96 protein-coding genes, 2 tRNA genes and 3 pseudogenes are annotated in these 115,343 nt (G+C 61.4%); 64 read left to right on the top strand and 37 right to left on the bottom strand.

Annotation, left to right across the window (positions count from 1 at the left end):
- Positions 1–2: 2 nt before the first annotated feature.
- On the bottom strand, positions 3–470 hold the full coding sequence (gene bcp, locus FEF26_RS00500) for a thioredoxin-dependent thiol peroxidase (protein ID WP_138251570.1): 468 nt from the start codon (positions 468–470) through the stop codon (positions 3–5).
- 52 nt (positions 471–522) lie between these two features.
- Here bcp and FEF26_RS00495 point away from each other — a divergent pair, with 52 nt between their 5' ends.
- From FEF26_RS00495 to FEF26_RS00445, 11 genes are all read left to right on the top strand, one after another.
- The gene (locus FEF26_RS00495) at positions 523–1,065 is read left to right on the top strand and encodes a hypothetical protein (protein ID WP_138251569.1); all 543 of its coding nucleotides are present in this window, start codon (positions 523–525) and stop codon (positions 1,063–1,065) included.
- A gap of 111 nt (positions 1,066–1,176) precedes the next feature.
- Positions 1,177–1,249, top strand: a tRNA-Lys gene (locus FEF26_RS00490).
- Between the two features lie 176 nt (positions 1,250–1,425).
- Positions 1,426–1,499: transfer RNA gene (locus FEF26_RS00485), tRNA-Pro, on the top strand.
- 133 nt (positions 1,500–1,632) lie between these two features.
- Positions 1,633–3,045, top strand: coding sequence for a trigger factor (tig, locus tag FEF26_RS00480; protein WP_166432851.1), 1,413 nt, complete (start codon positions 1,633–1,635; stop codon positions 3,043–3,045).
- Between the two features lie 174 nt (positions 3,046–3,219).
- A complete protein-coding gene (locus FEF26_RS00475) occupies positions 3,220–3,828 on the top strand; it encodes an ATP-dependent Clp protease proteolytic subunit (protein ID WP_138251568.1) in 609 nt (202 codons plus the stop codon).
- Between the two features lie 50 nt (positions 3,829–3,878).
- Complete coding sequence (locus tag FEF26_RS00470; RefSeq protein ID WP_138251567.1) at positions 3,879–4,490, top strand: ATP-dependent Clp protease proteolytic subunit; 612 nt, start codon at positions 3,879–3,881, stop codon at positions 4,488–4,490.
- Between the two features lie 114 nt (positions 4,491–4,604).
- Positions 4,605–5,897, top strand: a complete 1,293-nt coding sequence (gene clpX / locus FEF26_RS00465; RefSeq protein ID WP_138251566.1) for an ATP-dependent Clp protease ATP-binding subunit ClpX — start codon at positions 4,605–4,607, stop codon at positions 5,895–5,897.
- Positions 5,898–6,039: 142 nt separating this feature from the next.
- The gene (locus tag FEF26_RS00460; protein WP_424991711.1) at positions 6,040–7,323 is read left to right on the top strand and encodes an extracellular solute-binding protein; all 1,284 of its coding nucleotides are present in this window, start codon (positions 6,040–6,042) and stop codon (positions 7,321–7,323) included.
- Positions 7,320–8,300, top strand: a complete 981-nt coding sequence (locus FEF26_RS00455) for a carbohydrate ABC transporter permease (RefSeq protein ID WP_243730320.1) — start codon at positions 7,320–7,322, stop codon at positions 8,298–8,300. Before FEF26_RS00460 ends, FEF26_RS00455 begins: the two co-directional genes overlap by 4 nt.
- Positions 8,300–9,151, top strand: a complete 852-nt coding sequence (locus FEF26_RS00450; RefSeq protein ID WP_138251564.1) for a carbohydrate ABC transporter permease — start codon at positions 8,300–8,302, stop codon at positions 9,149–9,151. The genes FEF26_RS00455 and FEF26_RS00450 overlap by 1 nt, the downstream gene beginning before the upstream one ends.
- Before the next feature lie 32 nt (positions 9,152–9,183).
- Positions 9,184–10,449 (top strand): ABC transporter ATP-binding protein, encoded by a 1,266-nt coding sequence (locus FEF26_RS00445; RefSeq protein ID WP_138251563.1) that lies wholly within the window; start codon positions 9,184–9,186, stop codon positions 10,447–10,449.
- A gap of 13 nt (positions 10,450–10,462) precedes the next feature.
- Here the strand turns inward: FEF26_RS00445 and FEF26_RS00440 are convergent, their stop codons facing one another.
- Positions 10,463–11,248, bottom strand: coding sequence for an ABC transporter permease (locus tag FEF26_RS00440; protein WP_138251562.1), 786 nt, complete (start codon positions 11,246–11,248; stop codon positions 10,463–10,465).
- Complete coding sequence (locus FEF26_RS00435; protein WP_138251561.1) at positions 11,245–12,000, bottom strand: ABC transporter ATP-binding protein; 756 nt, start codon at positions 11,998–12,000, stop codon at positions 11,245–11,247. Before FEF26_RS00435 ends, FEF26_RS00440 begins: the two co-directional genes overlap by 4 nt.
- Before the next feature lie 109 nt (positions 12,001–12,109).
- Between FEF26_RS00435 and FEF26_RS00430 the strand changes: the two genes are divergently transcribed.
- The 11 genes from FEF26_RS00430 to FEF26_RS00380 all read left to right on the top strand — a co-directional run bounded on the left by FEF26_RS00430 (position 12,110) and on the right by FEF26_RS00380 (position 20,540).
- A complete protein-coding gene (locus FEF26_RS00430; protein WP_138251560.1) occupies positions 12,110–13,285 on the top strand; it encodes a sensor histidine kinase in 1,176 nt (391 codons plus the stop codon).
- Complete coding sequence (locus tag FEF26_RS00425) at positions 13,282–13,965, top strand: response regulator (RefSeq protein ID WP_243730319.1); 684 nt, start codon at positions 13,282–13,284, stop codon at positions 13,963–13,965. Before FEF26_RS00430 ends, FEF26_RS00425 begins: the two co-directional genes overlap by 4 nt.
- 82 nt (positions 13,966–14,047) lie before the next feature.
- Complete coding sequence (gene gcvH / locus FEF26_RS00420) at positions 14,048–14,434, top strand: glycine cleavage system protein GcvH (protein WP_138251559.1); 387 nt, start codon at positions 14,048–14,050, stop codon at positions 14,432–14,434.
- Between the two features lie 92 nt (positions 14,435–14,526).
- Positions 14,527–14,988, top strand: a complete 462-nt coding sequence (locus tag FEF26_RS00415) for an FHA domain-containing protein (protein ID WP_138251605.1) — start codon at positions 14,527–14,529, stop codon at positions 14,986–14,988.
- A 98-nt stretch (positions 14,989–15,086) separates the two neighbouring features.
- Positions 15,087–15,842 (top strand): transcriptional regulator FtsR, encoded by a 756-nt coding sequence (gene ftsR, locus FEF26_RS00410; protein ID WP_138251558.1) that lies wholly within the window; start codon positions 15,087–15,089, stop codon positions 15,840–15,842.
- A 45-nt stretch (positions 15,843–15,887) separates the two neighbouring features.
- Entirely contained in the window at positions 15,888–16,445 is a 558-nt protein-coding gene (locus FEF26_RS00405) for a bifunctional nuclease family protein (protein ID WP_138251557.1), read from the top strand.
- Positions 16,446–16,552: 107 nt separating this feature from the next.
- On the top strand, positions 16,553–17,161 hold the full coding sequence (locus tag FEF26_RS00400; RefSeq protein WP_424991709.1) for a MerR family transcriptional regulator: 609 nt from the start codon (positions 16,553–16,555) through the stop codon (positions 17,159–17,161).
- Between the two features lie 62 nt (positions 17,162–17,223).
- Positions 17,224–17,553 carry a putative quinol monooxygenase gene (locus FEF26_RS00395; RefSeq protein ID WP_138251556.1) on the top strand — a complete coding sequence of 110 codons (330 nt, stop codon included), beginning with the start codon at positions 17,224–17,226 and terminating at the stop codon, positions 17,551–17,553.
- A 71-nt stretch (positions 17,554–17,624) separates the two neighbouring features.
- On the top strand, positions 17,625–18,431 hold the full coding sequence (locus FEF26_RS00390; protein WP_138251555.1) for a ParA family protein: 807 nt from the start codon (positions 17,625–17,627) through the stop codon (positions 18,429–18,431).
- Complete coding sequence (locus tag FEF26_RS00385) at positions 18,428–19,870, top strand: mycothione reductase (protein WP_138251554.1); 1,443 nt, start codon at positions 18,428–18,430, stop codon at positions 19,868–19,870. Before FEF26_RS00390 ends, FEF26_RS00385 begins: the two co-directional genes overlap by 4 nt.
- A gap of 70 nt (positions 19,871–19,940) precedes the next feature.
- Positions 19,941–20,540, top strand: coding sequence for a DsbA family protein (locus tag FEF26_RS00380; protein WP_138251553.1), 600 nt, complete (start codon positions 19,941–19,943; stop codon positions 20,538–20,540).
- A gap of 111 nt (positions 20,541–20,651) precedes the next feature.
- Here FEF26_RS00380 and FEF26_RS00375 read toward each other — a convergent pair whose 3' ends face one another.
- Positions 20,652–21,413, bottom strand: a complete 762-nt coding sequence (locus FEF26_RS00375; RefSeq protein WP_138251552.1) for an SDR family oxidoreductase — start codon at positions 21,411–21,413, stop codon at positions 20,652–20,654.
- Between the two features lie 94 nt (positions 21,414–21,507).
- On the opposite strand from FEF26_RS00375, the gene valS reads away from it, so the two are divergent.
- Complete coding sequence (valS, locus tag FEF26_RS00370) at positions 21,508–24,141, top strand: valine--tRNA ligase (protein ID WP_138251551.1); 2,634 nt, start codon at positions 21,508–21,510, stop codon at positions 24,139–24,141.
- Positions 24,142–24,250: 109 nt separating this feature from the next.
- Here the strand turns inward: valS and FEF26_RS00365 are convergent, their stop codons facing one another.
- Positions 24,251–24,961, bottom strand: a complete 711-nt coding sequence (locus tag FEF26_RS00365; protein ID WP_138251550.1) for an MgtC/SapB family protein — start codon at positions 24,959–24,961, stop codon at positions 24,251–24,253.
- Between the two features lie 407 nt (positions 24,962–25,368).
- On the opposite strand from FEF26_RS00365, the gene ileS reads away from it, so the two are divergent.
- From ileS to ndk, 4 genes are read left to right on the top strand one after another with little or no spacing between them, the layout of a single operon-like run.
- Positions 25,369–28,689 carry an isoleucine--tRNA ligase gene (ileS, locus tag FEF26_RS00360; protein WP_138251549.1) on the top strand — a complete coding sequence of 1,107 codons (3,321 nt, stop codon included), beginning with the start codon at positions 25,369–25,371 and terminating at the stop codon, positions 28,687–28,689.
- Positions 28,682–30,100 carry a bifunctional folylpolyglutamate synthase/dihydrofolate synthase gene (locus FEF26_RS00355; protein ID WP_138251548.1) on the top strand — a complete coding sequence of 473 codons (1,419 nt, stop codon included), beginning with the start codon at positions 28,682–28,684 and terminating at the stop codon, positions 30,098–30,100. The genes ileS and FEF26_RS00355 overlap by 8 nt, the downstream gene beginning before the upstream one ends.
- Positions 30,100–30,606, top strand: a complete 507-nt coding sequence (locus tag FEF26_RS00350; RefSeq protein ID WP_138251547.1) for a DUF4233 domain-containing protein — start codon at positions 30,100–30,102, stop codon at positions 30,604–30,606. Before FEF26_RS00355 ends, FEF26_RS00350 begins: the two co-directional genes overlap by 1 nt.
- A complete protein-coding gene (gene ndk, locus FEF26_RS00345) occupies positions 30,603–31,016 on the top strand; it encodes a nucleoside-diphosphate kinase (RefSeq protein WP_138251546.1) in 414 nt (137 codons plus the stop codon). The genes FEF26_RS00350 and ndk overlap by 4 nt, the downstream gene beginning before the upstream one ends.
- A gap of 1 nt (position 31,017) precedes the next feature.
- Here the strand turns inward: ndk and FEF26_RS00340 are convergent, their stop codons facing one another.
- The gene (locus tag FEF26_RS00340; RefSeq protein WP_138251545.1) at positions 31,018–32,064 is read right to left on the bottom strand and encodes an ABC transporter ATP-binding protein; all 1,047 of its coding nucleotides are present in this window, start codon (positions 32,062–32,064) and stop codon (positions 31,018–31,020) included.
- 10 nt (positions 32,065–32,074) lie between these two features.
- Positions 32,075–33,010, bottom strand: coding sequence for an ABC transporter permease (locus tag FEF26_RS00335; RefSeq protein WP_138251544.1), 936 nt, complete (start codon positions 33,008–33,010; stop codon positions 32,075–32,077).
- A 179-nt stretch (positions 33,011–33,189) separates the two neighbouring features.
- Between FEF26_RS00335 and FEF26_RS00330 the strand changes: the two genes are divergently transcribed.
- The 3 genes from FEF26_RS00330 (at position 33,190) to FEF26_RS00320 (ending at position 38,193) form a co-directional block, all read left to right on the top strand.
- Complete coding sequence (locus tag FEF26_RS00330) at positions 33,190–33,999, top strand: methyltransferase domain-containing protein (RefSeq protein WP_166432850.1); 810 nt, start codon at positions 33,190–33,192, stop codon at positions 33,997–33,999.
- Between the two features lie 112 nt (positions 34,000–34,111).
- Positions 34,112–36,943 (top strand): glycosyltransferase family 2 protein, encoded by a 2,832-nt coding sequence (locus FEF26_RS00325; RefSeq protein WP_138251543.1) that lies wholly within the window; start codon positions 34,112–34,114, stop codon positions 36,941–36,943.
- Positions 36,940–38,193 carry an ATP-grasp fold amidoligase family protein gene (locus FEF26_RS00320; protein ID WP_138251542.1) on the top strand — a complete coding sequence of 418 codons (1,254 nt, stop codon included), beginning with the start codon at positions 36,940–36,942 and terminating at the stop codon, positions 38,191–38,193. Before FEF26_RS00325 ends, FEF26_RS00320 begins: the two co-directional genes overlap by 4 nt.
- Here the strand turns inward: FEF26_RS00320 and FEF26_RS00315 are convergent.
- From FEF26_RS00315 to FEF26_RS00295, 5 genes are all read right to left on the bottom strand, one after another.
- Positions 38,190–39,524, bottom strand: a complete 1,335-nt coding sequence (locus tag FEF26_RS00315) for a polysaccharide pyruvyl transferase family protein (protein WP_138251541.1) — start codon at positions 39,522–39,524, stop codon at positions 38,190–38,192. The two genes, FEF26_RS00320 and FEF26_RS00315, sit on opposite strands and share 4 nt — an antisense overlap.
- Positions 39,521–40,771, bottom strand: coding sequence for a glycosyltransferase (locus FEF26_RS00310; RefSeq protein ID WP_166432849.1), 1,251 nt, complete (start codon positions 40,769–40,771; stop codon positions 39,521–39,523). The genes FEF26_RS00315 and FEF26_RS00310 overlap by 4 nt, the downstream gene beginning before the upstream one ends.
- Positions 40,768–42,399 (bottom strand): glycosyl hydrolase family 28-related protein, encoded by a 1,632-nt coding sequence (locus FEF26_RS00305; RefSeq protein ID WP_138251539.1) that lies wholly within the window; start codon positions 42,397–42,399, stop codon positions 40,768–40,770. Before FEF26_RS00305 ends, FEF26_RS00310 begins: the two co-directional genes overlap by 4 nt.
- Entirely contained in the window at positions 42,396–43,757 is a 1,362-nt protein-coding gene (locus FEF26_RS00300; protein ID WP_166432848.1) for a glycosyltransferase, read from the bottom strand. Before FEF26_RS00300 ends, FEF26_RS00305 begins: the two co-directional genes overlap by 4 nt.
- 64 nt (positions 43,758–43,821) lie before the next feature.
- Positions 43,822–44,937, bottom strand: coding sequence for an ATP-binding protein (locus FEF26_RS00295; RefSeq protein WP_138251537.1), 1,116 nt, complete (start codon positions 44,935–44,937; stop codon positions 43,822–43,824).
- 41 nt (positions 44,938–44,978) lie between these two features.
- Between FEF26_RS00295 and FEF26_RS00290 the strand changes: the two genes are divergently transcribed.
- Genes FEF26_RS00290 through FEF26_RS00280 form a run of 3 tightly spaced genes read left to right on the top strand, consistent with a single transcriptional unit; the run spans position 44,979 to position 48,416 of the window.
- The gene (locus FEF26_RS00290; protein ID WP_138251536.1) at positions 44,979–46,181 is read left to right on the top strand and encodes a glycosyltransferase; all 1,203 of its coding nucleotides are present in this window, start codon (positions 44,979–44,981) and stop codon (positions 46,179–46,181) included.
- Positions 46,178–47,911: an asparagine synthase-related protein gene (locus tag FEF26_RS00285; protein ID WP_138251535.1), complete on the top strand. Its 1,734-nt coding sequence runs from the start codon at positions 46,178–46,180 to the stop codon at positions 47,909–47,911. The genes FEF26_RS00290 and FEF26_RS00285 overlap by 4 nt, the downstream gene beginning before the upstream one ends.
- The gene (locus FEF26_RS00280) at positions 47,904–48,416 is read left to right on the top strand and encodes a hypothetical protein (protein ID WP_138251534.1); all 513 of its coding nucleotides are present in this window, start codon (positions 47,904–47,906) and stop codon (positions 48,414–48,416) included. The genes FEF26_RS00285 and FEF26_RS00280 overlap by 8 nt, the downstream gene beginning before the upstream one ends.
- Here the strand turns inward: FEF26_RS00280 and FEF26_RS00275 are convergent.
- Positions 48,413–49,543, bottom strand: coding sequence for a sugar-transfer associated ATP-grasp domain-containing protein (locus tag FEF26_RS00275; protein WP_166432847.1), 1,131 nt, complete (start codon positions 49,541–49,543; stop codon positions 48,413–48,415). The two genes, FEF26_RS00280 and FEF26_RS00275, sit on opposite strands and share 4 nt — an antisense overlap.
- A gap of 169 nt (positions 49,544–49,712) precedes the next feature.
- On the opposite strand from FEF26_RS00275, the gene FEF26_RS00270 reads away from it, so the two are divergent.
- The 3 genes from FEF26_RS00270 (at position 49,713) to FEF26_RS00260 (ending at position 57,089) form a co-directional block, all read left to right on the top strand.
- Complete coding sequence (locus FEF26_RS00270; protein WP_166432846.1) at positions 49,713–53,030, top strand: chromosome segregation SMC family protein; 3,318 nt, start codon at positions 49,713–49,715, stop codon at positions 53,028–53,030.
- Positions 53,031–53,419: 389 nt separating this feature from the next.
- Complete coding sequence (locus FEF26_RS00265) at positions 53,420–55,843, top strand: acylphosphatase (protein WP_166432845.1); 2,424 nt, start codon at positions 53,420–53,422, stop codon at positions 55,841–55,843.
- Positions 55,844–56,105: 262 nt separating this feature from the next.
- Complete coding sequence (locus FEF26_RS00260; protein WP_138251531.1) at positions 56,106–57,089, top strand: ATP-grasp domain-containing protein; 984 nt, start codon at positions 56,106–56,108, stop codon at positions 57,087–57,089.
- A 153-nt stretch (positions 57,090–57,242) separates the two neighbouring features.
- Here the strand turns inward: FEF26_RS00260 and FEF26_RS00255 are convergent.
- Positions 57,243–57,512 (bottom strand): annotated as a pseudogene (locus FEF26_RS00255) (transposase); the annotation flags it as partial.
- Between the two features lie 205 nt (positions 57,513–57,717).
- Here FEF26_RS00255 and FEF26_RS00250 point away from each other — a divergent pair.
- Positions 57,718–58,685, top strand: a pseudogene (locus tag FEF26_RS00250) (transposase); the annotation flags it as partial.
- A 13-nt stretch (positions 58,686–58,698) separates the two neighbouring features.
- Entirely contained in the window at positions 58,699–60,480 is a 1,782-nt protein-coding gene (locus FEF26_RS00245; protein ID WP_138251530.1) for an alpha/beta hydrolase family protein, read from the top strand.
- 11 nt (positions 60,481–60,491) lie between these two features.
- Here the strand turns inward: FEF26_RS00245 and FEF26_RS00240 are convergent, their stop codons facing one another.
- Together FEF26_RS00240 and FEF26_RS00235 are read right to left on the bottom strand one after the other, a co-directional pair.
- Positions 60,492–60,851 carry a sterol carrier family protein gene (locus tag FEF26_RS00240; RefSeq protein WP_138251529.1) on the bottom strand — a complete coding sequence of 120 codons (360 nt, stop codon included), beginning with the start codon at positions 60,849–60,851 and terminating at the stop codon, positions 60,492–60,494.
- Positions 60,852–60,947: 96 nt separating this feature from the next.
- Positions 60,948–61,976, bottom strand: coding sequence for an asparaginase (locus FEF26_RS00235; protein ID WP_243730316.1), 1,029 nt, complete (start codon positions 61,974–61,976; stop codon positions 60,948–60,950).
- Between the two features lie 234 nt (positions 61,977–62,210).
- Here FEF26_RS00235 and purD point away from each other — a divergent pair, with 234 nt between their 5' ends.
- Entirely contained in the window at positions 62,211–63,539 is a 1,329-nt protein-coding gene (purD, locus tag FEF26_RS00230; protein ID WP_138251528.1) for a phosphoribosylamine--glycine ligase, read from the top strand.
- Positions 63,536–64,438 carry a phosphoribosylaminoimidazolesuccinocarboxamide synthase gene (locus FEF26_RS00225; protein WP_138251527.1) on the top strand — a complete coding sequence of 301 codons (903 nt, stop codon included), beginning with the start codon at positions 63,536–63,538 and terminating at the stop codon, positions 64,436–64,438. The genes purD and FEF26_RS00225 overlap by 4 nt, the downstream gene beginning before the upstream one ends.
- A 191-nt stretch (positions 64,439–64,629) precedes the next feature.
- Here FEF26_RS00225 and FEF26_RS00220 read toward each other — a convergent pair whose 3' ends face one another.
- Both FEF26_RS00220 and FEF26_RS00215 read right to left on the bottom strand, forming a co-directional pair.
- A complete protein-coding gene (locus tag FEF26_RS00220) occupies positions 64,630–65,589 on the bottom strand; it encodes an ion transporter (protein ID WP_208012808.1) in 960 nt (319 codons plus the stop codon).
- A gap of 69 nt (positions 65,590–65,658) precedes the next feature.
- Entirely contained in the window at positions 65,659–66,453 is a 795-nt protein-coding gene (locus FEF26_RS00215) for an SDR family NAD(P)-dependent oxidoreductase (protein ID WP_138251526.1), read from the bottom strand.
- A gap of 139 nt (positions 66,454–66,592) precedes the next feature.
- Between FEF26_RS00215 and FEF26_RS00210 the strand changes: the two genes are divergently transcribed.
- Positions 66,593–67,141, top strand: coding sequence for a TetR/AcrR family transcriptional regulator (locus FEF26_RS00210; protein WP_166432844.1), 549 nt, complete (start codon positions 66,593–66,595; stop codon positions 67,139–67,141).
- 5 nt (positions 67,142–67,146) lie between these two features.
- Here FEF26_RS00210 and FEF26_RS00205 read toward each other — a convergent pair whose 3' ends face one another.
- The 4 genes from FEF26_RS00205 to FEF26_RS00190 form a co-directional block, all read right to left on the bottom strand.
- Positions 67,147–68,991, bottom strand: coding sequence for an ABC transporter ATP-binding protein (locus FEF26_RS00205; RefSeq protein ID WP_243730326.1), 1,845 nt, complete (start codon positions 68,989–68,991; stop codon positions 67,147–67,149).
- 65 nt (positions 68,992–69,056) lie between these two features.
- The gene (locus tag FEF26_RS00200) at positions 69,057–71,045 is read right to left on the bottom strand and encodes an ABC transporter ATP-binding protein (protein ID WP_138251523.1); all 1,989 of its coding nucleotides are present in this window, start codon (positions 71,043–71,045) and stop codon (positions 69,057–69,059) included.
- A 48-nt stretch (positions 71,046–71,093) separates the two neighbouring features.
- Positions 71,094–71,999, bottom strand: coding sequence for a metallophosphoesterase (locus FEF26_RS00195; RefSeq protein ID WP_138251522.1), 906 nt, complete (start codon positions 71,997–71,999; stop codon positions 71,094–71,096).
- Between the two features lie 41 nt (positions 72,000–72,040).
- Entirely contained in the window at positions 72,041–74,290 is a 2,250-nt protein-coding gene (locus FEF26_RS00190; protein ID WP_138251521.1) for a transglycosylase domain-containing protein, read from the bottom strand.
- 159 nt (positions 74,291–74,449) lie between these two features.
- Here FEF26_RS00190 and FEF26_RS00185 point away from each other — a divergent pair, with 159 nt between their 5' ends.
- From FEF26_RS00185 to FEF26_RS00175, 4 genes are read left to right on the top strand one after another with little or no spacing between them, the layout of a single operon-like run.
- Positions 74,450–75,706, top strand: a complete 1,257-nt coding sequence (locus tag FEF26_RS00185; protein WP_138251520.1) for a carboxylate--amine ligase — start codon at positions 74,450–74,452, stop codon at positions 75,704–75,706.
- Between the two features lie 9 nt (positions 75,707–75,715).
- Complete coding sequence (gene sp36 / locus FEF26_RS15620; RefSeq protein WP_166432843.1) at positions 75,716–75,880, top strand: Sp36 family protein; 165 nt, start codon at positions 75,716–75,718, stop codon at positions 75,878–75,880.
- A 14-nt stretch (positions 75,881–75,894) separates the two neighbouring features.
- A complete protein-coding gene (locus FEF26_RS00180) occupies positions 75,895–76,353 on the top strand; it encodes a RidA family protein (protein WP_138251519.1) in 459 nt (152 codons plus the stop codon).
- Positions 76,346–77,587, top strand: a complete 1,242-nt coding sequence (locus tag FEF26_RS00175) for a carboxylate--amine ligase (protein WP_208012807.1) — start codon at positions 76,346–76,348, stop codon at positions 77,585–77,587. Before FEF26_RS00180 ends, FEF26_RS00175 begins: the two co-directional genes overlap by 8 nt.
- Before the next feature lie 59 nt (positions 77,588–77,646).
- On the opposite strand, the gene FEF26_RS00170 is transcribed toward FEF26_RS00175, so the two are convergent.
- On the bottom strand, positions 77,647–78,324 hold the full coding sequence (locus FEF26_RS00170) for a Crp/Fnr family transcriptional regulator (RefSeq protein WP_138251518.1): 678 nt from the start codon (positions 78,322–78,324) through the stop codon (positions 77,647–77,649).
- An 84-nt stretch (positions 78,325–78,408) separates the two neighbouring features.
- Here FEF26_RS00170 and FEF26_RS00165 point away from each other — a divergent pair, with 84 nt between their 5' ends.
- Positions 78,409–79,590 (top strand): MarP family serine protease, encoded by a 1,182-nt coding sequence (locus FEF26_RS00165; protein ID WP_138251517.1) that lies wholly within the window; start codon positions 78,409–78,411, stop codon positions 79,588–79,590.
- Between the two features lie 168 nt (positions 79,591–79,758).
- On the opposite strand, the gene aroQ is transcribed toward FEF26_RS00165, so the two are convergent.
- Positions 79,759–80,223, bottom strand: a complete 465-nt coding sequence (gene aroQ / locus FEF26_RS00160; protein ID WP_138251516.1) for a type II 3-dehydroquinate dehydratase — start codon at positions 80,221–80,223, stop codon at positions 79,759–79,761.
- Between the two features lie 114 nt (positions 80,224–80,337).
- A complete protein-coding gene (gene acs / locus FEF26_RS00155; protein WP_138251515.1) occupies positions 80,338–82,329 on the bottom strand; it encodes an acetate--CoA ligase in 1,992 nt (663 codons plus the stop codon).
- A 189-nt stretch (positions 82,330–82,518) separates the two neighbouring features.
- Between acs and nth the strand changes: the two genes are divergently transcribed.
- Together nth and FEF26_RS00145 are read left to right on the top strand one after the other, a co-directional pair.
- The gene (nth, locus tag FEF26_RS00150; protein WP_424991708.1) at positions 82,519–83,298 is read left to right on the top strand and encodes an endonuclease III; all 780 of its coding nucleotides are present in this window, start codon (positions 82,519–82,521) and stop codon (positions 83,296–83,298) included.
- Positions 83,291–84,160, top strand: coding sequence for an NUDIX hydrolase (locus FEF26_RS00145; protein ID WP_138251513.1), 870 nt, complete (start codon positions 83,291–83,293; stop codon positions 84,158–84,160). The genes nth and FEF26_RS00145 overlap by 8 nt, the downstream gene beginning before the upstream one ends.
- Here the strand turns inward: FEF26_RS00145 and FEF26_RS00140 are convergent.
- Complete coding sequence (locus FEF26_RS00140) at positions 84,157–84,813, bottom strand: TetR/AcrR family transcriptional regulator (protein ID WP_166432842.1); 657 nt, start codon at positions 84,811–84,813, stop codon at positions 84,157–84,159. The two genes, FEF26_RS00145 and FEF26_RS00140, sit on opposite strands and share 4 nt — an antisense overlap.
- A gap of 53 nt (positions 84,814–84,866) precedes the next feature.
- Between FEF26_RS00140 and FEF26_RS00135 the strand changes: the two genes are divergently transcribed.
- From FEF26_RS00135 to FEF26_RS00110, 6 genes are all read left to right on the top strand, one after another.
- Positions 84,867–85,820, top strand: coding sequence for an ABC transporter ATP-binding protein (locus FEF26_RS00135; RefSeq protein ID WP_138251511.1), 954 nt, complete (start codon positions 84,867–84,869; stop codon positions 85,818–85,820).
- Positions 85,817–87,409, top strand: coding sequence for an ABC transporter permease (locus FEF26_RS00130; protein ID WP_138251510.1), 1,593 nt, complete (start codon positions 85,817–85,819; stop codon positions 87,407–87,409). Before FEF26_RS00135 ends, FEF26_RS00130 begins: the two co-directional genes overlap by 4 nt.
- Before the next feature lie 137 nt (positions 87,410–87,546).
- The gene (locus FEF26_RS00125; protein ID WP_138251509.1) at positions 87,547–88,644 is read left to right on the top strand and encodes a CpaE-like family protein; all 1,098 of its coding nucleotides are present in this window, start codon (positions 87,547–87,549) and stop codon (positions 88,642–88,644) included.
- A complete protein-coding gene (locus tag FEF26_RS00120; RefSeq protein ID WP_138251508.1) occupies positions 88,637–89,758 on the top strand; it encodes a TadA family conjugal transfer-associated ATPase in 1,122 nt (373 codons plus the stop codon). Before FEF26_RS00125 ends, FEF26_RS00120 begins: the two co-directional genes overlap by 8 nt.
- Entirely contained in the window at positions 89,755–90,492 is a 738-nt protein-coding gene (locus tag FEF26_RS00115; RefSeq protein WP_138251507.1) for a type II secretion system F family protein, read from the top strand. The genes FEF26_RS00120 and FEF26_RS00115 overlap by 4 nt, the downstream gene beginning before the upstream one ends.
- Positions 90,485–91,066 (top strand): type II secretion system F family protein, encoded by a 582-nt coding sequence (locus FEF26_RS00110; RefSeq protein WP_138251506.1) that lies wholly within the window; start codon positions 90,485–90,487, stop codon positions 91,064–91,066. The genes FEF26_RS00115 and FEF26_RS00110 overlap by 8 nt, the downstream gene beginning before the upstream one ends.
- Positions 91,067–91,081: 15 nt before the next feature.
- Here the strand turns inward: FEF26_RS00110 and FEF26_RS00105 are convergent, their stop codons facing one another.
- From FEF26_RS00105 to FEF26_RS00095, 3 genes are read right to left on the bottom strand one after another with little or no spacing between them, the layout of a single operon-like run.
- Entirely contained in the window at positions 91,082–91,480 is a 399-nt protein-coding gene (locus FEF26_RS00105; protein ID WP_138251505.1) for an Rv3654c family TadE-like protein, read from the bottom strand.
- Positions 91,477–91,866: a TadE family type IV pilus minor pilin gene (locus tag FEF26_RS00100; RefSeq protein ID WP_138251504.1), complete on the bottom strand. Its 390-nt coding sequence runs from the start codon at positions 91,864–91,866 to the stop codon at positions 91,477–91,479. The genes FEF26_RS00105 and FEF26_RS00100 overlap by 4 nt, the downstream gene beginning before the upstream one ends.
- A 15-nt stretch (positions 91,867–91,881) precedes the next feature.
- Complete coding sequence (locus tag FEF26_RS00095; protein ID WP_138251503.1) at positions 91,882–92,073, bottom strand: DUF4244 domain-containing protein; 192 nt, start codon at positions 92,071–92,073, stop codon at positions 91,882–91,884.
- A gap of 203 nt (positions 92,074–92,276) precedes the next feature.
- Here FEF26_RS00095 and FEF26_RS00090 point away from each other — a divergent pair, with 203 nt between their 5' ends.
- Positions 92,277–94,058 (top strand): gamma-glutamyltransferase family protein, encoded by a 1,782-nt coding sequence (locus FEF26_RS00090; protein ID WP_138251502.1) that lies wholly within the window; start codon positions 92,277–92,279, stop codon positions 94,056–94,058.
- A 115-nt stretch (positions 94,059–94,173) separates the two neighbouring features.
- Here the strand turns inward: FEF26_RS00090 and FEF26_RS16330 are convergent, their stop codons facing one another.
- Positions 94,174–94,458 carry a helix-turn-helix domain-containing protein gene (locus FEF26_RS16330; protein WP_138251501.1) on the bottom strand — a complete coding sequence of 95 codons (285 nt, stop codon included), beginning with the start codon at positions 94,456–94,458 and terminating at the stop codon, positions 94,174–94,176.
- 386 nt (positions 94,459–94,844) lie between these two features.
- Between FEF26_RS16330 and FEF26_RS00080 the strand changes: the two genes are divergently transcribed.
- Positions 94,845–96,812, top strand: a complete 1,968-nt coding sequence (locus FEF26_RS00080; RefSeq protein WP_138251500.1) for a glycoside hydrolase family 127 protein — start codon at positions 94,845–94,847, stop codon at positions 96,810–96,812.
- A gap of 38 nt (positions 96,813–96,850) precedes the next feature.
- Here FEF26_RS00080 and FEF26_RS00075 read toward each other — a convergent pair whose 3' ends face one another.
- From FEF26_RS00075 to FEF26_RS00065, 3 genes are all read right to left on the bottom strand, one after another.
- Complete coding sequence (locus tag FEF26_RS00075; protein ID WP_243730315.1) at positions 96,851–99,244, bottom strand: DEAD/DEAH box helicase; 2,394 nt, start codon at positions 99,242–99,244, stop codon at positions 96,851–96,853.
- A gap of 18 nt (positions 99,245–99,262) precedes the next feature.
- The gene (locus FEF26_RS00070; RefSeq protein WP_138251499.1) at positions 99,263–100,312 is read right to left on the bottom strand and encodes a homocysteine S-methyltransferase family protein; all 1,050 of its coding nucleotides are present in this window, start codon (positions 100,310–100,312) and stop codon (positions 99,263–99,265) included.
- 221 nt (positions 100,313–100,533) lie between these two features.
- Positions 100,534–101,241 (bottom strand): GNAT family N-acetyltransferase, encoded by a 708-nt coding sequence (locus FEF26_RS00065; RefSeq protein WP_166432841.1) that lies wholly within the window; start codon positions 101,239–101,241, stop codon positions 100,534–100,536.
- 284 nt (positions 101,242–101,525) lie between these two features.
- Between FEF26_RS00065 and trhO the strand changes: the two genes are divergently transcribed.
- Both trhO and FEF26_RS00055 read left to right on the top strand, forming a co-directional pair.
- The gene (gene trhO / locus FEF26_RS00060; RefSeq protein ID WP_138251497.1) at positions 101,526–102,488 is read left to right on the top strand and encodes an oxygen-dependent tRNA uridine(34) hydroxylase TrhO; all 963 of its coding nucleotides are present in this window, start codon (positions 101,526–101,528) and stop codon (positions 102,486–102,488) included.
- Between the two features lie 210 nt (positions 102,489–102,698).
- Complete coding sequence (locus FEF26_RS00055) at positions 102,699–104,315, top strand: DUF7059 domain-containing protein (protein ID WP_138251496.1); 1,617 nt, start codon at positions 102,699–102,701, stop codon at positions 104,313–104,315.
- A 19-nt stretch (positions 104,316–104,334) separates the two neighbouring features.
- On the opposite strand, the gene FEF26_RS00050 is transcribed toward FEF26_RS00055, so the two are convergent.
- The 3 genes from FEF26_RS00050 to FEF26_RS00040 form a co-directional block, all read right to left on the bottom strand.
- A complete protein-coding gene (locus FEF26_RS00050; protein ID WP_138251495.1) occupies positions 104,335–104,559 on the bottom strand; it encodes a hypothetical protein in 225 nt (74 codons plus the stop codon).
- Positions 104,560–105,013: 454 nt separating this feature from the next.
- Complete coding sequence (locus FEF26_RS00045; RefSeq protein ID WP_138251494.1) at positions 105,014–105,979, bottom strand: hypothetical protein; 966 nt, start codon at positions 105,977–105,979, stop codon at positions 105,014–105,016.
- On the bottom strand, positions 105,979–107,139 hold the full coding sequence (locus FEF26_RS00040; protein WP_138251493.1) for a hypothetical protein: 1,161 nt from the start codon (positions 107,137–107,139) through the stop codon (positions 105,979–105,981). The genes FEF26_RS00045 and FEF26_RS00040 overlap by 1 nt, the downstream gene beginning before the upstream one ends.
- A 205-nt stretch (positions 107,140–107,344) precedes the next feature.
- Between FEF26_RS00040 and topA the strand changes: the two genes are divergently transcribed.
- From topA to FEF26_RS00015, 5 genes are all read left to right on the top strand, one after another.
- Positions 107,345–110,128 (top strand): type I DNA topoisomerase, encoded by a 2,784-nt coding sequence (gene topA / locus FEF26_RS00035; protein ID WP_138251492.1) that lies wholly within the window; start codon positions 107,345–107,347, stop codon positions 110,126–110,128.
- A gap of 23 nt (positions 110,129–110,151) precedes the next feature.
- Positions 110,152–111,213, top strand: a complete 1,062-nt coding sequence (locus FEF26_RS00030) for a Ppx/GppA family phosphatase (protein WP_138251491.1) — start codon at positions 110,152–110,154, stop codon at positions 111,211–111,213.
- 46 nt (positions 111,214–111,259) lie between these two features.
- Positions 111,260–112,015 carry a sugar phosphate isomerase/epimerase family protein gene (locus tag FEF26_RS00025; protein ID WP_243730325.1) on the top strand — a complete coding sequence of 252 codons (756 nt, stop codon included), beginning with the start codon at positions 111,260–111,262 and terminating at the stop codon, positions 112,013–112,015.
- A gap of 77 nt (positions 112,016–112,092) precedes the next feature.
- Positions 112,093–112,362, top strand: a complete 270-nt coding sequence (locus FEF26_RS00020) for a hypothetical protein (protein ID WP_138251489.1) — start codon at positions 112,093–112,095, stop codon at positions 112,360–112,362.
- Positions 112,363–112,560: 198 nt separating this feature from the next.
- Positions 112,561–114,129: a class I SAM-dependent DNA methyltransferase gene (locus FEF26_RS00015; RefSeq protein WP_138251488.1), complete on the top strand. Its 1,569-nt coding sequence runs from the start codon at positions 112,561–112,563 to the stop codon at positions 114,127–114,129.
- Positions 114,130–114,449: 320 nt separating this feature from the next.
- Here the strand turns inward: FEF26_RS00015 and FEF26_RS00010 are convergent.
- Positions 114,450–114,962: pseudogene (locus FEF26_RS00010) on the bottom strand (ISL3 family transposase); the annotation flags it as partial.
- 211 nt (positions 114,963–115,173) lie between these two features.
- Here FEF26_RS00010 and FEF26_RS00005 point away from each other — a divergent pair.
- On the top strand, positions 115,174–115,343 hold a 170-nt coding region (locus FEF26_RS00005), incomplete at its 3' end, for a transposase (protein WP_166432840.1).

The raw sequence follows: 115,343 nt of genomic DNA, 5'->3' as shown, positions 1-115,343 counted from the left end.
CGCTATGCCGCCAGTTCCTTGCGCAGGCGGGCCACGTGACCTGTTGCCTTCACGTTGTACTGGGCGACTTTTACCATTCCCTCGGCGTCCACCACCACGGTCGATCGGATGAGGCCTTCATAGACTTTGCCGTAGTTCTTCTTTTCGCCCCATGCGCCATATGCCTCGGCGACCGCATGACCTTCGTCAGAGAGAAGCGGAAAGCTGAGATCTTCTTTGTCCGCGAACTTCTTGAGGTCGGATACAGGATCCGGAGACACGCCCAGTACCTGGTATCCAGCCGCGTTCAATGATTCCAACGAGTCCCTGAAATCGCATGCCTGTGTCGTGCACCCGGGGGTGGATGCCTTCGGGTAGAAGTAGACAATCACGTCCTGGCCGCTGAAGTCCTCCAGGGACACTGTGCTGCCATCGGCGGAGGTCAGGGTAAAAGCTGGGGCTGTATCTCCGGGGGAGAGGCGTTCAGTCATGAAAGAGCTCCTATCATGGGGACGTTTCTGTGCTCCCCCGTAGACTATCGCCATGGTGATTCGCACAGAGCGCAGTCCTCAGGAAGAGCAGCTTGTTGCAGCATTCCGGGCGGTGTTCGATGCGTCTGTGATGAACTTCGGGTCGTACAACCTGCTCTACGCGGCAAACTTGTTCGGGAGGGAGAAGCATCCGGAACTGCTGCTGTCGAGCAGCGAAGCCCCAGCCGCCGAGCTCTCCGCGCAAGAAGCTGTGGAATCAGCAAGGCATCTCATCGTGGGGTATCGGCGCGAGCCTGCTGAATTGGTCCTCTGTCCTGTCGACCCGGCTGCGCTGCTTCCCCCGGATGAAGATGGCGCACCCCCCTCTCCACGAGTGCCGGTACTGGTCAATCTGACGAATCTCGCGGGTATGGCCTCTGAGGACACAACAGTCGAAATTGCTCTGTCCACAGGGCGGCGTGTGAAGCTAGATGTGCAGACCCTCGTCACCTTTGAGCAGATTCCGGGTGTCCCTCTTCATCAACAGTTTGATGTGGAGGACTTCTACACCTTCCTGGATCACTTCATGGACGTTGTGGAACGCAAACGAGGCTGAGACAAAGCTCACCTAGACGGCAATTAGCGCGAATCTGCCAGTGGTGCTAATGTTGTGTGTCGTTGCCCACCGGCTGGGCGACTTTCTTTGTGTCCTTGTTCTGCTAAACCAGGGCCTCTAGCTCAACTGGCAGAGCATCAGACTCTTAATCTGCAGGTTGCGGGTTCAAGTCCCGCGGGGCCCACGGAATAAGGAACACAAAGAGGAAAGCCGCTGGTCATGACGATCGGCGGCTTTCTTGGTTCATACGCGAAATTTTGCCGATTTGGGTGAGGATTCGCGGCCAAGGGTCAAGACACGGTACTGTTGACCGGTCCGTGTCCCGGAGTGCAGGATTTCTTCGGAGCAGCATGGTCTCCACGGGATGTAGTTCAGTTTGGTAGAGCGCTCGCTTTGGGAGCGAGAGGTCGCAGGTTCAAATCCTGTCATCCCGACAGTGTCCGAAGTTGGCCGCGTGCAGCGGCAGTGATCTTCGGCCTAGAACGTCAGAGGCCTGTTGTTCACCGCAGGTGGATCTGGCCCCAGTACAACGTCAAGTTTTGCAATCGCAGCAACAGGAGCCCATACGTGGTCAAGAGCACCGTCGAAGAACTGAATCCGACTCGAATCAAGCTCACCGTAGAGGTGTCCGGCGAGGAGCTCGAGCCCAAGATTAGGGCTGCTTATAAGAGCATCGCCAATCAGGTTCAGATTCCAGGCTTCCGCAAGGGCAAAGTTCCTGCGCCCATCATTGACCAGCGGTTCGGCCGCGAGGCCGTGATTCAGCAGGCGATCAACGACGGACTCCAGGAGTTCTACCAGGCAGGACTGGTCGAGGCGGAGATTACTCCGCTGTCCCGCCCTGAGGTAGAGGTCGAAGAAATCCCAGACGTCGAGACCAACGAGGGAACGCTGAAGTTCTCCGGTGAGCTCGACGTCAAGCCCACTGTTGAGTTGCCGGACTACTCCGGCCTCGAGGTAGAGGTCGAAGCCGTCGAAGCAGACGATGAAGCTGTCCAGGAAGAGCTCGATGCGCTGCGTTCGCGGTTCGGAACTCTTAAGGACGTCGAGCGTCCAGCGACGACCGACGATTTTGTCACAATCGACTTGACCGCGACCATCGGTGAGGAAGAAGTCGACAACGCTACCGGCCTCAGCTACCAGGTTGGCGCCGGAACCATGCTCGATGGTCTCGATGAAGCCCTCGAGGGGCTCTCCGCTGGTGAGGACGCCACCTTCAACTCCACGCTGGCCGGCGGCGAGCACTCTGGTGAAGAGGCAACCGCCAAGGTCACGCTCACAGCGGTGAAGGAGCGTGAGCTTCCTGAAGCTGACGATGACTTCGCCCAGATGGCCTCCGAGTTCGACACTATCGATGAGCTCAAAGAGGACCTGAAGAGCAAAGCAGCCTCCACAGTGCTGGAGAAGCAAGGTGTGGAAGCACGCGACAAGGTTCTCGAGAAACTGATGAGCCTGGTCGAGGTGCCCGTGCCAGAGTCTGTGGTGGAAGAGCAGATCAGTCAGCACTTCAGCTCGCAGGGCCACTCTGAAGGTGACTCCCACGACACCGATGACCACCGGGCCGAGATTCGCGAACAGACTTCAGAAGCCTTCCGCAACGAGATCGTCCTGGATCTCATCGCTGAGAAGGAAGAGATCGGCGTTGAGCAGGGCGAGATCATCGAATACATCGTCGCCACCGCCCAGCAGTACGGCATGGAGCCGAACCAGTTCGCCCAGATGCTCGACCAGGCAGGCCAAGTCCCGATGATCATGGGCGAGGTACGCCGGCGCAAAGCTCTGGCAAAGGTCCTGGAGCTGGCCACAGTCACCGACTCCGAAGGCAAGACCGTCGACCTCACTGAGTTCGTCACCCCCGCCGAAGAGCAGGAAGACCAGGATGCCGCTGAGGCTGTCGAGGCTGACGCCCCAGAGAGCGAGTCAGAAGAGGCCACTGAGGCTGACACCGACTCTGCTGAGGACCAGACTGAGGCTAAGTAGAACTTCTGGAACTGTGAAAGCGCCCCGTCCACTAGCGGACTGGGGCGCTTTCACATCTCTGGAGTGCTGATCTGCCGTGTGCCATGGGCGAACAGTCCAACGCAAGCGGTGTCGTCGTCGTCGGTCTCCAGTAATGTCATAGCAGAACCAGTCAGAGACGTATGGAGGAACTTGATGTCAGAGCAGCTGCCCACGGCCTCGAACGTGGACCCGGCATCGCAAGAGAACTACATCTACAACCGGCTCCTGAAGGAGCGGATTATCTGGCTGGGGTCAGAGGTGCGCGATGACAACGCCAATACCCTCTGCTCCCAGATGCTGCTGTTGTCCGCAGAGGATCCTGAGCGAGACATTTACCTGTACATCAACTCTCCGGGCGGATCCGTCACTGCAGGCATGGCCATCTACGACACTATGCAGTTCATTCCTAATGATGTTGTGACAGTGGCGACAGGCCTTGCCGCTTCCATGGGGCAGTTCCTGCTGTCATCCGGGACCCCAGGTAAGCGCTTCGCCACACCGAACGCTCGTATTCTGATGCACCAGCCCTCCGGCGGCATCGGCGGCACGGAATCCGATGTTCGCATTCAGGCTGAGCTGATCAAACACATGAAACAGGTCATGGCTGAACTCACCGCTGAGCAGACGGGGCAGTCCGTTGAGACGATCCTCAACGACAACGCGCGTGACAAGTGGTTCACCGCAGAGGAAGGCCTGGAATACGGGTTCTTCGACAAAATCGCTCAGCGCTCCTCGACCGTCTCCGGCGGCGGGGGAGTCTGAGGACAATCGACGACGCCGCGGAACCCCAGGACTTCACAGGAGACTTTGAGATGAATTTTGAAGCACGCTACATCCTTCCTTCCTTCGAGGAGCGGACCCCTTACGGTTTTAAGCGCCAGGACCCTTACGCCAAGCTCTTTGAGGATCGCATTGTGTTCCTCGGCGCCCAGGTGGACGACGCCAGTGCCGATGACATCATGGCCCAGCTCCTTGTGCTCGAGTCCATGGACTCCGAGCGTGACATCACGCTGTACATCAACTCTCCTGGTGGATCGTTCACCGCGATGACAGCCATCTACGACACGATGCAGTTCATTCGCCCTCATGTGCAGACCGTGTGCCTGGGGCAGGCGGCCTCCGCTGCCGCGGTGCTGCTCGCAGCTGGGACTCCCGGTAAGCGTCTGGCGCTGCCCAACGCCCGGGTGCTGATCCACCAGCCCGCTATGGGCGGAGCCAGAGGCACAGCCACCGACCTTGCCATTCAGGCAGATGAGATCCGACGCATCAGAACGTGGATGGAAGACGTTCTGGCCCAGCACACCAATAAGTCTTCAGAGCAGATCAAGGAAGACATCGATCGTGACAAGTTCCTCTCGGCTGCTGGAGCCAAGGATTATGGACTTGTCGACGAAGTGCTGAGCTCGCGCAAGCTCCCCGCCTAAAGTCGCTGCACCGACGGGGTCACCTGCCCGTGGCGGTTGCCGGGGAGGTCCGGGGTCTGAAGTAGGCTTGAGAGAGTCCCATAACGATCTGCACGGTGAGAGGGTTGCCCACACATGGCCCGAATAGGTGAAAGCTCGGACTTGTTAAAGTGCTCTTTCTGCGGCAAGTCGCAGAAGCAGGTGCGGTACAAGCTGATCGCGGGCCCCGGCGTTTACATCTGTGATGAGTGCATTGAGCTGTGCAACGAGATCATTGATGAGTACCTCAACGAGGTCCAAGAGACCTCCGAGGTTGAGTTGCCGACTCCCAAGGAGATCAAGGACTTCCTTGACGAGTACGTCGTGGGGCAGGACAAGGCGAAACGGTCGCTCGCGGTAGCCGTCCACAATCACTACAAACGGATTCAAGCTACCGGCTCAGCCTCAAAAACAACTTCCTTGGAAAAGGGGCCGTTCGATGAGGTGGAGATCGGTAAGTCCAATATCCTCATGGTCGGGCCCACCGGTTCAGGTAAAACTTACCTCGCGCAGTCCCTTGCAAGGAAGCTCCAAGTGCCGTTCATCGTCGCTGACGCGACGAGTCTCACTGAAGCCGGCTACGTGGGGGAGGATGTGGAGAATATTCTTCTCAAACTCATCCAGGCCGCCGATGGTGACGTGAAGAAGGCCCAACACGGCATCGTCTACATTGATGAGATCGACAAGATCTCCCGCAAGTCAGAGAATCCATCGATTACCCGTGACGTCTCGGGTGAGGGCGTGCAGCAGGCTCTGCTCAAAATTTTGGAGGGCACCACGGCCTCCGTGGCGCCGCAGGGTGGACGCAAACACCCCCAGCAGGAGTTCATCCAGATTGATACCTCGAATGTGCTGTTCATCGTCGCAGGGGCGTTCGCTGGCTTAGAGGACATCATCGAGTCGCGCGCCGGGCGGAAAGGTATTGGCTTCGGTGCGCCCTTGTCGACCATTGTCCCTGGCGATGCCAGCTACGCTGACGTCGAGCCTGAGGATCTTCATAAGTTTGGGCTTATCCCTGAGTTCATTGGGCGCCTTCCCGTGGTCGCCACGGTTGAGGAACTGGATGAGGCGGCTCTAACAGACATTCTGAGCAAGCCCAGAAACGCGCTGCTGAAGCAGTACCAGAAAATGTTCGCCATCGATGACGTGGAGCTTGAGTTCGACGATGACGCCATCAAAGCAGTGGTGGAACTGGCCCAGCTTCGAGGCACTGGCGCACGCGGGCTTCGCTCCATTCTGGAGAATGTGCTCAACCCCATGATGTTCGATCTGCCCAGCCGCGATGATATTGCGGTCGTGACGATCACTGGTGAGGTTGTTCGTGAGGGTGCAGAGCCGCTGCTGACCACGCGGGATGAGGCCAAAAAGCTCCGCAAGAAGTCCGCCTAACCTCACTCGGAGGGCCAGAAAAAGGCCGCTTAATTGACGAGTCAGTAACTGTTATCCGCTATGACTTCCGTTTATTGGCAACTGGTACTAATGTTCACTTTATAGAACGTGACGCGTGTCACCTCAACGAGGAGGTGTAGTACTGGTGAAAGCACGATCAGCAGGTGCGGCTGCCGCCGCAGCAGTTCTGCTCTTGGCAGGGTGCGGAGGCGATGACGGAGTCACCACTCTCACCTGGTATATCAATCCCGATGATGGTGGCCAGCAGGCGTTGGCAGAGAAATGCACAGAAGAGGCCGACGGCGCATACCGCATCCAAACATCCCTGCTTCCCATGGACGCCCCGGCTCAACGCGAGCAGTTGGCGCGGCGTCTCGCTGCCGGGGACTCGTCCCTGGATATTATGAGCATCGACCCACCCTTCATCCCGGAACTCGCGACCCCAGGCTTCCTTGCACCAGTCCCTGAAGACGTGGCCGAACGCACCACTGAAGACACGTTGGATGGCGCGCTGGCAGGAGCTATGTGGGGCGACGAGCTCGTCACTATCCCCTTCTGGGCCAACACACAGATCCTCTGGTACCGCGAATCTGTCGCGGAAGCCGCCGGGCTCGACATGGGCGAACCCGTCACCTGGGACGAGATTATGGATGCCGCAGCAGAACAGGACAAGTACCTGGGGGTCCAGGGGGTCCGAGCTGAGTCCATGACGGTATGGGTCAACGCCCTGGTGGAATCGCAGGAAGAGTCCATTCTGGTGGACCCATCAGCATCCGCCGAGGAGCTTGAAACCAATCTCGATTCTGAATCCGGAGCGAACGCCGCAAGTATCATCTCGCGAATCGGGCAGGAAGGCCTCGGAGGCCCCGGCATCGCTTCGATGGATGAGAACCAGTCCATGCTGCTGTTCCAACGTGACAACGGCTCCTTCATGGTCAACTGGCCATTCGTCTGGGCGGCGACCAACTCTGCTGCCGAAGAAGGCAGCATCGACGCTGATGTCCCCGATGACATCGGATGGGCGCTCTACCCCAGGGTCGACGCCGATACTCCAGCGGCCCACCCGCTGGGCGGAATCAACCTCGGAGTCGGCGCAGACTCTGAACACCCAGAACTGGCCTACGAGGCAATCGAGTGCATCGTAACCCCCGAGAACCAAGCGGAGTACTTCGTCACCAACGGCAACCCACCCTCCTCCGAATCAGCGTTCGACGATCCACGTGTGGAAGAAGACTTCCCCATGGCCGATGTGATCAGGGAAGCACTCGACAGCGCAGCGCCGAGGCCGCAAACCCCTTACTACAACGAAATATCCGAATCCATCCAAGGTCGGTTCACTCCGCTCTCCGGAGTCGACCCGGACACCACACCGGCAGAGACTGACTCATACATCATGGAAGTCCTGCGAGGGGAGCGTCTGCTGTGACTGCCACTGCCGAGAACACCCGCAAGAACGGACAGGCCACCAAACGCCCGCGAAAATCCGACCGCACTAAGGCCGAAATACGGCTGGGGTGGATGCTAGCCGGGCCGGCATTCTTCGTGATGATGGCGGTCACCGCCTATCCCATCGCGCAAGCGACTTTCGACTCCCTCTTCTCCTTCCGGCTCACCGCACCGGATGAGCGCTCGTTCGTCTTCCTTGACAACTATCTCCTGCTCTTCACCGACGGGATGTTCTGGAGGATATTCGGCGTCACCCTGCTGATCACAGTAGTGACCGTGGCAGTGGAGCTCGTCCTCGGTTTCGCGCTTGCGTTGGTCATGCACCGGGCTCTGAAATCCATGCGTGGGCTGCTGAGAACCGCGATCCTCGTGCCCTACGGAATCATTACCGTAGTCTCAGCCTTCGCCTGGTACTACATGTTCGACATCAACTCGGGCTTCGTCAACAGATGGCTGAGTTGGGTCCCCGGGATTGACAGCGATCTCGACTGGTTCTCAAACTTCGGGACCGCCATCACGGTCATCATGGCCTCCGAGATCTGGAAGACCACTCCTTTCATCGCACTGCTCCTTCTGGCTGGCCTGGCCCAGGTACCGGACGAATTGGTCGAGGCAGCCCGGGTCGACGGAGCGACGAAAGTTCAGCAATTCACTCGCGTCATCATCCCCAATATGAAGGCCGCCATCATGGTGGCTGTCCTGTTCCGCGCCCTGGACGCTTTCCGAATATTCGACAACGTCTTCATTATGACCGGCGGCGATGCCAATACCGAGGTCCTGTCTCTGCTGGCCTACAACCAATCGATCTCACGGCTCGAGATCGGCCTCGGCTCAGCCGTGTCAGTCGTCCTGTTCATCTGCGTGCTGTTGATGTGCGTGATCGCTGTGAAAGGTTTCAAAGTTGATCTCGCCAGTGGGACTGACTCATCCAGTGGCAAAAAAGATGGGGGGAAGTGATGGCCAGCTCAAAGCGCCTCACCGGCCGGCAGAAGATTGGCTGGGCAGTGACCACCGTCCTCGTCCTACTCTATGCGCTCTTCCCCGTGGCAGCTATCTTCGCCAACAGCTTCAAGACTCAAGCGGATCTCGGGAACCCCACGTTCTGGCCCGCCAACTGGACCTTGACGCACTACGAGATGATCTTTGTGGGCAGTGCGCAGGAACTGTTCCTGACCTCGTTGCGCAACAGCATCGGAATCACGCTGATAGCTACCTTCATAGCAGTGGTGCTGGCTACACTGTGTGCCTATGCCATTGCCCGGCTGAACTTCCCAGGCAAGCGCATCATTCTCGGAGCAGCGCTGGCGGTGTCCATCTTCCCGGTGATTTCCGTGGTGACCCCACTGTTCAACCTATGGCGGACAATTGGGCTCTACGACACCTGGCTGGGCCTCATCATTCCCTACCTGTCGCTGACTCTGCCGATCTCCATCTGGACCCTCTCCGCGTTCTTCCGGCAGATTCCCTGGGACTTGGAGCAAGCAGCGCAGGTGGACGGCGCCACCCAGTGGCAAGCCTTTCGCAAAGCCATCATTCCCCTCGCAGCGCCGGGAGTTTTCACCACCGCTATCCTGGCGTTCTTCATCGCATGGAATGACTTCGTCTACGGAATTTCGCTGACCTCGACCGAGTCTGCGCGGCCAGTTCCGGCCGCCCTGGCGTTCTTCCAAGGTGCAAGCCAATTCGAAGAACCCACCGGTGCAATCTCAGCGGCGGCGATTGTGGTCACCATACCCGTCGTCATACTCGTGCTGCTGTTCCAGCGGCGTATCGTCTCCGGCCTGACCCAGGGCGCGGTCAAGGGCTAGGGCTGTCAAGGGCCAAGGAAAGGAAACGACTCATGGCATCGATCACGATGAAGAATATCGTCAAGGAGTACGACGACGGCTTCCCGGCTGTCAACGATATTTCAATAGATATCGAGGATGGGGAGTTTGTGATCCTCGTGGGCCCCTCAGGATGTGGCAAATCCACCCTGCTGCGGATGATCGTGGGGCTGGAAGACATCACCTCCGGTGACATGCTGATCGACGGACAGCGAGTCAACGACAAGCCACCTCGTGAACGCAATCTGGCAATGGTGTTCCAGAACTATGCGCTCTACCCGCATCTGACGGTCTACGAAAACATCGCCTTCCCCATGCGCCTGGCCAAAGGAAAATTCAGTGAATCCGATGTCGAGGAAAAGGTCCAGAAAGCAGCAGGAATGCTGGAGCTGACCGAACACCTAGACCGGAAACCAGCGAATCTCTCCGGTGGTCAGCGCCAACGTGTCGCCATGGGCCGGGCGATCGTCCGGGAAGCCAACGCTTTTCTCTTCGACGAGCCGCTCAGCAACCTCGACGCCAAACTGCGCGGCCAGATGCGGGCAGAAATTTCGCAGCTGCAGCGCAACCTCAACACCACCAGTGTGTACGTCACCCACGATCAGACCGAAGCGATGACACTCGGCGATCGAGTGGCGGTGTTGAAGAAAGGACTACTGCAGCAGATCGCTTCACCCCGCGAGCTCTACGAGCAGCCAGCCAACCTCTTCGTTGCCGGCTTCATCGGTGCGCCGTCCATGAACTTCCTACCCGGGACAGTGGAGCGCAGCTCGACCGGGTCGATGTGTCTGAACACCCCACTAGGAGAGATTGAGCTTCCAGAGCATATTGCCGCGGCCGGACAAGGCAAAGACATTGTGCTGGCAGGTATACGTCCCGAGTTCTTCGCAGAAGCCTCAACAGTGGACGAGCACAAACGAGGCCGTGGATCTGTGGTGACAGCCGAACTGACGCACGTCGAGTGGTTGGGCAACGAGCAATACGGTTACATCAGCTACGAAAACGACCCTCGAGTGGTCGACACACTCCAGAGCCTCGCTCAGGATATGGACTCAGATGACCTACGTACCCAGCTGGTCGTCGCTCTGGACGCTATGTCGCGAGTGCGCGGCGGAGACTCCACCGATCTGTGGGTGGATACCCGAAGAATCCACCTCTTCGATCCTGCCACGGGGGAGAACCTCACACGCGACGCGGAGGCCGGCGCAGAACTCACTCGGTTGGCAGCCGAAGACCGCAAACGAGAGCGGGAGATGTCGGCGGCCAAGGCCCAGAAGTAGCCACGAAAGGGCCTCATTCCCACCTGAACAACGCGGCAGCCACCGCAGCGCCGACCACCGCGCTCAGAACGAGTACTGTCCAATTCTGCGCAGGCACAGCCTCGGCGACCCATGCGTGCTGGAACGCCTCCACCGCCGAGGCGAAGGGCAGCCAACCGGCGACCTGCTGCAACGAATCAGGTAGGTTCTCCACCGGACCGAACATTCCGCCCAAAGCTGCCAGCCCAAAGAATGCGATCAGCCCAATGGCCACAGCCGAGTTCGGTGTAGGAGAGACCGAAGCAACAATCATGCCCACGCCATACATCGCCGCGCAGGCGGCAAGGAGCACCGCAGCCGCGGTGAGGGGCGACTGTGGAAGGCTTGCGCCGAAGAACAGCACAGCCACCCCGTAGGCGACGCCGATTCCTACCAGGACCTGGATAAAGCTCACGACCATCTGCGCGACCAGGAGCATCGCTGGGGAGGCCGGGGTCACCGCGAGGCGCCGCAGCACCTTAGTCTTGCGGTACATAGCAAGGAAGCTGGGCATATTGATCACAGCAATCGTGGCGATGACCAGCGTTACCACCACGGGGAGCAAGTAGTATGACAAGACCGTGACGCCAGAAGGCAACTGCTGGTTCACGTCGTCGAATGAGATAGCCTGCATCACCAAGATCAGCAGTGGCAGTCCCAAAGGAACCACCAGACCAGCGGTATCCCGGACAGTCATCCGCGCCTCAGCCTGGGTTAGCCGGAGCCAAGCCACCGCCCCAGGCCTTCGTGGCTCAATGTGTGTGTCAGCTGGTGAAGTCATAGTGTTGAATCCTCGTTCTCCTCGTCGTGGATCTGTTTTCCGGTCAGCGACACGAAGGCGTCCTCCAGTGTGGCGGCCCCTGCTTTTTCGCGCAGCTCCTGAGGTGAACCCAGGGCGATGATGCGCCCGGCGTCGATCAGAGCCACCCGGTTGCAGAGCCGCTCCACCTCATCCATTGCGTGACTGACCAGGATGACCGTCTGTTCCTCCAGCGCCTCGATCGTGGCCCAGATTCGGCGCCGGGCTCTGGGGTCCAGGCCTGTGGTGAGCTCATCGAGGATCACCACTTGGGGTTGGCCTATGAGCGCCAAGGCTATGGAAAGTCGTTGCATCTGACCTCCCGAGAGGTTGTCGAACTTGGTTTTTGCCTTATCCAGGAGGTCCACCATCGCCAGAGCCTGCTCTGCATCTAGTGGATTCGGGTAGAAACTCCGGTAGAGGTCCACCAACTCGCGGGCAGTGAGGGCTCCATGCATGTACGCCTGCTGCAATTGGACCCCGAGGATCTGTCGCACTCTGGCCCGGTCGGCTAAGGGATCAAGCCCCCAGATCCGCACTGTGCCTTCAGTGGGAGTGCGAAGCCCAGCGAGCATCTCCACAGTGGTCGTCTTTCCTGCGCCATTGGCGCCGAGAATGCCGAAGGTCTCACCATGGTGGATTTCCAGACTGATGTCGTTGACCGCGGTCTTCTTTTTATAACGCTTCACCAGGCGGTCAGCTGTGATGGCTATGCGCGAGCTTCTGCTTGACATGGCCCCAGTCTTCTCGGATGCGACAGGCATCACCTGTGCCAACAGTCACTAGGCTCGCCATGACTTTCGGCACTGCAGCGGCCATCAAGGACTCAGTAAGCTTGCGGTGATGACCCTTGACCACCGCCGCTTGGAAGAATATTCAGGTGCAGCCATTCTGGTGCTCTGCCTGGGTATTGGTGTGCTATCACTCTTCGCCGGCTCTGAGCCGTTTATCCCGATATGGGCCTGGGTGCTGTTATTGCTCGGTTGCCTCGTCAGCGTGTTCGTCGCTGCTAGCGGGATCTTCTCCCGTCGGCACCAGCTGGCGCTCTACTCTGCTGCGCTTCTCAGTTCCTGGGCGCTGCTGCTCACCATGCCTCACCAGGGCATGTTGGCCGTGATCCTGGTGGTCATCGCAGCAGTGGGCAGTTATCTCCTCTCGATTCCCGTAGTGTTGGGCGTCGTCGTGCTCAATTTGTTGGCGCTTGTCATCCAGCAGCTGATCCACGGTGTGGACCTGGTGGAATCCGTCGCCAGTACTGTGTTCTACGCGTTCATTCACTTAGCGGCGGTCTTCAGTACCTTCGCACTGTGGCGAGAGACGACGCTGAGGGCAGAACTGGAACAGAAGAACGTTGAGCTCGAAGCGGCGAGCGTCCTCCTGGAAGACTCTGCCAAGACCGCGGAGCGGTTGCGCATTTCCCGGGAGCTTCATGACGCGGTGGGGCATCAGCTCACAGTCCTAAATCTGGAGCTGGAAGCGGCCAAACACCGTCTGTCGACAACCACACAGGCGCAATCCGTCGCCGAGCATGTCGACCAAGCCGCCCAAGTGGCTAAGCACCTCCTGGCTGATGTGCGCAACACGGTAGGCGAGTTGCGCGAGACAGAACAGGGCGACGTGCAAGGCCATCTGGAGCGGCTTGCAGCAGCTGTTCCCTCCCTGGAGATCCACGTAGAGACCTCTGGTGCGGCCGCCCTTGACGACCAACAGAGCGCTGCTCTGGTGCGCGCCGCCCAGGAGATCATCACCAACACCGTTAAACACTCAGAAGCCCGCGAGCTATCCCTGGTTCTCACCCAGGAAGACTCACACATAGTGCTCTCCGGCTCCAACGACGGCCTGGCACCGAAGACCATCACCCCCGGTCATGGTCTCAACGGACTGCGGGAGCGGGTCGAACTTCTCGGAGGCCGACTCAGCATCACCAGTTCGCCGCACTTCACGGTGGAAGTCCGGTTACCTTGTCTCCACGGCGTGCCACTTGGTACAGCGCCAACTGGAGAGCAGGCCACCGATTGAGTGAGCACGACCTCACCGACAGCATGACTGCGCCGTCGGTGCGCGTTCTCGTAGTCGATGACCAAACGCTGGTGCGCCATGGGATTCGCACATTACTGGAACTCGGCGGGATCAACGTGGTGGCAGAAGCAGGCGACGGCTCAGAAGCGCTCGCCGCAATCGAAACGAGCGCCCCTCAGGTGGTTCTGCTGGATCTGCGCATGCCGAAGTACGACGGCTTGTGGCTTCTTCACAAGCTCCAGGAGCAGAGCTGTGACATCCCCGTGCTGGTGCTGACCACTTTCGACGACGACACTCTGGTGCTCGATGCCCTCCGCGCCGGAGCCCGCGGCTATCTGCTCAAAGACGTCACCGTAGACCAACTCGCTCAGGCAGTCCATGCACTCGCCAACGGTGGCACGCTCATCGCCCCCTCCATCACAGACCGGCTGGTGCGAGCGATCCGGGCCTCTCCGCCTCCGACAGGGGCTGCCGGCCTAGTCGTTGAACGCCTCACGGAGCGTGAAGTGGAGGTGCTTCGTCTGGTCGCTGAAGGATATTCGAACCGGCAGGTCGCAGAGCTGATCCACTTGGCAGAGGGGACTGTCAAGAACCACATCTCGTCGATCCTGATCAAGCTCGGGGCTCGGGATCGCACCAATGCTGTGCTGCGCGCGATCCGCGAAGGCATCCTGGGATGACCACGGGCCTGCGACACGCCCGACAGGGTGCTAAGTTGTCCTCGGTACACGTTTCTCCCGCCACTTCGAAGGAGCCCACACGATGAGCAGCATCCCCGCCGAGCTGAAGTACAGCGCAGAGCACGAGTGGATTTCCTCAGCCGAAGCCGAGGGTGTGGTGCGCATCGGCATCACGGACTTCGCACAAGATGCCCTCGGTGAAGTGGTGTACGTAGAGCACCCAGAAGTGGGGGCCACCGTCGCGGCCGGCGACGTGGTCGGAGAGGTGGAGTCCACAAAGTCGGTCTCGGACATCTTCGCCCCCGTGGCAGGTGAAATCACCGCTGTCAACGAAGAGCTCGACGACAAGCCCCAGGTCATCAATTCCGACCCCTACGGCGCCGGATGGCTCTTCGAAGTGAAGCTCGCAGACGCCTCCGGGATTGACGACCTCCTCAGCGCGGAGGACTACACCCAGCAAGTGGGCTGAACTGGGCAGCCTGTTATATAGTTGTTACCCGGGGTTCGGTCCTGAATCGACCAGAATATCCGTCAAGATCTCAGGTGCCACCGCACCCCACTATGCATAGAGAGGAGGGACTGGTGACTGAGCCGAACGACCATCAGCATTCCGCCCCGGAGAGCGCGGCGGAGTCAACCTCCATTGCGCTGCCACCGGCGAACACTGGCCCACCGGAAGCCAACCTCTCGGAGCAGGACATCGCTGCCATCAGCGCCCTGCCCAAGAACTCCGCCCTGCTCATAGCCCACACCGGGGCGAACCAGGGCGCGCGTTTCCTCCTCGATAAAGACGAAACCATCGTGGGTCGCCACCCCGAGGCAGACATCTTCCTCGACGATGTGACCGTCTCTCGGCGCCATGTGAAGATCAACCGGGATGAGCGTGGTTTCGACGTCGAGGACCTCGGCAGCCTCAACGGAACCTACGTCAATCATGACCGTGTAGATCACTACACACTCACCACAAGCGACGAAGTTCAGGTCGGCAAATTCCGCCTCACGTTCTACTCCGGAGGCGACTGAAACCTCCGGCAATGGACAAATGATCGGACTTCGGCGATTCGCACGTTATTCTGAGGCTGACTTCTTTCCTTCCCCTGAACCTGAAAGAGGATGCGCCCGTGAGTGCAACACCTGCTCGTCAGCCTAAGCCGGCTGAGAAGGCCGGGCCTGCCAATTCCCATGTCTTCACCATCTCTGAAGTGCTGCGTGAACTACAGCGCGAATTTCCGGATCTCTCAGCATCGAAACTGAGGTTCCTGGAAGAACGCGACCTCGTGGAGCCCGCGCGAACCCAATCGGGTTACCGTAAGTACTCCGCAGCCGACGTCGAACGCCTGCGCTTCATCCTTGCGCTGCAGCGCGACCGGTACATGCCATTGGACGTCATTAAGCAAACAATGGACGCCATAGACGTGGGGGAGAAGCCCGAAGCGCTCCCAGAGTCAGCTCCTGTCGGCCCTCGTGAGGTCACGGGAGAGATGGCCGCACAGATCACGGGGCGCAGCCGTCCAATGAGCCGCAAAGAACTGCGCGCCCTCTCGGGAGCGACCCGCGGCATGCTCGACACTCTGGAGAAATTCCGCATCATCACGGCGGACGCCCAGGGCAACTACAGTCATCATGACCTCAAAGCGGTGAAAGCTGTCCGAGTCTTGGCGCGCTACGGGTTGGAGCCAAAACACCTGGTGACACTTCGCCGATCCGCTGACGCCGAGCTTGATCTCATAGGACGCGCCATGGCCCCGCAGGCAGCTCGGAAAGACGCTGCGGCGCGTGCGCGAGTCGCTGAATCCTCGAAAGAAATGCTGCAGTGCCTCAAAGAGCTGCGCGCCTCCATCATGGACGCGGCAGTGGAGAAAATCGACCGTCGTTGAGGACACTGGACTCCTCGGCCGGCTCGACAGGCATACACTTGAATAATGGATGATGCGCAGGTTCGACTAGAGGTGATGGGTGTTCGTGTTGAGCTGCCCAACAATCAACCTGTGCTGATTCTGCGCGGTGCCGAACCTGGCACAGAGACGTTCCATGTGGCCGTCGTCGTCGGCCCAGCTGAGGCCGCTGCTGTGGCGCGAGCTCTCCAGGGAGAAGTCCCTCCTCGTCCCATGACGCACGATCTGCTCACTAACGTGCTGGAGAGCTTCGGCAGGGGTATCGCTGCCGTTGAGATCAGACTTCTCGATATGAGTACCTACGCGGGCTATGTCCGGCTCAACACCGGCAACACCATTGACGCGCGAGCCTCTGACGCTATCGCGGTGGCTGTGCGCGCCCAATGCCCGGTCACTATGGCCCGCTCAACGCTGGAAGCGGTCTCCGTGACTCCTCGCTATAAGACCTCGCAGAGCGAGCCCACGCCCGCAGCCAGGGCTGAAGCTGAGCACCTGGCAGGCAAAGGTCCTATCTCAGAGGATGAGATTCGCGAATTTCAGAAGTACCTCAGCGATGCCGACCCCGAAGACTTCGGCAGGTCATGAGACACGCCGAGACTGAGGGCTCCTGCCACCACAAGAAGACTCGACGCGGATAGACTGGCCACAGTGATCCGATACGACGTGACGCACACCACCAGAGAGGTGCCTGAGTGAAGGACCAACGCGCTGAACTACCGCGCACCCGACACCACTCCTGCCCCCCGGCTCAGGACACCCTGTTCAACGACGGTTTACCTGACCTGGATGAGGACATGGGATACCGGGGACCGGTTGCGTGTTCGGCGGCCGGTATCACCTACCGTCAGCTGGACTACTGGGCTCGTACTAAGCTCGTTGAGCCAACGTTGCGCAATGCCTCCGGATCCGGATCCGCCAGGCTCTACTCATTCCGGGACGTTCTGGTTCTCAAGGTCGTCAAGCGGCTGCTGGACACTGGGGTTTCCCTGCAGCAGATCCGTGCGGCGATCGAACACTTGCGTGAACGCGGAGTGGAAGACCTCGCTGAGATTACGCTGATGTCTGACGGAGCGAGCGTCTACGAATGTACCTCCACCGATGAGGTGATCGACCTCGTCCAGGGTGGACAGGGAGTGTTCGGAATCGCCGTCGGTCGTGTCTGGCGTGAAGTCGAAGGCAGTCTCGCCGAACTACCCCGTGAGCGCAGTGAAGCCCCTGAGGCGGTGTCGGAAGAACCATCCGTGGCGACCGCTATGGATGAGTTCTCTCGGCTTCGGGCCAAGCGCCAGCAGGCGTCATGACTGCCATGGCCGCATAACTCAGGTTCACGCCAACGTCACCACTACAGGGAAGGTCCGCGCCGATGATCCTTATTGTCGTCAAGTTCCCCGTCAAGCCCTCGCACGCCGACCAGTGGCCCCAGATTGTTCGGGAGTTCACTGAAGCCACACGTGCCGAGCCCGGGAACAAATTCTTCGAATGGTCCCGCGGCGTAGAGGACCCCAACGAGTTTGTGCTGGTCGAGGGCTTCGACGATGACGCAGCAGAAGCCCACGTGACTTCTGATCACTTTCAGGCAGCAATTGATCCAGACGGACCTATGCACAATGCACTGGCCGCCACCCCGCGCATCATCTCCCAGACGGTCGAGGCCGAGGGATGGGATGAGATGGGCGAGATGAAAGTGTCCTAGCCACCTGTCAAACCCCCGCCCTTTCCACGCAGGTCCTCCTGCGTGGCCGTCTTCAGCATTAGGATGAAACCGTGCAGATTCTCAGTGTGTCCAGTCTGAAAGGCGGGGTCGGCAAGACCTCGGTCACCATGGGTTTGGCGTCAGCGGCCCTCAACAGAGGCGTCAAGACCCTCGTGATTGACCTTGACCCGCACGCCGACGCCACTACAGGCCTCAGCGTTGCCCGGGGTACAGGACGCGAGGCCGGCCAACTGCTGAAAGAGTCACGTAAGGCGAAGATCGCTGACCATGTAGTCCGGTCAGGTTGGCTGGACCTTCTGGACCCGGAAAAGCAGAAAACCGCTGTGCTAGACGTTGTGGTGGGCTCCGCGCTCTCCGCGACGTTCGACCGCCCCGATATTCGCCCACGGGATATGAAACGGCTCAAAAGCCTCGTTGACGGCCTCAGCGGGTATGACCTGGTGCTGGTCGACTGCCCGCCCTCACTCTCCGGACTCACCAGAATCGCCTGGGCGGCGTCCCACCAAGTATTGCTCGTTGCCGAACCTTCCCTCTTCTCCGTCGCGGGCACCGAGCGGACCATGCGTGCCATCAGAATGTTCTCCAACGAGTTCGCCCCCCAGCTGACTCAAGCCGGCGTCGTCGTCAACAGGGCCCGGGCTGACTCCGCCGAACACGAATACCGGCTGCTGGAAATGGAACGGCTCTACGCTGATAAGCTCATGCTTCCCGTGCTGGAGGAGAACCCCCACTGGCAGCAGATCCAGGGGGCGGCCTATCCCGTTCACCAGTGGCCAGGTGATCAGGTGCGCGATATGGCTAAGAGCTTCGATGAACTCATCAAGCAGCTCGTTCCAGCTAAGAACCTGTCCTCATGAACCCTGTGGGACCCTATGACCTCGCGATCATTGGCTCCGGCTCTGGGAACTCTTTGATCACTCCCTACTGGGACCAGAAACGGGTTGCCCTGGCTGATCAGGGAATCCCGTCCACCGGGGCTTTCGGCGGAACCTGCCTCAACGTCGGGTGCATCCCCACCAAGATGTATGTCCGCCCCGCTGCCCTGGCGAGGGCCCCGGAGGAGGCGGCACGTCTCGGCGTCACGATGACCACCGAACACGCCGATTGGCCAGCTATCAGGGACCGCATCTTCAGCCGGATTGATGCGATCTCCGCCGGCGGACGCGACTACCGTGACCGTTTGGAGAATGTGGACCTCATTGCGGAGCGTGTCACGCTGACCAGTCCCCGGTCTTTCCGCACCACCTCAGGTAACGAGGTCACCGCTGAGCAGATGGTCATCGCCGCTGGTTCCCGCCCGGTGCTTCCAGATGTGCCAGGTATTGAGCTCCCACAGGTCCACACCTCGGATACCATCATGCGCATCGACGAACTTCCAAGGAGAATACTGATCGTCGGGGGCGGGTATATCGCCTGTGAATTCGCGGGCATCTTCTCCGGACTCGGATCAGAGGTGACTCAGATCAACCGCAGCGTCGGGTTGATGAACCAGCTGGATCAGGAGATCTCCGAGGCCTACTCCGCCCAGGCGGAAGCGAACTGGTCAGTTCGCTACCAAAGGACCCTCGCGGGCATCGTCGAAGACGCCCACGGCGGAGTCACCGCCCAGCTGGTGACCTCAGACGGCCGTGCCGAAGAGGTGCAGGCTGACACGGTGCTCATTGCCATCGGGCGGGTGCCCAACAGCGATTCGGTAGGAGCGGCAGATGCAGGGCTTGACCTTCACCCTGACGGTCGGATCGCAGTGGATGAGTACCTCCGAGTCCAGATAGACGGAGAGCCAGTCGAGGGCGTCTACGCCATCGGAGACATCTCGTCTGCTCCCATGCTCAAACACGTGGCCAACCATGAAGCGCGCGTTGCGGCGCACAACCTGGAGAACCCACAGCATCTACGGCGTGTGCGTCACGAAGCCATCCCTGCGGCAATCTTCTCCCACCCTGAGATTGCCGTTGTGGGCCTCACCGAAGCCCAAGCTGCAGAGCAGATCGGTGCTGAGCACCTGACCGTCAAGACTCAGCGCTACGGGGACACCGCCTACGGCTGGGCCATGGAAGACCAGACGGGAATCATGAAGGTCATTGCTGACCGTCGGGATGGTCACATCTTGGGTGCTCATGCCATCGGGTACCAGTCCTCGAACCTCATCCAGCCGATCGTCCACGCTATGAGCTTCGGTCAGGACGCCTACACCGCCGCCCGAGGTCAATACTGGATTCACCCGGCCCTGATGGAAGTCACAGAGAACGCCCTGCTCGGCCTGGAGGTCCCGATTCCGGCAGAGCCTCCGCTGTAAAGGAATGACTTCGGTCTCATCAGGGTTGGCATGGGAGGAATCTCTGTACGCTGATTGAAAGGACCACCTCATGGCTGAGCGCGTTGACTTCTGGTTTGACCCCATCTGCCCCTTCGCCTACGCGACCTCCCGCTGGATTATTGAAGTGGAGAAGGTCCGCGATATCGAGGTGAAGTGGAACGTCATGAGCCTGGGTGTGCTCAATGAGGACAAGAACCCAGCACCCACTGAAGACGACGACGTTCTGGCGCGTTGGATCCCGGCACGCACCTCGATGGCCGTGGCTCAAACAGCTCCGGAGAAGATCGGCGACTTCTACACCGCCATCGGTCACGACATTCACGTCAACGGACACCGAGACTTCGAAGCGGCTTCACGCCGCGCACTTGCCGAGATCGGTGAAGACGAGTCCCTAGTTGATGGTGCCAAGACAGACACCTACGACGACGCAATGCGCACCTCTCATGATGCCGGAATCTCCCAGGTGGGTCAGGATGTTGGCACGCCGATCGTGGCATTCGCCGGCACCGCGTTCTTCGGCCCGGTCATCACGCGGGTACCCACCGGCGAGGACGCCGGGAAGATCTTCGACGGTGCCGTGGCGTTGGCGGAGTACCCCTACTTCTTTGAGCTGAAGCGCTCACGCACTGAAGGCCCACAGTTCGGCTGATTCACACGGCGAAGAGCCCCGACCTGTTGCATACGAAGTGCTCCGGGTCGGGGCTCTTTCTGTTCTGATTGGGACCTGGACGTCCGAGTGCAGGCGCCTGCCTACTGGGGCTCAGCCTTTGCGAATCACCTTGTGCTGAGCAGCCTGCGCCACAGGTCTGACCACAATCTGATCGAGGTTTACATGGTGTGGGACTGTCACCGCGTGGGTGATGATCTCAGCGACGTCCTCCGCGACCAAGGGCTTCTCCACACCGGCATAGACCTTCTCAGCCGCCGCGGCGTCGCCCCTCATCCTCTTTGCGGCGAACTCATCTGTGCGGACCATTCCGGGCTGGACCTCGATGACCCGGATATTGTGCTCAGCTTCTTCCAGCCTGAGGACGCTGGTGAGTGAATGCTGACCGAACTTCGCAGCGTTGTACCCGGCACCGCCCTCATACGCCACCGTGCCGGCGGTGGATGTCAGATTCAGCACTGTTCCCTCACCATGGGCCCGGAGCATCGGCAGGAAAGCTTGAGTGACGTTCAGGGTGCCCAAGACATTGACTTCGTACATCCAACGCCAATCCTCCGCGCTGCTCTGAGCGACTGAGTCCACCCCGAGTGCGCCACCGGCATTGTTGATAAGCGTGTCGATTCCCCCAGCCTCGGTGACCGTTTCCAGCAGGGACGCTACCTGGCCGGCGTCGGTCACATCACAGACCACGGGAACAATGCCCTCCTGCTCGGCAAGGTGCTCCAACTTTTCAGCCCGGCGAGCTACGGCAAAGACTTGCCAACCCTCGGAAGTCAGGCGGAGAGCGGTGGCAGCGCCGATTCCGGAGGAAGCTCCAGTGACGAGTGCGCGGCGGGAAGAGGATTCAATGTTCATGGGGACAGACTAGTCAGTAGCCGCGAGTCTGTGGGCAGCATTTCCGACATGTGAGACGGACCAGCACCTTTTTCATGCGTGGCAGAATGGGCCCATGGCCGAAAACATAAAGGGCACGGACGCGCCCGCATACAAGAACCCGGAAGTCCCCGACAAGCCAGCTTTGGAGGGACTGGAGCGCAAGCTCAACACTGCTTGGGCCGAGGAGCAGCTCTTTCACTTCGACGACAGCGCTGCCCGGGACCAGGTGTACTCCATCGACACACCACCGCCGACTGCCTCCGGATCACTGCACGTAGGCCACATGTTTTCGTACACCCAGACTGATGTGGTGGCTCGTTTCCAGCGGATGCGCGGAAAGAAGGTCTTCTACCCGCTGGGCTGGGATGACAATGGTCTGCCGACTGAGCGTCGCGTCCAGAACTACTACGGTGTGCGCTGCGACCCCACCAAGCCCTACGACCCGGACTACACACCGCCGGAGAAGCCTGCCAAGAACCAGCGCGACTGGGACATGATCTCCCGGCGCAACTTCATCGAACTGTGTGAGACGCTCACCGTCGAGGACGAGAAAATCTTCGAGGACCTGTTCACCACGCTCGGACTCTCAGTGGACTGGCGGCAGACCTACCGCACCATCGACGACCACTCGCGCACAGCCTCCCAGCGGGCATTCCTTCGTGATGTGCGCTCCGGCAATGCCTACACGGCCGAAGCGCCCACGCTGTGGGATGTAACCTTCCGGACGGCTGTTGCTCAGGCGGAGCTGGAAGCCAAAGAACGCCCGGGGGCCTACTACCGCTACCCCTTCACTGACGAGTCCGGCAACGAGGTCATCATCGCTACAACCCGGCCGGAGTTGCTGCCCTCGTGCGTGGCCCTGGTCGCCCACCCGGAGGATGAGCGTTACAAACACCTGTTCGGCAAAACCGTGACCTCCCCGCTCTTTGGAGTTGAGGTGCCGGTGAAGGCCCACACTTTGGCCGACCCTGAGAAGGGTTCGGGCATCGCAATGATCTGCACCTTCGGCGACATGACTGACGTGACATGGTGGCGGGAGCTGAACCTTCCCACCCGGGCGCTGATCGGCCGTGAGGGGCGTTTCACCGGTGACACGCCTGAGTGGATCACCTCCGAGCAGGGCCGGGAAAACTATCAGCAGCTGGCAGGCAAAACGGTTCACTCCGCCAAAGAGGCCGTGATTGAGCTCCTGCAGTCGGGCGATCTGCTTCGCGCTGAGCCGGAAAAGATTACCCATGCAGTCCACTTCTATGAGAAGGGTGATAAGCCACTAGAAGTGGTGACGTCGCGCCAGTGGTACATCCGGAACGGTGGTCGTGATGCTGACCGCCGGGACCAGCTTGTTGAACGAGGTCGCAAGATCACCTGGAACCCGTCTTTTATGCGTTCCAGGTATGAAAACTGGGTGGAGGGCCTTAACGGAGACTGGCTCATCTCACGCCAGAGGTTCTTCGGTGTGCCGATCCCCGTGTGGTACCCGCTCAACAGCGACGCAGAGCCCGATTATGACCACCCGATCCTGCCTGAGGAGGAAAAGCTTCCTGTAGACCCGGCCTCCGAACCTGCCCCGGGTTTCGCTGAGTCGCAGCGCGGCGAACCGGGCGGATTTATGGGTGAGCCTGATGTGCTGGACACCTGGGCGACGTCGTCCCTGACACCTCAGATTGCAGGGAAATGGGAGCGCGACCCAGATCTGTTCAACCGGGTCTTTCCCTTCGATCTGCGTCCCCAGGGGCATGACATTATCCGCACCTGGTTGTTCTCCAGTGTGGTGCGCGCCAACTCGCTGCATGACTCGGTGCCGTGGACCAATACCGCTATTTCCGGTTGGATCTTGGACCCGGACCGGAAGAAGATGTCTAAGTCCAAGGGCAATGTTGTGGTGCCCAATGAGCCGCTGGAGCAGTTCGGCGCTGACGCTGTGCGGTATTGGGCAGCATCAGCAAAGTTGGGCGCCGATACGGCTTACGAGATCAGCCAAATGAAGATCGGCCGTCGTTTGGCGATCAAGCTGCTCAACGTGTCCAAGTTTGCCTTCGGCATGGGCGTGACGGAAGAGCATATTGTGGGCTCCGGAAGCGACGACGCGGCCATCACTGAACCGTTGGACCAGGCACTTCTTGCCAAACTTCGCGTGGTCATTCAGCAAGCCACCGATCATTTCGACAACTACGACTACGCTCGTGCGCTGAATCTGACAGAGAGTTTCTTCTGGGCCTTCACTGACGACTACGTGGAGTTGGTCAAAGACCGGGCCTACGGTGCTCAGGGCGAGCAGGCTCAGGCCTCAGTGCGTGCCACACTCGCTACGGCGCTGGATAAGTTGCTACGCCTGTTCGCTCCCGTGCTCCCATTCGCCACCGATGAGGTATGGCGGTGGTGGCGGAGCGGTTCTGTGCATGGGGTGAGCTGGCCTCAGGCGTCAGACTTGGACGCTGTGGCGGGGTCTGCTGATGTGCTGGATGCGGTCGCCGAGGCGCTGACCAGTCTGCGCCGGGCGAAGGCTGAGGCCAAAGTCAAACAGCGCACGGAGATTATCTCAGCACGGATCACTGGTTCAGAGCACAGTACCGAAGCTGTTCGGTCGGCATTGGAGGATCTGCGCGCGGCCACCAAATCCCAGGTGCTGCACGTGGAAAGCTCGGTTCAGGACGCCACTGAAATGCGCGTATCTGACGTGTCGCTCGCGGAGCCGGTCCAGGCGTAGCCCGCTTGAGACCCGGCTGGCGCGGAACATGCACCGACCTCAGCGGCTCAGGACGCGGCGCTGAGGTCGGTGTGCCCGATACTCCGGACTCTCTGCTCGACTGTGGTGATCAGTCGTTGTCGGCCTCCACTGCGCGGACCTCCAGCACACCTTCCAACTCACTGAGTCGGCGATGGAGTTGATCGGGGGAGAGGTACTGAGAGCGCGAGAAACTCAGCTGGGCGTCCACCACCGCGCCCTCGTCCTCGCTTTCCTTGCGCCGCGTTCGGTTCAGAGCCACCTCATAGCCAAGTCCTGAGGCTGCCGTGAGCACGTCACGCAGAATGCCCCGACCGTCCTGGTAGCGGACCTCGTACCGGTGGGTGCGGCCGCGCTTCGGGATTTTCTTCGCCAGCCGGGTCACAATCGTGACAGCCAGTAGGTAGAAGATCACTGTCAGTGCGGCGATAAGCGGCATCCCGGCACCGCAGGCCATACCGACTGCTGCGGTGACCCAGATGGATCCAGCCGTGGTGAGCCCCGAGACAATGTTCTGGCGGACGAAGATCACTCCGGCCCCGATGAAGCCGATGCCGGAGACGATCTGTGCAGCAATGCGCGAGGGGTCCAAGATCACGTCTTCACCCAGCAGGTGGGAGAACCCGTAGGCGGAGACGAGTGTGAACAGCGCAGAACCGAGCCCCACTAATATGTGGGTGCGGGCGCCGGCTGACTTCTGTCCCAGTTCTCGTTCCAAGCCCACCACAGCAGAGAGGACGAACGCGCAGGCCAGGAGAGTGGCTTCAGTGGCAAGCGTGTCAGGTATCAGGTCAATGTTCATGCGTCTCACGGTAGGCTCCCAGGCTTGAGCCAGCCTGAAGGTCGTGCCGACCTCGCTGACGGGCCGATTCTGTCGCCAAAATGGGTGCAGATGGCCCGCTTTATCGGCAGACTCAACCAGTCGGAGCGATTGGGCTGGGTCTGGTGTTTCGCGTAGAATCCTCAACAGCAGCTACGATCCGGCCATCACCGGTGAGCTTCCGGAAGAACCGGGGAGAGACTGACTGTCTTCCCCGCAGTAGAACCGGACGGGTAAGCCCGTCATAGCAGTCATGAAGTGGCTGGAATGTCCGGTGTGACCATCGGGGTTTCAGCAAGCAAGGTGGTACCGCGCACGCGGGTAGGAGTCCTCTTCTGCACCAGGCGTCCTTGCCGAACCGGCCACAGCTATGCACCAGGATGACCTTCATGACTGAGAACGCCTCTCCCACGTATCCGCGCGCGACCTCTGCCGCCCAGGGCGCGGTCCAAAATTCTGTGCGCTTCCCGGAGATTGAGGAGCGCATCCTGAAGTACTGGGAAGCAGACGGTACCTTCAAAGCCTCTGTCGAGTCCCGGCCCGAGGATGACGAGTTCGTCTTCTACGACGGCCCGCCCTTCGCCAATGGTCTGCCGCACTACGGTCACCTGCTCACTGGGTACGTGAAGGACCTGGTGCCCCGCTACCAGACCATGCGCGGTAAGCGAGTAGAGCGTCGTTTCGGCTGGGATACCCACGGTCTGCCCGCTGAGCTCTCCGCCATGAAAGATCTTGGCATGGCAGATAAGGCCGAGATCGAGGCCATGGGCATTGAACACTTCAACGATGCCTGCCGCTCAAATGTGCTGAAGTTCACCAATGAATGGTCGGCCTACGTCAAGCGCCAGGCGCGCTGGGTGGACTTCGAGAATGACTACAAAACACTCAACGTTGAGTTTATGGAGTCAGTCATCTGGGCGTTCAAGCAGCTCCACGAAAAGGGCCTGACGTATCAGGGGTTCCGCGTTCTGCCCTATTGCTGGAAGGATGAAACGCCCCTGTCCAACCACGAGCTGCGCATGGACGATGAGGTGTACAAGGACCGGCAGGACCCCTCAGTCACCGTGACATTCCCCATCACTGGGGGTGGTGCGTTGGGGGACCAACTGCGTGGAGTGAACCTTCTTGCCTGGACTACGACCCCGTGGACCCTCCCCACCAACTTCTCCGTCGCGGTGGGACCAGAGATCGAATACGCCGTCGTCGAGGCCCCAGCTGACGGGCCGCTGCCGGGTCGGCATATGATCGCCGCGGACCTGGTGGGAGCCTACGCCCAGGACTTGGGCTTCGCCGACCATGACGAGGTCTCCGCCGCTGAAGCTGCCCAGGCGGCCGTGGTGGGCCGTTACGTGGGCAAGGACCTCGCCCAACTGGAGTACGAGCCGCTATGGCACTACTACGCCGATACCGAAGCCTGGGGCACTCAGAATGCCTGGCGGGTGCTCATCGAGGACTACATCACCACAACAGACGGCACAGGCATCGTCCACCAGGCCTCGGCCTACGGTGAGGAAGACCAAAGGTCCTCGGAGGAGGCCGGAATTCCGGTGATCCTCTCCGTCGATGCCGCTGCGCAGTTCCTTCCGATGTTCGCTGAACCCACGCCGCAGGGGGACACACCATTGGCGGAGATCGCCGGCGTTCAGGTCTTCGAGGCCAACCGCCCCATCATCAACCGGCTCAAAGCAGATGGGCGCCTGGTGCGTGAGCAGTCCTATGTGCACTCGTATCCGCATTGCTGGCGCTGCCGCACCCCGTTGATGTACAAGGCGGTCACCTCCTGGTACGTCGCTGTCACACAGATCAAGCAACGCATGCTGGAGCTCAACGAAGACATCAACTGGATCCCTGACAATGTGAAGCACGGCCAGTTCGGCAAGTGGTTGGAGAACGCCCGAGACTGGTCGATCTCCCGCAACCGCTACTGGGGCAGCCCCATCCCAGTGTGGGCTTCGGATGACCCGAACTATCCGCGTACCGAGGTCTACGGTTCCTTGGACGAGCTCAAGGAAGCCTTCGGAGACTACCCGCGCAATGCCGCCGGAGAGCCGGACCTGCACCGGCCATGGATCGATCAGCTCACTCGGCCCAACCCCGACGACCCGACCGGAAACTCGACCATGCGCAGGGTAGAGGACGTGCTGGATGTCTGGTTCGACTCCGGCTCCATGCCCTTCGCACAGGTGCACTACCCATTCGAGAACGCCAGCTGGTTCGACAGCCATAACCCAGCAGACTTCATCGTGGAGTACATCGGCCAGACCCGCGGTTGGTTCTACACCATGCACATCCTGGCCACGGCACTCTTCGACCGGCCAGGTTTCAGCAATGTCATCAGCCACGGGATTGTGCTGGGATCCGATGGGCAGAAGATGTCCAAATCGCTGCAGAACTACCCGGATGTCAACGAGGTCTTCGACCGCGACGGATCAGATGCCATGCGCTGGTTCCTGATGAGCTCGCCCATCCTTAGGGGCGGCAACCTTGTGGTCACCGAGGAAGGGATCCGTGAGGGCGTCCGCCAGGTGCTGCTGCCCATGTGGAACGTCTGGCATTTCTTCGCGCTCTACGCCAACTCCGCCAAACAGGGAGCCGGATATCTGGCCAAACCGGTTGAGAACGACGACGCCCTACTCACCCCCTTGGACCACTACATCTTGGCTGCCACGGGAGATTTGGTTCGCGAAGCCACCGATGCCCTGGACGATTTCGACGTCTCGCGGGCCTGCGAGGCCTTGCGCCGGTTCGCCGATCTGCTGACTAACTGGTACATCCGCCGTTCACGGCAGAGGTTCTATGACGAGGACTTCACCGCCTACGACGTGCTGTACACCGTGCTGGAGACCTTCACTCGTGTGGCAGCGCCGCTGCTGCCCCTCGTCTCTGAGGAAGTGTGGCGTGGACTCACCGGAGGGCGCAGCGTGCACTTGGCAGACTGGCCGGACCCGGCACGTTATGTCCGCGATGAGCGTGCGGTGGAGCTGATGGACCTCACCCGAGTGGTGACCTCCGCAGGCTCTGCCCTGCGGAAGCAGGCCAAGCGACGGGTGCGGCAACCGCTGGCCACATTGACCGTGGTGGTCCCGGACGCTCAGTCCCTGGCAGGAACCTATGAGCAGATCATCGCTGATGAGCTGAACATCAAACAGGTGGAGCTCCTGGACACGCAAGAAGTCTCTGCTGAGCAGTACGGCATTGGTCAGCAGCTGGTGGTCAACGCCAGGGTCGCGGGGCCACGTCTGGGCAAAGAGGTCCAGCACGCCATCCGGGGCGCTAAATCTGGTGACTGGTCTGTCTCCGACGGAGTTGTCACAGCTGGCGGGCTGGAGCTGAAAGAAGGCGAATACACGCTGACGACCACAGTCTCGGAGGAGCTCGGAGACAAGGCCGTAACAGTCCTGGAGAAAGCCTTAGGTGCCGGTCAAGGGTTCTTGGTACTGGACACTCGGCTGAGCGAGGAGCTGATTGCCGAAGGCACCGCCCGTGATGTCATCCGCACTGTCCAAGCTGCCCGTAAGGACGAAGACCTGCAGGTCTCCGATCGCATTGCGACCACACTGACTGCTTCTCCTGCGGTGATCGAAGCGGTGGAGGCTCATGCGGAGCTCGTGAAAGCTGAGACGCTGACAGTGGAGTTGAATCTCGTAGCCGGTGAAGAGACCGAGAGCACCCGTGCCAGCGTCGTCGTGATTGAGGGGTCCCATGCCTGATCCAGAACAACCAGTTGACGAATTCTCAGTGGAGAGCATCTACGCTGAGATGCTCGCTCGCGCCCCCGAGTCAGACATGAGGCCCCGACTCGAACCGATGCAGAGGGCCATGGACGTTCTCGGTGAACCCCAGCGCACTGCCCCGGTCATCCACGTCGGCGGCACCAACGGCAAGACCTCGACCGCACGAATGATTGAGGCAGGGCTGCTGGCCCATGACCTGCGTGTGGGCCGATACAGCTCACCACATATGGGCAAAGTGACCGAACGAATCGCCATCGACGGCAAACCGGTCACCGATGAGACCTTCGTCAGAATCTGGGATGAGATCAGACCCCATATCGGGTTTGTCGATCAGGAGCTCGTCGAGCAGGGGGAGACCCCGCTGACACTGTTCGAGCTGCTGACCGTGCTGGCGTTCGCGATCTTTGCCGATGAACCGGTGGACGTCATGGTCATCGAGGTGGGGTTGGGTGGTTCTTGGGACGCTACCAATGTGGCCGATGCGGCAGTGCAGGTGATCGGTCCCATCAGCTTGGACCACACTGCGATGCTGGGCGAGACGGTGGAAGAAATCGCCGAGGAAAAAGCCGGGATCATCAAGTCTGGTGGGTTCCTCATCTCCGCAGCCCAGGAGCGCGACGCCGCCGATGTCCTATTGGAAGCCGCTCAGACGGCTGGGGTGCCCTTCCGATTCGAAGGAGTCGAGTTCGGCGTAGAATCCCGACTCCCCGGTGTGGGAGGGCAGCAGGTCACCGTTCAGGGGCTCGCAGGTCGCTACCCCGACTTGATGTTGCCGTTGCTGGGAGCCCATCAGGCAGAGAACTTCGCCTTAGCAGTGGCAGCCCTAGAAGCGTTCCTCGGGGGAGGGGAGCGGGAGCTCGCACTGGAAAACCTGAGGACCGCCTGCGAGCACGTCACCTCACCCGGGCGGCTGGAGACTCTGCGGTCGGCGCCGGCCATCATCGTCGACGCCGCCCACAACCCGGCGGGCATTGAGGCCAGCGCTCAGGCGCTGAAAGAGAGTTTCGGGGTGACTGGGCTCGTTCTCGTCGTCGGAATTCTGCAGGACAAGGACGCCCGCGCGATGCTGAGAGAGCTGTTCGAGCAGTACAGCGAGCTCGCCAGCGCAGTCTGTTTCACCGCGTCCACCTCACCACGAGCTATCCCCGCCGCTGATCTGGCGGAACTCGCTCTGGATGCTGGTTTCCAGGAGGGAGACATCCACAGCACCGAACGGCTCGATGAGGCCATCAGTTGGGCTGTGGCACGCACCGACGAGGACGGCGCCACTGAGACGGGCGGGATCCTCGTCACCGGTTCCATCACCGTGGTCGGCGAGGCGCGGGCTCTCTTCGGCGCCGTCGACACGGGCATCCCCGACGCTGACGCTGTGGAAGGTGAACTCTGATGGCATGGCAGACACGCGCCCAGCGGGAATGGGAGCCGGGCCAAGTTCGGCCGCCGCGATCGGTGAAGGCCCTGTTCGCCTCCACAGTGCTCTGCCTGGAAGCAGCACTGATGTTCTTCTTCGGCCTCGCAGCCTGGGGTCTGAACCAGAATGAATGGTACGCCTGGTGGATTTTCGCTGGCGCATGTGTGGTGGCCATTCTGTGCGTCGCGCTATGCGCTGTCCTCCACCGGCCCTTCGGCTATCCCGCTGGATGGGTGATGCAGGTCATCATGGTGGCCAGCTTCGTGGGCGTGGCAGCGATTACCTCGGAAGGTCTGATCGTGCCGCTGGCGCTGCTCCCGGGCCTGGCATTCACTGCCTGCTGGTGGTACGCCGTCTCGAGGGGTGCCCAGGTGGACGTGGAAAAGATGGAAAGATGGAAAGCGGAAGAAGAACTTGCTGCGCAGGTCGAGGCAGACGAACCTGGCGCTGGCGCAGATGACAATGAGGAGAAATCATCATGACTGAACGCACATTGGTGCTCATCAAACCTGACGGAGTGCAGCGGGGCCTGACGGGGGAGATCCTGCGCCGCATTGAAGCTAAGGCTTACGTCATCGCTCAGTTGACCAAATCCGATGCCGCTCCAGATCAGTTGGCTGCCCACTACGCCGAACATGAAGGCAAACCGTTCTACCAGCCTCTGGTCGACTTCATGCTTTCAGGGCCCATTGTGGCCGCCGTCGTCGAGGGAAACGACGTCATCAAAGGATTCCGCTCACTTGCAGGACAGACCGACCCGACCACAGCAGCTCCGGGGACGATCCGCGGCGATCTGGGTCGAGACTGGGGTGAGAAGGTCCAAAAGAACCTCGTGCATGGTTCGGATTCAGTAGAGAGCGCTGAACGCGAAATCAGCATCTGGTTCGGCTGAGCTAGCCGGCCTTCGTCGGGCGGGTGCCGTCGATGAACTCTACCTGAACAGGTGAGAGCTTCAGCTGGGTGCGGTCGTAGACGATCTGAGCGGCGCGCATGCGCCCGTTCGACTTGTGATCGGTGTACTCCTGGTACTGGGAGCACACCCATTCTGGGTCACCATCGGCGAGCATGCGGCCCTGCTCGATCCATATCACCCTGGTGCACATCTGCTTGATCGTGCCAAGAGAGTGGGAGACGAGGAACACGCAGCCGGCTTGGGCGCGCACTTCATCTAACCGCTTCTTGGTTCGGGAACGGAACTGGGCGTCACCGGTGTTGAGAGCCTCGTCAATGAGCAGGATATCGGGGTCCACACTCGTAGCGATCGCGAATTGCAACCGTGACGCCATACCTGAGGAGTAGGCTTTCAACGGCCGGTCCAATGCCTCATGGAGTCCAGAAATCTCGACGATCATGTCGAACTTCTTCTGGGCTTCTTTGGGGGACAGCCCCATCGCGAGACACCCGAGCTTGATGTTCTCCCGTCCGGAGATCTCTCGGACGAGGGCCGCGTTGACGCCCAGCATCACCGGCGTGGACGTGGCGAAGACTTCACCGGAGGTGGGGCGGATCTTCCCGGTGAGGAGCTTCATCAGGGTGGACTTACCGGAACCGTTGGTTCCGATGACTCCGACGGTCTCACCGCGGTTGACCACAAAGCTGAGCTCGTTCAGGGCGGGGATCTCAGACCATCCTGAGCCGAGGGCCCGCTGCAGATGACGACCCACTCTTTTGGTGGAGTTCTTATGCTCGGTACCTGAGCGAATGCGGTAGATCTTGGACGCGTTGTCCACAGCTACGGAGACCTTATCCGGGTCGACTGTCTCAACCTGCGGCGCGTTCTGCGTCAGGGGCTGGTCATCCCACGCGATCTCTTGGATCTGGTCGAACCCGAATCCGTCGTCGAAGACCTCAGGATCCAGGTCGAGGCCATCACCGGCGGTTCCATTGCGGGCTGGTCCGTTTGCCCGGCGGGGAGTGTAGGGAGAAGTTGGAGTACTCATATTGTTCGACTCAGCGCTCCCGCCCGTACGTTTCTTCCCCGCGCCAGAAGATGATCATGCCGATCACCAGGGCACCAACGGCCCAACCGCCCAGTACTGCCCAACGGAAGGGCTCCCCGAGGCCGTCGTAGAGCCACGCGTCACGAATGATGTCCAAGATACAGAAGGCAGGGTTGTAGTGCATGACCGTGATAATCCAGTCATGGCCCCGGTCAGCGAACCGATCCACACTGAAGATCACGGCCGAGGCGTAGAACCACAGCCTGACCCCAATACTGATGAGGTGCTTGACGTCATTGTGGTTGGCCACGACCCGCGCCAGGATCAGGCCGATTCCAGTCATGACCATAAGCCCCAAGAAAATGGCCGGGAAGAACATCAGCCATTTCCAATCCAGGGTGATGCTGGCGCGCTCCATATCGGCGATCTGGTAGTCCCCGATGAAGTAGACCAGAACAGCCATCACCACAAAGGTGGGAACCGTGGCGAAGAGTTCACGGACTGCGGAGGAGATCGGCAGACAGGCGCGTGGAAAGTTGAACGCCTGAACCACTTGTTGGTTACCGGCGATCGAATTCGAAGCGCTGACCACAGCGCCCTGAATGAAACGGAAAGTCAGCACACCAATGATCAGATACCCGATGAAGTTCACGATGCCACGGTGAGTCTCCAGGATGTAGCCGAAGATGAAGAAGTACACCGCAGCCTGCAGCAGCGGGTTCATGACCATCCAGAAGCGGCCGAGTGAATCGAGATTGTTCTGCGACGATGTGCGGGCGTGCGCATCGTACTGAAGGAAGTGGCGGAAAGCCCAGATGTTCCGGATGTAGCGGAACAGGCCTGGACGAGCACCCACTCGGACCAACTGGTCTCCATCCATCTGGACGACCCGCTGGGGGCCCAACTGGAAACTGGGCCGATGTCGTTCAGAGGCAGGTGCTGCCATGAGAGTCCTCCCGGGGTGAATTGCGTGCCACGCACATGGCGGGGCAAAGCGCGGCCCAGTCTACCAGCGGGGCGTGACAGTGCCGTGGACATTAGGGGTGCAGGTGATCTGCGGCTCCTTCATTGCGCCACGTGTCATTGGTCTCGGCCGGCGAGGCGCTGGGTCCCTAGAATCACTCCATGCCCTCATCCTCCACCGGCGTGCCCTCGGACACTACCTGGAACCCCACTCGATACTTGGCCTTCGCCTCAGAACGCACACGTCCCTTCGTCGATCTCCTGGGTCGAGTAAACCTCCCCAACGCTCGCACCGTCGTTGATCTCGGCTGTGGACCTGGAAATGGGATGCCGGTCCTACGGCACCACTGGCCCGCTGCCCACATCACAGGAGTAGATTCCAGTCAGGAGATGTTGGACAAGGCGCGCGAGTCCACAAGCGACGACTCCAAAATCACCTATGAGCGGGCAGACATCCGCTCGTTCGCGACCTCAGAGCCGGTGGACCTTATTGTTTCGAATGCTGCGCTGCAGTGGCTGCCCGACCACCGGGAACTCCTGCCAGCTATCCAGCGTTCCATTGCCCCCGGAGGAGCGCTGGCCGTTCAAGTACCCGGTAACTATGCGGCGCCGAGCCACCGTCTGCTCTCGGAGATGGCCGGCAGCAGACCCTATGCAGAGCACGTCGACCCCGCCACACTGCTGACCCCTACTGCAGGGGTGATCGACTACATGCTCGACGTCAGCAGTGATGGCTGGGACGTCGAGGCGTGGGAAACGACATACCATCATGTCCTCCAGGGACAGGACCCGGTCTTTGACTGGATTTCCGGAGCAGCAGCACGGCCTGTGCTCTCTGCACTCCCTCCAGACCTGCTTGAGAAGTTCACGACCGAGTACAAAGCGGCGCTCAAAGAGGCGTACCCCGAGACTCGAATCGGGACAATCCTTCCCTTCCGGAGAATTTTCTTCATCGCTCGCCGCAGCCACTAGAAAAAAGTGCTGCAGGGCACACAAACTTTCAGCGTTCTTTAGCACTATTGCGGTGCTCATCGGTCTACACTGGCCTGCTATCAGCCATTGTCGATGAAGAAAGTTCAACGCCTTGAGCACAATTGAAAAGGTTAAGCGGGAAGTGCGGAAGCTCAGTCGTCTCCACAAGGCGGCCCTGATGCTCGCGTCGCTCATCGCTGTGCTGGCCGTGATGGCAGCGTTCCTCCAGATGTATGGATTAGCGCTGGGGTGTCTGACTGCACTGGTTGTTGGCACCCTGTGCGTGGTGGTGTATGGAAACGAGGACGCAAGACGACGGCTTTTCGGCAACACTTTCGATTTACCTGCACCCGCCGAAACACCCAGCGGCGGGGGCGATCAAGCGCAGCTGCGCGGTCACGATCCCACACTCCTGCAGTGGGCTAAGGAGCTGCGCCGTGGCGGAAGGCTTCAATGGTTCGCCAGCCTTGCCCGCGAAACTAGGCTTACTGGTGCTCGGGATGTCCTAGCACTGAGTGCCACATCTGGGGCGTATGACTACCGTGCCCTGGTTCGCGAAATCGAATCCTTGCGTTTCCGCTCCACCGACCTTCAGCGCAGAGCGCTTCTTCAACAGATCCTGTGGGCACCGGCCTACCTATCGCTCGCACGAGTGCTCTATAGTCAGCGCCTTGACAACAGGGACCTCTTCAACTGCCTCTCGCTCTACAGTTTCGCTGAAGACATTTTCGGTATGCGAGTCTTCAGCGAGGGTATCGACCGCTCTCACTACGCCGATCTGCTCAGCTGGAACGGTGAACACACACGTGCCGCTGAGGTGCTCAACTACCAGGACCCTGATCCGGACCGCGAGTACTCCCAGCGGTACTTGCGCCTCAATACGGTCAATCCGAATTTGACGGGGCAGCGCCATCAGGCCGGACAGTGGTCAGCCCAACTCGGCGAGGAGTTCAGCCGGCACGGCCTGGTGCCGCCCTCCTTCGAGAATCCGCAAGCACCGTCGTTCTACCACATCCGTTGTGACGCCCCTGCAGTCACAGGTGGTGACCTGCCGAGGGTGTCAGTCATCATGCCCATATACGAGCCAAATGCGGCCACGGATGTGGCGATTGAATCATTGCTCAATCAATCGTGGAGGAACCTGGAGATCATCATCATCGATGACGCTTCTCCTGAGACAGACGAGCTCGGGAACCCCACCCCTTACCGGGCTCAGCTCGAAGGCTGGGCAGCACGGGACAGTCGCATCCGCTTGATTTTCTGCGAACAGAACCGAGGAGCCTACGCGGTCCGCAACGACGCATTCGATATGGCAACTGGTGAATTCGTCACGATCGCCGATAAAGACGACTGGCACCACCCCCAACGGATCGAGCGCCAAGCGCGGGATCTGATGAAACACCATGACAAGCACGCCAATATCGTGCAGTGGGTAAGGGTCGATGAGAACGTGAAGTTCCAAGTTCGCTGGGGTCCAGACCGGGTCATCCACCCCAGCTTCGCCTGCATTATGTTCCGCAGAGAGACCGTCAAAGACAAGCTCGGCTATTGGGATGCGGTCCGCAAATCTGCTGATAACGAGTACAAGAAACGATTCGAACTGGTCTTCAACACCAAACTGGTCTCTGACGATCCGGTTCCCATGGCGTTCTCCCTACTCGGTGAAGACAACCTGACCTCACATGACTTTGGGTTGGGTTATCGCCACCCGGATCGGGAGATTTACCAGCGGGCGTACGGGGCATGGCATCAGAGCATCAGCGCCGGCGCGAGCCCGTTCATGCCGAAGAACCCAGACAAGCGACCCTTTGTGGCGCCTCCTTCATTCCTTCCAGGACGGGACAAGACCTACATCCCGGAGTACGACGTGATTTTCCTCTCCGAGTGCGGAGTGCTCGGCGGAAACACACTCGGCCTGGTTCAAGAGATTGAAGCGGCTCTCCAAACAGGGCTGCGGGTAGGGCTGATCGCTCTGCAGAACGGACTTGTTCCCTCGGCAGCCAAACGGCGCCTGGTCCCGGAGCTTGAACGCCTCTTCCTCGCCGGACGCATTGACTGGCTGACTCTTGACCGACAGGCGAAGACCCCACTGATGGTGGTCCACTGGCCCACTGTCATGCAGCTCGACACAGGTACCGTCTCCCAGATTAACGTGGGTAGGATCGTGGTCGTCGCCAATCAGCTACCCGCAGCGATCCATAGTGATGACAGGTACTACTCCATGGACCAGGTCAGCCGCAACTGTGTGGCGGCCTTCGGCCGGCAGCCGATGTGGGCTCCTCAATCAACCCTGGCACGCAGCTATCTGCTGGGACAGTTGCCAGTCCAGCAACTCTTACCGTCTAACTGGGCCTCCGTCGTCGCGCACATCGGTGAGCTGCGAACCGAGGCCCACGACCCGTCTGCGCTGCCCGTCATCGGACGCCCGGTGAGCGAAACCGAGTCGCACTGGCCACCCAAGACACTGCGTTCTCAGATATACCCCACTAACGGGAGCTGTCGCGTCGAATTGCGCTCCAACGTTCAGGTGCTGCGGCAGCATGGTGTGATCGGCGGCGACGGTGTGCCTCCGTCGTGGAACGTCGAGGCTCCGGGTGAGGAGAGTTTCTTGGACTATCTCGGTGCCCTGGACTTCCTGGTCTGTTTCGACAACCAGCCGTGGCATGAGTCTGTTGAGCCCAGCGTCCTGGCCGCTCTCAAAGCAGGGGTGGTCGTGGTCCTCGAACCCGAATACCGTTCGGTCTACGGTGAGGCGGCAGTCTATGCTGAGCCCAAAGACGTACGTCGGGTGTTGAAGACGCTTTGGGAAGACCCCGATGGCTACGCGGATCAGCAGCAGCGTGGCGTCGAATTCCTTCGCCAAAATCGTTCAGCTGAGCTATACCTTGCCCGTCTGCGCGAGTCCTCTGCAGAAGGCCTCCCAGAACTTGAGCCTGCAGGATGAAGCAGCTGGGGTCGAAAATGGTGAGGCGGCTTCCACCTGTCGTCTCCCGGGACCGTCAAATCAAAGAACTTGAGATAGAAGCACGGCGCTCAGCAGGAAAGATCCGCTGGAACGAAGATCAACGTACCCGGCTGGAAGATCGGCTGAATCGGGCGTTGCGGAGAGTTGAGACGTTCCGGGCGCGCAGCGAACTCTCGGAGCGTGAAAAGCTTGATGCTCTTCGAGCAAGGGACCGCAAAGCTCAGGAACTCGAAGAAAAGATTGAGCGCCTAGAGGCTGATCTGCGGCGATCACGCAGCCGGTTGGACAAGCCGTCGTTTCTGACTCTGCTGGTGGCCTACCGGGAACTATACGAGCAGCGATTTACCGCCGACCCGTCCGATGCGCTGCCTCTTTGGCAGATGCCGTTCAAATTGCGCAACTACTCATTGGCCCAGAGCCACGGTGTCGGTGTCCCGGAGGTCTACCAGGTGTGGGAACACCCGGAAGACATCAACCTCAGCTCCCTGACGACAGACAAGATGGTGCTGAAGTCCGACGGTGGACACAGCGGCCATGGCGTCTTCATCCTCCAGCGCACGGGCCACGGTTGGGAAACTCTGGATGGTGGCATCGCGTTTCAGGGTAATACCCCGTCGGCGGAGATCCTGGAACGGTTCAGTCACTGGCATGGCCCGTACTTCGCTGAGGAACTCCTCGAAGGGACCTCTGACTCGGCGATACCCGAGGACATCAAGGTCTACACCGCCTACGGCGAGGTGTTGCAGATTCTGCTGATGCAGTCCGGTGGAGAGGGCTCCATGGACCGGCGTTCCTACACGCGCCGCTACCTCGGTGCCGATGGTGAGGACCTGGGCAAGGTGGCAGAAATGGGCACCTGGAACCCGGATATCCCCACGCCCGAGAATATCGATCACATCATGGAGACTGCGCGGCACCTATCCCGGGCGGTGGGCATGCCGTTCGTGCGAGTGGATCTCTATCAGACTCCGCGAGGGCTTATCCTTGGGGAGCTGACTCCCACACCTGGGGGACGGCAAAGGTACCGCGGTGAGCACGACGCCTATATGGGCCTGGAGTGGGTCAAAGCTCAGTCCCGTTTGGAGCAGGACCTTGCAGCGGGCCGGCCCTACGGATCGCTCTTCGGGCGGAATGACTACACGTGGTGGTACGACCAGCTGACGCAGTCCGGGAAAGAGGCTCCTGCGCTGTGGAGTCGCCCCCGCCGGACGTCCCAAAAGTGGTGTTAATGACTGCGGATCCGTCTGGAGGAGCGGGAAAGGAGTCGCCGGATGCCACGCGCGAGCCTGGCTGGCACTGAGCTCAGTCCACGCTCGCGAGCTTCGGTCCCGGCAGCACCGGACGTTTCCCGCCTGACAGGCAGGGCTGTCTCGAGCCTGTCGAGGTCAGTTCTGAGGTCGGGCAATGTGGTCTGCTGCGCCAATTCGATGAAATCAAGGCGGGTCACCTCGCTGAGCGGAACATCCAGACGCGAAACGGCTGCGGCGTCGATTGTGGTGAAAAAATCATCAAACTTGAAATCGCGTCCGTCGACAGGCGAATCGGTGAGATTGAGCCACACCCACGGCACGCCATAGGCCTGCGCGACGATGATCCCGTGGAGTGAGGTTGATATGCACGCCTGGGCTGACGCGATCTGAGTGACCACAGTTTCTAGGTCTTCACGCACATCTGAAACCACGAGTCTTTCATTGGCGAGCTCTCGCATTGCCGCTCTGTGCTTCAAATGCGGAACCACCGCGATATGCTCCCCACGCGATGTGACCGGAAAATGCCGTGGCAGAAGCAGCGCCGGGTCACCGTAGATCTCCGGCACCTCCCAGCCGAGTTTCTCCCTCAGCTCAGCGGCGGTTAGCCTGCCCCGAACGGCGCGGACTCGAATGTTTTTCAGCCGTGAAAACGCTGTGACCTGTTCCACAGACAGTGCACGCATCAGCCCACTGCCCCAGATGTCCACGTTGTTCCGATTGATCATCTGAATGATCGACCCTACGAGCAGCGTGGCGCGTCCCCGTGCTTTCGTGGGAGTTTCACGGGTGCGCCGGACGTTGACGACGTCTTTGCCGGTAAGAGCGGTGACCAGCCAGGGGCCGACAGCGTCGCCAAAGTTGGGGCGCCGGTCATACCAGATGCCTTGGGCGACGACATTCTGAAGAGACGTAGAACCCCGGTGGATCTCCTGTTCGCGGTGGGCCATGGAGGTCACAGCCTCAGCCCAATACATCGCATGGCGCATGAGTTCTCTGGCCGCACCCCGGGACGCTGCGGAGATGTCAGTGAGCACATGGTGCTCCTCTGGTTCGGCGACCAATGCTGCTTTGGTGACCAGCATGGCCCGCAGGGACCGAGCTACGAGCGCGTCCTCACTGGCGCACTCCAGCCTCAGGTTGCTTCCCGATAACCGCGCCACCAAGTCCACTTCTCCCACCTCGGTGGTGATGTGCCAGGTGATGGAATGGTCTCCAGCTGTTGGCTGGCCCAAGAGCAGCCGCGCCTTGCGGTTCCACAGACTGTAGCCTCGCAGTCGGCTCAGTACGCGCGGTTCAGGGTTCGGGCTCATGAAGCCTCTCTGTCAGTTTTCAGGGGGGCGGCGAACAGAGATGCCAGAGTCACATCCTCAGAGCTGGAGAGTTCCAGGCCGGTGATTATGGCACCAGGGGCTGGTTCCAGGACATCGGTGATCTGGTGACCAGCCCAACGCAGGGGTCGTTCGAACCTGCTCTGGTCGTCCCGGGTGAAACCGGCCTCACGGAGGAACTCCACCGCTTTCTCATCGGGGCTCTCCTCCAGCGTCAACCGCAGCCGGATAGTTGAGGATGCCGGCGCACTTTCTAGGGTCCCACTGAGCAGCATCGGGTGACGGTAGTCGCAGGTAATGGCGATGCCGCCTCCCTTCAAGAGTGTTGGGTCACCTATCAGGCTTTCCTGGCCGGGGAGGGGCCTAGCCGAGTCGAAGATCCGTTCAGCGATGTGCGGAAAGGAGGAGGCGACGTCGTCCTGTGTGGCGGCGGCACGGGCGGTGGCTTGTTCTACCACGCGGGTGAAGAATGCCCCAGCGGAGGTGGTCAGGGTGCTGTCCTGGGTTTGATGGCGGGCCCGGAAGAATCCGGGCTGGCGGCCATCCAGGATGACAGGGAAGTTGCGGTCCGCTTTGTGGTGGCCTTTGAGGTGGTGTCTGGCTTCCAGACCGTAGATCTTCTGGCCGTCTGGGGAGAATCGGTGGACGGTGAGGAACCCGGCGGAAGACTTAGCCTCATAGAACGTCCAGGGGAGCACGTACCCGTTCTGCGCACGTATGGCCCCGATGCCCTGGGGGAGAGAGACCCGGTAGCCTACGTGCTCATCGGTGACGTACTGCGTCATCCGGTCAAAGTAGTCGATCGGCAGAAGATCGTCATCGTCGAGCCGGTACATGCCGAACACCTGGCCAGCCAATCCGCGTTTTGTGAGCATGGTCTTCACCAGTTGTAGGTTGGGGTGGCTCGGTGCTGCTCTCTGCTTGGTCTCGTGGATGCGCAGGAAGGGGTAGCGTGTGCGGGCTTGCTGGAGGGCTGTTTTGTACTTCTCCGGCAGCGAAGGGGAGATCGCCACAATGTGCACCAGATCGAACTTCTGTGATGCCTGCTCCAGCTGCGGGAGGCTCTCTTCAATGAAGATGGCTGTTCTGGTGTCGAGCCGGTCTGGGGCGTAGAGCCAGTCGGTGTATTCGGCCTCGGAAAATCCACCTGCTGCGCTGGTCGCTTTGAAGCTCCCTGATTCGTATTGGTGCACGCTGAACCTCGTGTATCCGATGAAGAGAGTGCTCACAGCTGTTCCTTCCGCATGCGTGCTGATGATGGACCCAACCGATGCTTCAGTTGGGCGAGATATAGATTCCGCGGGGAGACGGTGGTGCCCACGTCGACGAGGACGGAGTGCAGGTCCCCTGAGAACTCACGGGGCTTTGGGTGCGGCTTGGTGGGGCCGATCACGCCGACCATGGCGCTGTAGGGCGCGTGCTGCTCCAGGCGCACCGCGAAGGCGCGCTTATTGGTCACCTCCACGTTCCAGTGCACAAAGCGGGCTCCCCAATGCGGACCGGCTTTCTTCGCCCCGCCCAGGGAGCCAGTGTTCCTAAGTGTGATGCAGGTGCGCACATTGTCGAACGGAACTCGCCGGTGGGAATCAAATGTCCCTTCCATATCTCCATCGGACCAGACATTGCCTGAGGAGTACCCTTCCACATTGAGCCCGTGGGTGAGGGCCTCTGGCGCTAGTTCGGTGGTCGCGGGTGGGATTGAGAACTCGTGAATAAGGCAGTCGTGGCTCTGTTCTCGGCAGATGAAACTGTGGTGCCGTGCCCGTCCGCTGACAGAGACCTGATGGAGGGTAATGCCTTTGGCTGAGGTGAACCCGAAGCCGTTGTCAGCGTCGATGACCTCAACGCGGCGTGCCCAGCAGTTCAGTGCCGCCTGGAAGTGCGGTCCGTTGAAACCGTGGTCTTGGTTGTGGGGCTGCTGCTCGGCAGCTCGCATGCGGATCGTGCAGTCCTCGATCCCCGATTCCCGCACATGGGGGCCGAGCGAGGCCACCGTAGGGTCCCATTCGGGTCGCAGGTCGATTTTCGTGGGCTGCGCGAGGACCAGCATGTTGGGCTCCACCTGGTCGACGCGCACCGGCCAGCGCAACTGGCGGTAGTTCCTCTGTTTGCGCAAGGAGCTGGCCAGCTGGGCGAAGTCGTAGCTGTCCTGAGGCAGATCCCCGCATAGGTGGGACAGGAGGCTGTTGCCAGGTGTATTGGTGACGGAGAGGATGACCTCATCGCCTGGTGTGATGTCAGTGGTGTCTGAGACCGGTATCCGCTGTGTGCCGCGGCCCACAGGTTTCGTCACCTTGGCCAGTTCGCGGTTCTCGATCCATCCTTCGTTGGTTCCCCACGCCCAGTCGGAGGCCTCGAGTTCGGCTTTCACCTCACGGGGCAGGAACCACACCAGCCCGCCGGTCCAGGACCATTCGCCCATTCGTGAGGTGCGGTATGCCGCATCGAGGTGTTGTGTGAAGTACAGGGTGGTCTTACCCTGGCCAGCTCCGCGGAGCACCACATTGGATGCGTGAACCCATATCACTGAGGAGAAGTGGAAGGTGCCTTCGGGGAATAGGACGACGCCGCCGCCAGCCTTTTCTGCCGCGTCAAGAGCTGCAGCCACAGCCTCGTCGCATCCGTTGGTCTGGTCAGGGACAGCGCCGAACTCTTCGACGCGAAACACCGGGCCCTTCAGGTCGGGGAGCGGCTGGTTACCCATCTGGTATCCGGCGTGAGACACGTTGGGGATGCGCGGATGCCGTGCGGGGTCAGCTGTGTACTCACGCCACAGCTGGGCCGCCAGGGACGCATCCTGTTTCTTGAAGAGCCCCTGAACGCGCGCCGAGAGCTGATGAAGGGGTCCGAAAGTCATAGTGGGTAGGCGGTCACGCGCTGGATGGTGAGCGGCTCGTGCTGGTCAGTGTGGAGTCTCAGATTGGTGATGCGAACTCCCTGCGGGGGCTCGAGGAAGAGGATATGGCCCAGGCCCGTGCTCTGGTGGGGCACCCACGTCGAGTAGTCACCGTCATCTGATGCGACTTTCGCGGCGGCGAAGAACTCCTGTTCCTGTTCTTTGGAGTACTGGCAGGCAGCGTCTTGGGTGGTGGAGAAACTCACCTTCAGCTGGCGCTGCTTCAGCTTTACGCGGTCGGGAAGCTCAACACGGAGGGCAAGAGCTCCGGGTTTCTCCCACAAGTAGCTCACGGGTTCGCTGGTGGCGGTGACACTTCCTGGGTCAAAAGTAACGGCGTCTTCGTCTCTGCCCGGTGTCAGGCGCATCCGGTCAGCGACCACGGGGAACAGTGTGCGGACCTGATCAAGGTCCGCTGGGCCCTCACTGCGGATGCGCATCATGGCCTCGGGGTAGAACGGTGTGGGCTTTCCACCCAGCGTGCTGTCCTGACCCCGGTGCCGGATATGGAAATACGCCGGCTCCCGGGAGTCAAGGATGGTCGGGTTGGTGTGGTCCATCACTGTGTGTTTCGGTGCCTGCGTGTGGCTGACCTCTCCCTGGTCGTATCCAGCGATGCACAGCGGGCCGAAGGCACTCTTGGGGTAGTAGTAGTCCCGGGCGTACACAAAGTCCTCACCGAACCGCACCGCGGCAATACCGAGCCCCTGGGAGACCCACCAGCCAATGTGACTGCGCCGAACATAGGGTGCCATGAGGTGGAAGTAGTTCACCGAGAGCACGTCGTCGTCATCAAGCCGGTAAACGCCGATGGGGCCGGACGTGAAGTGATGTTTCTGTGCGGCCTTGCGGATCAGGCTCTTGGTGGGTGTGGAGGAGACGGTTTTCTTGGTTTCGTTGAGTTCCACGAAGTCATAGGTGCGGGCGGCCTGGCGCAGCGCTTTCTTGTGCCTCTCCGGTAGCGACGGGGAGTAGGACACGTAGTGGACCACGTGGAAGTCTTCAGCGGCCTGGGCCAGCTGGGGGAGACTGAGCTGGGTGAAGATCTCGGTCCGCGGGTCCATGCGCTCATCGCTGTACAACCACTGCGTGTACTGATCTTCGCTGAAACCTGCTCCAGCATCTCCATCTCTGGTGGCGTTGAAGTACCGGGACCCGAACTGGTGAACGCTGAAGCGGGTATGCCCCACAAACAAGATCTTAGAGGCCGCTTCCGAGCTCACAGCAGTGGCAGCGGGGCTTTCCGGACGCCGGATAGCCTGCCGAGCCCGCCGAGCAACGCCGAGGGCGCGTCGCCTGAGGGTGGATAGTGCGTTCATGAATCTCGCTTTCATAGCACTTGGAGGTGAGTCTCACCGTCCGGGAAACGGGCGGGGGCTGAAGCTAGTCGTCGTCAGGGTCCTGAGGTTCTGGAGGGAGAGCCGGTTTGTCCCAGTGCAGGGCTCGCAGCTTGATGTGTTCAGCAACGGCGATGACACCGGCACCCCGGGGCCGTCCAAGTGCGGGATACCTGTGCATGGTCGTCTTAGCCCAGGCATCGGCATCGAGTACGACGGCGCCCTGAGCACTCTTCAGGTCAGGGGCTAGGATATCGATGCCTGCCGCCACTAAGCCCGGGATCGAGTCAACTGCGCGAATGGCCAGCTCATTGAGTTCGGAGCTGACCTCGTCAGTGACATCAACGGGTATGCCGCCCCTGGTCATGTCCCCATCGGTTCCGAGTAGCGCCAGATCACCTGCCGCGGGCACCTGATCCAACGACCAGCCGGTGGTCTCCAGCAAGCTCTGGTCAATCTCGGGCAGAGTTTTGCGCAGCAGCGGGTGTGCCTCCCGTGCTGCGAAGGACTCTTCGAGAAGTGCGCTGATGGTGCGTGTCCCGTCACCGACCACGAACGCCGGAACGCGCACCGCGGCTGCTTGGACGGCGCTGCCGACCACAAAGAAGCGTACGCACAATGCGTCCAGAAACTGATCAATGAGGAGTTGCTTGGGGCTCCGAGCGGTTCGTGGGATTGCGCTCAATGCCGCTGCCCATGAGGCCTCGAATGTGTCCTCCGTGACGTTGAAATGCACACCGCGGCCACGCCGCCCGGTGTCAGGCTTCACCACCCAGGGGCCTGGTGCGCGCACAAACTCCGCAGCGACCTCCTCCTGGTCGCTGGTGAAGACCTGCCCTGGAGGGACAGGAACTCCCGCGGCTGTGAAGTACTGGCGCGCCAAACTCTTAGAATTACAGGCTTCCAGCGCCTGATCACTGACCAGGGTGGTCAAGCGCCCGCTGCGTCCACCCACAATCTCTCCGTTATAGAGAAAGGCGGCCACGATTCCCTTGAACTGGTGGACGTGGACTCGACGGCGCTGAAGCATCGCAGTCATCATGCGGCTGTGCGGGAATGCGCGACGGAAAGTGTTGATGTTGTCCCACCTCGGGAGCACAGAGTCCACAACGAACTTGCCGATAGGGCGGTCAGCATCGGGCACAGTTGTCAGCGCAGGCACGATCCACAGCTTAACGCTTATAAGGCGATACAGTGGCGTTGATGAACCGAACCACGGATCTGCGCCGCACACTGGGTCGGCTCCGCCGGCGGATCACCGGAGCCGAAAGTGAGGCACTCCACACCCAAGTCGCTGAGCTCGCAGGTGAAGTGAGCACAATGGCTGCACAGATGCAGCAGGCCGGCCGGGAACCTGTGCGGCGAGTCGACGTCGCCATACTCTCTGATTTCCGGCTCCGAGGCGGCACAACTGCTTCGATCGCGGAGGAAGTGCGTGCACAGTCCGCCGCCGGGCTCTCCACTGCTCTTATTCACGCCCAATCTGTGGTGACCACCACGGTCACCGGGTTCAGCCGCCATATCCAATCGGTCATGGGACTGCCTGGGGTTCACATCGTCTCCCCACGAGCTGAGTTGGACGCCGCGCTACTGGTGATCCGGCACCCCACAGTCATCGGCACCAGTGCCGCCAGATTCGGCAAGATCTCAGTCGATCAGGTCGTGATCGTGGCGAACCATCCTGCGATCGACGCTGAAGGTACCTGGCACTACTCCGTACAAGACGTCGAGAAGAAGGCTTTCGAGACGTTCAAAGTCCAGGCACAATGGGCGCCCATCAGCCCTGTGGTGCGCTCGAGTCTCCTGGCGCAGAGAGTCCCTGGTCTGAACATCGCCGACCAGGACTGGGCCAATATTTTCGGCCAAGAGGTTGTCATCACGCCGAGGGCGGGTTTCGTCACCGACCGACCGGTGATCGGCCGGCACTCCCGGCCGGAGAAGGAGAAGTGGCCCGCGACAGCTAAAGACATCCTGGCTGCGTACCCGGACAGCACCCACTACCGGGTGGAGGTGCTCGGAGGCGCCGCAGTTCCCGAAGAGATCCTTGGTGAGGTTCCCAAGACATGGCAGGTCCAGCCTTTCGGCGCCGAAGCCCCGGCTGAGTTCCTCCAGCGAATCGACTTCTGGGTCTATATGCACCATCCAGGGTGGAGCGAAGCTTTCGGCAGAGCCATCATGGAAGCGCTCGCAGCAGGATGCCTGGTGATGCTGCCCCACTATCTGCGCGAGATCTTTGGGGATGCGGCCGTCTACGCCGAGCCTGGCGAGGTCAAAGGCCTGATCGACCAGTACTGGATGGACCATGAGGCGTTTCTCGCCCAATCACAGCGAGGACAGCAGTTCGCTGTCGATCATGGGCCGGGCCGGCACGTGGAACGCCTCCGGTGGCTAGGTGTCACCCCATGACGGCGCCGCATAGTCTGCAGCCCACGGCTGTGTGCGGCGTGTTCGGACGCATGACCGAAGCGCATCGGCAACGCGCGGACCGGATGGCTGAACTCGCAGAGGCTGAGGGCGTCTTGTGGGATCCCTCTTACCTATTGCCAGGATTGACGCTTCGAGTGACTGCTGCGGCTGCCGTGAGCCGGGCCGAACGCAGCCTGGGTGCAGCGTGGAACGCCGCAGGGCAGATCGATTCCCAGCTGCTGGGGCAGCCCTGGGAGCAGACCGCTAGGGAAGCTGAAGCCTGCGGACTGCGCACCACCGCACGAGGAACGGGCATAGTCCACGGAAGTGTCTCCGGATGCCAGGTGCTCTACGTCCACACCGCCGATTCAGCAGTTTTCTTCTCCACCAGGCTGCGGTGGTTGGTTGAGACGGCGGAGACTCTCACCCCGGACTGGCAAGCATGGAGCGAGATTCTTGCGTTCGGGGCACCATTGTCCGGCCGCACGACTTTCACTGAGATCCGACGCCTGATGCCCATGGAGTACGCCGAGGTCACGGATACCGGCGCTGTGCAGCTGAAGCAGCAGCGTTGGCCCTGGGAAGACTATGTCCCACAGGCCGGCCCCAACCTGGATGAGGTCACCAGGGAGACCATTGAGGCGATGGCCTCTCACATGCGGCCTCACCTTGATGGAACCCACGCTGGCGGGTCAGCTAACCCCATGCTTTCTGGAGGCCGAGATTCACGGATGTTGACCGCGCTGGCCGCCCGGGAGAGCGCTGACCGGAAGAAACTCACAGCTTGGTCAACCAGCTCGGATGCTGGGTCCGCCCTCGAGGAACTTGTCGCATCCGAGGTCGCTGAGACCCTCGGTGTGGACCACCGCATCATCACTGGCCGCTACGACCAATTCGGAGAAGACTTCGCCGACTATGCCGAGGCCGTGGACTACCAGGCATCGTTCCACTTCTGGTTGATGCCGGTAGTCCGTGAACTGCGGAAGAGCCCTGGGGCTATTTTTGACGGGATCGGCGGGGGAGTACTTCTGGGCGGAGGATTTGCTGACCCGGTGGGGGCGTCCCACGTCAGCAGGCATGAGCTGATGCTCAGCAGAGTCCAGGCCCGTTCCCGGTACCTCACCGAGGCCCATAAGGTCATGGAGGGTAGGACTGCCGCCTCCGTAGAGGAGCGCGCCTACAGCGGGGCGCGGCCCACTGCTGAACGGTATGCCGACCACCCCAACGCGCACACCCTGACCTCCTACCTGCTTCGCACCGTCCCCGGGATTTCTCCGGCACCAGCCAAGGTGCTCGGCGGAGCTCAACCCACGCTGATGCCCATGGTCATCGACCAGGTAGCCCAGCGTGCCCTGGAACTGCCCCACCACGTCAAGGCCGACGGTGCCTGGTACCCCAAACTCCTTGCCGCCGCTGACCCCGCACTGCGGGGCATGGCCACCGCGGATGACCTTACCGGAACTCGTCACCACAAACGCAGGATCGCCAGCCGCGAAGGCGCGAGGTACTTAGCGGGAGTGATCCGTAGAGGGCCGGCCGCAGGACTGCTCTCAGCAGAGCTTGCCGCCGCAGACCCGGGGTCAGCCCACGGAGTTGTGGTCTGGCAGAGACTGCTCAACAGTCAGCGTTCCCAACATCTGATCCGAGGCCTGGCGATGCTCACACTCTGGCTGGAGCAGTACAGCACTACGCTCAGTGCAGCGGACCCCATGAGGATCGGACATGCCTGATAAGCCCCTAGAAACCACGTGGATGGGTACACGCGTGCTGCCTGCGGTACGTCGGGCCAAAAGAGTAGGTCGGCGGCTCGGACGTCGGGCGCGCAGCGTCGTCGCTCCTCGAATCGGTGCCCTCGGCCAGCTGCGGTTGAACGCTCCCACCACTGATCTCACCAGTGCAGAAGCGAAGCCAGAATGGGTGAGGCGATGCGGCGTCGTCGTGGCGCGAATCCCGGACCAGGCCCGGATACCGCGTTCATGGCGTGAGGTGCTGATCGAGGCTGAACGGCACAGTGTGCCCACAGTGTTGGTGGTCGGCTCAGAGAATGACCTCGATCACCCCCTGGCGGCTGTGGTGACGCATCTGGTGACCACGGACCCCCTTGTCCTGACGGCGGTGCAGAACTTCGCCGGCACCGAACGGGCAGGTCTGATAGACGCAGCAGCTGGTAAGCGTGAACAGATGTCTGCCCTGTTCGCGCTCACCAGGCTGCACACCCCTCTGGAGAAGACCTAGACCACGCCCCTGGCCCGATAGTAGGCTGCGGCGCGCGGGTCGGCCAGAAGCGGTCCGTGGACCTGCAGCACGTTCATTCCAGAGTTGATATTTGCCTCCAGAATGACCGGGCCGTCTTTGGTGATGATGATGTCCCAGCCGATGTACTCCATGAACGCCAACCGATGAGCGGCGTCCAGGACGAGCTGCTTGGTCTCCTCCCAGAACGGCACCTGGTGACCCTGGATTCGCGCCCCCGAGTCCGGGTGCTCAGCAAACCACTGGAGATCGTTGCCCTCAGGCAGTTGCGCTGCGGCGGAGAGCTTCCCAGTCTCCAAATCGACATTGGCTGAAAGGCCACCCTTAGTCCAGTTGTCGATGTGCCCGGAGCGCACTGACCCGATCCGCTGTGAGGCTCGGGCAATAAAGGGCGTGTGGTCATCGGTGACATCAGGCATGGTCAGCAGTCGGATGGTGTTGGTGGAGTGTGAGTTCAGGTACGCCTGGTCATCGTGCTGGGTGATCGCAGCCTCGAACAGCACCGGGCGGGGGAAGTCGCGCACCCACTTGGCCATCTCCTCGATACTGCTGGGCTGGCCGTCCATCCGGTATTCGCCGTCGGAGACTTTCAGAGATCGCACTCCGTTGGCTTCCGCACCGTGCAGTGGCTTGACGAAGATGTGCTGCCGTTCGCTGAGGATTTCTGCGAGGAACTGATCAACCGGGATGCGCCTGCTCTGCGGGAATGGGTGCACATGTCCGCGGGTGTGCAGGCCCAGAAGGTCCACCACATCAGAGTCCAACCCGAGGTTCTTCACCAGCAGGAAGAAGGAGAACTTGTTGTTCAGCACTTCCTGCAGATGAGGGTTGACCATCCGCTTGGTGCGGAAGTACCGCTGGACGTCATTGATGTAGAGCGAGGGGTCATTGTCCGGCAGTTGATAGAGCGTCACTGACCGCGACAGGAACCCTCTGCGCCACCAATCTGGTTTCCGGTTACCCCATTCGGTCTCCCAACGGAACTCTTTGCGCAGAAACCGGCGCGCTGCGCCGAACTGGCGCCGGCGGTACCGGTAGGTCTTGGCTGTGCGCTGGGGGATGCCCAGCGGGTCCTTGGCGTTCTGCAGCAAGCGCTGGGCGAGTCGCATAGGGTAAGGCGGTTTCCTCGGCGAGGGGGACAACTCATGAGACATACGTGCGATGGTACCGGTGGTTGCGCGGCGATGGGGCGTCCCACGCCTCGCACCAGATGCGCACCGGCTAAGCTGATCGGGTGAACCGGCAGCCCCAACGCGGCGGAGAGGAGCAGCTCCGAGTATGCACCTGAAGACGCTGACGGTCCGTGGGTTTAAGTCGTTCGCCTCGGCTACGACTTTCGAATTCGGACCTGGGGTCACTGCAGTGGTGGGGCCGAACGGCTCTGGGAAGTCGAATGTGGTCGACGCTCTGGCCTGGGTCATGGGGGAGCAGGGCGCTAAGTCGTTGCGCGGGGGCTCCATGGAAGATGTGATCTTCGCCGGCACCTCTGAACGTCAGCCGCTGGGCCGGGCCTCGGTCAGCCTTACGATAGACAATTCGGATGCCCTGCTGCCAATTGACTACACAGAGGTCACGATCTCGCGGACCATGTTCCGCTCAGGCGGGTCCGAGTACACGATCAACGGCACCAAGTGCCGGCTGCTGGATATTCAGGAGCTGCTCTCCGACTCAGGTCTGGGCCGGGAGATGCACGTCATTGTTGGACAGGGTCAGTTGGATCAGATTCTGCAGGCGACCCCTGAGCAGCGGCGCGGTTTCATCGAAGAAGCTGCCGGGGTGCTCAAGCACCGGCGCCGCAGGGAACGTTCGGTGCGGAAGCTTGAGTCGATGCAGACCAACCTAGAGCGCTTAGAAGACCTCATTGGAGAAATCTCACGGCAACTTGCCCCATTGGGCAGGCAGGCAAAAGTCGCCCGGCGGGCCCAGCGAATCCAACACGATGTCCGCGACGCGCTGTCGCGGCTGATCGCCGATGACCTCGTCCAAGCTGCCACAGCGCTGCACTCGTCATCGCAGGGTGAGCACGCCGATCGTGAAGCCGCCGCTGAACTCAGGTCTGGTCTAGCCGACTATGACACCCAGGTGGGTGCACTGAATCAGCAGGCTGAGGAACAGCGCGCCCGGGCAGAACAGTTCTCCGGCGGACATCATCGGCTGGCGCAGATTCAGGAGCGCCTTCGTTCCGTGGTGTCACTGGCGCGGGAACGCACCCGCAGCCTGCGCAGCGCCAGCACGGTGGACTACACCAGCGGTCGGGACCCTGAGCAGTTGCGCGCCCAGGCCGAGCAGGTCAGCTCCGAGGCACATGCGAAGCACGCAGCAGTCCAAGACGCCCAGGTAGCCCTAGAGGGCATCAGCTCTTCCCGGGCAGAGGCTGAAGCCGCACTCAAGGCAGAGGAAGCACTCATCAACGAGCAGCTACGAGCTGTGGCCGATCGACGAGCGGGGCTGGCGACTCTCCGGGGCAGGGTGGAAACTGCTCAGGGACGGGCAGATGCGGCAGCGTCGCGGCGTCGTCGTGCTGCTGAGCAGCTGGATGCTGAAAAGGCCTCATTGGAGGGCACCGAGGCTGAATTGGCACAACTCGAACAGCACATCGCGAGCGTGGAAACTGGCGATGCTGGCGCCCAGCAAGAGTTGGCTGAGGCCCAGCAGCGCTACCAGGACACCAAAGCTACTCACGATCAGCAGCTTGCCCAGCAGCGTCGTCTGGAGATCCGAGTCAGTGAGACTCGAGCCAAGATGTCGGCGCTGGAAGACGCAATCGCGGCAGCAGAGGAGCCAGTCAAATTAGATGAACCAGGTGCCGCCTTCAGCATAGAAGTCGTCCACGTCACCGATCAGCTGGCCCATTCCCTCCGGGAGGCGCTCGCCGATGCGGTGCTCGTAGATGAGAAAGCCTTCGGAGTAGAACTCGTTGATCGAGGCGACGCCGCGGCGGCACTGTCTCTCGACAAGGCTGTGATCAGGCAGGGAGAGCGGATCAGTGGCAGTCCCGCACTAGCCCCAGAGACCACGCTCACCGGCCAGGTGGAACAGCTTCAGACAACGCTGAGATCCGCGGCTGAAGAGCTCGACGCGATTAATGCTCACGTGCAACGCAGTCAGGATGAGGTGACGGCCGCTGAGCTGCGCGTCAGTGAAACCTCGGACGCGGTGCAGTCCAATGAGACGGCCATCGCGTCTTCCACAGAGCAATTGGCCAGACTCAAACGCGAAGTCAGCCGATCCCAGGAGCGGATCAATGGCTTCGGCCGGGAAATTGAGGATGCTGAGACTGCGGCGGCGGATGCCCAGGAGCAGCTTCAGGAAGTCACTGTTCGGTTGGAGGCAGCAGAGAACGAGGAGCTGGTAGAAGAGCCATCGACCGCGGAGCGGGACAGCCTTGCTGAACGAGCCTCAGAACTACGGCGCAGCGAAGTCGACGCGAGGCTTGCCCTGCGGGCGGCTGAAGAAGAGCACAAACAGCTCTTGGAGCGCGCCGCCGCTCTGCGCCGTTCAGCCCAAGCCGAGGAACACCGCCAGGAGCAGGCACGACGGGCAGCCGAGGCGCGTCACAAACAGGCTGAGCAGGCGGAGCAGATCGCCGAGGAAGCCCAGGATGCTGTGGAGCGAATTGAAGTGCAATTGGAGAGAATCGACCGCGCCCGCGCCGACGCTCAGCAGCAGCACGAGCAGCTGAGGTCACAGGTGGCCGAGATGATGGAAGCTCGGGCAGGGGAGTCCGCACAGCTGGAGGAGATCACCGCGCGTCTGCACCAGGCGGAGCTGAAGCAAACCGAACTCAGACTCGCCCTGGAGGCAGCTGAGTCCCGCGCGCAGGAAGAACTGAGTCTCACAGCCGAATACCTGATCGAGCATTATGGGCCCGATCAGGGTGTCCCGGATCTCGATGCTGAAGGGGACAAAGATCAGGCCGAACGGCCCTATGTCCGGACGGAGCAGGAGCAGCGCCTTTCACGTGCCAGGAGAGATTTGAAGGCACTGGGCAAGGTCAACCCGCTGGCACTGGAAGAACACGCCGCCCTGGAGGAGAGACACACCTACCTTCAGGGTCAGCTCACTGACCTGAAGACATCCAGACAGGATCTGCTCAACATCATCGCTGAGGTGGACACGACGGTGCACAAAGTTTTCTCCGAAGCGTGGGAGGACACTCGAGTCCAATTCGAGAGAGTGTTCGCTCGCTTGTTCCCCGGTGGCGAAGGACGGTTGGAGCTCACGAACCCCGAGGACATGCTCAACACTGGTATAGAAGTCCAAGCCAGACCTCCAGGAAAACGAATCCGGCGGCTCTCGCTGCTCTCCGGTGGTGAGCGCTCCCTGACGGCAGTCGCCTTGTTAGTGGCAATCTTCAAAGCGAGGCCCAGTCCGTTCTATGTTATGGACGAGGTGGAAGCCGCCTTGGATGACACGAACCTCTCACGATTGCTGGTGATTTTCGAAGAGCTTAGAGAGAGTTCACAATTGATTGTGATTACCCACCAGAAGCGGACCATGGAGATAGCTGATGCGCTCTACGGGGTGTCCATGCGACAGGACGGCTCGACTCGTGTAGTGTCCCAGCGATTGAACCGCGAGTTGGAGGATGCATAATGAGGCTTTCGCTGCCCCACTGGGGAAGATCGCCTGAGAAACTGACGATAACGCAGGCTGAAGCAATCGCGTTCCGTGTGCCCATGGACTTGGCGGCGGAAAACGCCCAGCGCTCGGTTGCGCCGTTTAACTACCTCGTCAGCGTTCGTGGGGAAACGTCGCATGGAGTGAGCTATTTCGGCCTGGGGGAAGCCCAACCTCGACCAAATCAGACAGGAGATTTGCACGATAGGTCTTGGCCTTTCCTAGACGACGCGCTCGCAGGCTTAGTCGGCCAGTCGCTATCTCTAAGACATCCACTTGATGACATTAGAGGTCACACCAGGCTGTTGCAAGACGCGGCGGACAAGGATGAATTCAATCCACTCTTTAGGTCGAGGGCCACGATCATGGGCATCGAGACGGCCCTGCTGGACTTAGCCGCGAAAGCCAAGGGTGTCACTTTCGTGGATTTACTCGGCAGACGTCGTCTTGTCACTGCACCGGTGCCGCCTGTCATGAGGCATCGTGACCCGAGCAAAATCGACGAGTACTTCCAGAAACGGGTTCGCGGAGCCAAGACGCCCCTACGGTTGGTCGGGGGCGAGGACATCACCGAGGATCTGGAGCACTTCCAGCTTGTAGCGACGGCCCGTCGCGCCATCCGACCCTCGGCAGCAGCTCAGCCCATTTGGTTTAATTTTCGAGGAAAGCTCGCATTCGATTCCGCCCGCCATATTGTAGAAGAAGTCGCTCACCTAGCGGCAGGGGGAAAGCTACCGTCCCAAATAGTCCTACAAAACCTCCTGGCTCGGCATGACCTGGAGCGGTCTGCCGAATTGCAGAGTGTGGCGGACAGCTTGGCCCAACGGGTGGCAGGCTCATCAGGAGTAACGATTCTTCCGCGCAGCGCGGGACCGAGTGACACTGCCGACATGCTTGGGTCTGAGGAGGGGACTCTCCGGATGTTGAACATCCGCCCGGCAGAGCTCGGAGGGATCCTAAGGTCAATCGAGATAGCAGAGAACTTCAAGAAGATCTCGCCAGAGGGTCAAATCGTGGTCTCTCAATTCCCTGGAGCGTCACGAGTGACGCAAATGGTCCACCGTGACTTGGCCAAAGCTCTGCCCAACGCTCGATTCGTGGGGGCGTCTGCTGAAGTGGAACGAAAGTTCCGTGGCACTCGGAGACTGTCACGTTTGCGGAGGAGCCCCCTGTTGCGGCAAGGGACAGGACTTGCACTGGATTACCAGGCCCTGGTTTCCCAAGCAAGAGGCCGTATTCTTCACCCGTCTATACCGTCTGATGCAACACCTGGTCTCGAACCCAACACATATGACGATGTCGACTACATCTCTCCCATCGGCGCCTATGCCGTCCATGGCCATATCGTTGAGCGTGAGGCTTTAGCCCGGGGCCTCAATAGTTGGCGCTTCACGAAGTCAAGCATCATGGTCTCGGACACGGCCGGTGTTCAGCTGCCTTTTAGGACGACTCGCTGGCCATTGTCAGGTGTTGTCGCGTCCTCCGTTGCGAAACATAAGGAGTCCACCCGAATTCTGCTTCGGAGGGCTGGCTGCCCGGTGCCAGAGGGCCGAACTTTCCATGGGGGGGACCACGAGATTTCGCTGAGCTATGCACGACGCATTGGGTATCCGGTCGTCCTGAAGCCCGCTGAGGGTTCTATGGGTGTTGGGGTCACTGCCAACATCGGTAGCGACTCCGAGCTGACGGAAGCATTGCGGATGTTCTCTAGAACTGCCCATGGCAACGATGAATTCATCGTCGAGAAGCACATCAACGGTGGCGACTACCGCATCATGGTGATTGGTGATGAAGTTGCTGCAGCAGTTCAGAGAATCCCCGCAAACGTGGTGGGCGATGGGGTCCAGACCGTTGGGCAGCTGATGATCGAGAAGAATGTGGCCCGCCGGCAAAATTCTCACTTGGGACCGCTCAAGATCAAATGGGACGCATCTGTTGCTTATCAGCTTGGAAAGCAGGGATACACCATCGACAGCGTGATACCCGCAGGTCAGAGAATCTACTTACTCAGTACCAACAACCTGACACAGGGGGGCGAGTCAGTAGAAATCCTGGATGAGCTGCATCCGAGCATCAAAGAAGCGAGTGTAAGAGCCGTCAAGGCAGTACCAGGAATGGGGTACTGCGGAGTTGACTTTCTCCTGGAGGATCACACGAAGCCTCTGGATGAACAGGATGGAGCCATCTGCGAAATCAACGCTATGGCAGCGCTTCCAGTCGCCGAATACCCTGTGTACGGAACTCCTAGGCGACTGTCAGAGCAGTTCATTTTGCGCTGCGTCGAGGCATTTGGTTTGGAGTCTTGGCCGGAACGAGCGGAAACGCTGAATCTGCGGCTCACCATACACGGTGGCGTCACCGGCGTTGGCTACGGAAAGTGGTTCACCCGCCGAGCATCTAAATCAGGCCTTTCGGGATGGTTCCGAAACACAGGGGAACGCCAAGCCGAGGCCCTCGTCAGTGGCCCGACCGCCGCTGCTACGGCGATGGCGACTGTCGCTATTTTGGGGCCGCCAAAAGCAGCTCCTGAATCGGTCAAGTCTGTCCATACTTCTGAGTTACCTGAACTCGATGAGTTCGTTCTTTTTGACGAAGATTCAGATGACCGGGGCGGCGTAGCATTCGAACCTGGGGCTAATACAGATCTCTCTGACTTTGAAGAGAGTGACTCATCGGTCGAGGAGACGTCAACGGAACCAGAACAGCTTTCTGACCTGCAGGAGATTGATGACCTGTTGAGTCCTGAAGAGCTCGAGGACCGACTTGAGGAGCAGAACGATGGCAAGTGACCAGGTTGCCCCTATTCGTCCAGCGCCACTGCGTGCCGTCTCCACTGGTTTGCCCACTCCCTTGCACGAGTGCCCCTCGGATCTTCTTGACGGATGGGTGATGCATGCCTCTGCGCTACGGCATGATCTGAACACTCTGCTTTTTCCGGGGCAAGCGCTCATGGCATATGCCGGAGATGATCACACCGCTGGTTTGGCTTTCGCCCACGGTGTGCCCAATCGAACCTGGCTCTCGTCGGCCACGTTAATGCAAGACAAGCGGATGCGCCGGGACATCGTAGAAGAGGCGGGAGTTCCTGTGCCGAGGGCTAGGTCGTTTTCGCTGAAGCGAGGGGCCTCTCATGCCAAGGTATTTGCGGCGAGTATTGGCTATCCAGTTGTCGTGAAACCAATGCTCGGAGAGTCAACGGTGGAGGTAATGCCAGACATCAGAGATGAAGAGCAACTTGAACAAGCGATCGAATACTTGAGGAAAGTCCCCACTTCGCGAGAAGATTTCACGACTGCTTCCTACGCATTTACCCAGTTGCTGACCCCTAGGTCCAGCAGCAGCACGCGAACCCGAGGCACGTATCGGTTCATGGTTGAGGAGCGAGTCTCCGGTCAGTATGTGCGCCTGCTCCTGGCTGAAGGACGACTCTTTTCGGCTGTGCTTTTGCCGCATGGGCCGTGGCGCTCGAATTCGGCTGCTGCAGAGGTTTTACACGAAATTCATCCTGAACTTCGGGAATTCGCCGAGGAGGTTTGGCGATCTTGCCCAGGTTTGAGCGTCATGTCCGCCGATGTCGTGGTGAATAACTTCACGGAATCAACGGCAGTTTCCAGACCAGTTCTCGTTGATACCTCCGAGCGTCCGTGGATGCACGTTCAGTATTTGGCCTCGCCATGTTGTATCAGTGAGCTAGGAGATGAGCTTTTTCGCAGTGCGGCTGAGGCCGAGGGCATCGACTTGGCACTACCTGGCTCCGCCCCTGAGGTTAATGTCAGCTTTACCTGGGAGGGACTTTCACAGGTTGGTGAGAATGTGAGGCAGGCAGCAGCCGCGGCGGCACGAACAGGAATAAAGTTCCACGTTTCTTCAGAGGATCCCGTATCGGGGGTGGTGTCCGGTGAGATGGTGGGCGATCCATCGAGGATTGCGCTGTTTAACGAGCTCGTTCTCGAGGGCAGCGTCCTCCATGCACCGGTGATGGCTGTACAAACGCGGTCCAACCCCGGACCAGGTGGAAGCAGCTTTTCACGCTAGGTTTTGAGAGGCGGGGCCAGATCGGCGCGACGGTTGGTGTGAATGTATGTACCAAATGGTCGTGGTTGAGCTGATCCGAGGTGTGCTCTCAGAAGACTTTTCTGTGTCTGTCAAGCCGCGTTCGTGAGAGGTGTTGAGGTGTTGAGGTGTTGAGGTGTTGAGCGTTCGGTGGACGCGGCGGGCTAGGTAACGTTTGAGGCAGCGGCGGTTCTCGCGGTCTGTGGTGTTTTCTGTTCGGCGCTTTTCGACGTGGTCGCGGGTTCCAGGGTCATGGGTGATTCTTTATATCGCGACCACGTGAAGGACGCTGTTCAGGGATCTATCGCCGCCGCGGTTCAGTCGGTGTCTGACCGTATTCCCGGATGAGGCGGGGATGGGGTTAACCCCGGCCAGGGAAGCGAAAGCTGCATCGTTGGGGACCCTCCTGACTTTGGTCACTCGAGGTGATTTTGGTGGGTTGGGGGCTTTGGATTGGCTTGTTTCCGGGGTTTTCAGGGTGTGGTGGCCGCACTAAATAGACTTGGTGGGTGAGGATCAGGCGGGTGAAGACAGCGTCGGGGGCCACTGCGGTGCAGTTGGTGGAGTATCGGCATGGTCAGCGTCGGATCATTGAGCGGCTCTTCGGATNCCGAGGGACTCGGGGTCGCGTGGGACACCGCCAACAACGCGGTCCTGGCCGAAGGCAAGCGGCTGCTGATCAACGACCCCACGCGGTTCGAGGGCGTGAAGGTCATTGGCGTCGATGAGCACGTCTGGCGCCACACCAGGCGTGGCGACAAGTACGTCACCGTGATCATCGACCTCACCCCGGTCCGCGATGGCGCCGGCCCAGCAAGGCTGCTGGACATGGTCGAGGGCCGGTCGAAGGCGGCGTTCAAGACCTGGCTCGCCGACCGCGACGACGCCTTCCGTGACGCGGTCGAGGTGGTCGCGATGGTCGCGATGGACGGCTTCACCGGGTTCAAGACCGCCGCTGCGGAGGAGATCCCGGACGCGGTCACGGTGATGGATCCCTTCCACTTCGTGCGCCNNNTGATGGATCCCTTCCACTTCGTGCGCCTGGCCGGTGACGCCCTCGACAGGTGCCGGCGCCGGGTCCAACTCGCGATCCACGGGCACCGTGGGTTCAGGGACGATCCGCTCTACAAGTCGCGGCGCACGCTGCACACCGGCTCGGACCTGCTCACCGACAAGCAGAGCGACAGGCTACGCGCGCTGTTCGTTGATGACGCTCACGTCGAGGTCGAGGCGACCTGGGGTGTCTACCAGCGGATGATCGCCGCCTATCGCCACGAGGACCGGCAACGTGGCCGCGAGCTCATGGAGAAGCTGATCACCGACCTCAGCGCCGGCGTCCCCAAGGTGCTCACCGAGCTCACCACCCTGGGCCGGACCCTGAAGAAGCGAGCCGCCGACGTGCTCGCCTACTTCGAACGACCCGGCACCAGCAACGGGCCGACCGAGGCACTCAACGGACGGCTCGAACACCTGCGCGGCTCCGCACTCGGGTTCCGCAACCTGACCAACTACATCGCCCGAAGCCTGCTCGAGACCGGCGGCTTCAGACCCCAACTCCTACACCCCCGATTGGGATGAGCCATTAATTCTGATGCTGATCAGCGCGGCAGGGTCATCTTTCACTCAGACCTCCGGTGGAGATGTTCAGATCAAGGATCTTCAGTGGGAGACATCCCAAGGTGGCTCGATGAGTGGACTGCTCTTCGTCCCTGAGGGAGTGTCAGCGGAGGAGCCAGCACCCGGCATCGTGGTCAGCCACGGGATGTTCAACAACCGTGAGATGCAGGAGGCGAACTACGTGGAGCTCTCGCGCCGCGGTTACGTGGTGCTCTCTATGGATATGTACTCGCACGGCTGGTCAGAGCCAGTTTCTGATATCCAGACACTGACCACCGGGATGTACCAAGCAGTCACTGAGCTCTCGGGCATAGATTATGTCGACTCCGAGCGCATCGGCATCACCGGCCACTCACTGGGAGGAATGTCGAGCAACGTCGCTGTGATGATAGACAACCAGATGGAGACTGATCTCATCTCCGCGGTCCTGATCAACTCCACAGATGCGGAGTACATCGATCCGGAGACGCAGGAATTCGCCAACGTGTACGGTTCACGAGATGTCGGCGTCATCGCTCCGCAGTACGACGAATTCTTCTTCGGCGACGTCGATGCCGAAGGAAACCCCACACCAGCGCGTGACTACATCGAGCACGGAAACGCTCAGTCCTTCTTGCACTTCGGTGAGGAGCCGGGTGACGGTCTGCGCAACCCTGGTGAGTTCTACGCCGAGGAAGTTGACGGGGAAGAAGCTCTCCGCATCATCCACAACCCCGCTATCACTCACCCTTGGGCGCACTTCTCACACCAGGCAACTGACTCCACCATAAAGTTCTTTGAAGAGGCCCTTGGGGCTCCTAACCCGATTCCCTCCGAACAGCAGACGTGGCAGTGGAAAGCAGCCTTCAACGCTCTTGGGCTCATCGGCTTTGGAATCTTCGTGGTGAGCTTGACGCTGGTGCTGCTCCGCAGCTCGTTCTTCAGCTCGCTGCGTGTTGCTGAACCAGTGCGGATTCGGCAGACCGACCGTACCGGCAAGATCTGGCTCTGGGGAACCCTCAGCGCGGCTGCAATTTTTGCTTCCGTCAGCTATATCCCGATTCTGACCTCGGTGGATTCCTTCACTATGGGCTCCGGCGGATGGGCCCAGAGTTCTCCCTATGGAATCGGAATGTGGGCCGCGGCCAATGGGCTCTTCACTCTGTTGCTGCTGAGCCTCTTCTACGTTTTCTACATGCGTCGCCGGGGCACCAGCCTCGCCGAGCGTGGGCTCACGCTGTCACTGGGAAATGCTGGTAAGTCTGTTTTGTTGACGGTGGCTGTGGTGGCTTCATCGTTCGCGACAGTCTTCCTTGCGGACTACTTCTTCAAGACCGACTTCCGACTGTGGACTCTGGCCGTGAAAGCGTTCCCCTCAGACATTGTCTGGACAGCACTCTTCCCCACGCTTCCGCTGTTGCTGATCTTCTTCGTGGCCGCATCGATTGCTACCAACGCCATCAACTTCGTCTGGATCGGCGCTTCAGAGAAGCACCGAGAATGGGTCAACACCACGGTGCTGGCACTCTTCAGCGTGCTTCCGGTGGTGGCCGTCCTCCTGGTGCAGTACATCGGGTTCTTCAGCACCGGGTTCCTGCCCTTCCCCGATGCAAATATGCCGACTGTCTGGCTCTTCACTTTCTTAGTGATTCTCCCGGTCAGCACGGTGATCTCACGAAAAATCTACCGAGAGACCAACAACCCGTATCTTCCGGGGCTGATCAATGGACTGCTGGTGACGTTGATCGCGTCCTCTAACACCCTCACATGGGCGTAAACGGAGCAGCTTCAGCTGGGCTGCAGTGGTAGCTGGGCGGAGAGATCAGCCCTAGTGCCGGAAGCACTGATCAGCCCAGCTTCGCGGGCGTTGTCCCAACTGGTGCGCCCAGTGGCCAACTCCAGCCATGTGGCGGGGCTGAACTCCACCACATTGGGTGGGGTGCCCCGTGAGTGGTCCGCCCCGGCGATGCACTGCGTGACTCCGAACGGTGGAACGCGCACCTCAACCGCACCGCCGGGGACGCGCTCACTGAGCTCCTCTAGCAGGTAGCGCACGGCGGTGGCGAGTGTGCGGCGGTCGTCACGTCCCTGTCTCCAGGCATCCACGGCAGCTAGTCCGTCCTCGTGGGTGATGCGGCGTCGTGCCATCACTCTCCGTTCATCAGGTGGTTTTTGGGAAATCAGGTGCCCACAGGATGCTGACAACCCAACAGGAGCCTGATTTTCCGGGGGAGGGGAGGGGAGTCAGAGCTGCGCGGTGACAGACTCTGATAAGCGCAGGCCACCGGCTGGGCGCTTATCCGCCCCACCGGTGATGGGGTTGACCAGGATCTTCAACGTCCGCTCCAGGTCATCGAGGTCCACCTTTCCGGCCGCGGCCAGCAGGCTCAGCGCCACCAGGTGGTTCGGGCGTGAGGACCCGTCGAGCGTCTTCACCGCGGCAGTCGTGCCATCCGGGGCTGCCACAACGAGCACACCCTCAGCACCTGACTTGGTGATCAGGCCCAACTGTTCCATGACCACAGTGTCGGGTTCGCCGACGCCGCGGACTGCCCACGGGTAGTCGAGCATGGCCTGGGCGACGGTGAAAGCGTGCACCTCGGCGTCGCGCTGAGTGAGCGCGGAGCTGAGCCTGCCGATGCCGCGGGCCAGGCCGGTCAGGCTCATCGCCGCCGCCGGCGCGCCGCATCCGTCGACCCCCAGCGTGGTGGGCGCTTCACCGCAGTACTCGGCGTAGACCTCATTGACCATCAGCTGAAGGGGGTGATCGGGGTCGGTGTAGGTCGCAAGGCGTGAGCCCTGTGTCCGGGTAGCAGCGAGGAAGACAGCGTGCTTGCCGGAGCAGTTGTACGCCAGCGCAGTCTCAATCTTGTCTGCCCGGATATGTGCTTCCAGGTCCGCACTGCGGGCTGGATACGCCACCGGGCACTTCAAGTGGGACTCATCCAGCCGCTCCTTTGCGAGGACGCTGGCCGCCACATCCTGGTGGCGTTGTGAGCCCACATGGGAGCCGCACGCAAGAGCCACTGCCTCGGGGCTCACCAGTGCGCCCGCGCGCAGCGAGGCCAACGCCTGCAGAGGTTTCAGCGAGGATCGCGGGAACATAATGCTTTCCGGGGCGCCGAGCCGTTTCAGCACCTCACCCTCCGGTCCGACCAGCACTGCAGATCCCACATGGCGGGACTCCGCGAGACCAGCACGGGTGACGACAGCCAACTCGGCAGATTCAGCGGCAGTGGCAGTATGTGGCGCAGGCGCAGCATCAGTGCTCATGGCTTCCACCATACGGCTCGGCGCACCAGTTGCGCAGCTGGCGGCGGCGTCCACCTCAGCGGTAAGTCGCTGCGTCCAGCTCCTGCGCCGGGGTGACCTCCATGTCGGTGATGAACCGCCAAGCATCCGGCCGGGATCCGTCCACATCAGTGAGGTCGTAGTGCTATGCGAATGTCACGCTCGCCCCGCGACAGGCACCCCAAAGCTCAAGCCCGGGCGGTAAGGTAAGGAACCGTGAAGATTCTGGTCGTGGGCCCCGGAGGCCGAGAACATGCCATTGCCCGTGCGCTGCTGCGCGACCCTGCCGTCACCACAGTGGAGGCCGCCCCAGGAAACGCCGGAATCGCCCGGGATGTGACCTGCCGTCCGGTGGAGGCCACAGACCCCGAATCAGTGGCCGCGCTCGCCGTTGAAGGTGCCTACGATCTTGTGGTCATCGGACCGGAAGCACCCCTTGCTGCAGGAGTCGCCGACGCCGTCCGCGCCGCCGGGATCCCCGTCTTCGGCCCTTCCCAGGACGCCGCCCAGCTGGAGGCCTCCAAAGCGTTCGCCAAGGAGATCATGGCGGCCGCCGCCGTCCCCACAGCGGAAGCCATCCACATCAGCACAGCCGCCGAGGCCGCCGATGCGCTCAACCGATTCGGACCGCCCTACGTGGTCAAAGATGACGGACTCGCCGCCGGCAAAGGCGTGGTGGTCACCGAAGACCGCGACGAGGCCCAAACCCACGCGGAAGCCTGCCTCACCGGCGGAAGCACCGTAGTCATCGAAGAGTTCCTGGACGGCCCCGAGGTCTCCCTGTTCGTCATCTGCGACGGCCAGAACCTGGTCCCCCTTTCTCCCGCCCAGGACTTCAAACGCATTTATAACGACGACGCCGGCCCCAACACCGGCGGCATGGGCGCCTATACACCGCTGGACTGGCTAGAGGGTTACACCGAAACCCATGGCGGAGTGGCCCGGAACTTCACCGAAATCGTGGTGGACCGGGTCGCGCGCCCCACGGTCGAGGAAATGGTCCGCCGCGGCACGCCTTTCGTCGGAGTGCTCTACTGCGGCCTGGCCATCACCTCCCGAGGTGTCCGGGTGGTGGAGTTCAACGCCCGCTTCGGTGACCCAGAGATCCAGGCCGTTTTGGAACGCCTCGCCACTCCGCTGGGAGGGCTCCTGCTCGACGCCGCCACCGGCCAGTTGGGCCCCGACCGTCACCTGGAGTGGTCCAACGGCTACGCTGCCGATGTGGTGATCGCCGCCGAGAACTACCCCGAGGCCCCCCGCAAGGGAGATGTCATCACAGGCATCGCAGACGCTGAAGCACTCGATGGAGTGGCGGTCCTCCACGCTGGCACCGCTGAACACGATGGAGACCTCATCACCGCCGGGGGACGCGTCCTCGCTGTGGTCGGCACTGGAGGCACGCTCCGCGAAGCAGTAGACCGCGCCTACGCCGGTGTGAACTGTATTGAGTGGTCTGGTGCCCAGCACCGTACCGACATCGCAGCCAAAGCACTCGCTGGCCAGATCAACCCTGGCGGCCCCACACCAGGGCAGGACCACCAGTGACCGCTGCAGGCCTGCCGGGCTGGCGGCATCTGAGCTCCGGCAAGGTCCGTGACCTCTACACTCCGGAAGCTGGCTCCCAATGGGAAGGCCAAGACGTCCTGCTCATGGTCGCCACCGACCGGATCAGCGCCTATGACCATGTGCTCAGCCCCGGCATCCCCGGAAAAGGCATCATCCTCACGCAGCTCAGTCTCTGGTGGTTCGAGCAGCTGGCCGCTGAAGGAATAGGAAACCACCTGGTCAGTACTGAGGTGCCGGAGGAAGTCGCGGGCCGCGGCGTCGTCGTGCGTGCCCTGGACATGGTGGAAGCTGAAGCGATAGTGCGCGGCTACCTCACCGGCTCCGGTCTGGCCGAATACCGTGAGACGGGCACCGTGACCGGCATTGAGCTCCCCGAAGGGCTCACCGACGGGTCCGCGCTGCCGGAGCCCCTATTCACCCCCTCCACTAAGGCTGAGCAGGGTGACCACGATGAGAACATCAGCTTCGAGCAGCTTCAGCAGAGCATCGGTGCGGACCTGGCGCGGCGGCTCCGCGATGCGGCCCTGCGGGTGTACGCGCTCGCCGAGGCGAAGGCACGTGCCGCCGGGATCATCTTGGCCGACACCAAGTTCGAGTTCGGACTCGATTCCCAGAGGGCCCTGGTGCTCGCTGATGAGGTGCTCACCCCGGACTCCTCGCGGTTCTGGCCGGCAGAGGACTGGGCGCCGGGCAAGGCGCAGCCCAGCTTCGACAAGCAGTTCGTCCGCAACTGGCTCACCAGTGACGCATCCGGGTGGGACCGGAACTCCGACGACGCCCCACCGGAGCTCCCGGCGCACATCGTCGCCGCCACCCAGGAACGCTACCTGGACGCATACCGCCGCCTGACGGGCTCCGAGCTCGACCACCTCATCTAGCAGTCCGGCTTCTGAGCTCGGGCGCCTGATCTAGCGGGCTGGCACCTGCGCACACCGCGCGGACGCAACATGCGGTAGGACTCTTGGACTAGTGAATCTGGGATTCCCATCCGGTGTTGCAGTTTTGGGCCCGTGAGCAGGCTCAGCGGCACTGGCGATGGGAGGAACAGGGCACAGGCAGTACCGTCGTATCAGCTGCGCCGGTCAGCGCCTCGAAGTTGAGAGGACAGCTCGGCGACGTCGGCCCGCAGCTGCTTGATCTCCTGGTACAACAGGTGGTGGTCATCGGCCGCGCCGGCTTTAGCTCCAGCGCCGGCTCCAGCCGCGGCTCCCGCTCCGGAATCCACACCATTGCGGGACTCAGCTGCGGTGGCGTCGTCGTGCTCATCATCGGATGAGGCGACCACGGTGGCGGAGGGCATATCGTGCAGCGTGTTCATGGCGTCCACAATCACCGCGATGATGAGGTTCAGGGCGGTGAACGCCGCCAGGATGATGAACGGGATGAAGAACGCCCACGCCCAAGGGTGCTCATCCATGGCGGGCCGGACGATAGTCTCCCAGCTGGAGAGTGTGGCGATCTGGAACAGGCTGAACAATGATGCGCCGAAACTGCCAAAGAACTCCGGCAGCGTCTCCCGGAAGAACGTGGTGGCCATGACCGAGGCCACATAGAAGATCAGCGCCAGCAGAGCACCAGTGGACAGGATCCCTGGCACCGCGTGCAGTAGCGCGCTGACCACTTTGCGCAGCTGAGGCAGTGCAGAGATCAGCCGCAGCACGCGCAGTACCCGCAGTGTGCGCAGGACCTCGAACCCGGCGCCGGCCGGGACCAGGGCGATGCCGACCACAATGAAGTCGAACACGTTCCACGGGTTGCGGAAGAACCTCCAGCCGAAGGCCACCAGCTTCAGCCCGATCTCCAGCACAAAGATCGCAAGGCAGGCGGCGTCGATCCCGATCAACACGCCACCGAAGGCGTCCATGAGCGCAGGCGAGGTTTCCATGCCCAGCACCACTGCGTTGATCAGGATGACGGCAATGACAAACCGTTCGACGGTGGAGGACTCCACCCATTCGCCGAGCCGTTGGCGCCAGTGAACCTGAGGTGTGGAGGTCACAGATGTGGCAGGGGAGTGAGCGTCTGACATTGAACCTATGGTAGCCGGTGCTGGGTGGAAGGGCTCAGGAGCCCATGGTGGCGGACCAGGCGGAGTTCCTCAGACGATGTCCTTCATTTTCTTGGCGATCATCCCGATGGCACGCTGCGGAATCAACCGGCTGAGAGCGTCGAAGAGTTTCGCATCGTTACCGATATGCACTCGGAACCGGCGTTTCTCCATTGCTTCGATGATCTTCTCCGCTGCGGTCTCCGGAGAGGTGATCTTCCGCGTTGATGATTCATTGGAGTCTCCGGTGCGAGTGACACCGGAATTTTTGGTGATCTCAGTCCCTACGGCACCCGGGAACACTTCAGTCACGTGGACCTCCGAGTCTTGAAGTTCCGCGTAAAGCCCTTCGGTCAGCAGGCTGACTGCCGCCTTGGAAGCGCCGTAGACACTCTGCCCGGGAACAGGGAGGATCGCGCCCATACTGGAGACGTTGACCAGGCTCGCCTCCGGGCGGGTGAGCAGCTGGGGCAGAAATGCTTTGACGGTATTGACTGTGCCCCAGAAATTCACGTCCATCACCTGCTCCATCTTCGCGAAGTCCAGATCCTTGATGTGAACGAACGGTTGAATAACACCGGCGATGTTGACCAGCCCGTCGACCTGGCCGTGCTGTTCGAGGATGGAGTCAGGCAGTGCCAGCACATCCTCGCGGTCAGTAATGTTCAGCGGATGCAGGGTGAGCCGCTTGTCGGCGGCAGCGAGATCAGCGGTTTCCTTCAGCCCGTCCGGATTGAGGTCTATAGCTGCAACCCTGGCGCCTCGGGAGAGAAGCCCTAGAACCGTGGCGCGCCCGATTCCGGCACCTCCGCCAGTGACTGCGATGACTTTGCCTGTGAGGTTCATGATGAGCCTTTCCGCACGCTTGTCTCTGCCAGGTGCGAGTTGTGGTGTCGAAGTGCTACCGGACAGAAATGTCCGGTAGGTTTATGATATCCGTATGGATGGCGCAGGCAATACTCGAGCGCGGCACAGACCGCAGGGATTGCAAAAAAATCGAGGACCCCTTGCGGGTCCGGAGAATCGTCAGTCCCTTATTGACGCAGGAAGGGCCGAGTTCATCGCTCATGGCGCTTCGGTGCCGCTGAGTCGGATAGCTAAGCGTGCCGGAGTAGGCCAGGGAAGTCTCTATCGGCACTTTCCGAATCGGTTCGCGCTCGCAGTCGCGGTTTTTGAGCAGAATCTGCAGGAGATCAGGCGACGCGTTGCCGTTTCCTCGTCGCCGTACTCAGTATTTCTGAGCACTGTTGAGCAGCAGGCATCAGAGGCCTCGGTGATTATCGATCTTGTTGCATCCGGCGAGGCTCAGGCGGAAGCTGAATCCCTCCGGCGGGATCTGCGGGAACTTGTCACTGAAGTGTTCGACGCAGCCTCGGCAGCAGGGGAGTTGGCACCTCATGTGACGGCTGTAGATCTGCTCTCGGCCGTTCAGATGCTCGCCCTGCCGGTTGCGAAGGCGCCAGCCGGGGAACATGGTGCAGTGGCGGAAAGAGTCCGGCAGATTCTGGACGCCTGGTTCCTCAGAGGTTCCTGAGGTGCCTACGAGCCCATGGTCGCGGACCAGGCCGAGTGCAGCTTGGAGAAGTAGCCGCCGGCGGCAATGAGATCCTCGGGTGAACCATCCTCCACCACGCGTCCCTCGTCGATCACGAGCACCCGGTCAGCGATCGCCACCGTGGAGAGTCGGTGGGCGATGATCAGCGCAGTCCGGTTGCCCAGCAGGCGTTCCAGCCCCTGCTGCACCAGCTGCTCTGAGGGCAGATCCAACGACGACGTCGCCTCGTCCAGGATCAGCACAGCCGGGTCAGCCAGGAACGCCCTGGCGAAGGACACCAGCTGACGCTGACCGGCGGAAATGCGCCCGCCGCGTTTGTTGACATCAGTGTCATAGCCCTCAGGCAGGCTCATGATGAACTCATGGGCGCCCACCGCCTTGGCGGCCTCAATGACCTGATCGTCGGTGGCATCTGGTTGGGACAGTGCGATGTTCTCCCTGATGGAACCGGAGAACAGGAACGCTTCCTGGGTCACCATGGCCACATGCCGGTGGTGGTCGTCCTCGGCGAGCTCCCGCAGCTCCACCCCATCCAGGGTCAGTGACCCTGAGGTGACGTCGTAGAACCGGGCGAGCAGCTTCACCAGGGTGGACTTTCCTGCGCCCGTGCGCCCCACCACAGCCAATGTTTGACCTGCCGGGATGTGCAGGTCGAGCTTCTGCATCACGACCGGGCCGTCGGCGCTGTACTTGAACTCGGCGTCGCGGAACTCGATCTCACCTGCGCAGTCAGGCAGCCGCCTGGGGTCCTTCACCTGGCGGACGTTGGGCGTTTCCTCCAGAAGACCGGACACTTTTTCCAAAGCGGCGGTGGCCGACTGCAGCGAGTTGTAGAACATGGCGATCATGTCCAGAGGCTGAAAGACACGCTTAGTGGAGAGCACAATGCCCAGCAGGAGGCCCGCACCCAGGTCACCCTCCAGCACCCGGTAGCCGCCCCACAGCAGCACCGCGGCAACCGACAGGTTACCGATCAGCATCAGCGATGGCTGCAGCACACCGAAGAGCCCGATCGAGCGGACCATGTCATCGCGGTAGATCTTGGCCAGTTTCCGGTACTGACGGGACCGGGCGTCCTCACGGCGGTAGGCCTGCACTGCGCGGATCCCGGTCATCGACTCCACGAAGTGCACGATCATTCGGGCTGAGGAAATGCGGGTGCGCCGGTAGGCGACCTCGGCGTTCTTCTGGTACCAGCGGCCCAGGAAGTAGATGGGGATGACTGCGCACAGCAGCACCAGCCCAGAGCGGATATCGCTGATCCAGATATACACGGTGGTGAAGAGCATGAACATGATGCCCTGGACCAGCTGGTTGATGCCTCCATCGAGGAGTTCGCGCAATGCTTCCAGGTCGGAGGTTTGCCGGGAGATCACCTTCCCGGAGGTGTAGTCCTCATGGAAGTCCAGGCTCAGCGCCTGGGTTTTCCGGAAAACCTCATCACGCAGCGTGTACAACATGGTCTGCGAGGCTTCGGCCGTCATGCGGGTGTACCAGTAGAGCAGGCTGCCCGCGGTCACAGCGCAGATCAGGTACAGCGCGGCCGGCACCCACAGCCCGGTCGCGTCACCATCAATCAGCCTTGGCAAACCCCAGTCGATGGCCAGGCCACCCGCAATGAACGGGGTGGCAGCCTGGGCTGCCTGGGAGACGATCACGGCGATGGCGGTCAGCAGCAATTTGCCGCGAACACCGGCTGAGGCCTTCCAGAGAAGAGCAAGAGAACGACGCCGGATGAACTTCCGTTCCTCTTTGTCGAACGTGACATCCTCTTCAGCGGCGGTGCCTCGCAAATGCGCGAAGTCGTCTTGCTCAGGCGGGGGAGTCATCTTGGAGAGGTCAAGTGCTGCGGTGTCATCGCCAGCCGTGGCGCGGCCGTTGCTGGTCTGCTCACTCATGGTTGGACCTCCTGAAAGTCAGCAGGGGCACCCGGTGCGGCTGCGTCGTCCACATGTGCTGCGGGGATGGCGTCCATCAGCTCTTCTCCGCTGGGTGGGGCTGGTCGCATGATGCCGGCGTAGGTGCTGCTGCGCGCCAGCAGCTCAGTGTGGGTGCCGACGTCAACCACTGTGCCCTCGTGCAGCAGGGCCACCCGGTCGGCCATCGCCACAGTGGAAGGGCGGTGAGCCACAATAAGAGTGGTGGTGCCTTTGAGGACCTCGCGCAGACGGTCGGTGACGCGTTCCTCGGTGCGGACATCCAGCGCGGAGAGCGGATCATCGAGCAGCAGGACAGAAGGCTTCGCAGCAATGGCGCGGGCCAGGGCCAGGCGCTGACGCTGACCACCCGAGAGGCTCATGCCCTCTTCGCCGATCCGGGTGTCCAGGCCTGCGGGAAGGTCATGGACGAACTCGGCATCCGCAGTGTGCAGCGCCTCGGTGAGCACCTCATCGAGCTGGTCGAGCCGCGGAGCTTTGTCCCGGTGCGGGTGGGAGGGGTCGCCTTCTCCCGGGTTGTCATCATTGCGGTGGTGCCCGGTGCCCAGCAGGACATTGGACTTCACTGTGGTGGAGAACAGGGTGGGGTCCTCGAACGCGACCGCGATTCTGGACCGCAGGTCAGGCAGGCTGTACTCGCGGACATCGACGCCGTCAACGAGTACCCGGCCGCCTGTGACGTCGTAGAGCCGTGGCACCAGGTTGAGAAGCGTGGAGGTTCCGCCGCCGGTGGCGGAGACCAAGGCCATAGTTTCGCCCGGTTCGATCCTCAGGGTGGCGCCCTTGATGAGGTCCTCGGAGGCGTCGGGGTAGCGGAAGTGGACGTTCTCCAGTTCAACAAGTCCACGCTCTGCAGAGGTGGTGGGCTCCTCAGGGGAGACGACGTTGGGTTCTATATCCATCACGTCGATATGGCGGTCAATGGATGTTTTGGCCATGAAGACCATGCCAATAAGCATGCCGATGCCTTCAATGGGCTGCTTCAGCACCACGGCCATGGCGAAGAAGCCGGCCAAGGAGCCGGGGGTGATATCCCCTTGGGAGGCCAGGTACAGACCTGTGAAGATGCAGAGTGCGAGCACTGTTTCTGGGAGCAGGACCATGAACATCTGGAACTTGGCCAGAGTGCGCATCTTGGAGACTTCGAGGTCGCGCAGGGTCGCTGCTTCTTCTTTGAAGCTGGAGCGGGCCCAGTCACCGCGCCCGAAGGCTTTGAGGACCCGGATTCCGTGGACGGACTCTTCGACTTTGGTGGCTACCTCGCCGGCCTGATCTTGGGCGGACCGGGAGTAGTGGATGAATTTCTTGCGGAAGGCTGGGCCGAGTGCGATCACCGGCACTGCGGCGCATAGGAATAGGGCACCGAGGATCGGCGACCAGCTGAACATCACGCCGATGCCCACCAGGACGGTGATGGAGGAGGTGACCAGCATGAGCGAGCCGAAGGCGAAGAACCGGCGCAACATGTTCAGGTCGGCGATGGCCCGGGACTGCAGTTGGCCAGCTTCCCATGCTCCGTGGAAAGAAGCGGATTGGTGGATCAGCCGTGAGAACAGAGACACGCGCATATTCGTCTCAGCGTCAGATGCTGGAGGGATCACAAAGAACCGGCGGAGGAACACGAAGAACGCCTCGAGCACCCCGAGACCGAGCACAATGCCGAACGCGGTCCAGACCACAGCCGCTGTGGCGTCCACGGTCGCGATATCGTCTACCAGTCCGCCCAGCACGACCGGAACGGAGAGTGCGATCACGCCTGCGCCGATGGCCGCGAGCATGCCGAAGAACCACCGCAGCTTCAGACCCTCAAGGTAGGGAGTCAGGCGTGCGAGTGCCTGGATGAGTGTGCGGCGCTGACCGGACTCGACTCGCTCTTGGGCCGCCCGTTCTTGGGCACCGCGTTGTGGAGTCGTATCCGCGCTGCTCTTCTGATCAGATGGTTGCATGCCGCAACTACTTTACTCCTATTGGTCGGGATGACCAAACGGTCGAGTTCAGCCGCCCTGAATGGTGAGCAGCGTTGCCTCAGGAGGACAGAAGAGGCGGACGGGGGCCTTGGCGGAAGTTCCGAGGCCTGCTGAGACGTGAACGTGGGTGCGTCCTCCGTCTGAACGGCGAAGAGTGTGCAGCCCTTGTGCGTGCCGGGCGGGGAGGTCGCAGTTGGTGACCAGGGCCCGGCCGCTGCCCTTTCCGAGGGACGGAAGGCAGACCTGGCCACCGTGAGTGTGTCCGGCCAGCACAAGGTCTGCACCTGAATCGGCGAATGTCTCCAGGACCCGCCTTTGGGGGGCGTGGGCAACACCGATCCGCAGTTGTGGTTCAGTATTGGGCCAGCCGGTGAACTCGTCGAGCTCCAGATGCGGATCATCAACGCCGGAGAATTCCAGGTCCAGTCCGGCGATCCTCGCTGCGGTGTGGGCGTTGGTCAGATTGGCCCAGCCGGCGGCCTCGAATGCTCCGAAGAGCTCCTCGGTGGGCAGAGTCTTCGCATTCGGGTGAAGCGTGGAGGGCCCGGTGAAGTACTTCAGCGGGTTCTTCAACCGCGGGGCGTAGTAGTCGTTGGACCCCGGCACGAAGCAGCCGGGCACGTCCAAGAGAGGTTCCAACGCACTGAGGACTTCCCGAATTGCGCGCCGGTCGGAGAGGTTGTCCCCCGTGTTGACCACAAGATCAGGCTCAAGGGTGGCGAGTTTCTGCAGCCAGTCGTACTTCTGCCACTGGCCCGGAACATAGTGGATATCCGATATGTGCAGCAGGCGCAGCTGCCCGTCGAATCCCGGAACCGTCACCTCGGCCTGCCGGAGAGTAAAACGGTTGAGCTCCACCCGGTTGGCGTAGATGAGCGTGCCCAGTCCCGCAGCTCCGAGGACTCCTGCCGCGGCACCGAGACTACGAATCAAGAGTCCTCGCCCTCACCACCGGTCCTGCCTGGTGGGCAGGATCAGTCGTCATCGTCGTTGTCGCCGTTATCGTCGTCGTCGCTGGAGCTGCTTCCGCTGCCTGAGCCCAGCTCGGACATCGCGTAGCGACCGCCATATCCGGAGCGCCGCTCATTGAAAGGAGAGTTCCTGGCCTCCGGGAAGTCACCAGTGGCCCGAGTGGGTGCAACTTCACGCATGTAGTCGTACCAGAGCGGGAAGGCGATGGTACCGGCGTACGTCTCGTCAGGCACGTTGCCGTTAGACCACAGTGAGCTGTTGTCGTTGATCCTGGTGACATAGGCGCTGGTGGCTACACCCTCGGTGTAACCCTGGAAAGACATGCCAGAGGCCGTGTGGTTAGTACCCGTCTTCCCAGCCATGGGGAAGGGTGCGTCACCGTCACGTTCGCCGACGTAGAGGTTCTGCTCAGCAATGTTGATCATCGTGTCGTTGACCTGTGCCACGACATCAGGGTCAACGACCTCCTCGCAGTCCGCCTCAGGCAGGTCGTACTCGTTGCCATGAGCGTCAGTGACCTCGAGGATTGACCGAGGGGTGCAGATGGTTCCGTCATTGGCGAAGGCCGCATAAGCACGGTTCATCACCAGCGGGGTCACAGAGACGGCCCCCAGAACGAATGAAGGCGTGTCAGGGCGAAGCGGACCAAGCTCAGTGCCTTCGCTGGTTCCTTGGATGCCGAGGCGATCTGTGAGGTCGGTAATGGCGCACAGATCCATGTCGTTCGCGGTAGCCATTGTGGCAGTGTTGATCGAGTGGAACAGGCCCCAGTCCACGGTCATTTCACGTTCGGTGTCATCCAACACGTTGGAGATTGAGTAGACGTCTTCATCGCCCTCACCCTGCAGGAGCGTCACGGAACCACCAGGCATGCAACTGGCCTGCCACCGCTCGCCATATTCGTACTCAGTTTGGTCGGCGTCGACGCGGTCGTCCATGTCATTGCCCTCTTCTACCCAAGCTGCTGCAACAAACGGTTTGAGGATGGAGCCCCCCTGGAAACCGTTGCTGCCGCCGTGTGAAGAGCCGGCATTCATATTGAGGGACGTGGAGTTCCAGTCGTCACTCTCGTCGTTCGGATCGTAAGTGGTGGACTGGGCCATCGCGAGGATGTTGCCCGTCTCTGGGTCCATGGAGTTGAGCAGCGCGGCTGCTTCGGTGCCCCGTGGCTGGTGATCCATCACGGTTTCCTCGGCCTGGCGCTGCATATCCGGATCAAGCGTCGTGACAATCCGGAGACCCCCACGGGCCAGAAGTTCTGCGCGTTCCTGCTCATCTTCGCCGAATGCCTCATTTTGTGTGAAGTCGTGAATGGCGTAGTCGCAGAAGTACTCTCCGAACTCAGCGGCGATACAGCCGACCTCGCTAGACTGAATCTCCAAACTTTCACCGAGATCGATTGCTATCGCTTCCTCGTACTCATCGTCGGTGATGAAGTCGTGGATCAACATGTTCCGCAGCACCGTGTTGCGGCGAGTTTCAGCACGCTCCACGTTGTCTTGGATGTCCGGACGGTAGAAGTTGGGAGCCTGAACGAGCCCGGCCAATGTGGCTGCCTGCTGGTAATCCAGCTCTGAGGCGGACACGCCCCAGTAGAACTGCGCAGCGGCCTCCACACCGTAGTTTCGGCCGCCCAGCATCACGATGTTGAGGTAGCCCTCGAGGATCTCGTCCTTGGTCATTTCCTGCTCGACCTGGACGGCAAGCTTCATTTCCCGCAATTTATCGGCGTATGTCTTCTCCTGGATGCCCGCGGCCAAGAAGTTACCCTCACCGGAAACCACCGCAGCGTTGTTCAGCACATTGTTGACGTACTGCATGGTAAGCGTGGAGGCGCCCTGCTGAGTAGAAGCAGTGAAGTTGTGGACTGCGGCGCGTGCCACGCCCTGCGCGTCTACGCCCCCGTGGTCGTAGAAGCGCTCGTCCTCAATGGCGATGATCGCGTCCTTCATTTCCTGTGAGACGTCTTCAAGGTCAACAGGCACACGATTCTCCGCGTAGAACGTGGCGATGAGTGTCTCCCCATCGCTGGCGTACATATGCGAAGGAGTCGACAGTGGCTCCTCTTGAAGCTCCGCGGGGACCTCGTGGAGGATGTCGCCTCCGGCTGATGCAGCGGCACCACCAGTGGCTGCGAGGGGGAAGACGAGACCGGCTGCTAGAAGGCCACAGAGTGCGCTGACACCCAGGAAGGACATGATTTTGCCCACGGTGGTAGCCGTGTCAAAAAGAGGGGATTTGCGGGAAGCCATGATCTATATGATATCGGGACAGTCAAACCGCGCCCGGTAAGGGCTCAAGCCTCACCTGAACGCCCGTCACCTGGGGCTGAATCGCAACGGCCTACCTGGTACTGCGGCGATTCGCCCCAGCCGATCAGCAGAAGCCGCGCAGTCCGTTAGCATGAGGCGGTGACTTCACACGATGTTCAGGCCGCCCAGAGGGCCGGGTTCCTCCCGGTCATCCTCGGCACAAATATCCACGGCTACACCCATGCCCGGAGCTTCCACGAGACCTACGGCGTCAAGCCGCTGATGATCGGGAAAATCAAACTTGGCTTCACATGGGACAGCACCATCCTGGCGATGGAACTCCATGAGGACATCACCGACGACGACGCCTTCGTCCGAATCCTCACCGATCGGGCCCGGCAACTCAGTGCCGACTACCAGGTGCCCCTGCTGTTGGTGCCCAGCACTGACATCTACGTGGAGCTGGTCAGCCGCCACCGGGAGGTGCTTGCCGAGCACTACCTGATGAACACCCCAGCTGAGCCAGTGCGTCAGAAATTTATGGACAAACAGCGATTCTACGAGATGGCTGCCGAACACGGAGTGGACATCCCGGAAACTCAGGTGCACCAGATTGGTGAACCGTTCGAGCTTGAAGTGGACCGCTTCCCGGTCATCATCAAACCGGCGAACCCCAACCAGTGGTGGATGAACCAGCACAAGATCGCTGGCCATAAGAAGGTCTACCGGCTCACCACCGTCAAAGAGGTCGCCGATGTGGTTGCCGCAGTGGAAGCCTCCGATTACCGCGGGGCACTCATCATCCAAGAGTTCATCCCCGGAGACGACACCAATATTTGGGACTCCGTCCTCTACGTGAACACCGAGGGCACCTGTGAGTTGGTGACTTTGGGTCGGGTCGCTCTGCAGGAACACGAATCACACCTGGTGGGCTCATACACCGCCATCCTCTCCCGGTACGACGAATCTCTGATGCTCACCTACAAGAACTTCCTCGAAGCGGTCGGCTACACCGGTGTGGCCAATGTGGACATCAAATTCGACCCCCGCGACCGCAAGTACAAGGTCATGGAGATCAACGCCCGCCCCGGCCGATCCAGCTACTACACCGCCCTCCTGGGTCACCCAGTGATGAAATACCTCGTCGACGACCTCGTATACGGGCAGCGCAAAAAACTGACCCTGGCTGAGGGAGATGCGCTGTTCCACGTGGCCCCGCGCTACATCCTGCGCAAATACGTCACCAACCCAGAAGTGCGCAGTGAAGTGAACCGGCTCATCAAACAGGGCAAAGCCACCAACCCCCTGTGGTACCGGGCAGACCGCTCACCGAAACGCCTCGCCTACCTGGCCGGCCGGCACTTCCGTCAAGGAAAGAAGTACGCGGCCTCCACGTGGAGAGACGGTCTGAGTTAGGCTGAGGCTATGGCTGAAATGACACAGTGGGAGTACGCCACTATTCCGCTCATTATTCACAACACCAAGGGCATCCTTGACCAGTGGGGAGACGACGGCTGGGAACTGGTCACAGTTCTTCCTGGGCCGGACGGCAACGCCCCGGTGGCATACCTGAAGCGACCCAAACAGTAGATCAGGAGACGGCAATGTCCACGGTAGAAGAACGTCTTTCCGCGCTGGGCCTCACCGTCCCCCAGGTGGTGCCGCCTGTGGCTGACTATCAGCCTGCGGTCGTCGTCGACAAGGTTGTCTACGTCTCCGGGCAACTGCCCCTAGTGGGCGGTGAGCTCCCAGCCGAAGGCAAAGTCGGCGCTGAGGTCACTCCAGAGCAGGCCTACGAGCTGGCCAAACAGTGCGGCCTGAACCTTATTGCTGCATTGAAAACCGTCGTGGACCTGGACAGCATTGTCCGGATTGCGAAAGTAGGCGGGTTCGTGGCGTCCGCCCCGGACTTCACCGGTCAACCTCAGGTAATCAACGGCGCGTCTGAGATTCTGGGCCAAGCATTCGGCGAAGCAGGGGTCCACGCCCGCAGTGCTGTAGGGGTTCCGGTGCTGCCGCTGAACACACCTGTCGAAGTGGACCTGATCGCACACATTGGCTGAACACGACTTCCTCCCGGTCATTATCGGGACAGACCTCAACGCGTACCATATGGCGGCCTCCTTCCATGAGGCCTACGGTGTGAAGCCGCATGTGGTGGGGAAAGTGCAGTTGGGCTTCACGCACTACTCCTCGATCATCTCCAGCACTACCTTCGTCGAGGACCTCGACAAGCCTGAAGTGTTCGTCCCTGCCCTGCGTGACTATGCGCAGAGCCTGCGACGCGAAGGCCTTCCGCTGCTGCTGGTGGGCACCAGTGATCACTACGTGCGTTTGATCATAGAAAATGCCGACCAGTTGAAGGACCTCTACAGGTTTAACTACCCCACCGAGGACCTGCTGAACGCCCTTCACGTCAAGGACGCTTTCTACCCCCTGGCGCAGCAGCACGGCCTAGAGATCCCTGAGACTCACATTCACCATGTGGGGGACCCTGTTGAGGAGCTCCAGGAGACGATCACCCGATACCCAGTGATCCTCAAACCAGGCAACAGCGTGGAGTACTACCGCAATAAGTTCCCCGGGCAGGAGAAGGTCTACCGGCTCAACTCCGCAGAAGAGGTGGCCAGCGTCGTCGCCCGTATCAGCGACTCCGGCTACCGTGGCACGCTGATCATCCAAGACTTCATCCCCGGCGACGACACGTTCATCTGGGACTCGGTGCTCTACCTCAACACCGAAGGCCGCGCTGAGTTCGTGAACTTCGGCCAGGTGCTGCTCCAGGAACATGAAGCCTCTGCAATCGGCAACTACACGGCGATCATCTCTCGGTTCAACCGAGAAGTCATGACACAGCTCAAAGAGTTCCTTGAGGCCATCGGGTACACCGGGATCGCCAACTTTGACATCAAATACGATTCCCGGGATCAGGCGTTCAAGGTACTTGAGGTCAACGTCCGGCAGGGGCGCTCCAGCTGGTACGCCACAGCCCAGGGACACAACCTCGCCGGATATCTCGTGGAGGACCTGATCCACGGGAAGCGGCGCGAGCCCGGAGAGTGCGCGTTCGTGGACAAGGACGTGCTCTTCACCGTGGTGCCGCAATACATCCTGCGCAAGTACGTCACAGCCCCAGGAGTCCGCGACGACGTCGCCCGCATGATTCGGCAGAAAAAGGTCAGGAACCCGCTGTACTACAGCGGGGACACGTCACTGCTGCGGCGTGCATGGTTGGCCGTCCGCGCAGTGAGGTACCGCAAGAAGTACGCCAACGCCACTTGGGCCGACGCCTCGTAAGTTGAGGTACCCTGCTACCGACGCGAGGCTGAGCGGGCGAACTGCCCCGCCCCCTTAACCTACCGGGAGCGCTGGCGGATTCGCTGAATGTCCAAGATGACGACCGCGCGAGCTTCCAGGCGCATCCATCCGCGCTGAACGAACTCAGCCAAAGCCTTGTTGACGGTCTCACGGGAGGCGCCCACCAGCTGGGCCAGCTCCTCCTGAGTGAGCTCATGAGCTACCAGGATGCCGTCAGGCGCAGGGCGGCCAAAGCGGTCAGCCAGATCCAGCAGAGCCTTGGCCACACGGCCTGGCACATCGGAGAAGACCAAGTCGGCCAGGGACTCATTGGTGCGCGTCAGACGCTTGGCAAGAGCCTGCAGCAGCTGCACGGAAATCTCAGGGTTGTCAGTGATCAGATCACGGAGATCCTGGTGCTTCAGGCCAGCCAGCCGAGTCTCGGAAACTGATGTGGCGGTTGCGGTGCGGGGTGCGGGATTGAACAGCGCCATCTCGCCGAAGATCTCTCCAGGGCCGAGGACTGCCAGGAGGTTTTCGCGACCATCGGAGGTTGAGCGTCCCAGCTTGATCTTGCCGGAGACGATGAAATAAAGCTGGTCGCCCTGATCGCCTTCGTGGAACACAGATGCTCCACGGGAGAGCTCCACTTCCGCGAGCTTATTGCTGAGTGCTACGAAGACATCGTCATCGAGCGTGGCGAAGAGTGGAGCGCGGCGTAGCACTTCGAGATCCATAACCGTTCCATTCGTGAGGTGTGTGGATAATCATTAGGTTTGGGTTAGAAGTTACCAGGTTGTACTCCTGTCAGGCTAACCTAAGTGACCGTGACTTTACTGGACCTCATCCTGGTGTTTGTGGTGCTCGTGTTCGTGGCCGCAGGGTTCGCTCGCGGAGTCTGGGCCACTGTCGGAGGCGCTGCAGGCTTCATGGTTGGCGCGACCGCCGCTTTTTTCTCGATCCCGCTTGTGGCCGCGTGGATGCCTGACTCACCCTGGCGGGTCGTGGCCGTGATCGGTTGCGCGATCGTGCTGGTGGTGGCAGGTCATGCGCTGGGTTCAGCTGCTGGCGCAGAGGTCCAGCGAATGTTTCGCTCTCCAACCATCAGAACGGTCTCCGCACTGATAGGTGCCGTGGTGAACCTGGCAGTGGCTTTCGTGGTGATTGCGGCGCTGAGCTTCTCGGTCCAGGCTATGGGATTCCCGCAGGTCAACCACCACATGAAGCAGTCCGCTGTCCTTCAAGGCATCAACCAGGCGATGCCTGACCGGGTGGAGTCCATGTTCGCCGATGTCCGCTCACACGTTCTGGCCTCCGACATCCCAGAAATCGCCCAACTGCTGGTTCCCGAGGCGGAGGACGCCCCTGCTGCCGGGGAGCTGACCGAGGCGGCTTCTGCCACCACGCAGTCAGTTGCCCGGATCACCGGAGTGGCGCAGCAGTGCGGGCAGTCTCAGTTTGGTTCCGGTGTGGCACTTTCTCCCAATCGGGTGATGACCAATGCGCATGTGGTGGCGGGAGTCTCCGAACCTTCCGTGGAGATGCCCGACGGGCAGATCGCCACAGCACGAGTAGTGCATTTTGATACATCCAAGGACCTGGCGCTGCTGGCGGTGGACACCTTGGACGCCCCGCCGGCCCAGGTGGGTGGAGCGATGGACCGCAATGCCGACGGATACGTCATGGGCTACCCCTCAGGTGGACCGTTCGTGGCGGGGCCAGCGGTGGTGCAGGCGCGCGATGTTTCACAGGTCAACAACATCTACGGTGCCTCGGCTTCAGAGTTGGAGATCTACCAGCTGAACGCGGATGTGCGGCGCGGGAACTCCGGCGGGCCGCTGGTAGACCGTGACGGCAACGTCGCCGGAATCGTCTTCGCACGTGCCTTGGAGGGCGACGCTGTGGGCTTCGCCGTCACAGTCGACGCCGCGGGCGAGGCCATGACCAATCCAGACGCCTTCACTGACACGGTGTCCACCGGCCAGTGCCTCGACCGGTCCTAGGCAGCTCCCCCAGACCTTCAGGAGCCTCTGCGTAGTCAACTCAGCGCTTTGACCCTGCCTTTCTGCTTTTACACAGCGCTATCGCGGCAGGTCATTTTGATATCTCTGGGTAATCCGCCTAGGAACTCTGATGTGGGCCACACCGTGGCCAGCGGAAGGGCAGGAAAGTTAGTCGCTGAGCAATGCGGCCAGGTGCTCCACTGCGAAGCGGTAGCCCTGAATGCCCGCGCCGGCAATCACCGCTGAAGCGTGGGGAGAGACGTAGGAGTGGCTGCGGAACGGTTCGCGGGCATGCACATTGGACAGGTGCACCTCCACGACGGGTAGGCCCACAGCGGCCAGCGCATCGGCGATCGCCACCGAGGTGTGGGTATATGCGGCCGGGTTGATGACAATGCCGACAGCAGTTCCTTGGGCGGCCTGGATGGCGTCAACCAGAGCGCCCTCGTGGTTGGACTGCACGATGTCTACGGCGAACCCTCCGGCTTCAGCAGCTGCACGGCACACATCATTGGCATCTTCCAATGTGGCGGTGCCGTAAACATCCGGCTCTCGGGTGCCCAGCAGGTTCAGGTTCGGCCCGTGCACAATCAGCAGTCGACCACTCATCAATTCGCTCGCTTCCCAACTCATATGCGGTATCACCGGGAACCCGGCGCGCTTGTGCTCAGACTACTCGACGACTGTGGGGCGCAAAGTGGGGTTCATTCCTCCGTGCGCCCCACAGTTTTTGAGCGGGTCGGGTCGTTAGCTGGCGTGTTTGGCGCGCATATCGTCGGCGATCTTCTCCATCACGGAGGGATCGGCCAGGGTCGATGCGTCACCGACTTCATCACCATTGGCGACGTTCTTCAGCAGGCGCCGCATGATCTTGCCCGAACGCGTCTTCGGCAGCTCTGGCACTACCAGCACGTTCCGCGGCTTCGCGATGGGGCCTATCTCGTGACCCACGTGCTGACGCAGCTGCTGCTCCAAAGACGCAACGTCGGCGGTTGCGTCCGAGGCTGAACCGGTCAGCATCACGAACGCGACGACAGCCTCACCAGTGGTGGCGTCCTTCGCACCGACCACAGCAGCCTCAGCTACGGCCTCGTGCGCCACCAGGGCGGATTCGATCTCCGTGGTGGACAGGCGGTGCCCGGAGACGTTCATGACGTCGTCGACACGGCCCATAAGCCAGATGTCGCCGTCATCGTCATACCGGGCGCCGTCCCCGGCGAAGTACAGATCGCCGAATCGGGACCAGTAGGTCTCCTTATAGCGGTCGGGGTTCTTATAGATGCCGCGCAGCATTGCCGGCCATGGTTCGTTGATGACCAGCAGGCCGGCCTCGCCGTTGCCCAGGGGCTTGCCCTCTTCATTGACCACGCCGACTTCCACACCTGGGACGGGGGTCTGTGCAGAGCCTGGTTTGGTGTGTGTGACCCCGGGCAGCGGTGCGATCATATGCGCGCCGGTCTCGGTCTGCCACCAGGTGTCCACGATGGGTGCTGGGTGCTCCTTGGGAGGCTTGCCCGGCCCGTTGTTGGCGCCGATGACCTCGCGGAACCACATCCACGCCTCAGGGTTGATGGCCTCACCCACGGTGCCGAGCACGCGCAGCGAGCTGAGGTCGAACTCGTCGGGAATCTCGCGGCCCCACTTCATGCAGGTGCGGATCATGGTGGGCGCTGTGTAGAACTGGGTGACCCCGTACTTCTGCACAATCTCCCACAGCCGGCCCTTATGCGGAGTGTCGGGTGTGCCCTCGTAGATCACCTGGGTGGAACCATTGGCCATCGGTCCGTAGACGATGTAGCTGTGCCCGGTGACCCAGCCGACGTCGGCGGAGCACCAGTAGACGTCCTGCTCGGGCTTGAGGTCGAAGCTGTCCCGGTGGGTGACAGCGGTCTGCGTCAGGTAGCCGCCGGTGGTGTGCAGGATGCCCTTGGGCTTACCTGTGGTGCCTGATGTGTAGAGGATGAACAGCGGGTGCTCAGCGTCATGCGGAACGTAGCTGTGCTCGGCGGACTGCTGGGGCACTAGGTCATGCCACCAAATGTCGCGCCCGGACTCGATGTCCACGTTTTCGCCGTTGCGCTGAACGACGACGACGTTCTGCACTGTGTGCCCCGGCTTGGCCAGGGCCTGATCGACGTTGGGCTTCAGCGGTGAAGGCTTGCCGCGCCGGTAGGAGCCATCAGCGGTCACGACCAGTTTGGCCTCGGCGTCGTCCGCCCGGGAGCGCAGGGCATCTGCGCTGAAGCCGCCGAAGACCACCGAGTGGATGGCTCCGATCCGGGCGCAGGCGAGCATGGTGACCACGGTTTCGGGGATCATCGGCATGTAGATCGCGACCCGGTCGCCCTTGGCTACTCCGAGGGATTCGAAGGCGTTGGCGGTGCGCGATACCTCGTCCTTCAGCTCTGCGTAGGTGATCTCACGGGTGTCGCCGGGCTCACCTTCAAAGTAAAGCGCCACGCGGCTGCCGTTGCCGGCTTCAACATGCCGGTCCACACAGTTGTAGGAAGCGTTGAGCTCTCCACCCACGAACCACTTGGCAAATGGTGCCTCTGACCAGTCAAGGGTCTCGGTGAAGTCAGTGTCCCAGCTCAGGGTGCTCCGGGCCTGATCCGCCCAGTAGCCGAGTCGGTCGGACTTAGCGGCGTCGTATTTTTCGGCCGTGGCTACGGCGTCGTGCGCGAACACATCGCTTGGTGGGAAAGTCTGAACGCTTTCCGCATCAGGTGTGGTGGTCATGAAACGTACCTCCTTGAGCTTCACGGCTGTGTCTAGGCTCACAATAGCGCGGGACCCAGCAATGAGGCGAGGACATGTTCAAAGAGTGGCCGGCATCACAGATGAACGGTTGATTTGCGCCGATGAATGGCAACCAGTGATGGGCGGGCGCGTGCGTCACCGCCTCAGCTGCCGCTTAGGATGGATTCAATGGATAAGACTCTGATCGGGAAAAAGCGCCGGGTACGCAAGATCAACCGGATTCTGGGCGAGACCTACCCGTATGCGGTGGCAGAGCTCGACTTCGGGAACCCGTTCGAGCTGCTGGTGGCGACCGTCCTGTCCGCGCAGACCACCGATGTGCGGGTCAACTCCATCACCCCAGAGCTCTTCTCCCGCTACCCCGACGCTGCCGCCATGGCCGCAGCTGATGAGTCTGAACTCGCCGAACTGATTCGGCCCACAGGCTTCTATCAGGCCAAGACCCGGTCACTGCTGGGGCTGTCCACCGCACTGGTGGAAAACCATGGGGGAGAAGTCCCGGCCGAGCTCAACGAGTTGGTCAAGCTCCCCGGGGTAGGCCGCAAAACCGCCTTCGTAGTGCTGGGCAGCGCATTCGGTCGGCCAGGGCTGACTGTGGACACCCACTTCGGGCGGCTCGCTAGGCGGTTTGGCATGACCGAGGAGACTGACCCGGTCAAAGTTGAATACGCCGTGGCAGAGCTGTTCGAGCCCAAGGACTGGACGGACCTGAGTCAGCGGCTGGTCTATCACGGCCGCCGGGTCTGCCATTCACGGCGACCGGCCTGCGGCGCCTGCCCGGTGGCGCATCTGTGCCCCAGCTACGGGGCCGGAGAGACCGATGCCGAAGCCGCCCAGCAGTTGCTCAAATACGAGCTGGCCCCAGGGCGCGAAGACCTGCACCAGAAATTCTTGGCAGGCTTCACACGCCGCCAGCTCCAGGCTGAAGGGTACCCACTCAGTGCCTGATACACCGCCGAATACACCTCAGCACGACGACGCCGGCCCCGGCCTGGGTGCCCAGGGCGCTGGCAGATTGCCGCAGACTCACCAGGAACTCACAGCTTCACTTACGGGCCTGGTGGGGCTCGGGAGTGATTACGCGGCGCAGAACCCCCAGGAGGCGTCGTCGGGTGTGTGGTGGTGGGGTGTTCCCTCAACTGAAGTCCACCGGCATATGCAGATCACAGAGACGTCCCGGGAAGCTGCGGTGCTGGCCCTGTTTTGGGTGTCGGAGGATGGGCCTCACGTGCTGTTGACCGAGCGCAGCCCGGAACTGGCCAAGCACCCCGGGCAGATCGCGTTCCCCGGCGGCGGGGCCGAAGAGTCGGATGCCGACCTGCCGGGCACTGCGCTGCGGGAGGCCCATGAGGAGACGGGGCTGGACCCTGACCGAGCGACTGTGCTCGGCACACTGCCGGTGGCGCCTATCTTGGCCAGTGGCTTCAACGTCACACCCGTGATCGCGGTGGCTGAGGACCCTGGTCCGCTGGCCCCCCAGACGGGAGAGGTCTCCAGGGTGCTGCGGACTCGCGTGGCGGATCTGGTGGAGCCTGCTCACCGGTATACCGCTGTGGTGGTGCACCGTGGTCCACGACTGCCTTCACCGGCGTTCCTCTACGGGCTCACCGGGGACGGCGGATATTCGTCAATCAACGCTCAGCCTCATGCTGAGGCGACTGAGGTGGCCTCCGCCTTCCAGGAGACTGGAGCGTTCGTATGGGGTTTCACGGGAACGCTGCTGGACCGGATGCTGATGCGTCTGGGGTGGGCCGGGGAGTGGGACCGCGAACGGGAGATTGATCCCCGGCAGTTCCGACGCCGCCGCTAGGTCTCCTGTCCCTGTGGACTGCTCGGCCGCATGGCTGCAAGAGTGGACATCGCCTCCGCGACGTGCTCGCTGAAGGGCCGGTCGGAGTCGTGGTACCAGTTTTTTAGAATGCTGATGAGGGGCCAAATGATGGAACTGGCGATCACCCGGCCCTGAGCCTGCGACCACGAACCTGTCTCCGCAATCATTCGGCCGAGTTCCTCGACGGTGTCGTCGACCAGCAGGAACGCCGCTGACTGAATCGAGCGGTTGGCGAAGAAAAGCTCGGTCCTGGCCAACGTGGCCTCTGCCTCCTCGACAAAGTGATCCTCTCGGATGAGATTAAGTGCAGCATACACAGCATCCCAGGGGGAGAGGCCCTCCTTAATGAAGTGCGCGAGGCCGGCAAAGACTTGGTTGTCGAACTCGTCGTGGAGGACCAGGCCCTCTTTTGTGCCGAAGTACCGGTACACGGTGCTGGGTGAGGCTTCAGCAGCTTCGCTGACCTGCTCAATGGTGACTGCGTCAAAACCATGCTCGGCGAACAGGGACATCGCGGTGTTCTGGATGCGACGCATAGTCGCTGCTCGTTTCCGCTCCCGCAACGGCTGAGGAGGTGGTGGGGGTACTTGGCGAGCGTCGACTGAGGAGGTAGGTGGCGTCGTCGTCGTCATTCGCATCTCCTTAATTGACAGTCACTGTCAGCTTATCGTGTAGAGTGACTGTCATGAGAAAGTCACTGTCAGAAAATCTGGTGCAGGCGCAGGGTCTCGTCAAGACCTTCGGCGCATTCCGTGCTCTTGACGGCCTTGACTTGCATGTCGCTGAAGGAGAGGTGCACGGCTTCTTGGGGCCCAACGGGTCGGGGAAATCGACCACCATCCGGGCGCTGCTGGGCCAATTGCGCCTGAATGAAGGGCAGGCCGATGTTTTTGGGCTGCACCCGTGGCGAGATTCCGTGGAGATTCACGGACGGCTGGCATATGTTCCCGGGGACACCTCCCTGTGGCCAGGACTCACGGGCGGTGAATGCATTGACCTGTTGGGCGGGTTCCAAGGCAGCATGGACTCCCAGCGCCGCGATGAGCTGGTGGAGAGGTTCGAACTGGACCCCACAAAACGTGCCCGCGCATATTCCAAAGGGAACCGGCAGAAAGTAGCGCTGGTCGCCGCGCTGTCATGCGACGTCGAGCTTTTTATCCTCGATGAGCCCACATCCGGGTTGGACCCGCTCATGGAATCGGTCTTCCAGAAAGTGATCGCAGAACTCAACCGAGAAGGTCGGACAGTTCTGCTCAGCAGTCATATTCTGGCTGAAGTGGAAGCGCTCTGCGACCGGGTCACCATCATCCGGTCCGGGACGACCGTGTCCACCGGAACACTGGAGGAGTTGCGCTCTGGCACGTTGACCACGGTGGAGGCCACCACCGGGCATCGTCCCGCCGGACTTGAGGGTATCGATGGGGTCACCGATCTGCAGTATGAGGACCACCCTCATGGGGTGCGCATCCGTTTGGTCGCCACCCATGCGGCAATGCCGCAGGCGGTGGCAGCGGTCACCGCCGCTGAGCCGACCGACCTGGTGGTCCGCCCGCCGAGCTTGGAACAGCTATTCCTAGAGCACTATCAGGAGAGCGGCCCGGGCGTGGGGGCAGCCGAACCAGCCGGTGGAGAGTCATGAGTCGTATCTCATCACAGTTGGCTGGGACGCTGGGGCTCTTCCGCTTGGGCCTGCGATCGGGCTGGTTGGGCGTTGCCGGGACGATCTTGCTGGTTGCCGGACTCATCACAGCCGTGGCCATCTCGATTGATTCTCTCTTCTCGAACCTGGCGGAGAGGCAACAGTACGAAGCCACACTCGGTGAATCGCCGGCCTCCCAAGCGTTCAACGGGCGGGGCTACGGTCTAGACACCATTGGGGGCATCACTGCCTATGAGGTGGGGTTCCTCGGTCAGTTGTTGTTTCCTTTGTTGGCGGTGCATCTAGCGCTGCGGCATACCCGCAGGGAGGAGGAGGCCGGGCGCACTGAGCTGGTGACGGCTACCCGTGTGGGTCGTCTGGGCCCCTTAGCCGCCGGATTACTCATTGTTCTCTTCACGGTGACGGCCATAGGAATTTTGACTTTCGCGGGCACCGCTTCTGTGGGCCTGCCCCTAGCCGGCGCAGGCTGGTACTCGGTAGGCACTGCCGCTCTTATGTTGTTCTTCGCCAGTCTGGGTCTCGTCCTAGGGCAGGTGGCGCAATCTGCGCGCACTGGCTATTTGGCTGGGCTTGCGGCTGTGACCGCCGCGTTCCTGATCCGGGCGCTGATCGACGGTTCTGGGTGGGACGCAGTGTGGGCGAGCCCTCTGGGATGGTTCGCTGAGTTTCGGCCGTTCGGAGAACCCCAGGTATGGCCGCTGGCGGCATTCTTGGTCAGCGCCGTAGTGCTAGTGGCTGGGGCCGGCGCAATTGCTGTGCGGCGAGACCTTGGGGCCGGAATTTTGGCTACACCTGCCGGACCTGAACGGGGGCGGGCGAGCCTCGGCACAGCCATGGGCCTCAGCTGGCGGCTCAACCGAACTGCGATCCTCGCGTGGTCGGTCACGGCGATTCTGTGGGGAGGGGTGTTCGGCATTTTGACCCAGGAGATGGCTGAGTTGGTGGAAGCGGACCCCACCGTGCTGGAGGCTCTGGGCGTGGATTCCGGCAGTGATGTGGTGACCAGTCTGGCAGTGGTGGTCATCTGCCTAGCGGCCACAGCGACAGCCGTGCAGGGTATGGGTCGGCTGATATCGGAAGAATCCAGCGGGCGCCTGGGGACTGTGCTGGCCACGCGGATCTCACGCAAGCGTCTGTGGCTGGGATGGTGGGCCGTTGTCGGAGCGTCGGCGGTAGCGGTCCAGCTCCTGGGCTGCATGGCGTTGGGGCTGGTGTCCTGGGCTGTGCTGTCCGAGTCAGCGGCGTTCAGCACGGCCATGGAAGTGGGTTTCGGGTACGCGGTGCCGGTGGTGTTTGTGGCTGCGATGGCTGCCCTGCTGCGCTCGATAGGCAGCCGCTGGTCTGTTCTTGGGTGGCTTTTGGTGGGCTGGATCGCCACAGTCGGTTTCCTGGCGGAGACGCTGCAGCTTCCTGAGTGGGCACGAGGCATCTCACCGCTCCACCTGGTGGGGCAGTTGCCCCAGGATGAGCTCAATGTCGCAGCGGTCCTTAGTCTGGCTGCGGCTGGAGGTGCCCTGCTGGTTCTCTCCGTCGGGCTGATGTCCCGGCGCGACCTCGCCGCCGGCTGACCGAGGAGGACTGTAGCGGGCGCCAGACGAGGAGAGTTCTCCACAGGGCCGGGTGGTCCCCAGACGACACGCGGCAGGCTTCACAGCGAGGCTGCTGCGTGTAGGAAGAATGTCTGTGCAGCAGCACGCTGAGTGCTATGACACGGAACGGACGAACCACCCCGCGTCCATATCACCCGGAGTCGGCTGAGGAACCGGTGCTGCTCCTCATCGCCGAGGACCAACGCTTGCGTGATGACATAGCCCTGATCGCGGCAGTGGTCGGAGCGCGCCTAGAGATCTGCCGCCGGTGGTCCCAGGTGCAAAGCGCTACGGCCGAGGCTGCCGTGGCGGTCCTCTGCTCAGCTCAGACGGTGCCACGGACCGCGGTGTTGGCTGAGCGGTGCCTGCTGGTGGGACATGACGCAGAATCAGTCTGGCAGGCAGCTGCCGAGGCACCAGGCCTGAGGCCGGTACCCCTGCCTACAGGGGAGAAATGGCTCACCGAGCACCTCTCCACCAAGGTCCTCGACCGATCTCAGGGGCGGGTGCTTGCCGTGGCGGGTGCGTCTGGGGGTGTGGGAGCAACCACATTCGCTTATCTCTGCGCTGCGGAGTTGGCTTCACGTGGTCAGAGCCCTCTGATGGTGGATTCCGCAGGGGGACCGGGTAGCGGAGTAGCCGATCTGGCCCGCACTGCCCGTCGGGAGGGACGACTCAGCGGAGGCGCACTTGACTGGCAGGAGCTGACCTCAGTTGAAGGGGATCTCTCGGCGACCCAGCTCCGTGAAGCAGTCCCGGTATGGGAAGGCATTGGTCTCCTGACGGGCTCAGCCGCTGCTCCACGCGCGGATTCCCGTCTCCGAGCAGCCGTAGTTGCGGGAAGGCGCGCGTACGACGTGGTCGTAATTGACAGCGGCCAGCAGACTGAGGCGCTCACCAGCCTTGGCGAGCAGGTCGATGACATGTTGGTGATCGTGCGGGCCTCACGTCGCGGTGTTGACGCCGCGCAGGAACTCATCAGCGCTGTCCCTCAGAGGCGAGCTTGGGTCGCGGTCAATGGCGCAGCTGCCCCAGGGTGGAGTGCAGCTGATGTGCGGGCAGAGCTCGATGTGCCAGTAGTTGCTGACCTGCCGTTGCAGAGGTGGCTGGCCCGCAGTGATGAGATTCATGATGCCTATAATGTGCTTCGCAGTCGCCGCGGCGCTGACCTGGTGAGTGGGATCCTCCAGAGGGTGGGGTTGGCTGATGCGTGAGGAGCAGCTTGAGGCTGTTCGTGAGCGGCTGACCTCGACCGCCGAACCGGTGACCGCAGAGCGGATCGCTGATGCGGTCCGCGCTGAGGGCCTCGCGCTGGGCACCGGGACCACTGCGCAGTTAGTCAAAACTCTGCGGGATGAACTGGTGGGTCTAGGGCCATTGCAGCAGTTCGTGGAAGCACCTGGGGTCACGGATGTGGTCCTCGACGGTGCGGGTCAGATATGGACTGATGGGGAGCGCGGGCTGATGCTTACCGGCGTGCGCATCGAGTCAGAGGAGCAGGCACGGGCGCTGGCGCGCCGGCTGATCTCGATCGCCGGTGGACGGCTTGATGAGGGGCATCCCTGCGCTGACGGCAAACTAGAAAACTGCCGGATCCACGCGGTGATTCCGCCAATCGCCGTTGAGGGCACGCTCATTTCCGTCAGAGTAGCTCGAAGCTCCACCGCAGACCTGGAGGCACTTGCCACCCATTGGCCCGGGGCGCACCAGTGGGTAAGTGCGCTGAGGACCCTGGTCGGCAAACGCCTGAACTATCTCGTCTCTGGCGCGACAGGGTCTGGAAAAACATCCTTATTGGCCGCGATGCTCAGTGAGGTCTCCAGAACCGAACGCATCCTGGTGGTCGAGGACACCACGGAGCTGACCCCGGCGCATCCTCATGTTCTTCATCTGCAGAGCCGCGGGGGCAACGTCGAGGGCGCCGGACGGGTGGATATGGGGCAACTGGTCCGTGAGACCCTGCGGATGCGTCCTGACCGGCTCATCGTTGGAGAATGCCGCGGAGCAGAACTCCGTGACTTTCTTACCGCGATGAACACTGGACACGCAGGAGCCGGCGGAACTGTTCACGCCAACTCCCCGCAGGCTGTGCCGGCCCGGTTGATTGCCATGGGCGCGCTCGCAGGACTCAGCCCGGAGACTGTCGCCATCCAAGCCGCAGCGGCACTGGACGCGGTTGTTCACGTGGAGCGCCGGTCCGGACGAAGGAGCCCGGTGGCCCTGTCGTCCCTGCGCTACGACGACGGCAAACTCACGATGGTGCCGGCACTCGTCACGCAAGGGGACCGAGTGGAACACGGTCCAGCGTGGGAGGAACTGATGGGATGAGACTGCTCCTGATCATCACCGCTGCAGGGTGTGCAGCCGCCGCGGCCCTTGTGGCAGCTCCCTCCCGCACCAGAAGCCACCCTTCCTCTTTCCGGATGACTCCACGGCTGCGTGATCTCTCCCAACAGCTGGCCCATCGAGGGAGAAGGACACCAGCACAGATGCGCAAGGATGTCGCAGAACTGCTCCGACAGTTCTCCGCATTACTGGTCTCGGGCCGCGGTGAGGGTCAAGCCTGGTCGGACCTTCGTCAGACATGGCGAAGCAGAGACCCCGATCATCCACTGGCTCAGGTCAGTGCGCACATCGCCGCCTCAGAAGCATCAGGGACCGGCACCGCTGAGGGACTGCGCCGCTATGTTGCTGCAAACGCGGGGACAGACCCAGAACTGAACCGCCTCCTCAACAGACTGGTCGCTGTCACAGCGCTTTCCGAGCAGACCGGCGCTCCGCTGTCCTCGCTGGTAGAGCAACTGGCCGACTCCGTGGATGAGTCGGCTGAGCTGGCCGCCGCTGTGGAGACTGCCACCGCTGGACCCAAGCTCACCCAGATGATTCTCAGCCTGCTACCCCTGGGTGGGCTGGCCTTAGGTCAGATCATGGGGGCCGACCCTCTGGCCACACTGCTAGGCAGCACTATCGGTCTCGCGTGCATGTGCGCCGGGCTCGGGTTCTTGGTGGCGGGTCGGTTCTGGAGCCACCGAATGATCCGGGTGGTGACGCGACATGGCTAACTTCTTGACTGTGCTGTCAGCTGTGGTCGCCGGGGTGGCGGCCCTGCTTCTCCTGCCTCCGACTGCTCGAGGCGGCGCAACAGGCATATCACTGCTCAGGCAGAAAATGCGTGCGCGGCGTCGTCAAGATGATGGAGTGGGCGAAACTGCCGACGCTGCTCTTCTGTTGGATCTGACCGCGGCACTGCTGACCGCAGGGGTGGGGATAGAGGCCGCGCTTGCGCGGTTGGCCTCAACAGTTCCAGGGGCAGAACCACTTGCGGGTGTTCACCGCGCGCTCGCCGCAGGTGCTTCCTGGGATCAAGCGGCAGAGCTGGTCGCTGAGTACCCGCAACTGCGGACCTTCTGTGATCATATGAGCTTTGCTTACTCCACAGGCGCTCCGAGTGCTCGGATGCTCCGGGCCGCTGCGGGCAGAGCTCGTGCGGAGCTTCGGCACGCAGCAGAAGCCGCGGCGGAAAAACTCGGGGTGAAAATGATGCTTCCCCTAGGCGCCTGTTTCTTGCCGGCGTTCATCCTGGTAGGAGTGGTGCCGGTGGTGGTGAGTATGCTCCCTGAGGCTCTGGGCTTCTGATCCTATGCCCGGGCACTAAGGCAAACCCTCCGGAGGCCCAGCACGTGATGTTCCCGTGGCGGTGAGGTGTGGTAGCGGAAGTGCAGCAGAGAGCACAGGCACGTCAAAAACCCGGGTCACTGTCACAGTCACCTCGGTGGGGAACTCTCCGCCTACAGCACAGTCCTGAAGTACCACTCCGTTCCGCACGGCCACCTGCTCAGCGACCGTGCAGGGATCGCCGGTGCTGAGTCCTCGCGCGGTGTCAGCCGCCGCCAAAGACGCTAGGTCAGCTGCGCGTACTGCCTGTGTCTTGGCCACCGCAGCGGCTCCCAGGAGGACGACGAGGGCCAGGAGGATCATGAGCGCAGCGATGATCCCCAGCGCCGCCACAGTGCCGGATCCACGCTGATCCCGGTGCGCAGAGAAGTTCACTGTGACCCCCGGATACCTGCGAGATGTTCAGTGCGTGCGAACGCTTCAGCTTCCTGTTCGGCGTCGAGCTCGATCAGCCCAAGTATGCGCACCGGTTGAGTGAGTACCACATGGGTGTAGGGCCCGTCGGAGGAGACGGACACCGTCACCTGGTCTCCGGCGGTCTCCCGGGCTACTTGCTCAGCGACCTCAGCTGACTGTCCGCGGGCGAATTCCCTGGCTGCGGCACGGGCTCCGTCCTCAAGAGCTATCCGTGCCGCACCCTGCATCGCCAGAGAGATCACCAACAGCAGCACAAGCACCACCCCAGGTATGGCCAGGGCAAATTCAGCGGTGACTGAACCTCGCTCCGACTGTGGGGCAGCGCGATTGCCTCGTGGTGCCATCAGTGGGGACCAGCCTCACCCGGCACCGAGTGCTTGCTGCACGATCGCCTCAAGCCACCCACGGACAGTTTCCGAGGTGAGGATAGCGGTGAGCAGGCCGGCGAAGGCAACAGCAGCCAGCATGACGATCCCGTATTCGGCTGTCGCTAACCCGTCCTCCTCCTGATGAAGTGTGGCCAGGGAACGCGGTGTTGACCCGGTGCTCATGGAGTTCTCCTTTCCGAGGGAATGCCGCATACCGGTCAGCAGCGGCTGAATCCACGGTGACCGACTCGGCGCACTGAGCGAGCCGCAGCATAGGCATCTGTGGAACCCCCGGAGTGTCGGCCCAGTGCCCCTTGCCGTGGGGAGAAGTCCGCCTAAATACAGCGACCCAGCCGATAGTTGACTTAGGCAACTATGCTGGTGTCATGCTTGAGTCAACACGACCTGAACTGCTTGGCGACTTCGGAATGGTCTCCTCCACCCACTGGCTGGCCTCCCAGACCGGGATGAGCATCCTCGAGCGCGGAGGCAACGCCGCTGATGCCGCGGTAGCCTCCGGGTTCGTCCTCCAAGTGGTGGAACCCCACCTCAACGGCCCTGGGGGAGAGGTGCCCATCCTCGTCTGGTCTGAAACCGAACAGAAAGTCGAGGTCATCAACGGCCAAGGCACCGCGCCCCAAGCCGCCACCGTGGCACGGTTGAAGGAGATGGGCCTGGAGATCATGCCGGGCACCGGGCTTCTCTCAGCCGTTGTACCCGGCGCATTCGGCGCCTGGCTGACCCTGCTTCAACGCCACGGCAGCATGAGCTTGCGCGAGGTTCTCAGCCCAGCAGTCCAGTTCGCTGAGCAGGGGCATCCGGTGCTCAGCCGGGTCTCGCGGACCATTGCCACCGTGCAGGAGATGTTCACCAAAGACTGGCCGACCTCCGCGGCCACCTGGCTGCCAGGTGGCCAGGTGCCCGAACCCAACAGCCGATTCCGCAACACCGTCCTGGCTCGCACCTTCAGCCGCCTCATCGACGAGGCCGAAGCCGCCGGTGGGGACCGGGAAAAGCAGATCGACGCCGCCCAACACGCCTGGTATTCAGGCTTCGTAGCAGAGGCCATCGAATCCTTCTGCCGCGACAACCCGGTCAAGGACACCAGCGGCCACCGGCACCACGGTCTGCTCACCAGCCAGGACATGTCGGAATGGCAGGCCGAGGTCGAAGCCCCGGCTACGCTCGATTATCAGAACTACACCGTGTGCAAGACCGGCCCATGGGGGCAGGGACCTGTGATGCTCCAGCAGCTGGCTCTATTGGAGGGCTACGCCCTGAATTCAGTCCCGGTAGGCTCCGCCGATTGGGTCCATGTGATGGTGGAGACCGGCAAATTGGCCTTCGCCGACCGGGAGGCGTGGTACGGCGACCCTCGCTTCACCGACGTCCCTCTGCAGGATCTCCTCAGCCCCGAGTACACCATTCAACGCCGCGCGCTCATCAACGACCATGCTGCGTCACTGGAGCTCATTCCAGGTGCCCCAGGTGGCCGCCAACCTCAGCTGCCTCATTACCCTGAAGCGGGCCCTAGCGCAGAGGCCGCTGGTGTCGGGGAGCCGACGGTGGCTCATAATGGTGACACTCGCGGCGATACCTGCCACGTCGACGTCGTCGACTCCGGTGGAATGATGGTCGCTGCGACCCCCTCAGGCGGGTGGCTGCAGGCCTCACCCACGATCCCCGAACTGGGATTCTGCCTCAGCTCACGAGCCCAGATGTTTTGGCTCCAAGACGGGTTGCCAAATTCTCTGCGCCCCGGAGCCCGGCCCCGGACAACCTTGTCACCGTCCTTTGCGCTGCGTGATGGCAAACCGTGGATGGCCTTCGGTACCCCTGGAGGTGACTCCCAGGATCAGTGGAATCTGCAGCTGCTCCTCAATGTGGTCCACGGCGGCATGAACCTCCAGGAGGCCATTGACGCTCCCGCATTTCACTCCACCCATGTGCCGAGTTCGTTCTATCCCCGGGAGTCCTTCCCTGGACAGGTGATGATCGAGGACCGCTTCCCGGCCTCCGTGTTAGAGGAACTTCGCCGCCGCGGACACGAGCTCAAAGTTGGTGGAGGATGGACCGAGGGACGCCTCTCCGCGGTCGCAAAAGACGGTGAATGGCTGCGAGCCGGGGCCAACCCACGCGGAGCACAAGGGTACGCCGTAGGCCGCTGAAGCAGGCCGTGAAGTGAGGGGTTAGGACCTCGAGCTCGGGGTGGTCGAGACGAGAATGTCGGCTTCTGCGGTGACTCGGATCCTCGCGCTCAGCACACTTCGAGCATCGAGCGCGTCACCGAGCTGAACCGAATAATCGGTGCCGTCGATAGTGACCACAGCCGCACCGCTTAGCAGTGTCAGGAAGCAGTCGAGTCCGCTCAGCCAGGCTGGTGTTCAGAGCCGCAGCGACTTTGGCCAATAGTGGCAAGGAAGCAATCGAAAGGCCGTTTTCAATGTTGGACAGGTGAGACACGGAGATGTCCGCCCGGCGCGCCACTCGGGTAAGCGTCAGACGGGCGTCTTTTCTTCGCCGACGAATGGCCTCACCGATCCGAGCCCCGAGGTGTTCAGCCTTCATCCGGCTCACCGCACCAGCGCTGGAGCCATATTGACTATCCCCCTTGGCTGGCGTGCTCGGCGCCTGCGGCAGAATCTCCTCCGGAATGGTCGGCCCATCTCCCTGAAGCTTTGGACCGGGTCCAGGTGTGAGTCGTAGCGTTTCAAGCGGTCGCGACTTCGGTCGGGATGAGCAAGCGCAACTCAGAGGCTAAAACCGGCCCACTGAAGCAGCGCCACCTCGGCTCTGACGAGGCTGCACTCGGCGAAGTCGGAACTACACTCTTAGTGAGCGCTGAGAAGCGCCAGGGCTATCGTAGTTTGGCTGCTCCGGTCCGCCTTGGCGATCTGGCTGTGGCACAGTCGAAACCCACAACGAGAACCACCTGACCACTTCTGGAGACCAGCATGTCCACACTTGACCCGGCCCTCGGCGGCCCTGTGATGCCTACCCGGTCCGCACTCACCCCTCTTACGCCGGACCAGGTGCGTATCACCGGAGGATTCTGGGGAGACCTGCAGAAACTGGCCGCGGAGGAGATCATCGATCACGCTCTGGGCATGATGGAACGCCACGGGTGGCTCGCTAACTTTGACCGGGCGGCCGCCGGGACACTGACCGGCAAAGCCACAGGTATGTGGTTCGTGGACTCTGAAACCTACAAAATCCTGGAGGCCATGGCGTGGACCCTCGGTCAGCACCCCAATGATGAGCTGGAGCGGAAATACCACGCTCTGGTGGCCCGCGTTGCCGCAGCCCAGGAACCTGACGGTTATCTGCACACCTATTTCGGCCGCAAGGGCCAACAACCACGATGGTCAGATATGGAATTGGGCCACGAACTCTACTGCTTCGGCCACCTGATTCAAGCCGCGGTCGCCAGGCTCCGCACCGGCCACGATGATCAGCTCGTTCACGTAGCCCGGCGAGTGGCGGACCACGTGCTCACAGAATTCTCCGGACCCCAAGCTCGCTCAGGGATATGCGGCCACGCGGAGATCGAGATGGCACTTGCCGAGTTGGGGCGAGCCACCGGAGAGCAGAAGTACCTGGACATGGCCCGCACCTTCGTGGAGCGCCACGGAGACCAGACACTCACACCCTGGCAGAACGGCACCCGGACCTACTATCAGGACGATATCCGCGTTCGTGACACGCAGGTGCTGGCCGGGCACGCTGTCCGCGCCCTCTACTTGGCCAGTGGTGCCGCAGACGTAGCACTGGAGTGCGACGACGCCGAACTCGCCTCAGCTGTCCACACCCAGTGGCAGAACACCGTCGCAGCCCGGACATACATCACCGGAGGCATGGGGTCCACGCAGATTGGGGAAGCGTTCGGTGAAGACTTTCAGCTCCCGGCGGATACTTCCTACGCCGAAACATGCGCCGGAGTAGCATCCGTGATGCTGTCATGGCGGATGCTCCTTGCCCACGGCGGAGCTGAGTACGCGGAGCTGATTGAACGCACTCTGCTGAACAACGTCCTGGTCTCCCCGGCGGAGGATGGCCGGGCGTTCTTCTACGCCAATACTCACCATCTGCGCACAGCGCCTGAGGCTCAGGATGACTCCGACGCGTTGCATGCCGGGGGAGGATCTGGTCTGCGCAAGTCGTGGTTTGCCACCAGTTGCTGTCCCACCAATATTGCCCGCACTCTGGCGTCGATTCATCTCTACATTGCCACCACCCGGGGTGACGCACTGCAGATTCACCAGTACGCGGATGCGGAGTTTGCGGTCCCTCTGCTGGGTGAAACTTTGAAGGTGCAGATGAGCACGGCCTACCCGCAGAGTGATCGCATCGTTCTGGAGGTCACCGAGGCACCCGCCGCCGAAGTGGCATTGGAACTGCGCATCCCCGCCTGGGCGCAGGGAACCGAAGGCCTGTCCCTAACACTCCATGGTGACTCTCTACCGCTGCGCCTGACCGATGGCCGAGCTGAGGTTCGCCGCCGGTTCACCCCCGGTGACAGGCTGACCCTCACCCTCCCGCGTGAGCCTCGTCTGGTCTGCCCGGACCCCCGTATCGACGCCGTCCGCGGCACCTGCGCGGTGGAGCGTGGCCCGTGGGTGATGGCCCTTGAAGACCTCGACATTGAGCCGGCGGAAGGTGCACCGCCGCATACCGGGGACACTCCACCAGCGACCGTCAACGAGGTCAGTCTTGATCCCGCGATCGCTCCGTCGCCTGTGGGTGAGGACAGTGTGCGTATCGGGCTTCAGCGGCTCAGTGCTGCACCGTCCTGGCCATATGGTCAGGCGGGGACAACGGATCCAGAGCCGTTGACCGCCGTGATGCGCCCATACCGGACATGGGCTCGCCGCGGACCCACCACTATGCGGATCTTCCTGCCCCGTGTCACCGACACTGCCTGAGGGCGGCCGAGGCGTGCCTGATTGCCCCTGGGCTGGGTCTAGTCAGCGGCGTGGAGAACGGCCCGGAGAAGGTTCAATGCCCCTTGTTTATGGAGCGGAGAGTTCCGGTTGCCGCATTTGGGTGACTGCACGCAGCTTGGGCAACCATCGGCGCAACTGCAAGCATCGATAGCGCCGGCGGTTGCCCCAATCCACTCCCGGGCAGTCCGGAAACCCCGCTCGGCGAATCCAGCACCGCCAGGATGTCCGTCATAGACGAAAATTGACGGCAGCTCCGTGTCCCGGTGCAGGGCAGTGGACACACCCCCGATGTCCCATCGATCCGAGCTGGTCAGCAGCGGAAGCAGCCCGATCATGGCGTGCTCGGCAGCATGAAGCGCACCGGGGATATTCTCCACAATCACCCCAGCCTGCTGGAGTGCTGTTTCCGGTGCGGTGATCCACATCGCCTGGGTGCGGAGCGTCGAGGGAGGCAGATCCAGCGGCTCATCGGAAAGCACCTCCGAGCTCCCCAGGGCCTTGCGCTGAAACCCCACCACCGTGCTGGTGACCTCCACTGTGCCGAAGTGCAACTGGAATGCTCCCCAGTACTCATCCTCCAGGTCCTCCATCACAGAGATGGAGGTGGTCTCCCTCGCTTGAGTGTAGAACGGCGGATTCGCCGGATTGACCAGCACAGCGTTCTGCTCAACGTCCAGTTCTTCAACAATGAAGCTGCGCCCCTGATGGACGTACACCGCCTGCGGATGCGCCTGGGGCTGAACCTGGGCAGACCCCATCTCGCCCACCACGGTCCCGTCCTCAGCGTTGACGATTGTGTACGGGCCATCCCCATCAGAACGAATCTTCACCCAGGAGGCCGCAGAGACGTTGTCATGGGCAAAAAACCATCCGCGCGGGCGGCGTCGTAAATGTCCCTGATCCGTCAGCGAGCTCACCAGCCAACCCAATCCACCGAAGAGCCCAGTCTCGGCCACGTCGTCGGGCGTCAGCGGCAGCTCCTGCGCCGCAGCCAACAGATGCGGAGCAGCCACATGAGGGTTGTACGGGTCAGTGACAGCATCCTCGACAGGGGTGTCAAAGATCGCCTCAGGGTTCTCCAAAAGGTAGGCATCCAATGGGTCATCACCAGCAATGAAAAACGCCGCACTGCGCTGGGTGGTGTCCGCGGTCCGGCCCGCGCGGCCCAACTGCTGGAAGAACCCCGCCCTGGTCCCGGGCCATCCCGCGATCACCACCGCGTCAAGCCCCGAAATATCGATACCCAATTCCAGTGCCGGGGTCGATGCCACCCCCAGCAGCGTCCCGGAGCGCAGATTCTCCTCCAACTCCCGCCGCTCCTCCTTCAGGTACCCCGAGCGGTACGTCGCCACCCGGTCCTTCAGCGCCGGGTCCACTTCCACCAGGTGATCCCGGGCAATGGCCGCAATCGTTTCCGCTCCGCGGCGGGACTTGATGAAGGCCAGGGTTCGGTGTCCTGCAACCATGAGTGAGGAGAGGACATCGGCGGCCTCAACCGTCAGGCTGCGCTTCAGCGGGGCATCATTGTCGCCGGTGTTATCTGAAGGGCTGGACTCCCACAGGTACACATCCACCGGGCCGTGCGGTGAACCATCGGCGGTGACGGGAAGCACCTGTGTGCTCTCCTCACCGATCAGGCGAGAGAACGACGACGCCGGATCACCGCTGGTGGCCGAGGCCCCTGTGAACACCGGGTCGGCTCCATAGGAACGCGCTGCGCGGCGCAGGCGGCGCAGCAGCAGCGCAGTATGCGAACCGAAGATGCCACGGGCGGTATGTGCTTCATCGATAATCACATAGCGCAGCCGTGACAGGAACCGGGCCCAGCCTCGGTGGTTCGGCAGGATTCCGGCGTTGAGCATATCGGGGTTGGTCAACACCACATTTGCGTGTTGGCGCACCCAGCGGCGCTCCTCCGGATCCGTGTCGCCGTCATACGTGGCAGGTCGGATACCACCGGAGGGCCCCACCTTCCCGACCGTTTCGGCCAGTTCCTGCAGGGCATCAAGCTGATCGGCCGCCAAGGCTTTGGTGGGGGAGAGGTAGAGGATGGTGGCCTCGCCGGTCGGATGCGCGGTCACGAGCGGCGACTGGGGCCGTACCCCCAGGATCGCCGCCAGTCCTGGGAGCTGTGTGGCCAATGATTTGCCGGAAGCGGTGCCGGTCGCCACGATCACATGGCGGCCGGCGTGCAGAGCGTCAACGGCCTGTCTCTGGTGCGAATACAGCTGCGGCACACCCACCTGCCGGTAAGCGGCTCGCAGCTCAGCAGGAACCCACTCAGGCCATGGGGCCGTCAACGCCTCACGGGCAGGCAGTGTGCGAATCCGTTTGATCGGCGAGCCTTCACCGACGCGCAGCGGAAGCCTCGCTGCGCGGAGCAGCACGAATGAGGCGTCGTCGTGGGTCACCGCACCAGAGTAGACTCCTCAGGCTCGGGAGCCCAGGGCGGAGATGTTCTCCGGGAGCCGGTCATGTGTGCCGTACATGAAGTGATTCTTCATGTTCTCGGAGTACCTGCTGGCCGGAGGCGTCAGCCCTACAGCCTCGGCGACTTCCCTGATGTGCATCGGGGAAGCTCCACAGCACACCCCAAGGTAGTTGATCCCCAGAGCGTAGGCCTCGCGGGCGAAGGCTCCGACCTCATAGCGGTTCATCATCAGCGGATCCAGGGCGGTAGGGAAGGTCCGACCGTGTGGAGAAGGCACTGAGGCGCGCACATCCGACAGGTTGAAAAACGTCGGTTCCTGGGTGGTCGTCCGGTAGGGAATCGGCAGCGCCGCCACATGGCAGGAGACCACTTCCCGGATTTCCTTCAGCCAGGGCATCATGGTCTCGGGCCCACGGAAGCAGTTGAGCCCCACCACATCAGCACCAGCCTGTTCCAGGCGCTGGCAGGTCTCCACCACTCCTACGCCGTCGGCCATTTCTTCGAATGCCATAGGCGCCAGTGTCAGCACCACAGGGAGACCAGAGGCCTTGGCGGCCTCCAAAGCCGCGAAAGCTTCCCCTGCGTAGTAGAAGGTTTCCCCGATGATGAGATCGGCGCCTTCCTCCACTGCCCAGCCGACCATTTCATCGAACATGGCGCGGACTTCGCGCTGTTTCTGCTCGTCAGCGGGATCCCAGATGTTGGTATTGGAAATATTGCCAGCCATGAAGTCACCGGGACGGGAATCGGCGACGCCGCGGGCTATCTTCAAAGCTGCCCGGTTCAGCGGTTCGAGCAGGTCCTCTTTGCCGATGACCCGCATCTTTTCCCTGTGACCGTTGTACGTGAAGGCCTCAACAATGTGGGACCCAGCCCGCTGGAAGTCGACGTGCAGGGTGCGCAGCGCCTCGGGATGTTCAAGGGCGACCTCGGGGACGAACTCCCCAGCGGTGAGGTAGCCGCGGCGTTCCAGCTCGAAGAGGAACCCTTCGGCGCAGATCACGGGCCCGGCGTCGAGCTGTTCTTGAAGAGAAATGGGGGCGGTCATGCGCCGCTCCTTTCAGTCGTGGGACATGAAGCTGCCACGGGGAGGAGCGGCCGAGGCGAGGCCTCGCGTATCCGGCCGGTGTCAAAAAAACTGTGGCAGTACATGCCACTCTAGCGCAGTGTTCACGCCTTGGCCATTTATGTTCAGGCAGGAGGTTCCGTCAGAACGTCCTGCCCCACGGGGCCGGCTGCGCCACAATGTGCCCAGCCGGCCTGACGGGCCTACTCGTTGATGTCGTCGTCAATCTGTGAGTGGGACGGACGGGGTTTGCCTTCGGCGGACGGAGACCCGAAGACGTGCACATTGCCCAGCAGCGTCCACCCGAGGTACTCGTAGAGCTCTTGGCCGTCACCGGTGGCCACCAGCAGGCCCTCAGAGACGTCGTGCTCATGGGCAATTGCCAGCAGCGCGCGGGTGACAAAAGTGCCCAAGCCCTGGCGCCGGTAGTCGGGGGAGGTGTAGATCCGGTCCAGGATGACGTAGTCGTCGACCACCGCCATGCGACCGCGGGCGGCAACGTCTTCCCCATGGTTCACCGTGAAGAGGGTCCAACCGTCGAAGTCCTCGCGATTGGTGGAGTAGGACTCAGGAGTGATCGGATCCTCTACATCCTGGGTGTCCATATCGACCACCATGAGCTTTTCCTCATCGCTGATGAGCTCCAGGCCGTCGATCTCCTCGGCTCCCATGATGTCTGAATTCGGTTCTGCGATGACTGTGAGCAACCTGGAGGGGCTCTTATTGACTGCGGAGGCCACTTTGCGCAGTTCGGTCTCCTCAGGATCGAAGACCACGTACTCCCACTGCTCCGCATCTTGCCCCAGGCGGGCTGAATGCACGGCGCCTTCATGTCGCACTTCATAGCCATGGGTGCGGGCCCATCCCGTCACCCAGGTCTGGACAAGCGAGTCACTCAGCTCGGACGTCATTATTTGCTCCATTCGTTCTCGGCCTGAAGAGAATCTCCGGAGATAGTCCTCAGGTCGGGGTCACCATCTATGCCTGCTCGTGTCACCCGAGCGATGCGCCTTTCGGGGAGATTCCTTACATTAGCTGACGCTGAATGATTGGACCCCCTGGCAATATCTGTCCACTACCCAACATATATGCAGGATCACATGTGCCGGTAGGGGGCTAACGTAACAATCTGGTGCGCAGGCCCACTCAGGCTCCGGTGAAATGCGGTGAGCCGCGACGTCGTACCCTTAATACCGTGACTGAGTCCCGCATCGTTTTGTACTACAAGTTTGCCCCCATCAAAGACCCTGAGGCCGTCAAGCTCTGGCAGCAGACCCTTTGCCGTGAGCTGGGGCTTAAGGGGCGCATCATCATCTCCGAACACGGCATCAACGGCACGGTGGGCGGCGAGCTCAGCGCAGTGAAGTCCTACGCCAAGCAGACCCGCAGCTACAGCCCCTTCCGCGGCACCGAGTTCAAATGGTCCGAGGGCACGGCAGATCAGTTCCCGCGCCTGAGTGTGAAGGTCCGCCCGGAGCTGGTGGCCTTTGGTGTGCCTGAACAGGTCAAGGTCAATGCGGACGGGATCATCGGCGGCGGTGAGCATCTGAAGCCCCAGCAGGTCCACGAACTCGTGGAGGCCAAGCAGCGTGAAGGCGTGGAGGTGACGTTCTTCGACGGACGCAACGCCATGGAGGCGCAGATCGGCCGATTCAAGAACGCGGTTGTTCCCGACACTGAGTCCACCCGAGACTTCATTACAGAGCTGGACTCCGGTAAGTACGACCACCTCAAAGACCAGCCGGTGGTCACCTACTGCACCGGCGGTATCCGTTGTGAGGTGCTCTCCGCCCTCATGAAGGACCGGGGCTTTGAGGAGGTCTACCAGATCGACGGCGGGATCGTCCGCTACGGGGAGACCTACCAGGACGCCGGCTACTGGGAGGGTGAGCTCTACGTCTTCGACGGCCGCATGAACACCCGATTCAGTGAGGACGCCAAAACCCTCGGCGAATGCGTGAACTGCTCAGCGGCGACCTCGCGCTTCTTCAACTGCGCAGACCGCGGGTGCTCAAACCTGCAGCTCTACTGCGCCGACTGTAGCCACATCCCCGCCACCACCCGGTGTGAGGTGTGCACCGCCCGGGTGGCTGCGGAACCCGGACACCCCAACCAGGGAAACCTGGGGAAACAAAGGCGCCGCCTCACTTCAGCCTGATACCCCGCGCTGCCTCTGCCCGCCTGAGCCCCGACGGTGCCTCCGCCCAACGCCCCGCGGCGCGTCTGTCCGCGCTTTTCAGGCGGTTGTTGGGAGTTCAGCATCCTGTAGGACCCGGAACTCCCAACAAAGCCCTGACATCGCACCGGAGTGGGCGCAGGCGGGCTCTCGAGCGCCCCGCCACAGCCCGCGCCGCATAAGCTGAGCCCTATGCCCCACCCCCATAGTGCCCCCGCGACTCCGAGCCCTGCCCCGCCGGCATCCCAGGAACTTCCTCTGATTGCAGCGCTGCGTGCAGACTTCACGGAGGCCGGATTCACCAATGACGGCCTGGTGGAGCTCTTGGGGGCAGATGTGGTGGCCGCGCTCCACCGCGAGCAGGTCGTTCCTGGTCAGCTGCGTATCGCGGACCTCCTCGGCGCTGAGGACAGCCGCGTCCAGGGCACCCGGCAGCAATCGGCACAGTGGAAGCGGGCCGTTCTCACTGCCCTGTGGTTGGTCGCCAGCCCTGTCACCGCCGATCAGGTCGAGGCCGCGCTACCCCGCACGGGCGTGCACGGGTTGGAGCGCCTGAAGCTCATCCAGGTGACGCCAACCGGGGCGGTGATGCCGCGCAGTGAGCTGCAGCCATACCAGGTGGAGACGTCTGCCGGCATGCAGGATATGTGGGTCAGCAGCGACCTCAGCTCCCACCAGCTGCAGGGCGCGCTTCCGCACGATCACGTGCTGGGCATCGGGCAGGCGAGTCTGACTTTGGCAGGGGTCACCCATCGCCGCCAGGTGACAACGGCGTTGGATATCGGCACCGGTTGCGGGATCCAGCTGCTGCACCTACTGGACCATGCCGAACATGTGGTGGGAACGGATCTCTCCGAGCGCGCACTGGAATTTGCTCGCTTCAACCTGCGGCTCAATGCGCCTGTGCTGGATCTGGATCCAGCCCGGTTGGAGGATCGAGTGGAGCTTCTGCACGGGTCGCTGCTGGAGCCCGTGGCCGGACGGCGGTTCGAGTTAGTGGTCTCCAATCCGCCGTTTGTGATCACCCCGCGTCAGCCCGAGGAGACTGAATCCGACCGGTATATGTACCGCGATGGCGGGCGCGAAGGCGATGCGCTGATCCAGGAGCTCATCGCTGGTCTCCCCGCGGTCCTGAGCCCGCAAGGGACAGCTCAACTGCTCGGCAATTGGGAAAGCACTCATGACGACGACGCCTGGTCCACCCGGCCCAGGGCATGGGTTGAACAGTCTGGCCTGAGCGGGTGGTTCATTCAGCGGGACTCCCAGTCCCCGCCGGAATACGCCGAAACCTGGTTGCGTGACGCCTCTGAGGAGCGCGGGGTCACCGAATACCGCCGCCGGTACGCGCAGTACGCCGCTGACTTCGCCGCGCGGGGTGTGCGAAGGATCGGTTTCGGGTTCATCTGGTTGCAGGGTGCCGACTCCCACCGTCGGTGGCAGCGGTTCGAGGAGCTCACAGGGGAGATTCAGCAGCCATTAGGTCCAGTGATCGCTCAGACCGCACACCGTGCGCAGGAAGAGCTGGCCACTGTCCTTGAAGCTGCCCTCACCGTTCCGGACACAGTCACTGAGGAGCGGTACCAACGGTTCGGCGCCGAGCATCCGGAAGTCATTATGGCCCGCCAGGGTGCGGGTCTGCGGCGAGCGCGCCCTATCAGTTCTGCCGCGGCAGGGTTCATGGGCGCATCCGACGGTGAGTACACCGCCGGTCAGCTCATCACTGCGGTCTGCTCGCTTACTGATGGTGACGAGGATTCGCTCGCAGCTGAGATCTATGACCTCTATGTCGAGGGGTTCTTGGACCGCTAGCGACACCGTGAGTGGGCGCTCAGACTTCTGTCCCTCGTGCTCGGCTGGCCATCAGTACCCGCTGCATGCGGTGAAGCTGCAGCAGCTGCAGCATCACCGGGTACGTGTGGAGTGGCACCGCCACAACTAGGATCCACACAGCAGTCATCACCTGGCCGACTATCAGAGCTGCCACCCCGGCCCCGAGATGCAGCACACCGCCCACCGCGTGACCGGCAGCGGAGGCACGCAGTTTCGGAGCCAAATGGACAACATCGGACGGAGAGCTAACGGGTGAGGATGTACCGTGCAGGACACGATTCCACCCCAGCCGTCTGAGCAACTGGCCGAACCTCAACGCGCCCCGAAACGGAAAAGACCGGCAGTTCTGTGCGAAATCACAAACCAACCGTGGGGTGCCGTTTTGGCCAGAAAGCTCCCAAGGAAGATCGCGGAAGTAACCGATACCAAAACTATCCCAATGGTGAAGCCAGCATGTTCCGGACCGGGGTTGAACCAGAGCGATACGACCAACACTGCCACGATAAGCACTGAGGCAATGGCTTGGATCATCCAGAATCTGTCCAATATCTGTTAAGGTACTGACGCTTCCACCACCAGTCGCTCTGTGCGGTGGTGTGCTGATTTCGTCAGCACTTTACAGGGGATTCTGACACGGAGGGGTCGAGGTGCTCGCTGATGTCTGTCTTGGCAACGGCTTACTCTTCGGGCACATAGGGGTCGTGCGGAATGGGGCGGGTATCTTCTTCGAGGTAGACCCAACCACACGGGGTGTAGTCCCCTTCAATCACCGGCGGCCCGTCAGCCGGGTTCATGTAGGCAAGATGGACCAGCATCCAGTTCGGGTAGTACAGCCATGGTCTGCTCCAGACATCGGCCTCCGAGAAGCCTGCGGGCTCAGGTTCCCCCACCAAAGTTGCAGCATCATCCGGTGAGGTCCGGAACTCAAAGTCTTCGACCGGCCACAGGTCATCAGTGCCGAGGATCTGGGGACACATCCCGCCGTGCGCCCGAACTGGACTGACCATCACCGGCCAGTCGTCTTCGACCACCACATGCCGTGTGACATGGATCGACGGGGTGCTTGCACAGTCGTGGTCGGCGTTCTGCGGCCAGAGGTGCTCTTCGATAATGAAGTGATCCTCGCCGGCCGCTACAGACTCCACATAGTCTCCGCAGCTCGCGCCTCTGGCGACGGGTCCTCCCGCTTGATAAGCGACTTCTGCGTCTGGGTCCCAGGCCCAGATGTACCAGATCTCCTCCACCCAGCGCTCGTCGGTCTGGCCCAGGGAGACCATCGCGTCGTCGTGACCATCGCCATTGACGTCCGCGTAGTGAACCTCCTCACCAACCTCAAATTGGTAGCCCTCGGCTCCCTCAGACGGTGTCAGAATGACTTCGTTGACCCATTCCGTCCACTCCAGCTCTGCGAAGTCGACGTCCCTGATGGTGGGTGGCTCATCAGTAGGTTCGGTATGGTCGGCTTCTTCACTGGCCACAGCGGCGTCAGCATCGGTCGCACTGCTGGCTGTTTCCTGGGGCGGCGCAGGGGTTTGGGTGGAATCCGGAGTGCTTTGTGCGGAATCCTCAGCGCCGAAGCATCCACTCAGGACTGTGAGCCCAGTGAGCGCTAAAGCCATGCCCATTCGGTGAGATGTCGGCATCAGCGGGCCTCCACCGGCAGATCAGACTCAGGTTTCCCGGATTCCAGCCACCCTTGAATGAACCCTTCGCGATAGCCTTCGCTGTATCCCTCGCGGTAGACAGCCGATTCCCCTGCATCGAGGCCATACGGCTCGTATAGGGATTGGGTGGGCATCCAGTCACCAAAATCCTCGGCATCATAGAAACCGTCCTCGAACCCCATAAAATAGCCGTCGGACCACAGGTCTTCAGGTATTTCTTCTTGGTCTGGGTCTATGCTGTCGAATGGTCCTTGCGTGTTGTCGAAGAGTTCAGCGTACTCATCCTCCCAATCAACGGCCCATTCCCCTTCGCCAAGCGAGCCGGGCGGAGGTCCAGCTGCCAGCGCTTCTGCCTTGCCCTCCTCGAACCCGCGCACCCAGTCGTCGCTGCGGTCAGCGAGCCCGCGGTGATAGTGCTGGGGCGGATGGCCGTGGATCGCCTCGTACTGGCCGTCCTCAAGGCCGGCAGCATGTCCTACGGAGTAGTCCTGCTCCGCCTGTTCAGCTGCAGCAGCCTCAGCTTCCGCGGCCATCTGCGCTGCCTCGTCCTCCAACCACGCCTCGTATTCGGCGATGTCGGTGCCGCCCCGGCTTCCGGCCACATAGCGCATCAGCGGCTCAGCATCAGAACCTCGGTCGCCACGCATCGATGAGTCGGAGGTATAGCGCGCCCACCAGAGGTGCTCATCCAGAATCATCCGGGCAGTGTCGTAGGAGTACACGATGGACACGTCCCGCCATTCCTCCACGAACACCCGGGGATCACTGTCTTCCTCAGCCTCCAGCAGGTATTCATCAAAGGGCCGGGCCAGGTCCGCTTCAACCTGCTCTTCCCAGTCCTTCATGGGCACTCGGTGCAGCACAACGCTGATATCAGGACCCAGACTCTCTGGGCTCAATTCGTAGGCACAGCCGGTGTCTCCCAGCGCTTCTGCCTCCCCAATGGGGGTGTACCCGCTTGTGCGCGCAGTGGCCTCCTCAGTATTAAGGGCCTGGTGGATGCTCGTGACTGAGAACAACGAAGCCGCGGTGTCCGCATCTAGCCAGCAGGGATCGTAGTTTTCCCCGCAGGCCGTCAGTGGCGCAACTGCGACAGCGGTGACCGAACATAGGGTGAGTTGTCGGCGAATGCGGGACACGATCGGATCCTTCTAGTGAGGGAGGGCGAATGAGGAAAAAGGTTGTCCGGACGTGTCGTCACCCGGTGGGAGCTCGTCAAGCTCATGTCATGTTCCTGCCAGGGCTGCATTCAGGAATCGCTTTTTAAAGCTAAGTTCGGTGTATTGCGCTGTCAAGAGTTGGTGCCCCTTGTGCAAAGTCATCCGCTGTTATAGTGAGCACTCGATGGCGCACCGACTGCCATCTGCACGCACGTGCCAACGCTCTAGGAGTTCTGTGTCAGGCAAGAAGCTCGTGATTGTCGAGTCCCCGGCCAAGTCCCGTTCGATCGCCAAGTACCTTGGCGACGACTTCATTGTGGACGCCTCAGCGGGTCACATTCGTGACCTGCCGCAGCCCTCAGAACTCCCTGCGGATATGAAGAAGGGACCCTTCGGCAAGTTCGCTGTGGACCCTGATAACGGGTTCGAGCCCTACTATGTGGTCTCCGATTCCAAGAAGTCCAAGGTCCGTGAGCTGAAGAAGCAGCTCAAAGAGGCCGACGAACTCTACCTCGCCACTGACGCCGACCGTGAAGGTGAAGCGATCGCGTGGCACCTCTATGAGGTCCTCAAGCCGAAAGTGCCCACCTACCGGCTGACATTCACGGAGATCACCAAAGAGGCCATCCAACGGGCCATGGAGAATCCCCGCGAGATCGACTCGCACCTGGTGGACGCCCAGGAGACTCGCCGTATCCTTGACCGGCTCTACGGCTACGAGATCTCTCCGGTGCTGTGGCGCAAGGTGGGTAAGGGTCTCTCCGCCGGCCGTGTGCAGTCAGTGGCGACCCGCATGGTGGTCGACCGGGAGCGTGAGCGCCTCGCGTTCGTCTCCGCAGACTATTGGGACCTCACCGGCACCTTCGCAACGGACAGCGCGGAAACGTTCACCGCAAAGCTCAACGCTGTGAACGGGGACCGTATTGCCACTGGTTCGGACTTCACAGACCAAGGTGAGCTGAAGAAGTCTCGCCGCGACGTCGTCGTTCTCAGTAAAGACGATGCCGAGTCTCTGGCTGATAGCCTCACTGGCAGCCGGTTCACTGTGGACTCGCTGGAGGACAAGCCCTACACGCGCAGGCCTCAGCCACCGTTCATCACCTCGACTCTGCAGCAGGACGCGGCGCGGCGTCTGCGGTTCTCCTCCCGGGTGACGATGCAGGTGGCTCAGCGGCTGTATGAAAACGGCTACATCACCTATATGCGTACCGACTCCACCACCCTGTCCAACCAGGCTCTCAACGCCGCCCGGCGGCAGGCCAGTGAGCTCTACGGTGCGGACTCCGTGCCGGAGAAGCCGCGCGTGTACAGCCGCCGCAATGAGACCGCCCAGGAGGCTCACGAAGCGATCCGCCCAGCCGGTGACTCCTTCCGCACCCCCAAGCAGGTCAAGAACGAGCTCTCCGCGGACGAATTCAAGCTCTACGAACTCATCTGGAAGCGCACCGTCGCCTCCCAGATGGCCGACGCCAAGGGATTCACCGCCAGTGTGCGGCTCACCGGCAGCGCCGCCGACGGCCGGACTGCGACCTTCGGAGCCTCCGGCACCGTCATCACTTTCCCCGGTTTCCTCTCCGCGTATGAAGAGATGAAGGACAACGACCACGCCTCCGAGTCTTCTGCGAAGCCTGCAGATAAGCGCCTGCCCAAGCTGGAAGAGGGACAGAACCTCACCAGTGAGGATATTGAGGCCAAGGGCCATGAGACGTCCCCGCCTGCTCGCTATACGGAAGCGACGATCGTCGCCGAGTTGGAAAAGCGGGAGATCGGGCGCCCGTCCACTTATGCGCCGACTATTTCGGTGATCATGGACCGCGGATATGTCACCAAACGCGGCTCAGCCCTGGTCCCTTCGTGGACGGCGTTCAGTGTGATCCGGCTGCTGGAAGAGCACTTCGGCAAGTACGTAGACTATGACTTCACCGCCCGGTTGGAAGATGACCTGGACCAGATCGCACGCGGGGCGATTGAGCGTGAGGCTTGGCTCCAGGGATTTTACCTGGGCGCGTCCACTGGTGAAGAAGGCCTGCGGAATGTGGTCGAGAACCTCGGAGAGATTGACGCCCGGGCCGTGAACACTATTGAGGTCGCTGAAGGTGTGGAAGTCCGAGTCGGCCGCTACGGCCCGTACCTGGAGCGCCCAAATCCCGACGGTGAAGCCAATGAGCAGGGCGAGCTGAAGCTGGATCGGGCGAACATCCCCGCTGACCTGGCGCCTGATGAGCTCACCAAAGCCCGGGCCGAGGAGCTCTTCGAACAGGCCGCACTCTCCGGACGTGTTTTGGGCACCAACCCCGAGACTGGGCGTGAAGTGGTCGCCAAAGACGGCCGCTACGGTCCGTACGTCACTGAGGTCATCCCAGAGCCTACGGAAGAAGAGCTCCAGGCAGTGTTGGATGCCATACCCACCGAGTACTACAAGAACGGCAAACCTAAGCCTAAGAAGAAGCCGCCCAAGGAGAAGCCGCGCACCGGCAGCCTGCTGAAGTCGATGACCCTGGAGACAGTCACTATCGACGACGCCCTGAAGCTGCTCTCGCTGCCCCGCACCGTGGGTACTGACGAGGCAGGGGAAGAGATCCTCGCTCTTAACGGCCGGTTCGGTCCCTACCTCAAGAAGGGCTCCGACACGCGTCCGCTGCAGGATGAGGAACAGCTGTTCACCATTACTGAGGATGAGGCGAGGAAGATCTACGCCCAGCCTAAACAGCGCGGCCGTGGAGCGGCGAAGCCCCCCTTGGCGGAATTCGGCAACGATCCCACCACTGAGAAGCCCGTGGTGGTCAAAGATGGGCGGTTCGGCCCCTACGTCACTGATGGCGAAACCAACGCCACAGTGCCGCGCAGCGTCTCCCTGGAGCAGCTGACCAAAGAGCAGGCATACTCGCTGCTTGCGGAGAAACGCGCTCAGGGACCAGCAAAGAAGAAGACGTCGGGCGGGCGCACTCGCGCGGCGGCCAAGGCCTAGCGGAACACCCGGAGGGTATCGTCATGCGACTCGGCGTGCTAGACATCGGATCCAATACGGTGCACCTGCTGCTGGTGGATGCGTATATCGGCGCCAAGCCCGAGGCGTTCGCCTCACATAAACGCCCGTTGTCACTGGTGAAGTTCCTGGACAGCTCTGGTGCCATCACGGAGAAGGGCCAGCAGGAACTGGTCGGGTTCATCTCTGAGGCGGTCCGGTTCGCTGCCCGGCACCGGGCGGAGGACATGCTCAGCTTCTGCACCTCGGCCATTCGGGAGGCGCCTAACGGTGCTGAGGTGATCAGCCGTGTTCAGGCGGCAGCCGATGTTGAGCTGACCGAACTCACTGGATCCCAAGAGTCAGCCATGACGTTCTTCGCCGTGCGCCGTTGGCGCGGGTGGTCAGCAGGTCACATCCTGAACTTCGACATCGGTGGCGGTTCCTTGGAGCTGGCCTATGGTCAGAATGAGATGCCGTCCACGGCATTGTCGGTTCCGCTCGGTGCGGGACGGCTGACTCGTGACTTCCTGCCCAGCACCATGGAAGACGGCGCGCCACCGAGCAAGACCGAGGTCAAAGAGCTCAAGAGCTATGTGCGTGAGGAAATTGAGGCTGCACGGCGTGAGTTCCCACAGCTGAAGCAGCAGTTGGAAGTCACCGCCACGTCCAAGACGTTCCGCTCCCTGGCTCGGCTGACCGGTGCCGAGCCTTCAGCTGAAGGCCCCTACGTACGCCGCACGTTATCGCTGAAGGACCTCAAACCACTGGTCAAGCAGTTGGCGGAACTGTCCTCCAAGGAACGTGCCAAACTCCCCGGGGTCTCAGAGATGCGCGCCGATCAGGTGTTCGCAGGCGCACTGGTGGCTGAGACCGCGATGAAAACCTTTGGCATCGAGGAGCTGACCATATGCCCGTGGGCGCTGCGTGAGGGTCTGATCCTGCGCCGTCTGGACACTCTGGCCAGGGAGGTCAAGGTGGAGATTTCGCATGCGCCGGCCGTAGGCCATGTGGATCTTGCCCGAGATCTGCGCCGTCCCACGCACAAGGATGTGAAGGCGATCGCCGTGGAGCATGCCAGTGCCTGAGCTGCCGCGCATCCCCGTGACACTGTCGTCTTCATCGGTCTACCCCATGGGGGTTGCTGAGACGTTCTCGATCGCCGAGGACCTGGGGTACGACGGCGTCGAGATCATGGTCACTCACCGGGCCGAAACCCAACAGGCTGATGTGCTCAACGAATGGGCCTGGCGGTTCGGTATGCCCGTGAAGTCCATTCACGCGCCTACCCTGCTGCTCACTCAGCAGGTGTGGGGCACCGCGTGGGACAAGATCCGTAAGTCTGCGCTGTTGGCCCAGGAGGTTGGATGCGATGTTGTTGTCGCTCACCCTCCGTTCCGCTGGCAGGGCACCTATGCCTCCGAATTCGCCTCCGGGATCCAAAGGATTGAGGAGCGCACCGGGGTGATGATTGCGGTGGAGAACATGTACCCGTGGCGTGCTGGTGGCCGCGAAGCCACCATGTACCTCCCGCACTGGAATCCCGTGGCCGACGATTATAGGCATGTGACCTGGGACTTCTCTCACGCCGCCACAGCAGAAGACGACTCCTATGAGGCAGTGAGGAAACTCGGATCCCGGTTGCGCCATGTGCACCTGACCGATGGCTGGTCCAACGGCTTCAAAGATGATCACCTGGTGCCCGGCCACGGAAATCAGAGGGTCGTGGAGGCCATCGAGCACATCGCCCAGCCCGACTTCGGTGGGAACGGGTTCCAGGGTGCGGTAGCTGTGGAGGTCACCACTCGGTCTGCACGCGAAGTGGGAGAGCGCGAACGCATGCTCGCGGAGTCTCTGGCCTTCGCCCGCAAGCATCTTGGGCAGGAGTAGCCCAGGAGTAACGCAGAGTCGTCTAGACTCTTGCAGCACGGTGCAGAGAACATGCACAGTGCAGACACATTAGGGGGATGAGGATGGACCAGTGGTGGGAGATAGTGCTCTTGGCCATAGGGTCGGTCTTTGCTCTGCTCCTTCTGCTCTACGGGTTGAGCTGGATCTCCGGTGATGAGGATGAGAAATCTGGTGTTCTGGACCGGTCGGCGCTGCTGAACTTGCTCGCCGACGTCACAGCCGAGGCCCACGCTCAGGGCTCAGAGGCGCAGCGCGCCATTGAGGAGCTCAGGGAGGTCGCTCCAAGCCTGGAGGCCAAGGACTGGACGCTCTTCGAGGAGCGCTAGCGTGAGACCCTCGAGTCGTTCTCCGCTGGACAATCTGAGGTTGACGCCCAGTTGGAGCACCTCGACCGACTCTTTCGCCGTGACCGCATCATCGGTCAAGCACGCCGAGAACTCCGCGATCAGTGATCCGAAGGCATTCCGTATGAGGAGCCACTCGTCTTCGGGCAGGGCGGATCTACTCTCCTCCAGATAGGGTGAATGATCGTGGCAAAGACCAAGAAGAACAGTGACAGCAAAACGCTCGAGCATCGGCTCTGGGAGGCAGCGGATCTGCTGCGCGGCAACCAGGAGCCCAGCGAGTACAAGCATGTGGTGCTCGGGCTGATCTTCCTGAAGTACATCTCTGACCGGTTCACCGAACGTCGCGAACACCTCGAGGTCGAGCTCCGCGATGAGGGCATCCCGGCCGAGCGGCTGGAGCAGTTTCTGGAACACCGGGACGAATACACATCCCACAACGTCTTCTGGGTCCCCGAGGACGCCCGCTGGGAGTATCTGCAGGAACGGGCCAAGACGCCAGGCATCGGCGAACTCATCGATTCCGCCATGGACCTCATCGAGAAGGAGAACACCACCCTGCGTGGAGTGCTTCCCAGGAACTACGCCCGCGAGGGTCTGGATCAGGGCAGGCTCGGACAGCTTGTTGACCTGATTGGGAACATTGGCTTCGCAACCTCACAGGATCATGGGTCCGACGACGTCCTGGGCCGTGTGTACGAATACTTCCTCGGTCAGTTTGCCGGTAAAGAGACGGGTAAGGATGCAGGTGCGTTCTACACGCCACGGTCTGTTGTCCGTACCTTGGTGGAGATGCTGGAGCCCTACGCGGGGCGGGTATATGACCCTGCCTCCGGTTCCGGGGGCATGTTTGTTCAGTCAGCAGAATTTGTCACTGCTCATGGCGGCCACCAGAGGGACATCAGCATCTATGGGCAGGAGTACACGCACGCGACGTGGAAGCTCGCCAAAATGAACTTGGCCATCCGCGGTATCGAGGCCGATCTGGGCAACAAGTCAGCAGATTCCTTCACTGAGGATCTGCACCCGGATCTGAAGGCGGAATTCGTGATAGCGAACCCGCCATTTAATCAGGATGACTGGTTCCATCCCAAGCTGGCCGATGATCCGCGTTGGAAGTACGGCCTGCCGCCCAAGGGCAACTCGAACTTCGCCTGGGTCCAACACTTCATTCATCACCTGGCGCCGAACGGCACTGCAGGAATTGTGCTTGCAAACGGCAGCCTTTCCTCCAAGTCCGGGGGAGAGGGTGACATCCGCCGTAAGCTGGTGGAGGATGAAGTAGTCGACTGCATCGTGGCGATGCCTGACCGTCTCTTCTTTAACACCGGTATCCCGGTGAGCCTTTGGTTCTTCTCCAAGAACCGGCACGGTAACGGGCATCGCCAACGCCAAGGCGAGGTGCTGTTCATCGATGCCCGCAAGCTCGGCACCATGGCCTCCCGAAAGTTGCGCGTACTCGATGATGACGACGTCGCGAAGATCTCCGATACCTACCACGCCTGGAGAAACAAGGAAGGTAAGTACAGCGACGTTCCCGGCTTCGTGAAAGCAGCAAGCCTAGAGGAAATCGCTAAGCATGATTTCGTGCTCACGCCAGGACGCTACGTCGGCGCCGAAGAGGCCGAAGTCGACGACGAACCAATTGACGAGAAGATCGCACGTCTCACAAGTGAGCTCTACGCCGAGTTCGACCGCGGCCGCGCCCTCGAGCAAACCATCCGCGAACGGTTGGAGGGCTTGGTTTGACGAACGGAGTCTTTAAACTGGGCGATCTGTGCGCGCATATCGTGGATTGTGAACACAAGAGTGCGCCCATTGAATCAACCGGACATTATCACGCAGTAGGGACTCCTGCGATGCGCGGAAATCGAATTGATTATTCCAAAGCAAGGTCCATTTCGAGAGAGACTTTCGAGGTCTGGACACGTCGCCTCGCTCCAGTACAGGGCGACCTCCTGCTCGCAAGGGAGGCCCCGGTGGGTCCTGTTGTCCAAGTGCCGAAGGGTGCTCGTATCGCTCCAGGTCAACGCACGGTGCTAATCCGGACGAAACCGGCTCTTCGGAGTTCAGGTGGGGAGGTGGCCGTCTAGGCCTCCTGCGATGAGCAGCATCCGGAGTCGGTAGTTGTCTCGGTTGCGGAAGCCTCGGGCGACGCGGCGGGCGAGTTCGATGAGCCCATTGATCGATTCGGTGCCACCGTTGTTGGCGCGATCTGTGGTGAAGTAGGCCAGGCATGCTTGGCGCCAGCGGCGTAGGGTTCTGCCGAGCCTGGCGATTTCCGGTACTGGGCAGCTGTGGAAAGAGTCGAGGACCTTCAGCGCGATCACTCTGCCGGCCTTCAGGTCGTGGTGCTGGTAGGCAGCGCGCAGTTCTTGGGCGCATTGGTAGGCCAGGAACACCTCTTCATGCCGCGGGTCAGCGGTGATGACCCGCTCTAAGCGTCGGGTCTGGTTGGGTGTGAGGTTCTCGGCCCCTGATTGCAGCACTCGGCGGATCCCGTAGAGTGGGTCGCCTTTGCGACCACGGTGGCCCACAGTCTCCTGTTGGACCCGGCGACGGACCTCATCGACCGCGGCAGTACNAGGACCTTCAGCGCGATCACTCTGCCGGCCTTCAGGTCGTGGTGCTGGTAGGCAGCGCGCAGTTCTTGAGCGCATTGATAGGCCAGGAACACCTCTTCATGCCGCGGATCAGCGGTGATGACCCGTGGAGTGACCCCTTAATTTCGGTCCACGAGTTATGAGAGTCGCACTAGCGCCCGGTGCTCCGGGCAGGAAAACTGGTGTGACCATGACAAGCAAGAGAAGACGCCATACCCCGGAACAGGTCATCCGGAAGCTCCAAGACGCTGAGAAGCTCCAGGCCGAAGGCCACGACGTCGCAGCCACCGCCCGCCACCTCGGAGTCACCGAGGCCACCTACTACCGGTGGAAGAACCAATACGGCGGGCTCAAAGCCGA

Origin of the sequence: Nesterenkonia salmonea (assembly GCF_005771525.1) — a bacterium.
Lineage (GTDB): Bacteria > Actinomycetota > Actinomycetes > Actinomycetales > Micrococcaceae > Nesterenkonia > Nesterenkonia salmonea.
Note: the sequence above shows the minus strand (reverse complement) of the source record. Positions and strands in the feature narration are given on the sequence as shown.

Coding starts and splice junctions, on each gene's coding strand:
- FEF26_RS00350 (WP_138251547.1), top strand. CDS start 30,100: ATGGCATGGCAGACACGCGCCCAGCGGGAATGGGAGCCGGGCCAAGTT.
- FEF26_RS00320 (WP_138251542.1), top strand. CDS start 36,940: ATGAAGCAGCTGGGGTCGAAAATGGTGAGGCGGCTTCCACCTGTCGTC.
- FEF26_RS00220 (WP_208012808.1), bottom strand. CDS start 65,589: ATGTCAGACGCTCACTCCCCTGCCACATCTGTGACCTCCACACCTCAG.
- FEF26_RS00340 (WP_138251545.1), bottom strand. CDS start 32,064: ATGAGTACTCCAACTTCTCCCTACACTCCCCGCCGGGCAAACGGACCA.
- FEF26_RS00405 (WP_138251557.1), top strand. CDS start 15,888: ATGGATGATGCGCAGGTTCGACTAGAGGTGATGGGTGTTCGTGTTGAG.
- FEF26_RS00280 (WP_138251534.1), top strand. CDS start 47,904: ATGCCTGATAAGCCCCTAGAAACCACGTGGATGGGTACACGCGTGCTG.
- FEF26_RS00470 (WP_138251567.1), top strand. CDS start 3,879: ATGAATTTTGAAGCACGCTACATCCTTCCTTCCTTCGAGGAGCGGACC.
- FEF26_RS00315 (WP_138251541.1), bottom strand. CDS start 39,524: ATGAGCCCGAACCCTGAACCGCGCGTACTGAGCCGACTGCGAGGCTAC.
- FEF26_RS00020 (WP_138251489.1), top strand. CDS start 112,093: ATGAGGATGGACCAGTGGTGGGAGATAGTGCTCTTGGCCATAGGGTCG.
- FEF26_RS00265 (WP_166432845.1), top strand. CDS start 53,420: ATGGGCATCGAGACGGCCCTGCTGGACTTAGCCGCGAAAGCCAAGGGT.
- FEF26_RS00415 (WP_138251605.1), top strand. CDS start 14,527: ATGCATAGAGAGGAGGGACTGGTGACTGAGCCGAACGACCATCAGCAT.
- FEF26_RS00380 (WP_138251553.1), top strand. CDS start 19,941: ATGGCTGAGCGCGTTGACTTCTGGTTTGACCCCATCTGCCCCTTCGCC.
- FEF26_RS16330 (WP_138251501.1), bottom strand. CDS start 94,458: ATGAAGGCTGAACACCTCGGGGCTCGGATCGGTGAGGCCATTCGTCGG.
- FEF26_RS00045 (WP_138251494.1), bottom strand. CDS start 105,979: ATGCCGACATCTCACCGAATGGGCATGGCTTTAGCGCTCACTGGGCTC.
- nth (WP_424991708.1), top strand. CDS start 82,519: ATGGATAAGACTCTGATCGGGAAAAAGCGCCGGGTACGCAAGATCAAC.
- FEF26_RS00030 (WP_138251491.1), top strand. CDS start 110,152: ATGCGACTCGGCGTGCTAGACATCGGATCCAATACGGTGCACCTGCTG.
- FEF26_RS00285 (WP_138251535.1), top strand. CDS start 46,178: ATGACGGCGCCGCATAGTCTGCAGCCCACGGCTGTGTGCGGCGTGTTC.
- FEF26_RS00215 (WP_138251526.1), bottom strand. CDS start 66,453: ATGAACCTCACAGGCAAAGTCATCGCAGTCACTGGCGGAGGTGCCGGA.
- FEF26_RS00205 (WP_243730326.1), bottom strand. CDS start 68,991: ATGACTCCCCCGCCTGAGCAAGACGACTTCGCGCATTTGCGAGGCACC.
- FEF26_RS00070 (WP_138251499.1), bottom strand. CDS start 100,312: ATGACCGCCCCCATTTCTCTTCAAGAACAGCTCGACGCCGGGCCCGTG.
- FEF26_RS00180 (WP_138251519.1), top strand. CDS start 75,895: ATGTCCACGGTAGAAGAACGTCTTTCCGCGCTGGGCCTCACCGTCCCC.
- acs (WP_138251515.1), bottom strand. CDS start 82,329: ATGACCACCACACCTGATGCGGAAAGCGTTCAGACTTTCCCACCAAGC.
- FEF26_RS00275 (WP_166432847.1), bottom strand. CDS start 49,543: ATGCGACTCGCCCAGCGCTTGCTGCAGAACGCCAAGGACCCGCTGGGC.
- FEF26_RS00330 (WP_166432850.1), top strand. CDS start 33,190: ATGCCCTCATCCTCCACCGGCGTGCCCTCGGACACTACCTGGAACCCC.
- FEF26_RS00335 (WP_138251544.1), bottom strand. CDS start 33,010: ATGGCAGCACCTGCCTCTGAACGACATCGGCCCAGTTTCCAGTTGGGC.
- FEF26_RS00450 (WP_138251564.1), top strand. CDS start 8,300: ATGGCCAGCTCAAAGCGCCTCACCGGCCGGCAGAAGATTGGCTGGGCA.
- FEF26_RS00025 (WP_243730325.1), top strand. CDS start 111,260: ATGGGGGTTGCTGAGACGTTCTCGATCGCCGAGGACCTGGGGTACGAC.
- FEF26_RS00125 (WP_138251509.1), top strand. CDS start 87,547: ATGACACGGAACGGACGAACCACCCCGCGTCCATATCACCCGGAGTCG.
- FEF26_RS00270 (WP_166432846.1), top strand. CDS start 49,713: ATGCACCTGAAGACGCTGACGGTCCGTGGGTTTAAGTCGTTCGCCTCG.
- FEF26_RS00140 (WP_166432842.1), bottom strand. CDS start 84,813: ATGACGACGACGACGCCACCTACCTCCTCAGTCGACGCTCGCCAAGTA.
- FEF26_RS00375 (WP_138251552.1), bottom strand. CDS start 21,413: ATGAACATTGAATCCTCTTCCCGCCGCGCACTCGTCACTGGAGCTTCC.
- FEF26_RS00015 (WP_138251488.1), top strand. CDS start 112,561: ATGATCGTGGCAAAGACCAAGAAGAACAGTGACAGCAAAACGCTCGAG.
- FEF26_RS00080 (WP_138251500.1), top strand. CDS start 94,845: ATGTCCACACTTGACCCGGCCCTCGGCGGCCCTGTGATGCCTACCCGG.
- FEF26_RS00300 (WP_166432848.1), bottom strand. CDS start 43,757: ATGAACGCACTATCCACCCTCAGGCGACGCGCCCTCGGCGTTGCTCGG.
- FEF26_RS00440 (WP_138251562.1), bottom strand. CDS start 11,248: ATGACTTCACCAGCTGACACACACATTGAGCCACGAAGGCCTGGGGCG.
- FEF26_RS00090 (WP_138251502.1), top strand. CDS start 92,277: ATGCTTGAGTCAACACGACCTGAACTGCTTGGCGACTTCGGAATGGTC.
- FEF26_RS00385 (WP_138251554.1), top strand. CDS start 18,428: ATGAACCCTGTGGGACCCTATGACCTCGCGATCATTGGCTCCGGCTCT.
- FEF26_RS00430 (WP_138251560.1), top strand. CDS start 12,110: ATGACCCTTGACCACCGCCGCTTGGAAGAATATTCAGGTGCAGCCATT.
- FEF26_RS00095 (WP_138251503.1), bottom strand. CDS start 92,073: ATGAGCACCGGGTCAACACCGCGTTCCCTGGCCACACTTCATCAGGAG.
- gcvH (WP_138251559.1), top strand. CDS start 14,048: ATGAGCAGCATCCCCGCCGAGCTGAAGTACAGCGCAGAGCACGAGTGG.
- FEF26_RS00170 (WP_138251518.1), bottom strand. CDS start 78,324: ATGGATCTCGAAGTGCTACGCCGCGCTCCACTCTTCGCCACGCTCGAT.
- FEF26_RS00245 (WP_138251530.1), top strand. CDS start 58,699: ATGCTGATCAGCGCGGCAGGGTCATCTTTCACTCAGACCTCCGGTGGA.
- FEF26_RS00445 (WP_138251563.1), top strand. CDS start 9,184: ATGGCATCGATCACGATGAAGAATATCGTCAAGGAGTACGACGACGGC.
- FEF26_RS00130 (WP_138251510.1), top strand. CDS start 85,817: ATGAGTCGTATCTCATCACAGTTGGCTGGGACGCTGGGGCTCTTCCGC.
- FEF26_RS00435 (WP_138251561.1), bottom strand. CDS start 12,000: ATGTCAAGCAGAAGCTCGCGCATAGCCATCACAGCTGACCGCCTGGTG.
- FEF26_RS00355 (WP_138251548.1), top strand. CDS start 28,682: ATGCCTGATCCAGAACAACCAGTTGACGAATTCTCAGTGGAGAGCATC.
- FEF26_RS00190 (WP_138251521.1), bottom strand. CDS start 74,290: ATGGCTTCCCGCAAATCCCCTCTTTTTGACACGGCTACCACCGTGGGC.
- FEF26_RS00290 (WP_138251536.1), top strand. CDS start 44,979: ATGAACCGAACCACGGATCTGCGCCGCACACTGGGTCGGCTCCGCCGG.
- FEF26_RS00305 (WP_138251539.1), bottom strand. CDS start 42,399: ATGACTTTCGGACCCCTTCATCAGCTCTCGGCGCGCGTTCAGGGGCTC.
- valS (WP_138251551.1), top strand. CDS start 21,508: ATGGCCGAAAACATAAAGGGCACGGACGCGCCCGCATACAAGAACCCG.
- topA (WP_138251492.1), top strand. CDS start 107,345: ATGGCGCACCGACTGCCATCTGCACGCACGTGCCAACGCTCTAGGAGT.
- FEF26_RS00235 (WP_243730316.1), bottom strand. CDS start 61,976: ATGAGCACTGATGCTGCGCCTGCGCCACATACTGCCACTGCCGCTGAA.
- FEF26_RS00240 (WP_138251529.1), bottom strand. CDS start 60,851: ATGGCACGACGCCGCATCACCCACGAGGACGGACTAGCTGCCGTGGAT.
- ndk (WP_138251546.1), top strand. CDS start 30,603: ATGACTGAACGCACATTGGTGCTCATCAAACCTGACGGAGTGCAGCGG.
- FEF26_RS00110 (WP_138251506.1), top strand. CDS start 90,485: ATGGCTAACTTCTTGACTGTGCTGTCAGCTGTGGTCGCCGGGGTGGCG.
- aroQ (WP_138251516.1), bottom strand. CDS start 80,223: ATGAGTTGGGAAGCGAGCGAATTGATGAGTGGTCGACTGCTGATTGTG.
- FEF26_RS00055 (WP_138251496.1), top strand. CDS start 102,699: ATGCCCCACCCCCATAGTGCCCCCGCGACTCCGAGCCCTGCCCCGCCG.
- sp36 (WP_166432843.1), top strand. CDS start 75,716: ATGGCTGAAATGACACAGTGGGAGTACGCCACTATTCCGCTCATTATT.
- ileS (WP_138251549.1), top strand. CDS start 25,369: ATGACTGAGAACGCCTCTCCCACGTATCCGCGCGCGACCTCTGCCGCC.
- FEF26_RS00395 (WP_138251556.1), top strand. CDS start 17,224: ATGATCCTTATTGTCGTCAAGTTCCCCGTCAAGCCCTCGCACGCCGAC.
- FEF26_RS00100 (WP_138251504.1), bottom strand. CDS start 91,866: ATGGCACCACGAGGCAATCGCGCTGCCCCACAGTCGGAGCGAGGTTCA.
- FEF26_RS00065 (WP_166432841.1), bottom strand. CDS start 101,241: ATGACGTCCGAGCTGAGTGACTCGCTTGTCCAGACCTGGGTGACGGGA.
- bcp (WP_138251570.1), bottom strand. CDS start 470: ATGACTGAACGCCTCTCCCCCGGAGATACAGCCCCAGCTTTTACCCTG.
- FEF26_RS00365 (WP_138251550.1), bottom strand. CDS start 24,961: ATGAACATTGACCTGATACCTGACACGCTTGCCACTGAAGCCACTCTC.
- FEF26_RS00495 (WP_138251569.1), top strand. CDS start 523: ATGGTGATTCGCACAGAGCGCAGTCCTCAGGAAGAGCAGCTTGTTGCA.
- clpX (WP_138251566.1), top strand. CDS start 4,605: ATGGCCCGAATAGGTGAAAGCTCGGACTTGTTAAAGTGCTCTTTCTGC.
- FEF26_RS00200 (WP_138251523.1), bottom strand. CDS start 71,045: ATGCAACCATCTGATCAGAAGAGCAGCGCGGATACGACTCCACAACGC.
- FEF26_RS00135 (WP_138251511.1), top strand. CDS start 84,867: ATGAGAAAGTCACTGTCAGAAAATCTGGTGCAGGCGCAGGGTCTCGTC.
- FEF26_RS00475 (WP_138251568.1), top strand. CDS start 3,220: ATGTCAGAGCAGCTGCCCACGGCCTCGAACGTGGACCCGGCATCGCAA.
- FEF26_RS00120 (WP_138251508.1), top strand. CDS start 88,637: ATGCGTGAGGAGCAGCTTGAGGCTGTTCGTGAGCGGCTGACCTCGACC.
- FEF26_RS00260 (WP_138251531.1), top strand. CDS start 56,106: ATGCGCCGGGACATCGTAGAAGAGGCGGGAGTTCCTGTGCCGAGGGCT.
- FEF26_RS00115 (WP_138251507.1), top strand. CDS start 89,755: ATGAGACTGCTCCTGATCATCACCGCTGCAGGGTGTGCAGCCGCCGCG.